A 115,343-nucleotide genomic window follows, 5' to 3' on the forward strand; every position below is an offset into this window, starting at 1 on the left:
ATATTTAAGGGGCTTCGCCACATTTTTTTATAATATTGTCAAGTTTTTTTATCTATACAAATAAAAAAAGCCCTACGCTTTTTCAAGCATAAGACTCTTTCGTTATTTCGTTAACTTAATGACATTGCCGCTAAACGGCTCTTTTTTTATGGTTTTATTGATGGTTTGCTTATTCAATCTCTTCATCTTCGAGCAGGTCTGCTTCAACCGCTTCGGGTTCAGCCGTCATTTTGCTGGCCGCATTTTTGGCCCGGATTTCGGCTTCGATGGCATCGGCAACATCGGGGTTGGCTATTAAAAACTCCTTGGAGTTATCCCGACCCTGTCCCAGTCGTTGCTCATTATAGGAGAACCAGGAGCCGGATTTGTCGACGATTCCAAAATCGACGCCAACATCAAGAAGATCCCCTTCTTTGGAAATACCCTTACCATACATAATGTCAAACTCAGCCTGTTTAAAGGGCGGCGCAATTTTGTTTTTGACAATCTTCGCCCGGGTCCGGTTACCAATAATTTCGGTGCCTTTTTTCAGGGATTCAATCCGGCGGACGTCAATTCGTACCGAGGCATAAAATTTAAGGGCCTTCCCGCCGGTGGTGGTTTCGGGATTACCAAACATCACCCCGATTTTATCGCGCAACTGATTGATAAAGATGGTGGTGGTGTTCGATTTTTTAATGACCCCAGTCAGCTTTCTAAGTGCCTGGGACATCAGTCGGGCCTGGAGACCCATGTGGGAATCCCCCATTTCACCATCGATTTCGGCTCGGGGCACCAGGGCTGCCACCGAGTCGATGACAATGACGTCAATGGCATTACTGCGCACCAGGGCTTCAACAATTTCCATGGCCTGTTCGCCGGTATCTGGTTGGGCTACCAGCAGATTATCAATATCGACGCCCAGAGCCTTGGCATAGGTCGGATCCAGGGCATGCTCGGCATCGACGAAGGCGGCATTACCGCCAGTTTTTTGCGCTTCAGCAATGATGTGAAGGGCAATCGTGGTCTTCCCGGAGGATTCCGGACCGTAGATTTCCACCACCCGACCCCGGGGTACGCCGCCCACACCCAATGCCATATCCAGGCCGATGGATGAAGTCGAAATGACTTCGACATTCAGTTTGGCAGCTTCATCACCGAGGCGCATGACTGAACCTTTACCAAAACTCTTTTCGATGTTTCGTAGAGCTGCATCCAGAGCCTTTTGTTTATCGGTTAATTCTTCACTATTTATTTTTGATTTTTCAGCCATTTGTAACCATCCTATCTTTATTGAAACATTCGTTTCGGAACGTTCGTTCTGATTTAATTATAACGATTCAATTACGCTTTGTCAACTATGGTTTTGCGGATCAGATGGAAGACCTTATTGGCGGTTTTCTGCTGCACGACTTTGCGGTCGCCATTAAAATGATAGCGATAGACTTCGGTCTGGTCATCAAAACAGATGCCAATATAGACCAGTCCCACTGGTTTTTCGTCACTGCCGCCGTCCGGACCGGCAATCCCGGTGACCGACACATTAAGCCGGGCTCCGGAAAGGGCTGACAGGTTCTTACACATTTCGCTGGCGGTTTCGGCACTAACGGCCCCATAGGTATCCAGGGTGGCTTTTGAAACATTCAAGAGCTTCATTTTAGCTTCATTAGAGTAGGTCACTAAACCAAAGCCAAAAATTTTGGAAATCCCCGGCTGTTCGGTCAACTGGGCGGCAATCAGGCCGCCGCTGCAGGACTCGGCGGTGGCCAGCGTGATGGAGTTGGTCATTAATAATTCGGCTACCGTTTCCTGGAGCGATGCTTTGGAAAAAGTGAAAATATGGTCTTCAAACCGGGACAGCATAATCCCTTCGTAGTGATCCAAAAGCGCATTGATTTCATTTTCATCATGGCCATTGGCGGTAATCCGCACCAGTACCTCACCCATCTTGGCATAGGTGGCAATTGTCGGGTTGACCTGGGTATCAATCAGATCCAGCAGCCGGTCTTCAGCCGCCGATTCGCCAATATCCGAGAGATTGTAGTACCGTGAAATCACCAGCTGTTGATGATCCTGCTGTAACACCGGCAACACTGCTTCTTCAAACATGCGGGTCATTTCCCGGGGTGGCCCTGGCAACATGATAATAATCCGCCCCTGCTCTCTCAGTAAAATCCCCGGGGCCGTGCCGCAGGGATTAAATAAAATCTCGGCACCTTCGGGAATAAAGGTCTGCTTGAGGTTGTTGGGGGTCATGGTAAACTCCCGGTTGGCAAAGTACGCCATTAAATCGTCTTTGGTTTTTTGATCCTGAACCAGCTTTTTGCCAAAAATTTCAGCAATCACTTCCTTGGTCAGATCATCCTGGGTGGGCCCCAGTCCGCCGGTGGTAATAATCAGGTCGCTGCGCTCAAAGGCGATTCGCACCGCTTCTTCCAAACGCTGCGGATTATCCCCCACGGTGGTATGAAAACACACCCGGATCCCCAACAGGGACAACTCCCGGGATAAAAACTGAACATTGGTGTTCAGGGTATCCCCTACTAATAGCTCCGTGCCCACCGAAATCAATTCACATTTCATTGGTCATTTCCTCTCAAAGTTTGATGATTAATACATATTGGCGTAACAAATTACATCGAACGAAACACTTTTTTATTAAGAATCAGATAGTCAATTCCTGAATACAGGGTCAGCAAGGTGGCCACAACCATCATAATGTCGGCCATCGGAATACTGAGAAGCGAAAATGGCCAGTTGTTAAAGAGTATTAGAATAATGGCAATCATCTGCGAAATGGTTTTGGCCTTGCCCCATTTGCTGGCAGCAATGATGATCCCATCGGCAGCCGCCAGCGACCGCAGACCGGTGATGGCAAATTCCCGGGCAATGATGATTATCACCATCCAGGCCGGAACCGAGCCCAGCTGGACAAAGCAGATCAGTGCCGAACAAACCAGTAACTTGTCAGCCAGCGGGTCCATAAACTTGCCGAAATCGGTGACCAGGTTACGGCTGCGGGCCAGATAGCCATCAAGGCTGTCGGTCAATGAAGCGATAATGAACAGGGCCGCCGCAATTGGCTCGTGGTAAGGAAAATCAATCAGCAGTGCAGCAATGAAAAAAGGGATCATGACCATTCTGACAACGGTAATCTTATTTGGTAAATTCATTTTCAATATCTCCTATCAAATCATATTCGAGGGCTTGAACTATCTTAACGGAATAAAATTCTCCGATTGTTAAGGGATCACTACTTTCGACAAATACGGTGCCATCAATTTCCGGGGCATCGCCATAAAAACGGCCATAATAGGCCCCATCCTCGACACCTTCAAGCAGTACCTTCAGGGTTTTGCCGATAAAACGTTGTTTCTGGTGATAAGAAAGCGCCTGCTGGGTGATCATGATTTCGTCATAACGCTGTTCTTTCTGGTCCTCGGTCAACTGATCCATAAATTCAGCGGCCGGAGTATTTTCTTCCTGTGAATACTTAAATACCCCTAAATGATCAAAAGGCAACACTTTTATTTTATTTATCAGATCCGTGTGGGCCGCAACCGTTTCTCCGGGAAAACCCGTGATAATCGAGGTTCGCAGCACCGTATCGGGCAGGGTTTGGCGTATCTTTTTTACCAGTTGGCTAATCTGCGCAAAGCTCATCTTCCGACCCATCCGTTTTAACACCTCATCATTGAGATGCTGTAGGGGAATATCAAAGTATTGACAAATCGCCGGGTAGCGTTTAACCACTGCCAGAAGCTTGTCGGTAATGCCCTCGGGGTAAAGATACATCATCCGAATCCAGGTAAAATCAAAATTGCTGGCAATTACTTCAAGCAGAGCTGGCAAGTCCAGACCTTCATCCAGATCCTGGCCATATGGGGCAATGTCCTGACCAATCAGGATGATCTCCTCGATCCCCTGGTCCCTCAGGTACTGAAGTTCAGAAAAAATTTCCTGGCTGGGGCGACTGCGGTATTTTCCACGGATCTTGGGGATGACACAATAGGTACAGCCGTGGTCGCAGCCTTCGCTGATGCGGATAAAGGTGGACACTGTTCCCGGTTTTAGATAACGCCTGGTTTGGCTGATGGCTTTGTCAATATCGCCAAAATACTGGGGCATCACAGGACTTGTGGGCGGGCTGGCCGGATCAGCCACCGGTCTTTCCAGCGACGTGATCAAATCAACAATATTGTCAAAATGGCCCACCCCTAAAAAGCCGTCAATTTCCGGGATTTCCTCGGCCAGTTCAGTATGATAGCGCTCGGCCATGCAACCGGCGACAATCAGCAGCTGGCAGGAGCCGGAATTTTTATAGCCAACATAGTCAAGAATATATTCAATTGATTGTTCCTTGGCCGATTGGATAAAACAGCAGGTATTGACAATAATAATCGCAGCTTCCTGGGGCTCATCGATTATTTCGTAGTTTTTCTCGGCAATCAAACCCAGCATCATTTCTGAATCGATGGTGTTTTTATCACAGCCCAGGGTGGTCATGTGGATGGTCTTCATTTTATGCTAATCTCTCCTATTATATTCATCTTCAGTAATCAGAATCTGCCGGGGTTTGCTGCCGTTGGGCCCGGAGATAATTCCCCGTTCTTCAAGGTCATCAATAATCCGGCCAGCCCGGGCGTAACCTACCTGCAGTTTTCGCTGCAGCATCGAGGTTGACAGCTGGTTGTATTCAAAGGCAATATTCAAGGCATCTTCCAGCAGTACATCACCTTCCCGGTTCTGCGGTTTTTCCTCCGGTTCCTGGGAAATGGCTTCTTCAATGGCGGCATCATACTGATGGCCCTTCTGGGGTTTGACAGCATCAATCACGGCATTAATCTCGGCATCCGAGACATAGGTACACTGAACCCGGGTCGGCTTGGACTGCCCCACCGGGTAATAGAGCATATCCCCCTTACCAAGTAGTTTTTCGGCCCCGCCGGTATCGAGAATCGTCCGTGAATCAGTATTAGAGGCCACAGCAAAGGCAATTCGCGAGGGAATATTGGCCTTGATCAAACCGGTGATTACATCCACTGACGGCCTTTGGGTGGCAATGATCAGGTGGATCCCACAAGCCCGGGCTAATTGGGCGATCCGGCAAATGGCATTTTCACATTCTTTGGGTGAGGTGATCATCAGATCGGCCAGTTCATCAATGACAATCACAATCCGGGGCAGTTTTTTCAGGCCAGTCGCCAGCATCTGTTCGTTGTAGCCCTCAATATCCCGAACCCCGGCATCTTTAAAGAGCATATAGCGGTCGGTCATTTCTTTCAAGCCCCAGTTGAGGGCATAGGCGGCTTTTTTGGGATCGGTCACCACTGGAATCAGCAGATGCGGAATGGCATTATACTGATTGAGTTCCACCATTTTGGGGTCAATCATAATAAACCGCAATTCCTCTGGTGACGACTTAAAGATCAGGCTGACAATAATACTATTGATACAGACACTTTTTCCCGAGCCGGTGGAACCGGCAATCAGAACATGGGGCATTTTGCCGATATCGCCAATCACATTTTCGCCGGACAGGGTTTTTCCCAGGGCAAAGGTCAGTGGACTTTTGCTGTTTTTAAAGGGCGGGGTATCAATAATTTCCCTAAGACCGACGATTTCTGATACATCATTGGGAACCTCAATGCCGACCGCCGCCTTGCCGGGAATCGGGGCCTCAATCCGGATATCCGAAGTGGCCAGACTCAGCGCCAGATCAGAGGAGAGATTGACAAATTTATTAACTTTAACTCCCGGATCAAGCTGCAGTTCAAAGCGGGTTATGCTGGGACCGACATTGACCTCGACGATTTTGGCTTTGACGCCAAAATTTTTCAGGGTTTCTTCGATGATTCGGGCTTTCTTAATGACATCATCTTTTTTGGACTTTTTTTTAGTGGCCGGTGGATTTAAAAGTTCCAACGTCGGAAAGGTGTATTCCTCAACCTCATCTTCAAAACTGACTGCGGACAAGTCTAATACCTTTGTTTCATCGTCCGTTTTCGTTTCTTTGTGATAATCTTTGTTGGCGGCTTTTTTAGTCGTTCCCAAGTCATCAAAATTGGGCGGCTTGAGGAAATTCTCGTGAATCTTCATCGGGGTTTCCGGTTCGTCGGCATCTTCTTCAATAAAGCCGAAGGGATCCTGCCGGGTTTTCTTTTTAGTCGCCGGAATCACCCCGGTGACCGGTTCAAACAGGGGTTTTTCTGTGGGCGGAAGGGGCGGATGGGTTTCATTAATCTGATAAGGTTCAAACAAGGGGGCGTTCTCATCAAAATCACCCACCATCGGAATCAGGGTGGTTTCGGAGGTCCGTTCCTTAGTCGCCTTGACCTCTTTTCTGATCTGCTGTTTTTCCTTTAGCATCGCCAGCAGGTCTTTCAGCCGGTCTTTGACCGGAGGGGCATTGTCACTTTTTTCCTTAATCTGGCTTAAATATTTTTTTAGTCGGTTGCGGAAAATAAAAATTAAGATAATGGCCGAGCTGACAACAATCAGCAGCAGGGTGCCTTTGACCGCAAACAGCTTAATAAACAGAACTGCCAGCAGAATCCCGATAATCCCACCGTATTGGCCATACTGGGCCAAACTGAACAGCTCCAGAAGACTGTAGTCCATCAGATTGGGGGCATAAATTGTAAAACCGATCATCATGTTAACAAATAATAAGAAGGTCAGTACAAAGGTGGTGGCCCAATCAGTTATTTTATTCAGACACAATACCACCCCCAGGGCGCAGAGATAGAGAGATATAAAAATCGTCAGGGCGCCAAAGCAATACGAAAAGGCCTGACTGACAAAGTTGCCCACCATCCCGGCATTAAAGTCGATGTAGGCATAAATCGAGAAAACCCCCAGAATGATTAAGAAGATTCCGATGGCCATGTTACTGATGGAAAACCGTTTGGCTGTTTTCGGGGCCGGTTTCTTTTTGGTTTTCCCTTTATTTGATTTGTTATTTGGTTTAGTTTGATTTGGTTTCTTAGTTGTTGCCATTATGCTCCTCTGTTTAAAAAAAGAAATGATAAAAGGTGCAGGGATACCTGCACCTTGAGATTGTGTTATGGAAGTATGATTGGAAAGCGGTGCAGCAATCAATGAAGGGTTCATGACCTCAGCTTACTTTTTAACAATACCATTATTTTCCTGAATGGCCAAAGCCACCATCGCCCCGCTTACTGGTGGCCAATTCGTCTACGCTTAAAACTTCCACAAAATCGGCTTTGACATATTCCGAGAAGACCATCTGGGCAATCCGTTCGCCGGGTTCCAGCTGGTAGGGCTTATCGAGTAAGTTTATCAGAATTATCTTAATTTCTCCCCGATAATCAGCATCAATGGTGCCGACGCCGTTGACCAGCGATAGGCCATGTTTAAGGGCCAAGCCACTGCGGGCCCGAATCTGAGCTTCCACCCCTATCGGCATTTCCAGAAAAATGCCGGTGGGAATCTGATAGACCTTGTGGGGCATGATGATCATTTTACCATCCAGATTGGCTCGCAAATCAACTCCGGCAGCGCCTGGGGTCTGATATTCCGGCAGTGGAAATGGTGACTGATTCAGTATTTTAATTGAATATCTATTATTCATCTTATTCCTTTGGCAAAACGGCCTTCCGGGACAGATTAATGCGGCCCTGTCCATCAATTTCCATGACTTTAACGGTGACCTCATCGCCAATTTTAACCACGTCTTCAACGGCATTGACCCGCTCGTGAGCCAGTTTGGAAATATGGACCAAACCGTCTTTGCCACCTGGTAGGGATACAAAGGCACCAAAATTCATAATTCGGACGACCTTACCGGTTAAGACCTCACCCACTTCCACTTCACGGACGATGTTTTCGATAATTTCTTTGGCTCGATTACCGGATTCGGTATCCACAGAAGCAATGAAGATCCGGCCATCATCTTCAATATCAATTTTAACGCCGGTATCATCGATGATCTTATTAATAACCTTACCGCCAGAACCGATAACGTCACGGATCTTGTCGGGTTTAATCTGGAAAATAATAATTCGAGGCGCATAGGGTGATAAATCTTTGCGGGACTCGGCAATTTCGTCATTCATAATGCCAAGGATATGCAGTCGGCCAATGCGGGCCTGTTCCAGGGCTTCGGTTAAAATCTGCTTGTTGATGCCATCGATTTTAATGTCCATCTGAATTGCGGTGATCCCCTCAGCAGTTCCCGCTACCTTAAAGTCCATATCGCCGAGGAAGTCTTCCATCCCCTGAATATCCGAAAGAATCGCCAGTTTATCGTCTTCTTTGATCAGACCCATGGCAATCCCGGCAACTGGCGCTTTTAAGGGCACTCCAGCAGCCATTAATGACAGCGAGCTGCCGCAGACACTGGCCTGGGAGGTGGAACCGTTGGAACTTAACACTTCCGATACCACCCGGATTGCGTAGGGGAATTCATCTTCGGATGGCAGCACCGGAATCAGTGCCCGTTCGGCCAGAGCACCATGTCCGATTTCACGGCGGCCGGGGCCCCGGGATGGTCGGGCTTCGCCAACACTGTAGGCCGGGAAATTATAGTGGTGAATATAGCGTTTGGAATCTTCGTTGGATAAACCATCCAGTTTCTGGACATCTCCTAAAACCCCCAGGGTGACTACAGACAAGACTTGGGTTTCACCCCGGGTAAATAATCCGGAACCATGGGGTCTTTCAAGAAAGTCAATTTTGGCGGTGATCGGACGGATCTCATCCATTTTTCGGTTGTCTGGACGAATCCGATCTTCAAGAATCATCCGACGAATTTCTTTTTTGACCAGCGAATTCAGAATCTCGTCGATATCATTGCCCTGGTTGGGATAGGTTTCTGCAAAATGTGCTCTGACCAGATTTTTAGTGGCCTCAATATTATCCAGTCGTTCCAGCTTATCGGCTGTTTTAACGGCAGTTGTCAACTGATCCCCTAAGAAAGCAACCACTTCGGCTTTGATTTCTTCGGCTGGGGTAAACAGCGTATATTCCTGTTTTTCTTTGCCCACAGCAGCGACGATTTCTTCCTGAAAGGCGACGATTTTTTTAATTTCTTCGTGAGCCAGCAAAATTGCTTCCAGCATCAGTTCTTCGGAAACCTCGTTGGCACCGGCTTCCACCATCATGATGGCGTCTTTTGTGCCGGAGACAATCAGGCTCAGTTCACTGATTTCACGCTCAGCTTCATTGGGATTGATAATGTACTTTCCATCGATATAACCAACAGCAACCGCACCGGTGGGGCCATTGAAAGGGATGTCCGAAATTGACAGTGCAATTGAAGAGCCAATCATTGCCGCAATTTCAGGCGCATTATCCTGATCCACTGACATAATCGTGGCAACTACCTGAACGTCGTTGCGAAAGCCTTTCGGGAATAAGGGGCGGATGGGTCGATCCATCAGTCGGGAGTTTAGAATTGCCCGTTCGGTGGGACGGCCTTCACGCTTAATAAAACCACCGGGGAATTTTCCCACGGAGTATTGTTTTTCTTCGTAATCACAGCTGAGTGGGAAGAAATCCATGCCTTCCCGGGGCTTTTTAGAAGCTGAAGCAACAGCCAGAACTTCGGTTTTACCATATCTGATCATCGCTGCACCTTTTGCCAATTGTGCCACTTCGCCAATTTCCACGCGGAAAGGGCGGCCAGCAATTTGAGTTTCAAAAATATTCATTCTTTTCTCGCTTTCTATATATAATACGCCAAAAATGGCAGATTTATCGTTTTTCAGAACCAGGATCACCAACCGTGTTAAGGAGATTAAGTGCTAACCTTCAGGTAAAAAAAAAGGGCGGAATACTCCGCCCCAAATTATTTTCTTAAACCTAATCTTTGGATTAGTTCACGATATCGTGTGATATCTTTGTCTTTCAGATAAGTTAATAATCGTCGTCGTTGACCTACCAGTTTCAGTAGACCGCGTCGTGAATGATGGTCTTTTTTATGGATTTGAAGGTGTCCATTAAGATCATTGATACGGGCTGTTAATAGTGCAATTTGTACCTCTGGTGAACCAGTATCACCCTCAGCTTTTTGGTAGTCTGCGACAATCTGTGCTTTTAATTCTTTTGTGATCATGTAAAATCTCCTTGTTTTTTAATTTAGCCATAAACCGAGTATTTTGTTGGAGTGTCAAAAAACTAAGTGAATGGTAGTAACTTAATGAGTATATCATAAACAGTTAGGCTTGTAAATGGATTATTTGATAAAATCCTTGCGGATCTGATCGATATCCATTCTGATTTGATTGATTAAATCATCAATGGAATCAAATTTAATTTCGTCCCGGATTTTTTTAATGAATTCGATGGTGATTTCGTGATCATAAATGTCCTCATCAAAATCATAAATATAGGTTTCGATGCTAAAGGGGTGTTTTTCAAACGTCGGGTTAAATCCCAAATTGGTTAAGCCATGAAAACATTGTCCCTGATAATGAACATGAGTATAATAAACGCCGGTATTCGGCAAAATTAATTTCTTATCGAGTTTGATATTGGCAGTCGGAATACCATACTGGTGTCCCAGTCCTTTGCCCTGAACAACCACGCCACTGAGGGCATAATTTCGGCCCAGAAAGGTTTTAACCTCATCCACCTGACCACAGCTGATCAGCTCCCGGATAAAGGTGGAACTGATGGAATGGGTATTGATGATAAAGGGGGGGAGAATTTCTACGGCAAAGCCGTATTTTTTGCCCAGCTCAACTAAGGTGGCGGTGGTTCCGGCACCCTTGTAACCAAAATTATAATTAAAACCAACCACAATGACTTTGACATTGTATTTTTTTAGCAGATAGTCGGTGATAAATTTCTCTGGGGTTAGCTTCATCAGCTTTTCGGTAAAGGGATTCAAGAAAACGAAATCAATGCCATAATCCTGAATCATGGCTTCTTTTTGGGTATTGGAGGTGATCAGCCAGGGGGTATAATTGGGAAAGATCAGCTCCAGAGGGTGTTCCTTAAAGGTCATAACCCCGGTTTTGCACCCGATTTGCCGACCAATTTCTTTCGTTTTTTGCAGTAAGGCCCGGTGTCCCAGATGAACGCCATCAAAAAAACCCAGGGCTAATACCATTTTTTCGCCGTGATACGTTTGTGCTGTCATGTTTTACCTCACAGTAGTTTTGTCGGTTTGATATAGTTGCCTTCGTCATTTATAACATATCTGCCCATACCAATTAGCTGATTCCCATCATACAGCCGCAGGGTTTCGCCGGGATAAAAATCATCCAGCGATTCACGGAGATTCCACTGAAACAGCTTATTGCCATTGAGCAGGAAACGGCGGCCCTGATCGGTGGCAGAAACCCGGCGATAACCGTCCATCGAGTATGCCAGAGGATATAAGAGCGATTCCGGGGCCTCCTGACTGATGCGTTTTTCAATCTGGCTCAAGGTTAAGGCATCGCTCAGTGTAAAGCGGCCAACCTGATGGCGGATCAGTTGCCCCATACAGCCCAGGGTCCCCAGGGCTGCGCCGATATCCCGGCACAAGGACCGGATGTAGGTGCCCTTTGAACAGGTGACCATCATTCGGGCTTTTTGAGCAGCTTCATCAAAATTCAATAAACGGATTTCTGTGATGTGAACGTCCCGTTCGGGAATTTCCACCGTTTCGCCGTTTCTGGCGTAGTGATAGAGTTTTTTGCCATTAACCCGAATGGCTGAGTAGATCGGTGGTTGCTGGGAGATATCACCAGTAAATTGTGACAAAATAGCTTCAAAAGCCCTGGCATCAATCCGTTTTTCGCTTTTGTCAACGATGGTTCCTGATAAATCACAGCTATCGGTTGCCAAACCCAGAATCACCTCGGCTTCATAGACCTTGTCGTGATCCGTGATGTACTCGACCATTTTGGTGGCTTGACCGACACAGAGTACCAGCACGCCCTGGGCCTCAGGATCAAGGGTTCCGGTATGTCCGATTTTTTTGGTTTTAAGGAGCTTCCGGGCTTTAAATACCACATCGTGGGAAGTCATCCCCGGCTCTTTGTTGACATTGAGATAGCCATTAAGGCTGTTAAGCTTCTCCATTTTGATTTGCACAAACCTCCATCAAGTCCCGTTTGAGTTCCCCGACATCGCCGCAAAAATTAAAACCGGCGGCCCGTTCATGACCTCCACCACCGTATTTTAAGGCAATTTCGTGGATATCGTAGGGATATTTGGCCCGTAAGGAAACCCGGTATTCACCGGGGTCAATTTCTTTTAACAGGGCCGTAATGGCGACGCCGATGGTATTTTGGCCCAAATTGGCTACATCATCGGTAATGTTGATGGTGCCGCCAAATTTAACGATAGTTTCGTGATCCAAAATCATCATCGCAATCGGCATACTGTCGAGAATTTCCAGGGAATGAATCGCTGCCCCGGTCATTTTCATCTGATTGATGTTCTTTTGGGTATGAAGCCGTTTGGAGAGGTGGGCATAATTGGTTTTGATGGCATATAATTCACTGGCAATTAAATGGGTGTCGACTGTCACATTGGAAAATTGAAAACTGCCGGTATCGGTGGTAATGCCGGTGAAAATGGCATCAGCCATCTCCTCATCAAACACCACATTAAGTCCCCGGAGTACCCGAAAGACGATTTCGGCTGTTGCACCGGTAATTTCGACAAAGTTCAGATCACCATAGTGGGCATTGCTTTTATGATGATCAATCACCAGTCTAATTTTTGCGGCTGGCATTTCCGCTGGTGAAAAAGCAAAACTGCTACTGGAGCAGTCAAGATAGATAATTACATCATAGTCGTCCTGTAAGACCTGGTTAAAATACTGAATTTCATCAAAGAACTCCAGCTTGTCTTCAAGGGGTAGGTCGATATAATAATCAACGGTTTTATTCAGCTGCTTCAAACCTTTTCCCAAAGCCACTGCCGAACCAATTGCATCACCATCCGGTTTTTGATGAAGCAAAATCAAAAACCGTTGATTGGTGCAAAGACAATTTAAAATCTCATCAGGAATCGTGTTCATTCTGATCCTGCATTTCTTTTTTATCGTCTTTCAAACTTTGTAAAATTGACTCGATATGCATGCCATATTCAATCGAATTGTCGATTTCAAAGCTGAGCGCCGGTACCGAATGAACAGTAATGACCTGGCCCAGGCTCGATCTTAAAAAGCTCTTGGCATTATTCAATAATTCGAGGACAACCTTCTTCTGACGATCATCACCGAAGATGCTGACATAGACAGTGGCAGTTTTTAAGTCGGGAGCTGCTTTAACCTTGGTGATACTGACATTACTGTCTTTAATTCGGGAGTCTTTCATTTTATGGATGATGATTAAGCTTAATTCCCGCTGAATTAAGCCATTTATTTTTTCATTGCGATGCGATGCCATTTTGTGTTACCTCCTTGCTGAGAAAGATAGGCTTGCGCTTATCTTTCAATCTTTTCCATGGTAAAGGCTTCAATGTTATCGCCAACCTTTAAATCGTTGTATTTTTCGATGCCAATACCACATTCGTAGCCGGTGTTAACTTCTTTGACATCATCTTTAAATCGACGTAACGAGGCAATTTTTCCTTCCAGAATGACGATTCCATCACGAATAATTCGGACGTCATCATTTCGATTGATTTTACCTTCGGTAATGTAACAACCGGCGATGGTACCAACACTGGGGATTTTAAAGACTTCCCGGACTTCGGCATTACCCATGACCTTTTCCCGGAATTCTGGGGCCAGCATCCCTTCCATGGCTTTTTTGATGTCTTCAACGGCATCATAAATAACCCGGTAGAGTCGCATATCCACTTCTTCGGTTTCAGCCAACTTGACGGCATTTTTATCCGGTCGAACATTAAACCCAATAACAATGGCGTTGGAGGTTGCGGCTAACATCACATCCGTTTCATTAATGGCGCCAACTGCTCCGTGAATAATATTGATGCGGACGGCTTCGTTATCCAGTTTTTCCAGGGATTGTTTGATCGCTTCGATGGAACCCTGAACATCCGCTTTAATAATAATATTGACATCCTGAATATTGCCGTCCTGAATCTGACTGAACAGATCGTCAAGAGAAATGTTGGAACGACGCTGACGTTCACCTTTTTGCATCTCTTTTCGTTTTTCAGCTAATTGACGGGCTTCTTTTTCATTTTCCAGAACAATAAAATCATCTCCGGCTACCGGAATATCGGACAGCCCAGAAATTTCCACCGGTGTCGATGGGCCTGCCTTTTTAAGACGTTTGCCTTTATCATCGATCATCGTTCGGATTTTACCATAGGTGGTTCCCGAAATAATTGAATCCCCTATATGCAAGGTACCCTGCTGAACCAATAAGGTGGCAACCGCTCCTTTACCCCGTTTGATCTGGGACTCGATCACACTGCCCCGGGCTTCCCGGCCAGGATCAGCGGTCAGTTCTTCCATTTCGGACATCATAATGATCATTTCCAGCAGGGATTCAATCCCTTCACCGGTTTTAGCTGAGACGTTAACAGCAATGGTTTCCCCGCCCCATTCTTCAACTACCAGATTATATTTGGTCAGCTCCTGTTTAACCCGTTCCGGGTCAGCGCCAGGTTTATCAATTTTATTGATCGCCACCAGAATTGGTACGCCAGCAGCCTTGGCATGATTAATCGCTTCTACGGTTTGAGGCATGACCCCATCATCCGCAGCAACCACCAAAACAGCGATATCGGTAATCTGTGCACCTCGGGAACGCATGGCTGTAAACGCTTCATGACCTGGGGTATCGATGACAGTAATGGCATGGTTATTGATATTAACGGTATAGGCCCCAATATGCTGGGTGATTCCACCCGCTTCGCCAGCAATAACATTCGCTTTACGGATTTTGTCAAGCAGTGATGTTTTACCATGATCGACATGTCCCATAACGGTGACAACCGGTGGTCGGGGGATTTCGTTTTCGCTTTCTTCTTCGTCATACTCTTCCAGAATTTTGGAAACGACGTCTTCAATTTTGATGGCTTCCACTTCAAAGCCCAGCTCTGCCGCAACAATCGCCGCTGTTTCAAAGTCGATTTCCTGGTTGATACTGACCATGGTTCCAGCCAGCATCAGGGTTTTTATAACCTCTGTGGCACTAATTTCGAGGACATCAGCCAACTCGCCAACGGTTAAAACCTCCGGAATTTCAAAGGTCTGGTTCAACTGTACCGATTTCTTCTTCTCGTCCTTGATGCGCTTGTAAACACTTCGAGCTGTTTTTTCTTTTTTGCTGTGATCCCGCATCTTGGGCTGTTGACCTTGATTATTAGATACCGGTCGTTTTTTATCATCGGCTTTTTTCGGGCCATTGCCACCTGTTTTGGGTTGGTTTTTTTGTGGTGGACGAGTCGGTTTTTTAGTCTCACTCGTCCCCTTAGGGGCAGCAGGATTGGCACTGGCTTTAGTCGGTTCCTTAACAGGGGCCTTTTTCGGCTCAGTTTCCTGCTCTGCTTGATACTTATTTTTATCGAATTTTTCTTCAAATTCGGAAATTTGTTGATCAGTCAGGGCGCTCATATGGTTTTTTACAGGAATATTGTACTTATTTAAAATGCTTACGAAATCTTTGCTGGGAATATCATATTTTTTAGCTAAATCGTATACTCTTAATTTTGACATAGTATTCCTCCCTTCAATATTTTATTTATTTCATTTGTTTTTTCTCTGACAGTTGCTGTCGAACGATTTCGACAACATCACTTTCTACTTTTCTTTTAAATGCCCGTTCCAAATAATTTTTATTCAGGAATTGATCAACACAGGCATCGGACTGGCAGACATAAGCACCACGTCCATTAGCTTTTCCGGTGGGATCAAAAAAAATTTCGCCAGATTTATCTGAGACAATCCTAAATAAGTCACGTTTATCAAATTTGGAATGGCATATAACACAGGTTCTCTGTGGAATTTTTTTCATTTTACCTCCCTGACATTGTTTTATCTAAGTATTATAGCATAAAAAGCTATATTAGTGATTAAACCTTTAATTTTCCAGATCTGAAATGTTGTCGAAGAGGACGTCTTCTTCAGATACTGACGAATTCATCAACTCCAGAGCCTCAGCGGATTCAAGCTCTTCTTTTAGCTCCAGTAAAATATCCTCGGTTAAACCGCTATTCTGGGTTTTTGATTCATTATGTTGGTTGACATAGTCAATTTTGCTTTTGATGTCAATTTTCCAGCCAGTCAGTTTTGCGGCCAGACGGACATTTTGACCTTCCTTACCAATGGCCAGGGATAATTGATAGTCATCAACAATCGCCACCGCTGATTTTTCGTCTTTATTGGCGATGATTTCAACTACTTTGGCTGGACTCAGGGCATTGGACAGATATTCTTCAACCGAGTCGCTCCATTTAATAACATCTATTTTTTCACCCTGCAACTCATTGATAATATTTTGAACCCGGACCCCTTTTTGGCCGACACAGGCACCAACCGGATCAATACTGGGGTCATTGGCTTTGACGGCCACCTTGGTGCGAGAACCAGCTTCCCGGGAAATGGAGACAATATCGACAATCCCGTCAAAGATTTCCGGTACTTCGGATTCGAACAAGCGCTTGACCAACCCCGGATGGGTTCGGGATACATTGACCTGGGGTCCTTTGGTGGTTTTTTTAACCATTAGTAAGTACACTTTTAAGCGTTGGTTCAGCGTGTATGTTTCGCCAGTCGTTTGCTCAGATGGCAACATCACTGCCTCCAATTTACCGATTTCTACATACACAATACCTTTTTCGATTCGTTTAATAATCCCGGTTAAAACTTCATCCTGTCGTTTGAGGTAATCGTCGTAGATGATATTGCGCTCTGCTTCTTTAATCCGCTGGATGATCAATTGCTTGGCATTCTGGGCCGCAATTCGGCCGAAATCCCGGGGTCGGACTTCTTTTCTGAAAAAATCGCCGACTTCGTAATTACTGTCAACTTCCCGGGCTTTTTCAAGCGAAATCTGACTGTGATCATTTTCCGGAACCTCGACAATTTCTTTTAATGCAAAGACTTGAATATCGCCATTTTCACGGTCAATGCTGATCTCAACATTGTGTGCATTGCCATAATTCTTTTTATATGCGGTGGTAATTGCAGCCTCAATTGCTTGAATTAATTCTTCTTTATCAATTGATTTTTCTTCTTGAATTACATCCAGAGCGCGTATAAACTCCTGATTCATATTGGTTTTCTCCGCCTTCCGTATTATTCAGCTGATGGAAGAGGTTTAAAATTCAACTCATCCAACCGATTTGCTTTTGCAATTTTACTGTTCTCCAGTGTCAGCAGTTCACCTGTTTCCAATTCAAGGGTTAGTTCATCGGTAGTATATGATTTTAATACCCCCTCGATATCTTTTTTCCCATCCATCGGTGCGAAAAGATGAACTGCTATTTTTTTATCAAGATTTGACAGGAAATGTTTTTCTTTTTTCAACGGACGATCCATTCCGGGTGATGATACTTCGAGAAAATAACTTTGTTCGATGGGATCCTGCTCGTCAAGCATTTCACTGACTGGTCGGCTGACTTTTTCGCAATCTTCCAAAGAAATGCCATTTTCCGAATCGATAAACAGGGTCAGATACCAGTCCTTTCCTTTTTTTTCAAAGGTCAGATCGGTTAGTTCATACCCCAGTGATTCGACCACTGGAGCAGCTAATTCTTCTAATAAGAACTCTTTCGATACTTTTTTCATACTTATTCCTTTTATTTTATTATTTATCTAAAAATCTGGGTTGTATTTTTCACAGTAGCCATCACTTTGATACCGACTTGAAAAATAGTTAAGAGTGGGTCTCCCCACTCTTAATGAAATACTATATAATTGAATGAACAATTAAATAAATCATATCCCGATAAAACCATTAAACCTCTAAAATTTCCGCTTCTTTTTCTTTTAGAATGGCATCAATGTTTTTAATCTCTTCGTCCGTTACCTTCTGAATTTCTTTTTCACCTTGCTTTAAATCATCTTCGGTGATCAGACCTTCTTTTTGTCCATCTTTAAGATCCTGAATGGCATGACGACGAATGTTTCGCATAGCAACCTTGCATTCTTCTCCGTACTTTTTAACCAGTTTGACCAGCTCTTTACGGCGTTCCTCGGTTAACTGGGGAATCAGTAAACGGATAATTTTACCGTCATTAGAGGGATTAAAACCCAGGTCAGATTTTAAAATACCCTTTTCGATGGCCGGAATAGCGGTTGCATCATAAGGGCTTACAACGATCATGCGTGGCTCAGGAGTACTGATGTTTGCCAATTGATTCAAACTTGTCGGTGATCCATAATAATCCACCATGACCTTGTCAAGAATTCGGGGATTGGCTCGACCAGCCCGGAGACTTCCCAAACTTTCATTAAGGTTTTTAAGGGCTTTATCCATTTTTTCATTTGCTGTGGCTTTGATCTCATTAACCATCTTCTATACCTCCTGAATAATTGTTCCGATTTTTTCGCCCATAATTGCACGTAAAATATTTTTCGGTTCATTTAAACCAAACACTAGAATAGGGATGTGATTATCCATACATAATGAGGTTGCGGTTGAATCCATGACCTTCAGGCCTTGATTCAGTACATCTATGTATGATAATTCAGAATAGCGGACTGCATCCGGGTTAACCAGGGGATCTGAATCGTACACCGCATCAATGCTTTTTGCCAAGAGGATAATTTCAGCATCAATTTCTGCTGCTCGCAGGGCAGCCGTTGTATCGGTCGTGAAAAAGGGATTTCCGGTACCGCAGGCAAAAATAACAACCCGTCTTTTTTCGAGATGTCGAACGGCTTTTCTGCGGATATAGGGCTCGGCAATTTGTTTCATTTCAATTGCAGTTTGAACCCGGACGGGCACGTCCATTTCTTCCAAAACATCCTGTAAACCGAGGGCATTGATGCAGGTGGCAAGCATTCCCATGTAGTCGGCGGTTGATTTATCCATCCCTTCGCCGCTTCGTCCCCGCCAGAAATTACCACCGCCGACAACAATGGCTATTTCAACACCCAATTCAAAAACCTCTTTGATCTGGCTGCAGATAGCTTGTACCGTCGGCGTATCAATACCATGGCTGGTTGTACCGGCTAATGCTTCTCCACTTAATTTTATGATGACACGTTTGTATTTCGGTTCCAATAAAACTCCCCCTTTCATTTTCTTTATTATATCGTAATGTGAAATAATTTACAATCGAATCAACGGTAAAAAAAGAACACGAATGTGTTCTTTTTCAGCGTTTATGCGTTTAATTGCTTCGCTACTTCTTCGGCAAAGTTTTCTTCTTTTTTCTCTAAACCTTCACCCATCTGGAAGCGGGCAAAGCGTCGGATTTTGACATTTTCGCCGATGGTCATAATTTGCTCTTTAACCAGATCTTCAATAGTCAGATCGGGATTCTTAACAAAAGGTTGTTCCAACAGACAAATTTCTTTATAATATTTGCTGACACGGCCTTCAACCATTTTATCAACGATTTTTTCTGGTTTGCCTTCATTGAGCGCCTGAGCTCGAAGAATTTCTTTTTCTTTTTCAATTTCTTCCATTGGCACTTCTTCTTTGGTTACATATAAAGGATTGGCAGCAGCAATGTGCATTGCCACGTCTTTAACAAAATTTTTAAATCCTTCATTTTTAGCAACGAAATCAGTTTCGCAGTTAATTTCGACGAGTACGCCAATTTTTCCACCCATATGGATATACGCTTCAACGATTCCTTCAGCGGCAACACGGCCAGCTTTTTTATTGGTAGCAGCCAGTCCTTTTTCCCGCAGATAAACCATTGCGTCTTCGATATTTCCGTCTGTTTCAACAAGCGCTTTTTTGCAGTCCATCATTCCGGCACCACTTTTAGCGCGTAATTCTTTTACTAATTTTGCGTCCACTTTTCTCCTCCTGATCGTAATTATAAACTATTCTGCTTCAGTAACTTCTGCAGCTTCTTCGACTTCGTCAACGTCGCTGACAACTTCTTCGACGACAGCTACTGGTGCTACTTCAATTTCTTCTTCGACTTGTTCGCCCTGACGTCCTTCAATAATCGCATCAGAAATAACTGAAAGAATCAAAGCAACCGCACGAATCGCATCGTCATTACCAGGAATGATATAGTCAATTTCATCAGGATCGCAGTTTGTATCTACGATACCGATAATTGGAATACCCAGTTTTTTAGCTTCAGCAATGGCAATTCTTTCTTTCTTTGTATCGATAACAAAAATTGCACCCGGAACACCCTTCATATCTTTGATGCCGCCCAGGAATTTTTGTAATTTTTCACGCTGACGTTTCAGCTGAATAACTTCTTTTTTAGGCAGAAGATCAAAGGTACCATCTTCTTCCATTTGTTCCAATTCATTTAATCGTTCAATTCGTTTGCTGATGGTACCGAAGTTTGTTAAGGTTCCACCTAACCAACGATGATTCACGCAATAGCTGCCGCTACGTTTTGCTTCTCGTTCGATGCTTGTCTGAGCTTGTTTTTTGGTTCCGACAAACAGAATTTCTTCGCCGTTTTCAGCCAGTTCTTTGACAAACGCATACGCTTTTTCAATTCGTTTCACAGTTTGTTGTAAATCAATGATGTAAATACCATTTCTTTCTGTGAAAATATATGGAGCCATTTTTGGATTCCATCGTCGTGTCTGGTGCCCGAAATGCACCCCTGCTTCTAATAATTGTTTCATTGAAACACATGCCATAATTCATTCCTCCTTGGTTTTTCCTCCATTCTCATCAATCAAGAACATCGACCAGCAAACCGGCACCTGATGTCTTTCAGAGAATGTGTGTAATACATACCGATATATATTAACATAGCGTTGCTGTTAATACAAGTTATTTTTTTATTTAGAGTAAATATTTTTGATAATTATCCCGCTTTTCTGAGATATTAAAGACCCGTTCCACGTAATTCATATCAATGACAAAATCGTCCTGTTCGTAATCGGACGCATAAAAGGATATTTCTTCCAGTAATTTTTCCATTACGGTGTGCAGCCGCCGGGCCCCGATGTTTTCGTCTTCTTCATTTTGAAGATAAGCAATTTTAGCAAGATACCGGACTGCTTCGTCCTCAAAAATCAGATTGACATCCTCGGTTCGGATCAGCTGCTGATATTGCTTAATGACCGAGTTTTCAGTATGGGTCAGAATCTGAATAAAGTCTTCTTCAGTCAAACTGTCCAGCTGGACACTGATCGGGAAACGACCCTGGAGCTCGGGAATCATGTCAGAAATTTTTGACACATGAAAGGCCCCGGCTCCAATAAAGAGAATAAAATCGGTTTTGATCGGACCATATTTGGTGTTAACCGTGCTGCCTTCAACAATTGGCAGGATATCCCGTTGAACCCCTTCCCGGGACACATCGGGTCCGTGGTTGTTGCCGTTACCGATAATTTTGTCAATTTCGTCGATAAAGATAATGCCATTCTGTTCGGCATCCTTGACACCCTGTTCGTTGACCTGATCCATGTCAATTAACTTTTGGGCTTCCTGATTGATCAGGATTTTCCGAGCCTCAGAGATTTTGACATTTTTCTTTTTTTTCTTTTGAGGCAAAAAGTCACCAAGAATATCATTCATATTGAATGACATACTATCGCTGTTCATTCCCTGCATAATACCAATAGTTTTAGAACCGTCGTCATCCACTTCAATTTCAATCATCTGGTCTTCCAGCCGACCAGCGGCCAAATCCTTTGATAGCGCTTCCCGTTTTTCTTTTTTGGTCTGCTCTTTTTCGGCATCTCCTTCGAGTTCCGATAGTGTTGGGGTTGTCGGCGGGGATGGTTTCATAAAAATGTCAAAGGGGGTTTTTAGGGTTTCTTTGACTTTTTTTGAAGGTACCAGAATATCCAGAATAATTTTATTGGCATTTATTTCGGCTTCGGCATAAACTTCTTTCATTTTTTCCTGTTGAACGTTTCGGATGGCTGTATTGACCAGATCCCGAACCATCGACTCAACATCCCTGCCAACATAACCGACTTCGGTAAATTTAGTTGCCTCAACCTTGATAAATGGTGCTTTCACCAGCTTCGCCATTCGTCGGGCTATCTCGGTCTTCCCGACCCCGGTTGGTCCAATCAAGATGATGTTTTTAGGCGTGAACTCATCGATCAGATCGGCTGGTAACAACGACCGTCGATAGCGATTGCGAATCGCCACAGCCACAGCTTTTTTTGCCGCTTCCTGACCAATGATATAACGGTTTAGTTCGGTAACGATTTTTTTTGGTGTTAGTTCTTTCATTAGCATTCTTCCGTTTCTATAATACTTCAACAGAAATATTATTGTTGGTAAAGACACATATTTCTGAAGCAATCTTTAATGATTCGTAGACCATTTCTTCGGCACTGAGGTTTGAATGACTTTTTAAAGCCCGGGCTGCGGCAAGTGCATAGGATCCACCGGAACCAATGGCCGCCACATCATCATCCGGTTCAATGACTTCGCCGTTCCCTGATAAGACCAGGGTCTCGGCTTCGTCCATGACAATCAGCAGGGCTTCAAGTTTCCTGAGAATCTTATCTGAGCGCCACTCCTTGGCCAATTCCACTGCGGAACGTTTTAAATTACCGTTATACTGTTCAACCTTGTGCTCGAATTTTTCGCACAGGGTAAAGGCATCGGCAACCGATCCGGCAAACCCCACCAGGATTTTATCATGATAGATTCGTCTGATTTTAGTGGCTTTGTTTTTCATGATTGTTTTTTCGCCCATGGTTACCTGACCATCTCCAGCTATGGCGACTTGACCGTTATGACGGATTCCTACGATGGTTGTTGCATGAAACATAGTTATTCTCGCTTTCTTAACACTTGTACTTTAATTTACTCGGCCGTTGGTGCTTTATAGCCGCAATCTTTTTTATCGCAATAGATCGATTTGCGTTTTCCCAGGCCTTTTTGAAACAGGGTTGATCCGCAGACCGGACATTTTTCAGGAATCGGCAAGTCCCAGTTCATATAGTCACAATCCGGGTAATTGTTACAGGAATAAAAGGTTCGTCCGGTTTTTGAGGTTCGCTTAACAATATCGCCACCACAAACTGAACAGATCCCTCCGGTTTTTTCAAAATAGGGTTTGGTATTTTTACAGTCCGGAAAGCCGGGGCAGGCCAGAAAGCGGCCATATTTTCCTTTTTTAATGACCATGCGGCGGCCGCACAATTCGCAATCCACATCTGATTCGGGATCAGCGATGGTTACTGATTCAGCCTTTTCCTGGGCATTGGTCAGTTCTTTTTCAAAACCCTGATAAAAGTTTTTAAGCAATTCAACCCAGTCAGTTTGGCCATCAGAAACGGCATCAAGACGATCTTCCATTTCGGCGGTAAAGGAAATATTTACCACATCACTGAAATATTCTTTCATCAGATGGGTTACCGTGACACCAAGTTCGGTCGGCTTGAAATGTTTGTCTTCCACTTCCACATAGTCACGATTTTTAATGGTTGCAATAGTCGGTGCATAGGTACTGGGTCGACCGATGCCCTTTTCTTCAAGGATTTTAACCAATGAGGCCTCGGTGTAGCGGGCCGGAGGCTTGGTGAATTTCTGCTCTTTCGTTGTTTTAAGCCGTTCCAGGTCATCGCCGATGGCCAGTTCCGGCAAGATGCTGTCATCATTTTTACCAGCCCCTTTGCCAACCCGGGTAAAGCCATCAAACTTTTGGGTTTCGCCTTTGGTTTTAAAAATCAGATTGCTGCAGGCTACATCCACATCGGTAACGAAATACTGGGCATCAGCCATCTGACTGCAGAGCAGTCGTTCCCAGATCAGCTTGTACAGACGATACTGGTCCGGCTCCAGTGAATTGCGGGCCTCTTCAGGCGTCAGCATGACTGATGACGGACGAATGGCTTCGTGGGCATCCTGGACATTTTTCTTCTTTCCGGCTTTTTTCTCAGTGCCCAGATAATCATCGCCAAAATGTTCTGTTATATATTCCTTGCTCTCAGCAACCGCTTCGTCAGCAATCCGGGTTGAGTCGGTTCTTAAGTAGGTGATCAAACCGGTCAGCCCACTGCCCTTAATATCAACCCCTTCGTAGAGCTGCTGGGCCAGACGCATGGTGCGTTGAGTGGTGAAGCCCAGAACCTTATACGCTTCCTGCTGGAGGGTACTGGTGGTAAAGGGGAGCGGTGGTTTTTGATAACGAATCCGCTTTTTAACATTTTCAACGACAATGGGATGGGCGTTTACTACCTTTTCCAGCCGAATGGCCTCTTCGGCGTTGGTAATGGTTTTCTTTTTGCCATCTTCCGAATAAAATTTGGAGATGAAGGTTTTTTCGTCATCGGCTTTTTTTAAAAGCAGCTCCAGGTTCCAATACTCTTCGGGAATAAAGGCGGCAATCTCCTCTTCCCGATCGACAATAATTCTGGTGACAACGGATTGAACCCGACCACCACTAAGCCCCTTCTTTACTTTTTTCCACAAAAAAGGACTCAGTGAATACCCAACCAGTCGATCCAGAATCCGCCGGGCCTGTTGTGAATTGACTAAATCGATATCGATTATGCGTTTATTTTCAATGGCCGCATTGACAGCTTTTTTGGTAATTTCATGGAACTCAATCCGGCATTTGGTTGCTAAATCGATTTCCAGAAAATTTGCCATATGCCAGGAAATCGCTTCTCCTTCCCGGTCAGGGTCAGTGGCCAGATAGACCTGATCGGCTTTTTTTGCAGCATTTTTCAGTTTTTTCAGTAATTCCGCTTTGCCCCGGATTTTTATATAGTCCGGTTTAAAATCTTCTTCTATATTAATACCAATTCGGCTTTTGGGCAGATCAATTACGTGTCCCATCGTCGCTTCAACTTCGTAGCCTTTTGGTAAATACTTCTTAATCGTTTTTGCTTTTGCCGGCGATTCAACGATAACCAAGGTTTTACTCATTGAATACCTCCTTCTCTCTTAATAGTAACGACGCTTTTCTCTTAAAATAGCAACATTATAGCAAATCTTTCCACAAAATACAAACTTATGCAGTCGAATATAACGCATTGTCCTTAAATTAACAGGATATTTCCGTATTTAATTTGAATGATCTCTGCTATTTCCATCATCGTCAGCAGACTATTTACCTGATTGATGGGTAATCCGGAGCCTGCCACCAACTCATCAATGGTGCGATAACCCTTTTTAATCAGATCAAAGAGTAGCCGTTCATTCGGATTGGTCAGTTTTAACTCAGTCTGTTTGTTATAAACGTCAGTCTTTGCTTCCGTGTGATCCGTCCATTGATCGAATAAAACATAATCCTCTAAAATATCACGGGGATCGGTAACAAGTTTTGCACCTTCTTTTAGTAATTGGTTTCCACCAGCCCAGTTGCAAGTGCCAATATCCCCGGGGATTACATAAACATTCTTGCCCTGTTCCAAGGCATGGTTGACCGTGATCAGTGATCCGCTTTTTTTACGGGCTTCTATCACAAGAACACCCTGGGAAAGCCCACTGATTAATCGATTTCGTTGTGGAAAGTGATATGGCAGGGGTTTATCACCCAAATTAAATTCACTGAGCAGCAGACCTTTTTGGGCCATCAAATCAAAAATCTTTTGATTGACCCGGGGATAGCAGATGTCAATACCGGTTCCTAAAACGCCAATCGTGCTCCCCAGTTCATTGATACTGCCCCAGTGACTCTTGCCGTCAATGCCATCAGCTAAGCCGCTGACAATAGTAATCCCCACTGAAGATAGAGATTGTGAAAATAACTTGGCGTGTTTTTCGCCAGCTACCGTGGGGTTGCGGGAACCGATTATGGCAATCGCTAGTGGTGCCTGAAGCAGTGATAAATCACCTTTGGCATAAAGAGCCAATGGCGGCGTGTAAAGATTTAAGAGCGACTCCGGAAACTGGGGGTCATGACGCAGAAGCAGTGTAATTTTATTTTTTTCCAAATATGATAAATCCTGAGTTGCCTGCACCAGCGATCGAGACTGGAAAAAATAATTAACTGTCTTTTCATCAATGATCTTCGTCATCAAAAGGGTTTCGGGACTTAATGAATAAATCACACAGGGAGATAAAAATTGTTCGATCAGCATATTTTTTTGTTTGAGGGAAATTTTTTTTAGCCGCATAAACCATAGCCAATAAATTAAATCTTTCACCGTTTTCTTGTCCCCTTTGCATTTCGGATCACGTAGTGTATCATCATTATAATGGCAAAGAAAAGCCTTGGCAATCAAAAAGACCCGGCGCTGGTATCAAATCTCAGCGCCGGGCATTTTTTTATTATAATTATTCAATGACTTTTAATTCGGTATTAATATTCTGCGTAACATCCTGTCCAAACCATTTCATGGACAGCTCGGTTAATTTTCCATTTTCCCGTAGAGTATCCAGAGCCGTATTTAACTGTTCATTGAAGGCTGTGTCAGCTTTTCTGACGGTGATGCCGATGGGTTCATTTGACAAGACATCAGATGAAATTGCGTAGACATCCGGTTTTAGTGTGGTATAGAATTGAGCAACACTGATATCCGTCATAATGTTATCAATTTGCTTTCCTTCCAGTGCGGCGAAGGCGTCAAGCATGGCATCATATTTATTCACAGTATATTCAACGTTTTCCTGGGTTTTTAAAGCCTCCGCAGCATAATCAGCGGTGGTTTCGATTTGAACGCCGACTGTTTTTCCAGCCAGATCCTTTGGTGTTTTTGCCGGAGTCGCATCTTTACGAGAGACAATAACAATCCCATTGGCAAGGTATGGATCTGTCATATTAAAACCGCTTAGCCGTTCTTCCGTAATGCTGGTTCCCGATAAAACAATATCATACTGGTTGGCATTCAGACCATTAAAAATGCCGTCCCAAGCTGTTGGCACCCATTTAATCTCAACTCCGAGCTCATCTGCCAGGGCCTGACCCAGGTCGATATCAAATCCGACCAGTTCATTGTTTTCATCCCGGAATTCCAGTGGCAGATACATGTCATTGGTTCCGGCGGTTAACACGCCATCGGCCAGCGGATCTACGTTACTGGTCGATTTACTGCCACAGCCAGTCAACAACAAGGCAGCTCCTAATACAATTGCTACTAATGCATAACTTTTTCTTTTCATTTTTTCCTCCTACGGTATAAGTTTCATCTTTCATTATATTTGGCCATGCATAAAAATTCAAGTTATATTTCCCGAAATTAAATAAACAGCTGAAATTTGCTATTGCATTTCAGCTGTTTGTTGGTTTTACTAAAATTTTCTAATCTGCCCGATTGCCAGGAATCAAAAGAACCGATGCAGAAGCATGACGGACAATATTATGGCTGACACTGCCCAAGAAAATTTCTTTAATAAAGCCTCGCCCCTGGGTGCCCATCACAATCATGGGAATTCGTTCCTCATCAACCAACTTAATAATCTCTGAAGTGGGTGCTCCGTAACGGATCTTTATTTCTACTTCAACTGTGTTGAGAAGTTGCAATTCATCTTTAAGCTTCTGGAGGCGACTATTGTCTATTTCATTGAACTCAACCAGTCGATGGAGCAGATATGGATTTATTTTGGATTCATCCTGAATATGAAAAATCGTCACCTTATTGACACCTTGTTTGACCATTTCTTTAACATATTCAAAGGCAATATCGGCATTTTCCGAAAAATCGGTGGGAAACAAGATATGATCAATTTGATCATTTGAATTTCTGACCGTTTGATCCTGATGATTGTCCTTAACGAGCATGATGGGTTTTGTCGAACCATAGATTATATCGTAAGCAACCCCACCTAAAAAAAGGGCACCTACCATGGAGTGCTTTTCAGCTCCGACAACAATTACTGAGTAATCACCGTCTTGGGCAATCTGATTAATTTCACTTTTTAAATTGCCGGAAATGATTTGAGTTTTTACGGTAAATCCCTGCTCAGTTAGGATCTCAGACTGATTTTTCAGGTTCTCATTAAATATGGATGTTAAATAGGAGGAAACACCAGAGTCAACGTCATGGGGATTAAAACATTGAAGCAGTAAACATTCCGTCGCACCCAGAGCACGAAGACTTCTGATACATTTCACCATCTCATTCGATGCGTTGGAAACCTCGGAAACAACGATTATCTTTTCAAACATATCAATCCTCCATAATTATAAAATAAAGTTACTATTTTATTTATAACCTTTTGCGAATTGATTAAACGCATAATCAAAAATTGTGTCTTTTTTTTACCGGCTTTGAATCGTATCGATCAGTAACATGTTTTTTAGTGTTATGAAGTCGTTACCCTCTGTCTCGATCAGATGCAACGAATTGATCATGTTTTCTGAGAGCTTAGCCAGGGTTATCTGATGATTCTTTATGAACGCATCCGTTTTTGACTGATACGTAGAAATTGCTTGCTGAATCTTCTGATTGGCAGTTTCCTCCAGTGTTGCTATTTGCGCTTTGAGGAGCATCACTTCATCGGATAGTTGTTCATTCGTTTTGATTAACTGATTATTTTCAGTGAGTAACGCACTGCGTTCTTTAAGAATGTCCTCATACTGATATTTTAGGACATCCTTTTCCGGCAGCTGTTGATCAGCCGAACCGCTTGCTGGTGTTATCTCGCTCAGATTGGTGCTGGCATAGGCTTCAAGTTCAGTACTTAACTCCCGAACCATCGCCTTAAGCTGATCCAGTTGCGCTTTCATTTCTTGGCTTTCCTGCTCATAACTCAAGTATTCTTCGAGTTTAGTTTGTGAGTTGATGGCGGCGTCGCCAGGATGCGTATCAATAACTTCAACCGGTTGCGGCACCGGGTTAATACTCAGTTCATTAACCAGGCGATTCAATTCTTCGTTTTCTCTTTTTAATGCATCAATTTGATTTGCCATTTCACCTTTTGAACTTTTACAGAGATTATACATTTCGCCGTATTGATCCCGTTCCTGTTTTAACATCGTTATCATGGCAGCGTATTCTTCAAGTCGATTATTAAAGGATTCCTCGGCACTGCTTAAGCTATCGGTTAGATTGTCAATATACTCGGTGACCTGTTTTTTGTTGTATCCGCCCATTTCTTTTCCAAAAGATAATTTTGTTTTTGATTTTACTGACTTATCTCTGAGCTCATCTAAGGTTAGTTGTTCGGATTTTTTTGCCATGGTTTATTATACCTTTCTAAATTACTGACTGACGACAAGACGCTGATTGATTTCCAGGTGATATTTTTGACAGGAGCCCGATTGAAGCTCCAGTACCCAGTAGGCATTTTTAACATGGGGACTGACTTTTCCCGGCCTCATGTGGTGTTCCAGATGCAGGATCTTGCCATCTTTTGAGAAAAAGATCACATCAATCGGAAATTTCATCCCAAAGGTATGAACCTGATTGCATTTTTTGAGTAAGAGTCCCTGGTTATCAGCTAATTCGGTGGTTCTTAATAAACCGACCAATCGGGTGACGAAGTTATCTGCGACTTGTATTTCACTAAACAGGAGTGTGTCATTTTTAAAAATACGACATGTTTTCATTTATTATACCCCTTAACCAAACTGTTTAACAAGCTGTAAAATTGTTGGCCCCAAAAGAACGATAAACAGTACCGGAAGAACGAAAAAAACCAGAGGAATCATCATTTTGACTGGTGCTTTCATGGCTTTTTCTTCGGCTCTTTGTCTTCTTTTTATCCGCAATTCTTCGGATTGCGCTTTCAAGACATGATTAATGGGAATTCCCAATTGTTCCGCCTGAATAATTGAACCCACAAAGGTTTTTAATTCTTCAACCGAATTACGATCAGCCAAGCTTTTGAGGGCATCTTTGCGGGGCTTTCCATAGTTAATTTCAGAATGAACAATATTCAGTTCGGCAACCAGAACGCCACTTAAACGCTCGCCAATTTTAATAAGCGCCGAATCAAAACCCAGTCCCGCTTCCATGGTGACACAAAGGATATCCATAATATCCGGCAATTCATTGGAAATTGCGCCTTGACGTTTGTTTATTTTGAGTTTTAAAAAAACAACCGGTGCGATAATTCCCAATAACATACAGACGAAAACAAATAATAATTCATTTAAAATATTCCAGCGGGTGAACAAAGTTATAAAAAATGCACCAATAAAAAAGCCACCAAAAACAATAATCCGGATCGCATTGTATTCATTGACGGCAAGCTGAAGTCCGGCGAGTCTGAGATTTGTCTCGGTTTTTTTATTTGTGGCACTCCCTTTTTGGGGAAACAGTGATGATATTTTTTTAATTAACGATTGGTAAATGGGCAGAATGACCCGTTGAAAAAAAGGTTTCTCAAACTCATCATCAAGATCATTTTTGTTTCTTTTTTTAATCGAACCGAGTCTTTTCCTTTTGGTATCGGCAATGCTCGCCTGATTGTAAAACATGATTAGAATCAGGATAAAAATCAGTGATGAAACACTGATCACCAAAAAAAACATCTGCGTCACCTCATTTCTTTACGATTTAATCGTCAAAATTTTATATTGACGATTCTTCGGATAATCAGATAGCCAATTACTTCCATTACAATAGCAATGACTACCATGGCAATACCGAGATTGGATTCAAAGAATATGGTTACATAATCGGGATTAAATAACAAAAACACAAGTATAATTACCAAGGGCATTAAACCCACCACAAGACCTGAGGTTCTGGCAGTTGCTGTCAAAACTTTGATCTCATTTTTTATTTTAAACCGTTCTTTGATGGTTCCCGAAATATTGGTTAAAATTTCTGAGAGATTCCCGCCGGTCTGGCGCTGTATCAGAATTGCTGAAACAATCATCATGAAATTCTGACTGCCAATTTTGTCAGATAACCGGGTTAAAGACGTTTCAATGGAGCTGCCTAATTTTAACTCCTTAACAACCCGGCCAAATTCTTCCGAAATGGGGTTTGGCATTTCAGTTGATATGCTGACTAACGCCTGCTGAAAGGTGAGACCAGCTTTCAAACAACTGCTCATGATACTGATGGCATCAATTAGTTGCTGTTCAAACAGTTCGACTCGAGTTGCCCGTTTTTTATTCACATAAAGCGGCGGTACCAATAACCCAAATAGCAGTAAAATAATTGAAAAAATAATATTGCCGCCCAGCATAAACACCAGGGTTGAGGGAATCATCGACAAGCCAATCCAGAGAAGCAGAAATTCAGAAGGTCGGATCAGAATACCAGACATTGACAAATCATTTTCCAGTTTTTTAAGCACCTTGTGTTTGGATTTTTCCCGACTTTTTCGGGCTTTTTTTAAATTTGTCAAGTCGGTTGCACTCAGGCTTGTCAGGCCGTTAAACCGCTTTTGCATCTGGCGTTGATCCGCTGAAATGGCGTAAAGCAACAGCAATACCAGAAAAAATACTGTAAGCATCATTAATAAGGTGACGATGATCGCATTCATTGCATTACTCCGTATAAACTCATTTACTCGATGAACCAATCATCATTAATCATTACACCATTATGAGCAATTTTCTCTAAACATCGGGGCTTGATCCCCATGCTTTTAAAGCGTCCTTTGAATTTTCCATCGGTGTCCAATTGTCCGGTCATTTCATAGCTGAAAATGTCCTGCATAACAATGACATCTCCTTCAAGACCCGTAACCTCTGTAATATTTACCACCTTTCGGGTTCCATCCCGGAGTCGTGATTGCTGGATGATGATGTCAATGGCTGAGGTCGTCTGATCTCGGATTGCCCGCAACGGCAAATCCATCCCTGACATCAAAACCATCGTCTCGATACGAGACAGAGAGTCTCTTGGTGAATTGGCATGAATGGTGGTCAATGAACCGTCATGGCCAGTGTTCATAGCCTGAAGCATATCGATGGTTTCTGCCGAACGAACCTCTCCGACAATGATCCGATCCGGCCGCATTCGCAGGGCATTGACGACCAGTTCCCGAATTGAGACCTTTCCTCGTCCTTCCAGATTGGATGGTCGACTTTCCAGGGTAATCACATGATCCTGTAACAGCCGCAGTTCGGCCGAATCCTCAATGGTGATAATCCGTTCGTTATCCGGAATAAAGCTGGAAAGCACATTGAGCATGGTTGTTTTCCCGCTGCCGGTTCCACCGGATACAATAATATTCAGTTTGCCCTTAACACAGGCTTCCAAAAACGACAGCATTTTTTTTGATATTGATCCAAAACCCAATAATTGATCAGTGGTAATTGGTTTTTTGGAGAATTTTCGAATGGTAATAACCGGCCCGACCAGAGAAAGCGGTGGAATCACCACGTTGACCCGGGAACCATCTTTTAACCGGGCATCGACCATCGGACTGGACTCATCGATGTGACGGCCTACCGAAGATACAATCCGGTCAATCACGTTCATCACATGCTGATTGTCCTTGAAAACCACCGGCGATAATTGAATCTTCCCTTTTTTTTCAATATAGACCCGGTTATAACCGTTAACCATGATCTCGGAAATATCCGGATCATTTAAAAGCACTTCCAGCGGTCCATAGCCGATAATCTCATTGAGTAATTCTTCGGTAATACGGCTGCGATCCAGGCGGTTGACATTTTCCGCTTCAACCGCCATGACATTTTCCAGGATTCGCAGGATTTCGATGGGATTTTCTTTGCCGACCGTGTCAACCTTACTGCTATTGATTTCATTAATTACTTCCTGGTGAACCCGATTTTTCAGATCCTGATGAATATCAACATGGATAATGTCTTTTTTCCCTTCTTCCTGGGCCTTGTCTTTTTGTCCCAGCCGTTGTTGTTCCATTCTTTCCAGCAGTCCCATTTTTTTACCTCTTTTATCGATTCTTTCTTTTTAACTGACTCGATGGTCAATGGTATTGACGATATATTGGGCCAGCTTTTTTAGGTTTTTGCTAATTTCCGACTTCGGTGCGTCCAAGACAATGGGGATTCCCTTATTATGAGCAGTCGTTGCTGTCTTGAAATCAAAAACGATGGTGTTCTTGACTGGTTCATTTAAAACCCGCTGCATATCTTTTAAGCTGATCAATCCCTTTGTTAACCGATTGATTACCAGTTCCGTTTTTTCTTTCTGTTGCAGGGACTCAAGAATATTAAGAGTAATTTTGGTATTGCGCAAGGTTGAGATATCCTGAACAGTTACCAGAAGTACCAGGTTTGAATTCTCTATGGCAGCCATGGTAATGTCACTAAACACCGGTGCGGTATCAATCAGAATATAGTCATAAAAGGGCCGCATCGTATTAATCATGGTTTCGATGTTTTTAGGGGTTACATATTCGGCATACTCGGGGCTTTTGGGGGCACAGACAATGCTGACCCCGGAAAAATGCAAGGCCATCATCCGTTTGATGGCGTCAATATCACCGGCATCGTTGCCCTGGGATAATTCGGAAATAGTATCCTTCGGGTCAATATCAAAGTACACATTGACATCCCCAAATTGGAGATCAGCATCGATTACCGCGACCTTCTTGCCCATTTTTGCCAGCGATACCGCTAAATTTATGGCAATGGTTGTCTTGCCAATCCCGCCTTTGGCACCAAATACCGTGATAATCCGGGATTGCATATTATTGGATGCCGTGATATCCGCATTTTCCAGACGGGATTTTTCCATGTAATGAGCCAATTCGATGTTTTCCTGTAACGTTTCAGCATCAATGGGGAACTGCAGTACTTTGCGGATCCCGGCCAACATGACTTTCTCGATCGTGCTTACATCAAAACGGTCACAGATAAGAATTACGCTACATCCGGGAATTCGGATATATATTTTTTCAGCCAAATCAATGGCTGCTTTGTAGTCGTCTTCACATTGAATAATCAACACATGGGGTTTCAAACTGATGGCTTTCTCCAAAACATTTTCATCCTGTTTTGAGAAACCAATAAATGCCACGCGGTCGCTGCGAAGCAGGCTTTTAATTTCATAGATCCGATTGTCATTATTTCCGACAATCATTACCTTTATCTTTTCCATGGCGTTTACCCCATTTTATTCTATAGTATATAAATTATTAGTCGTTAATGCCGTTTAGTTTAAAGGCATGAAGGGCTTTGGTCCTAATATGGCCTTATCAACCGGCGATCGGAGTACCAGGCGATACTTAGTCGTTTGATCGATCGACAACGCATAGGTAATTTTTTCAACCTCAGCTACCGGAATCGATACCGTCACCGAAGTGTATTCCCCGCCTTTGTCACCGGTGCTTTTGGGGCCAATTTCCAGAATTTCAATATTTTCGACAACATACTGTGAAACGACATCTTTTTCTTTTGTGATCCAAATTGTGACAAGATCAACATGATCCCCCTTGGTTAAATACCCGCCTACCCCTTTTTCTTCATCGACCAGAATGGTCAGGGCCCGGTAATTTGGTTCGATGGCATAGGATAAATTATTATTTTCCTGATTGGTATCACTTAAACGACTGGTCAGGATCTGTTCATTAGCCTCAATGTTTTCCTTGGTGATTCGCCCCAGAACATCCTCCGGATTGGCAATTGACAGTTGGTGAACCATCTCAATGGGTATTTCTTCGGTCGTTAGCATCTCTTTTTCAATGACGGTTCCTTTGGGAATGGCTTGAGTTGCCAAAACAACGGGCTGTGTCGCCTGGTCTTTGCCTTTTTGCAGAGAGATTGCAAATTGAAAAACTGCAAATCCGGTGATCACCGATACGATCAATGCAATTATTACGAGTTTTTTCATCGATTTCTCCATTCAACTGATTAATGGGTTTATAAATGGTATTTACCCAAAATACCGGTAATTATTAATTATTCGGAAAGGATCAAATTATATAATCCAAAATCCCCATCGGTTCCTTCCCCGACGTTACTTCCTGAAGAAGCGCCATTTGACACCATATTTAAGAATGAACCAGTGATTTCACCTTTATCAGTTTGATTTTCCAGAAGAAACGCGGCAAATCCCTCTACTACAACGGTTTGTTTATCAACCGTATACGAGTAAATGGGCACCTTGACAATTCTCGGGCATGTCGGTTCGAAATTATCAGTAGTGCAGCCAACACCGCCGCTGAGCGCACCAAAATGGGTACAACCGTTGTAACGTTCATCAAAGCCCTGAAAAGTAGGTCCTTCCATGTTTCCCATTTCTTTTAAGAGAACATCGCCAACACTGATTTCACCGGCATAACCCTGGGTAATCCAAATCCGATAATCGCTGGCCCCCCCTCCTTGGCCATCGAGATCAAGTGCTCCAAAAAAGGATGGGGAATCGCTCCAAACATTTTTTTCCCCGTATTTCAAAGTTACGTGCGTCAGGTTATTGCTGGCCAACCTTAATTCCATTTCCTCTTTCGTCAAGCCAATTGGTGCCACCCCAGTGGTTCTGATAACTGGCGACAGTTTTGCCACAGCCGTTCGGGTAAGGTCCAAATAATCGACTCCAAATATTTTGGCAAAATACATCGGTACCGTATTATCAACAGTAACACGAATTTCAGTATATTGACCATTACTGATTTTCCCCAGAATGACATCCTCAGGCGTTAAATCCGGAAAACCATTAAGATCGGCATAATTAATGGCACTCTCTTTAATCTGATTGACCTTGGTGGTGTTTCCCGTTTCGATGGGTAGTAACCGCCCGGATGAATATACGGCTGCATCCGCAGCTTTTTGCTGTTCTCCAGTACTTAAAAACGCCAACCCCAGATCGATTACCAATGCCAGCATTCCCATAATAAATACCATCGAAACGGCCACAATAATCAACGCATCACCTTGTTCGGATTTTTTTATCTGTCTATAGGGAAATTTTTTTAATAAGTTCATTATCTGTCTCATTTACTCCACCTTCATGGTACAGGATGAAGAAAGATTCATGGTTTCACCCTGAACAAAAACACCAACAATTGGAGTCAATATATTCACATCATCGCTGATAACGATGATTACATCACCAAGACGGGGGTTTGATGTATTTGTAAACGTGATGCTGATGTCTACAGTGTCGGCAATGTTCTCAGGAGCAATTGTCCGAATATGCTCTTCAATTGCTGTCTTACTGGTTGAATGAACGATTGCATAGCGTGCGCCTTCTCTTGCGGCATAATCAATACTGTTCTGATTCATAAACAGCCAACCAAAATCGATAATTGCGCACAAAATCATAATCAAAATTGGCAGGGTGATAGCAAGCTCAACAATTGCTTGCCCGTCTTCTTTTTTAAACCGTTTGATTATGTTTGCAAACATTTTTCCTCCCTGATCATTCATCCTGAAGATCTGATTTATTTAACTGTAACTGGAGCAGATCGTTTAACCGACTAAAAAAGGCATATTGATTACGTCCGGCAGAAATCTCCACTTTGACGTTGCCAATATGCCACTGGTTTCTTCACAGTAAACACAATAACTACCTGTAGGCTTTATGCTGCTAATTGGGTTCCAATATCCGTAAAAAATTGACCGATTTGAGGGCCCAGTAACCAGATGGCAGCAATGGCAGCCAATGCAATCCCGGCAATAATCAGACCATATTCAACCATACCCTGTCCATCTTCTTCTCTGATCATGCGTGATAATCCGTTTTTCATTTTATTTTCTCCTTTTAATTTAGTATCTTCAATAAATTATTATCGTTTATGCAGCTAATTGAGTACCAATATCGGTAAAGAATTGACCGATTTGTGGACCCAGTAACCAGATGGCAGCAATGGCAGCCAATGCAATCCCGGCAATAATCAAACCATACTCAACCATACCCTGTCCATCTTCTTCTCTGATCATGCGTGACAATCCGTTTTTCATCTCTTTCTTCTCCTTTATATTTTATGATTCGTGCTTAATTTTTTAAATAGTCTACTTCATTATGCCGCCATCTGCGTTCCGATATCCGTAAAGAACTGACTGATTTGTGGTCCCAGTAGCCAAATGGCGGCAATGGCAGCCAATGCAATCCCGGCAATAATCAAGCCATACTCAACCATACCCTGTCCGTCTTCTTCTATGATCATGTGCATTAATTGATTTTTCATTTCAGTTTCTCCTCCAATATTTTATATTTGTTAGTCAAACTAATTAGCGTAATTATGCTGCTAACTGAGTGCCGATATCTGTAAACATTTGCCCGATTTGCGGCCCCAATAACCAAATGGCAGCAATGGCAGCCAATGCAATCCCGGCGATAATCAAGCCATATTCAACCATGCCCTGTCCATCTTCTTCTCTGATCATGCGTGATAATCCGTTTTTCATTTTTTCTTCTCCTTTTTAATATTTTTTACGTATTGTTACCAAGTTTACCTCGGTTTAAAACAACATTCCAAACTCCATCAGATAATTTGTGTTGATAAGGTTCAAAATTAATACGGATACAAAACTGGAAGCCATAAACGGTCCCAGGGCAACCTTTGATTTTAAATTACCTTTTCTTCTAATGATCAGGTAAGCTGTGTAGATCATCAGAAAGAAAGTCATTATCATAATCGCAGAAATTATTCCATAAACGCCCAAACAAAAACCAACCGCAGCGGCATATTTTACGTCTCCCCAACCAGCGCCCTTTCCAATTATTGCTGGTAAAAAGAATATAATAAAACCAATTACTAAACCAAAGATATTCATCCCAATACTGGTAATCGGCTGCCCGGTAATGATGAAGGCACCGCCCACGAATATCGTCATTAATACCAGCTCATTGGGAATTTTTTTAATGCTGATGTCGACAGCAGAAAGAATGACACAGATTGAAAAGAGCAACATACATTCCAGTGTTTTTGGTTCAAGTCCGTTGAGCTTTACAAAGACCAACCAGATGATTGCATTAAGCATCGCCCAAAAGATTGTATCTGTAACACTGCCGGATAACTGATGGTTGGTTAAGGTCTTGACTCGCTGACTGATTAAATAATCAGTCGTTTTTTTCATAAATACTCCCATCACTGCTCCAATTATAAAAACTTCTGCAGTTATCAGTAATTGATCCATCAGTATCCTCCATTCGTTTTTTGCAATAAAAAAGCAACGATTTACTCGTTGCAATTAAGGCGAATTAAATACACCTATAATCTGCAACTGGCTGTCATATAAATACTTATTTAGACCCTATAGCTTTGCGTCCTTACCTTTCGATAAGTTTGCCAAATATTAAATTGACCAACAACTGAATCGTATAGAATAAAAAAACAACGCATTGACACGTTGCATTATAATCATCATTAAAAAATGTGGTTGTGCAACTGGCTGTCATATAAATAATTACTTAGACCCTAAAGCTTTGCGTCCTTACCTTTCGATAAGTTTGCTAAATATTCTATTGGCATCATGATAAGGCATATATTATCAATTGTCAAGTGAATATTTTGCGAATTATTTTTTTTATTATATTTGCAGCAGTAATATTTTGCTCAAAATACTTTAGATTACTGCTGACATTAAATATAAGATATTCATTATATGCGCCGATGTTTCTTGTGCATCACTCGACTTTTGATTAATATTGTTGTGCAATTTTGTGATATTATTATCAATCATCAATTGTATTATAATAATCTAATGTTGCAGCCGTTTTTTTGATGATCAATGTTATTTCGCGAAAACTGTTAATCAATATAAAGTCAATGCTTAAAATATTGTATGTTGATTTATGCGGTATAATATTTAAATATGAGCTTTGTAGTCAGCCATAAAAACCAATAATAATTCCTTAATAAATGTTTAAAAATAATTGACAGCTGCTCCGAATTGTGATAAGTTATAATCAGTTAGATATAACTAACACAAGGGGATGGAGGGCACCAAATGAGCATTGTTATTATTGGCGGAAATGATCGCATGATTTATCAATATAAAGATTTATGCAAAGAATATGATTGTCGGGCTAAGGTTTTCACCCAAATGCAGGGTGCAATGAAAAAAAAAATCGGCGTCCCAGATTTGATTGTATTATTTACTGGGACGGTTTCGCATAAAATGGTAAACTGTGCGACCGATGAGGCAAAAAGACTAAATTTGCCCCTGGCACGGTCACATAGCAGCAGTTTGGCTGCATTACGAAACATTCTGGAGGAGCATTGTGCTCAATGTAAGAATTGCGATGGCTGTGTTTTAAAATCGCATACCCGGAAGATGTCGTCATGAACAAGTTCGAGAGAGAATTGATACGCCACTGTTCGCCTACATTAGCCGGAATGAAAACTGGTAATTTATTCAGTTATCCATTTACCAGCTATTGCCAACTCGCAGAGCAGCTGGAGCAGTGTAATAATACGTTGAATGCTCGTGGGGTTTATCTGGAGGTACTGAGGATAAATGCCAGTCGGGTTTTAATCTATGTTTATCGTCAAAGTCGACTGCTCAAAGACTTTTCATGTCCGCGGGTGGACAGCTTTCTTCAGGACATTGGTTATCGTACCGAGGATTTGAAATCTTGTCTGGAATTTTTATCCAAGCGGATTCAAGATTCCAGCGAATTTCCCCACGAGATTGGCTTGTTTTTAAGTTATCAGTTTGAAGATGTTCAGGGATTTATCGAGCATGAAGGAAAAAATTGTAAATATTGTGGTTGTTGGAAAGTATATTGCAATGAAAACGAAGCAATCAAACTTTTCAACAAATATAAAAAATGTACGCAAGCTTACTATCGACGATTGCTCAGTGGGTCATCACTTAGGAGATTGACTGTTGCTGCCTAACTAAAAATTTGACTGTTGTAATTGCTCTGTCAAAGGCCATCCATTTGCTATTGGCAAAAATGGATGGCCTTCTTAAATAATTTTGTTTTTATCAATGATTTATGGGTTTAATTTTCATCAGTTATTTCAAAGATATGATTAAAAATATTTTCTATCGCTGCTGAATCCAGCGGTTTACTGAAAAGATAGCCCTGAATATAGTCACAACCGCCACGCTTTAATTGCCAATATTGATCCCAATCTTCAATCCCCTCTGCGGTGATTTCTAGCTTTAGACTATGTGCCAATGAAATTAGACTATCCATGACCTGATTGTTTTTGAGGTTTAGAAACTTATCATTGATGGATTTATCCAATTTAACCTTATCCACTGGTATATATGTCAGGTAATTCAGAGACGAATAGCCGGTACCAAAGTCATCCAGGGCGATTTTGAAACCAGCATCTTTTAATCCCTGCAAAAAAGACATCGTTTCAGTATCATTCTCCAGCAGAATGCTTTCTGTAATTTCGATTTCAATCATTTCTGGTTTAACTGCATGAGTCCTTATGAGTTGTCCCAGATACGCGATAAAATTTTTATCCTTCAATTGTTTACTGGAATAATTAATCGCAATTATTTTTTCTCCGAGCCCCATATCTCGCCACTTCGCAAATTGTTCAATCGCAGATTTAGCTACCCAACGCCCAATATTAATAATCAGCCCCGTATCTTCTGCAACTGGGATAAATTGATCTGGTTGGATATTATGATCTTTAAATCGCAATAATGCTTCGAACCCATGGATTTGAGCTGAGCACAAGTCGACTTGCGGCTGATAGAGAAGTTTGAAGCCATCTGTTTCTAAGGCTTCTCGAATAATCGCTTCTATTTCGATTCGGGTATTTATAATGTCTTTCATTTCAGAGTAATAAAAGATGTAGTTGTTTTTACCGCTATGTTTAACATGATACATCGCTGTATCGGCATTCATTATAATTTGATTGATGTCACAACTGTCTTCCGGAAAACAGGTTAAGCCCATACTGATATTGATATTATTGGCTTTGCCGTTGAGTACAAATGCTTTATCAAAGGCTGCTTTTATAATTTGAGCGAAATTTTCAACTTCTTGCGTTCCATTAACATTTTTTATTAAAATCAGGAACTCATCTCCGCCAAAACGGGAAACAAACGTCTTTTCATTGGAAAGGTCACTGAGTCGATGAGCAATCATTTTTAAGATCTCATCACCATAGACATGTCCCTGGGTATCATTGATCGCTTTAAAGTTATCGATATCAAACAATAAAACGGCGCCAGGTTTGCCAGATTCCAGTGCATCCGCAAGTTTTACTAAAAAGCTCATTCGATTTGGCAAATCGGTTAAAAAATCATGGGTAGCAAGGTATTCAATATAGTCCTCCTGTTCCTTCATTCGTGTCGTGTCCATGAGAATTCCATGAATTTGTTTAATAAGACCATTGCCCTGTGATATTCCTCTGCCCCGGAATAGTAGCCATTTTACTTTATTATTCTCATCGTTAATGGGAATCTGAATATCAATTTCATTTTTACGCCCAGCACAGTAGGACTGTATTTCGGATAATAATCTGTTTTTGTGTTCCGGATCGGTTAATCGACTCAATAAATCTTCAAATTTTTCGTTTTCATTGGGGATTCGACTGACATAAGAAAAGTTATCAGATATCAGAATTTCATTAGTATCTAAATCCAATTCCCAAACTGCACTATTTGTAATTTCTGTCGCAATGGCATATTTCTGATTCAGGATTCCGACTTCTTTGAGACTTTTTTCAATGACCTCATACTGAGATCTCAATTTGTCTTCAGTTTTTTCAAGATGATCATTGGTTATTTTTAGACTCTCATAACTTTCCTGTAATTGTTTTTGAATGGCACGTCGTTTTAAATTATCGACGATAAGAATTAATGAAACAGTCAAAAGAAAAAGTATCAGAACCCCGATGCTAACAAAAATTTCCCGATATTTTTCCAGAGGCGAGGGTTCTTTATTAATTAATACAGCATTTTTGGGAATCAGCGACTCGGGAATATTGAATTTTTTAATGAGATCATAATCAAATATATAGTAATAGGGTGTATCCTCAATAAGACCCATTGATTCCACGGACTTGCCATTTAATATATCCATGATTAAATTGCCAGAGATCCGTCCAAAGGCCTCGTAGTCAATCAGTTTTCCGCCCAATATGCCTTCACCAATTCCGCCAATACTGGTTCGATAGACCGGTATGGTGGTATTATCTTTCAAAAACTGATACTGATCGTTTAAGTCTTTGACAACACCGTTTTTGTCCTGGTTCATACTCAGGTATAAAAGAATTGCATCGTCATTAAGATTTTTAAGCACTTCCCCAAACTCAGCAAAGGTATAATCCGATACGTTTAAGACCCGAAAATCAAGATCACTAAATTCACTTTGAGTGGCCAGAAATTGCCCCTGATCACCTTGTCCGGTCAGGGATGAGTCCACAATACCAATAACTTGAGAAGCTTTAGGATTGAATTTTTTGGCGATTTTAATCGTTTCGACCATTGAAAATTTCTCGAACATTCCAGTAAAGTAAGGGCTTTCGGCCGCAACTTTCCCCCGCTCGAAATCATTAATTCCGAAAAACACCACCGGTATTTGGGGAAACAGCGTATCGTGATGATCGATTATAAACTGTAAGGCATTATCATCCCCAACGAGCACGGCGTCATAAGGCGGCAGATTTTTTAATTTATAAGCTAGATTTTCATAAAACAGTTGTTTATTCTCTGCAGTATCAAGCCGCTTTGTATCCATATATTCAATATCCAGACTGACTTTCTCATCAAGCGCAGACTGAATCCCCTTAATTTGCAGCGGAACCGTTGGAAAATTTTCACTGTATGAACTGATAAACAACACCCGCTTATTCTCATTAAGGGCATGGCCAATCATTGGAAAATAGAACAATAAAACCAGGCTCGTAAAAACAACTCCCCATATTGCTGTAATGGTGATTTTTTTTAAATGATTTCTCATGGTGAGCTCTCCTTTACTTCGATCAATTCGTACGAATCCGGTACAGATAAGGATTTGATAATTTCTAAACTTCGATACGATGCATAATTCTATTGCGGCTTATTTAAAACAAATCGACGACTCATTGCAAATACTACTGCCAATAGCAGCAAGCAAAGTGATGCGATCATAAACTTGATACTTATATCACTGTCAGGGATCTGGAGCGATATCCAATCAAAGATTAAGGGTGAGACAAACATTCCTAAATTGACCGCTGCCGTTACCAATGCAATGGCAGTGGATTGATTCTCTTTTCTTACTACGTTGGCGGCCAGATAAATTCCTGTTGGCATAACAACACCAATTCCAAATCCGATAAAAAGAGCGGCAACACAGATACTGACTAACGATCCCAGAAAAAATATTAGGCTCATCCCCAGTCCCACAACTGCGATTCCGACGGTTATTGTCATTGTTTTTAGGCGGTGGATGATATGGCTGTAACGAAAACCGGTGATCATTCCGGCTGCTGATATCAGGGTGTTGATGATACCGCTAAGCGTCGCATCCCCATAGCCCTTGCTCACCACCAGCAGCGCTATGTTAGTCTGAAAAACAAAAAAGCAGCTGCCAAATAAAAAGATGATCAGGGCAATAAAATAGACGGTACCATTTAGTTTTTCAGTACGATTTCTTGCTTTTAGTTGGGTCGCTGGAAGCGGCTGATCATGGGGCAAATATTTTATGACAATCACAAGAACCGGTAGAAAAGCCAGATAAACCAGATAAGCTCCATTCCATTTTATATTAGCCAGCAAACCGGAAGTAAACAACAGCACCATACTACCGCCATTAAGAAAAGCCGATTGGAGTCCCATCATCGCCCCGCTTTCTTCGCCAGAAAAATAAACGGTGATTAAGGCCAGAGTTATTGTTGCATTAATTCCTTGACCGACACCAATCAAAACACTGGAAAGCCATAAATATTCAATCGCCAGCGGCCCCAGTATCAATCCCATCAATCCACCAGAGAGCCCGCAAGTTAGACTAAAAATCACAAGACTCTTTTTTGAGATCCGCATTGAGAGTGGACCTGCAGCAAATGCAAAAATCACCCCCAATAACGCCGGTAGGGTCAAAACCATTTGAATCATGGTTTCTGACACATTGGGGTAATGCTGTTCGATATCGGCAAGAATGGCAGAAGCGGTCATTGATATCATTAAAAGTGATGCAACTGATAAAATAGCCAGTTTGATTCGTTTTTTCTCCAATTGCGACTCCATATCTCAGTACAAATTAGAATAGTATTTTAATATAATTCTTACCCCCGATAGGATCAAATATTCGAAGGTTCTAGCCTGATAATGCTTTTCATTTCGGATGATGACAATCGTTTTTCATAGCCCCCTTTCACTTAACCAGAAATTAGTTAAAAAAAAGAGAGGTGCTCCCTCTCTTATCATGGCAAACTTTTTACTTCCGGATGATTTCAATTTTATAACCGTCCGGGTCAGTAATAAAATAATACCGGGGTTTACCATCGCCGCTTAAACCTTTTGGCTCAGTGGGTTGATAGCCTTTTGCGTCGTGCGCAGCCCATGATGCCTCAAGGTCATCAACCATGACGGCTAAATGACCGTAGGCTGTACCCAAATCATAGGGAACAACCTGACCATAGTTATAGGTCAGTTCCAACTGATGACCGTTGGGATCGCCGTCGCCTAAAAACACCAGCGTAAACTCATAGGTCGGTTCGTCCCGTCGTCGTACTTCCTCAAATCCCAGCGCTTCTTTGTAAAACGCCAGAGAGCGGTTTAAATCCAATACCCGAATCATTGTATGCGCCATTTTGTAGTTTCCCATCATAATCTCCTTTTTAATTTATATTTTTCGTATTTTCCAACTGATTTAGGGGTTGAGCATGGTTTTATAAAAAGCATAGGCTTTGGAAGATTTCCCGATGCAACAGCTGATATAATGATCCAGCAGATCACTAAGTTTTAGGGCTTCAGCTGGGTCGATCTCCCGGTCTTTGAGCTGTTTAATCGGTTGTTTTAAAAAGTCCCGGAGCAGTTCCAGCATGGCTGGGCTTAGCTTATAGAGATAGCCCGGGCTTTGTTCCCGGCAGTTACGGCAGACAACACCGCTTTGTTCAATACTGAAGTGGCTTAACGCCTGATCATGCTGACAACCCATGCACGTCTCCAGAACAGGACGATAGCCTAAGTAGCTAACCAGCTTCATTTGAAAGGCTCCGACCAGAACCAGGTCGTTTCTGGCTTTGCCACCAGAAATGTAGTACAACACATGGAGCAGTAATTTTAATATCTCTGGACTTTTCTGATAAAATTCGTAGGCGTTATACATCAAGTCCAGTAAATATGAAGCCAGGGCCATTTTGGTCAGATCATTCCGCAAGGGATAAAAGGCTTCAATTAAGTTCGACTGATTGATAATGCCAAAATTCTTGCCGGGATAATAGACAAATTCACTATAAGCAAAAATTTGAGTGCTGGCTAAATGGCCGCTTTTCTGGCGGCGAACGCCTCGGGCGATGCATTGGATCTTGCCCTCATCTTCGGTAAAAATGGTCAGAATCTTATCCTGTTCTTTGTAGGGCTGTTCCCTGATGACCAGGCCTTTTGTTTTAATCAGTGCCATATTGCTCCAAACGGAAAGATTTATTCAAAATAGCCTAAATCTTTCAGATCAAAATTCTTATCCCGCCAATCCGTGCGAACCTTCACCCAAAGCTGCAGATTGATTTGGGTTTTGAGGAAAAATTCAATATCTTTACGGGCTTGTGAGCCAATCTTAGTCAGCATCGAGCCACCCTTGCCGATCAGGATGCCCTTGTGCGTTTTGCGCTCACAGAAAATGGTTGCTTCAATGTCAATGATATCCTTCCCTTTTCGGGGTTTCATGGCTGTCACTTCGACAGCAATACCGTGGGGAACCTCATCATTTAATAGGTTAAGGATCTTTTCTCGGATCAGCTCCTGGACAATCCAGCGTTCGGATTGATCAATAATCATATCAGCGGGGAAAAACATCGGACCCGGACTGAGCAGGTCGGTTATCAGATCCAGCAGTTCTTTAACACCATCTCCGGTAACCGCCGAAATCGGAATAATGGCTTTAAGGAAATCGTATTTTTGATATGCCGCAATGGTGATTAGCAGTTCTTCTTTGGGCAACAAATCAATTTTGTTGATGACTAAAACAACCGGGGTCTTGCTGGCTCCCAGCTTCTCCAGAATATATTGATCGCCGGGCCCAATTTTTGTTTCGGGCTCAACCAGGTATAAAACCACATCCACATCAGCAACGGTATTTTCCGCCGCTTTTTGCATGTAGTCACCTAACCGGTTTTTGGGACGGTGCATTCCCGGAGTGTCAATAAAAACCATCTGGGCCTGCTCATCGGTATAAATACAACGAATTGCATTGCGGGTGGTTTGGGGTTTGGCCGAAGTAATCACCAGTTTCTCCCCCATAATATTATTAAGCAAGGTCGATTTTCCGACATTCGGACGACCGACGATACTGATAAAGCCGGATTTAAAGTTTTTGTTCATGATTCACATTCTTTCTCTGGTTAAAAAAACCAATTGATAATTTTTGGTAAAAAGATAATCAGCCCCACGCATATTGACATGATGGCTGCTACCATTACGGCTCCGGCGGCGGTGTCTTTGGCAACCTTGGCCAGATGATGGTATTCTTCGGTATAAAGGTCCACCAGGGTTTCAATGGCGGTATTGATAATTTCGAGGATAAAAACAAAGCCAATTACAATCACCAACGCCAGCCATTCATAGTTTTCGATTTTAAAAACAAAACCGCAAGCCACTGCCAATAAACCGATGCCAAAGTGAATGCGCATATTCGGCTGGGTTTTGAGGGTGTATAAAATACCTTCAATGGCAAAAGAAAAACTCTTTTGTAGCTTTCGTCTGATCGTCCCCACCTCCTGATTCATTTGATTGATGGAAGGATTCTAATTGAGCAAGGCTTTAGTCGTCACCCATAATTTCTTTTTCAATGCGACGCATCACCGATTTTTCATCATCTTTCAGATGGTCATAACCCAACAGGTGCAATACACTGTGCACCGACAGATAGGAAAGCTCCCGGGTCAGGGTATTTCCGTATTCTTTGGCCTGGGCTTTTGCCTGCTGGATGCAGATAACAATATCACCGAGTAACAAGGGCAAAAACGGATTGTCTTTGATAATTGACTCCCGATTATTCATGAAATCTTCATACATCGGAAAGGACAGGACATCGGTGACAGAATCTTTATCCCGGTACTCCCGATTCAGATCTCTTATTTCGGAGGTGCTGACAAATGAAAAACTCACTTCACACTCCACCTCAATTTGCTGGTGAAGGAGCGTTCGTACCATTGCATCTTCGACCTCTTCCAATACCGTTTCATCAATTTCAAAATCACTACGGTTATCATAAGCGACTACAAGCATTTTAGTTCCTCTCTGACTTATATTATTTCTTTTTTTTATGGGCTGCTTTGGCTTTCGCTTCGGCTCGTGCAGCCGCCCGCATGGCAGATTTTTTGGCATCCGTCAAGGGGGTTGGGTGTGGGATCAGTTCATCATAGGGTGGTGTGGTCATATGGGATAGCATTCCAAAGCCGTGGTTATAATCAATCATCGTGATGCTGCCCAATTTAATGTCAAAATGCCATTTACAGTCCAGCGGCAGATTCAGCATATTGGTCAACATGCCGTGGATCGTACCACCGTGAGCCACCATCAGAACCGTTTCGCCTTCGGTCAGTTCGGTTAAAAATTCGGCGCAAAGATCATGATATTCCCGTTGGCTCTGACCCTGAGGGACTCTGTAATTTATATAATTTGCCATCCATTGATCCCACTCAGACTGGAAAATTTCGATGCATTCGTCCCGGGTTTTTCCTTCAAAGATCCCGAAGTTGAATTCACGGAGGCGGTGATCGACTTGAATCTCTTTCCCGGTTACTGCGCCCACTGCCTGGGCAATTTTGTAAGCCCGGGTCGTTGGACTGGCAAAGATTTTATCAAATGACAGTTTCTTATCCAAGGCAATCAGTTCTTCCACCAGAATTTCTTTCATGGCCTCGCCCCGGGGCGTATAATCGGATTCGGTGTGACCATTGAGGCGATGTTCCACATTTCCAAAAGTTTCTACATGTCTAACCAATACAAGTTTCATTTATTCGTCCTTATGTGATTTATATATTTCTTCTCTATTATAACTCATTTTAATCGGGGAAACCAAAATATTTTTGCCATCTCTGATTAATTTAGTTATAATTAAACCAGAACCTGAGAAAGGATATCATCATGGAAAAAATAAAAAAACAAGCACTCTTTGCTGATCTGGGGCTGGTAGCAGTGGCTTTTGTCTGGGGCAGCGGTTTTGTTGCGTCAAAAAATGCTCTGGACTCCATGTCACCGATGATGTTGATGACGGTCCGATTCGCCGTTGCTTCCCTGTTATCCGGATTTATTTTTCGGAAAAATTTAAAGAACCTCTCAAAGGATACAATTAAGGCCGGTTGTGTGATTGGCTTTTTTCTATTCACTGCTTTTGCCGCCCAGATGATTGGTCTGCAATATATGCTGGCCGGAAAACAGGCCTTTTTAACGGCGACCAATGTAATTATGGTGCCCTTTATTTACTGGGCCGTTAAAAAACATCGGCCGGATCAGTATAATTTTGTAGCTGCCTTTATTATGCTGTTGGGGCTGGCCCTGTTGACCATCGATTTTTCGGTTGGCTTTTCTTTTAATCCCGGGGATGCCCTTACCCTGCTCTGTGCCTTATTATACGCCTGTCATATTGTCGTGGTGGGGATTTACTCAAAAGAACATGATCCTTTTGCTCTGACAGTGATTCAACTGGGTTTTGCGGCAATCGTATCCTTAGCCTATGTTTTACTAACTGGCGAATTTACCCTGGCAATCCCGATACCCGGACTTATCAATGGCTTGTATCTGGGGATATTCTGTACCTTCCTGGCATTTTTGGGACAGACGATGGCCCAAAAATATACCAATTCCACCCATGCCGCCATTATCCTTAGTCTTGAAGCGGTCTTTGGCAGTCTCTTATCGATCATGATCCTTGGCGAGGATTTTACGTTGATGATGTTTTTGGGCTGTCTGGTTATTTTTATGGGCATCCTCACCGCTGAAACCAAGTGGTCCTTTTTAAAAATAGCATTTCTTAAAACAAAACGGGATAACCCGGAAAAAATCACCGAGATTTAGCTTTTTCTTTACAGATTAATTCGCAATATGCTATGATTACCTCCAATCGCAAGAATAATTGCAAAGGAGGTTTTTTTTTGAAAACTCAATTTAATATTGGAAATCTGGAATTTTCCAAACCGATTGTCCAGGGAGGCATGGGGATCGGTGTTTCGCTTTCTAATCTGGCCGGTCATGTCTCAAAACTTGGCGGACTCGGTGTTTTATCGGCAGTGGAAATGGGTAGTGATTACCCTGACTATAAAAAAAATCCCAAGCTGGCCAATCGACAAGCAATGACGGATCACTTTAAACGAGCCAAAGCGATATCCGGCAATCGGCCCATTGGAATTAATATTATGGTGGCCTTGACCCAATACGAACAACTGGTTAAAGATGCTGTGCAAACCGGATATGATATCATTTTTGCCGGAGCAGGCCTGCCCTTAACCCTGCCGGAACTGACCCGCAATTCCTTAACCAGGATTGCTCCAATTATTTCATCCAAGCGGGTAGCCAAGCTGATCTTAAAACACTGGTGGCGCCACTACGAAGTTGCTCCCGATGCCATCGTTCTGGAAGGTCCCCTGGCGGGCGGTCATTTAGGTTTTAAAAATGAAGATCTGACTCCCCAGCGGTTGGCTGAACAGGCGCTACCAGCATTAATTCCCGGCGTATTGGAAGAAATCAAACCCTATGAGGATCTGGTTGGACGACACATCCCCCTAATCGCCGGTGGTGGAATTACTACAGCAGCCGATGTTCGGGAAACGCTGGCAGCTGGTGCCGATGCCGTTCAGATTGGTTCCCGCTTCGTCACCACCGACGAATGTGATGCCTCACAGGCCTTTAAAGAAGCCATGGTTAAAGCAACCAAAGCCGACATTGAGATTATTGTCAGTCCTGCTGGTTTGCCAGGCCGGGCCATTCACAACCGCTTTCTGGAAGAAGTCAAAGCTGGATTGCGGCACCCCAAAAACTGTCCCATTAACTGCATCAAGAGTTGTGACTATAAAACGGCACCCTACTGTATTGGTTTGGCACTGATTGCCGGTAGAAAAGGTGATCTCGATAACGGCTATGTTTTTTCCGGGGCCAACGCCTATAAGATCTCAGAAATCACTACCGTGGAAGCCTTAATGTACGAATTAACCAGTGAGCTTGGTTAAAAAGTCGTTTTTAGAGAGCTGTAAAGTCTTAAGAGCTTCTAAGAAACTGTCCAGAGCCAGAGCTTTTCTTGACAAATATTTTTTTAGCGCTATAATTAGTTAGACAATCTAATAAATATGGAGGTGACCCTTTGGACTCTTTTTCTTCCCAACTCAACGCCGTTCTGGTTGATACATTCAATAATATTTTAAAGTTTGAAGAGGATTTACTCAAGCAATCGACAAATATTGATTTATCAATCAATGAAATGCATCTGATTGAGCATGTGGGAAAAAATACAAATGATGGAAGAACCATAAGTGATCTTGCCCAAAGTCTAAACATTACCCTCCCCTCAGTAACAGTAGCCATTAATAAACTGGCCAAGAAGGGGTATGTAAAAAAAGAAAAAAGCAATACCGATGGACGAGTTGTTTACGTCCGTCTTACCGACAAGGGCTTGCGAATCGATAAAATTCACCAGTATTTTCATGTAAAGATGGTGAAAGATATTTCTAAAGAAATGACTGATGAAGAAAAAGAAGTTTTAATTCATGGCATGGAAAAATTAAATGGTTTTTTCAGAAAAAAATTATCAAGACTCGCTGACGAAGATGAGTCGTCTGCGCCTTGATGTTTGGAGGAACAAATGTCCTTTACAATTATCGGAACCGGTTCTGCGTTGCCCAAAACAATTCAGACCAACGAAGACCTCGCCCAGTTTCTAGATACGTCCCATGAGTGGATCGTTTCTCGAACTGGCATTGAAGCCAGGCATATTTGTGTCGATGAGTCCATTTTGGATATCGCTCTGGAAGCCAGTGTGAACGCTCTGGCAAACGCCCAAATCAAACCAGCTGAGCTCGATCTGATTATCTGCCCCACCCTTGGCGGTGATACTGTCACTCCTTCTCTGGCCTGCCTGATTCAGGAACAACTTGGTGCGACCTGCCCCAGTTTTGACCTTAATGCGGCCTGTTCTGGCTTTGTCTATGGGCTGGACGTGGCTGATGCCTATTTTTCCCGCAATGGTGACATGAAAATTTTAGTCATTGCGGTGGATGCGATGTCCAAACTGGTGGACTGGCAGGATCGGGCTACCGCCGTTCTTTTTGGCGATGGTGCCGGTGCGACGGTGCTGACCAGCGGCGACAGCCTCAAAGCGATCCAACTGACTGCCGTCGGAAATCAGCATGCCTTAAGTATTCCTTGGCCCAAGGGTAACCATCCCCTGACCACAGGACAACCCCATCCAGCCCCCTATCTGCTGATGGATGGGCCAGAGGTTTATCGCTTTGCGGTAGCTGCCATCTGCAGTGATTTACGCTCGGTGACACAAAAAGCCGGTATTGCTCTTGCTGATCTTGATTATATTATTCCCCATCAGGCCAACCAGCGGATTATCGAAGGGGCGGCCAAACGCCTGAAGTTATCAATCGACAAATTTGTTCTGCGGGTCGACGGCTGCGGCAATACTTCTGCAGCCAGTATTCCTCTGGTATTGGATGAACTAAACCGCAATGGTTTATTCAAATCCGGTACCCGAATTGCCTTAACCGCTTTTGGTGGCGGACTGACAACTGGCGCCTGTGTAATTGAATGGGCCTGATAGGGTCTGCTAACAATTATAATTACTAAAGCAACTAAACCAATCTCAAGTAAAAATTTATTTTATAATCTTAGGAGGATTAATCAAATGGTATTAGAAAAAGTAGTGGAAATTTTACGGAATTACAAAGATGAACAGGATCTGGAAGTAACAATGGATTCAACCTTCGAAGAACTGGAACTGGACTCACTGGATACGGTAGAACTGGTTATGGAAATCGAAGAAGCCTTTGATACCAGCATTGAAATGGATGGCGAACTGACAACGATTGGTGATGTGGTAGAGCTGATCGAAAAAGCAATCGCTTAGGTGAAATAGGATGATTAAAACACCACTCTGCGATCTATTAAACATTGAATTTCCCATTCTTCAAGGAGGAATGGCGTGGATATCCGATGCTCAGCTTGCGGCTGCCGTGTCAAATGCAGGTGGTTTAGGGATTATTTCGTCAATGAACGCCGATGAAAATTGGCTCCGCACCGAAATTATCAAAGTAAAAAGCTTGACGGATAAACCTTTTGGGGTCAATGTCATGCTGATGAACCCCCATGTCGATAAAATTGCCCAGGTACTGATTGATGAAAAGGTTCCGGTGGTTACTACCGGAGCCGGCAATCCCGGAAAATTTATGAAAATGTGGATTGAAGCCGGTATTAAAGTGATTCCTGTCGTGCCTTCCACCGGGTTGGCACGGTTTTCCGAGCGGGCAGGCGCCACCGCCGTAATTGCCGAAGGTGGTGAATCCGGCGGACATGTCGGCGAAATGGCCACCATGCCATTGATTCCCCAGGTCTGTGACGCAGTTTCAATTCCGGTCATCGCTGCCGGTGGTATCGGTGATGGCCGGGGGATCGCTGCAGCGCTGATGCTGGGGGCCGTGGGCGTTCAACTGGGCACCCGATTCTTAGTCGCCCAAGAAACCAACATCCATGAAAATTATAAAGATAAAATTATTAAAGCCAAAGATATTGACACCATCCTCAGTGGACGAACATTGGGTCATCCGGTCCGATCTCTGAAAACAACCTTCTCAAAAGATTTCATAAAATTGGAAAATGACCCAACTGCGCCACCAGAAGCTCTGGAAGAATACGGTCGGGGTGCCCTTCGCATTGCCGCTCAGGAAGGTGATTCTCAAAAAGGTTGCTTCATGGCTGGCCAGATTGCCGGCATGATAAAAGAAAAACAAAGCGTGAAGGAAATCATCTTAACACTGGCCAAAGAAACCGAAACAGTATTAAAAGGAGGCTTACAATGGGTAAAATAGCACTGCTTTTCCCGGGTCAGGGATCTCAGTATGTTGGTATGGGCAAACCCCTCTACGAACACTGCGTGTCTTCGCGAACGATTTTTGACCAAGTTAATGCCGTTCATCAGGGCACCACTGCCCTCTGTTTTGAAGGGCCTTCCGAAGCCCTCAATCAAACCGAAAACACCCAACCCTGTATTTTTGCTGTCGAATTGGCAGCCCTGGCTGCTTTGCAATGTGTTGGCGTTGAAGCCCAGGGAATCGCTGGATTCTCGCTGGGGGAAGTAACCGGATTGGTAGCCGCCGGAGTTCTGTCAATGGACGATGGTTTAAAGTTTGTTAAAAAGCGTGGCCGGGCGATGGAAGAGGCCGCACAGATGACGCCTGCAACCATGGTAGCGGTTTTAAAACTTGAAAATCCCAAAGTGGAAGCACTCTGCAAGGAATTCAACCAGTGTTACCCGGTTAACTATAATTGTCCCGGGCAGCTGGTTGTCGCACTTTTAAAAGCCGATCAGGAATTGTTTTTAACCCGGGTTAAAGAGCTGGGCGGCCGGGGTATTCCCCTGACCCTGTCTGGCGGTTTTCACTCGCCTTTTATGACCTATGCCACTAAACTGCTTGAAAAGCGGATCTATGAATTGACCTTCACTGAAGCGTCAATTCCCCTCTATTCCAACGCCTATGCCAAGCCCTACCCTGATGCGCCGGTGGATATCCGGTCCTACATTCTGCACCAGATCAATCATCCCGTATTATGGGAACAAACCATGCGCAATATGATCGCCGATGGATTTACTACCTTTATTGAATGTGGCCCCGGCAAAACCCTGGGCGGATTCCTAAAAAAAATTGACAAATCAGTAACCTGTCATCACGTTGAAACCCTGTTGACCGATTATCTGGAAGCTAAAAACGCTGGAAAGGAATGGACTTTTACATGCTAACAGGAAAAACTGCACTCATCACTGGTGGTGCCAAAGGAATTGGCCGGGCGATCGCCCTGAAAATTGCTGAAGCCCATGGAAATGTCGCCATTATCTACCGCGGTAGTCAAATAAATGCTGAAGCTACCATTGCGGAATTGCTGGCTTTTGGTGTTCAGGCCAGAAGCTATCAATGTGATGTCGCTGACTTCAGTGCCACTAAAGAACTGGTTGCTCAAATTATTAACGATTTTGGCGGCTTGGACATCCTGGTGAACAATGCCGGTATTACGAATGATAAGTTATTAATCGCCATGAAAGAAGAAGATTTTGACAGCGTCATCAACACCAACTTAAAAGGCGCTTTTAACATGACCAAACACGTCGGGGCCTACCTGCTTAAGCAGCGTAAAGGGCGAATTATCAATATTTCTTCAGTTTCCGGTCTGATGGGTAACGTCGGCCAATGTAATTACGCCGCTGCCAAAGCTGGACTGATCGGCCTGACCAAGTCAGCTGCCAAAGAAATGGCGCTGCGGGGAGTTACCTGTAATGCCATTGCCCCCGGTTTTATTGATACCGATATGACTAAGGCATTAAAACCCGAAATAAAGACAGATATACTCAAACAAATTCCCTTAAAACGTTTGGGACAGGCTGATGACATTGCCAATCTCTGCGTTTATTTAAGTAGCGATTTATCCGGCTATATTACAGGAGAAGTCATTAAAGTTGATGGCGGTCTCTATATTTAGGAGTAATTTATGAATCGACGAGTTGTTATAACAGGATGCGGTGCCGTTTCTCCAGTGGGTAGCACTGTAGAACGTTTTTGGGAAAACCTGACAAACGGAAAATGCGGCATCGACTTTATTAAAAAGTTTGATACCACCGACTTAAAAGTGAAAATTGCAGGTGAGGTTCATGATTTTGAACCCCTTGATTATATTAAAAAAAGTGAAATCCGCAAAACCGATCTATTTACCCAATACGGCATTGGTGCGGCTGTTCAGGCGATGGAAGACAGCGGTGTCCAGGCTCATGTCGATCCCAGCCGACTGGGTGTTTTTATCGGTTCCGGCATCGGTGGTATTCATACCTTTATTGATGAATGCCACAAAATGGATGAAAAAGGTCCCAGTCGGATTTCACCCTTCTTTATCCCGATGATGATTTCAAACATCGCTGCTGGCACCATTGCCATTCGCTATAATGCGCAGGGACCCTGCTTGCCAATTGTTACGGCCTGCGCCACTGGCACCCATTCAATCGGTGAAGCCTTTCGCAGTATCAAACACGGTTATGCTGATGCGATTATTGCTGGCGGTACCGAAGCCAGTATTTCGCCACTATCAGTGGCCGGTTTCACAAATTTAACGGCGTTAACAACCGTTAACGACCCGGCCCGGGCCTCGATTCCCTTTGATAAGAATCGCAGCGGTTTTGTCATGAGCGAAGGCGCTGGTGCCCTGGTGCTGGAAGAAAGGGAATCGGCCCTGAACCGGGGCGCTAAAATTTATGGCGAAATTGTCGGCTACGGCAATACCTGTGACGCCTACCATATTACAGCCCCCCACCCTGACGCCATCGGCGGAACCCGGGCCATCCATCTGGCGATGGACGAAGCAACCCGGAGCGGTGTCAGTTTCGAAGAAGTTCAGATCTATGTCAATGCCCACGGTACCAGTACCCCCCTTAACGATAAATCAGAAACCATTGCCATTAAAAATGCCCTGGGTGAGCATATCAGCCGCACCCTGGTCAGCTCGACCAAATCAATGACTGGACATATGTTAGGCGCTGCCGGTGCCATCGAAGCGATTGCCTCAGTGTTGGCTTTAAAAGACGGCATTATTCCCCCCACCATTGGCTATCAGGAAGCTGACCCGGACTGTGACCTGGATTATGTTCCCAATCAGAAACGGGCAGTAGAAAGTGATATCGCCCTGTCGATTTCCCTTGGATTTGGTGGTCACAATGCGTGTCTGGCATTTGTTAAGTAGAGGAGAATAAGTAATGGAATTAACGACTGAAACCATTCAAGCCCTGGCGAAAATCATGTCGGCCGAAAAACTGACCAGTCTGGCTCTTGATCAGGGCAACCTGAAAATCGAAATGAAACGGGAAAGCGGTTTGACTTTCACAGGAGAAGCAACTTCTTGTGAACCACAAATAACGATCACTGCGCCACAGCCCCCACAAGATCTGCCTGTGATAGCCGAAACTCCTGAAGTCTCTAACAATGCCGAGTGGAAAGAAATTAAATCCCCGATGGTGGGTGTTTTTTACCAAAGCAGTCAACCCGGGAAGCCGCCCTATGTGACCAAGGGACAACACTTTGCCGATGGTGATACCCTATGTATCATTGAAGCGATGAAGCTGATGAACGAAATTACCGCCGAAACCGCCGGCACCATTATGGAAGTTTGCGTCAGCAACGGCCAGGTCGTGGAATTCGGACAGGTACTCTATCGCATTGTAGAGGACTAATATTTTAACGTAAAATCGATACCGTACTGATCTCACTCGGTACGGTTAAATCTTGTTGTGATCAAACAATTTATAAAAGCGAATTTTTGATAAAATTCAGAAGGAAATCAGAATGAAACGTGATGAATTAAAGAAGATCCTGCCTCACCGTGAGCCGATGCTGCTGATTGACGAGGCTAAAAAAATAGATGACACCACCGCCACCGGTCGCTACACGGTTACCGGCGATGAGTTTTTTTTACAGGGCCATTTTCCCGGTAACCCGGTCGTACCAGGGGTCATCCTCTGCGAAATTATGGCTCAGACCAGCTGTGTCTTATTGGCTGAGTTAGAAGGTGCCAACAAAACCCCCTACTTTACTGGTCTGAATAAAGTAAAATTCAAAGAAAAAGTTCGCGTTGGCGATACCATTGAAATTACCTGCAGTTTGACAAAATCCAAACCGCCGTTTTATTTTGCCAGCGGTTCGGGATCAGTAAACGGCAAGGTGGCGGTAGTCGGAGAATTTTCGTTTGCCCTGATTGAGTAAGGAGGCTTCCGATGTTTTCAAAGATACTGATTGCCAATCGGGGCGAAATTGCGTTGCGGATTATCCGTGCCTGTAAGGAAATGGGCGTTGCCACTGTGGCCGTCTTTTCCACTGCAGATGAAAACAGCCTTCACGTCAGCCTAGCCGATGAAAGTATTTGTATTGGCCCGGCAGCTGTGACAGACTCCTATCTGAATATTTCGGCAATTTTATCGGCGGCCGTATTAACCGGGGCGGAAGCCATCCACCCCGGTTACGGACTGTTATCGGAAAATCCCAAGTTCGCCCGGCTCTGCGCCCAATGCGGGATTGCCTTTATCGGACCGAGCTGGGAAATCATTTCAAAAATGGGCGATAAGGATCAGGCCCGGGCCACCATGGCGGCCGCTGGCGTTCCCATTGTCCCTGGTACCGATATTATAAGTGATCCCGATGAAGCCCATCGCAAAGCCGATGAAATTGGCTATCCATTATTAGTCAAGGCCCGGTCTGGCGGTGGTGGTAAAGGCATCCGACTGGTGGAACGATCCGAGGATTTCTTAAACGAATATTCGCTGGCCCGGCAGGAAGCCCAAAATGCTTTTAATGACGATGGGGTTTATCTGGAAAAGTTTTTAACCCGAGTCAAGCACATCGAAATTCAATTACTTTGCGATCAGCATCAGCATGTGGTGGCACTGGGTGAACGGGAGTGCTCGGTGCAACGCAAGAATCAGAAGTTGCTGGAAGAAAGCCCTTCCCCTTCCCTGACCCCAGAAATCCGCATGGCAATGATGGAAGTTTCCCGCCAGGCGGCGCTGGCCATTGGCTATGAAAATGCCGGTACCATCGAATTTTTAATGGATGCGCAGGGTCATTTTTACTTTATGGAAATGAACACCCGGTTGCAGGTCGAACATCCAATTACCGAAATGGTGACCGGGGTGGATATTGTCAAATGGCAGATCCGGATTGCGGCTGGATTACCTCTGACCTTTGGTCAGGAGGATGTCCATATTCAGGGCCACGCCATCGAATGCCGAATCAATGCCGAAAATCCCCTGCTCGATTTCAGGCCCAACTGCGGCACCATCAACTTTCTTCATGTACCCGGTGGCCCCTGGGTGCGTTTCGACACCCTGCTCTATCAGGGCTATGCGATTCCGCCCTATTATGATTCGATGGTTGGTAAACTGATTGTCCACTCTAAAACCAGGGAGCTGACGATCCGCAAAATGAAAGCCGCCCTGTGTGAGCTGGTGATTGAAGGAATTGACCACACCAGCCAGGTGCAGTTGGATATTCTTAGTCACCCCTTATTTATTGCGGGCGATTACTTTACTGATTTTATGGAAAATGAATTTGGCAAGACTTTGCCGGAATAAAAATGGAGGGTTTAAATGCTTAGTAAAGGTCTATTTAAAAAACCGAAAAATGAACTGGAAGCCCAGCACCGAATCAAGCGTAAAACCGATCCGGCGATTCCCTCGGAATTATGCCGAAGCTGTCCATCCTGCAAGCAGTTGAGCTTCACCTCCGATTTAGAAAGCAACTTCCACGTCTGCCCCAAGTGCGGACATCATTTTCGGATCAATGCCCGCCAACGCCTGAATATGATTATTGATCAGGATACCTTTGTGGAGCAGTATCATGAGCTGTCCTCAACCAATCGTCTGGGTTTTCCCGGATACGATGAAAAACTGGAGCAGGCCGCCCTTTTCAGCCACGAAAACGAAGGAGTCATTATTGGCACCGGAAAAATTGACAATCGGAAGGTAGCTCTATTCGTTATGGAAGCCACCTTTATGATGGGCAGTATGGGACAGGTTGTCGGAGAGAAGATCACGTTAATCTTTGAATACGCCCTAAAACACCAGCTCCCGGTGATTGGCTACACCGTTTCCGGTGGCGCCCGGATGCAGGAAGGGATGCTGGCACTGATGCAAATGGCTAAAACCAGCGGTGCCGTCAAACGACACAGTGATGCCGGTCTGCTTTACCTGACCATCCTCACCGACCCAACCACTGGCGGTGTCACTGCCAGCTTCGCCATGGAAGGCGATATTATTCTGGCTGAACCAGAAGCCTTAATTGCCTTTGCTGGCCCCCGGGTGATTGAGCAGACCATTCGTCAGCGTTTACCCAAAGGTTTTCAACGGGCCGAGTTTTTACTGGAAAAAGGCTTTGTCGATGCGATTGTTCCCCGCAGCACCCAAAAAGAAACCCTGACACAATTATTAACCCTTCACGGGATTCCCAAAGGTGGTGATCAAAATGGAAGCATATAAACGGGTTGCCCTGGCCCGGAAAAAGACCCGTCCGACTGGACAGGATTTTATTGACAATCTCTTTACCGATTTTATTGAACTGCATGGCGACCGCTGTTTTGGTGACGACCCGGCAGTAATTTGCGGTCTGGGTCACCTGATGGACATGCCCGTAACCGTCATTGCCCAGGAACGGGGTCAGAACACCAAATCCCGGGTCAAGCGTAACTTTGGCTCCGCTCATCCGGAAGGTTACCGCAAGGCCCTACGGCAGATGAAACTGGCCGAAAAATTCAATCGCCCGATTGTTTGTCTGATTGACACCTCCGGTGCCTTTTGTGGAATCGGCGCCGAAGAACGGGGCCAGGGACTAGCCATTGCCAATAATCTGATGGAGATGATGAGCCTAAAGGTTCCGATTCTGTCGGTTGTGATTGGCGAAGGTGGTAGTGGTGGCGCTTTGGCCCTGGGAGTGGCCGACGAGGTCTGGATGCTGGAAAATGCCATCTATTCGGTGATCTCACCGGAAGGCTGTGCCAGTATTCTCTGGAAAGACGCTTCCAAAACCAAAGATGCGGCTAATTGCCTAAAGTTGACTGCTCATGATTTACTGGAGCTCCAGGTTATCGATAAGATTATCTCGGAGAACCATCGTGATTTCAAAAACGTCTATCGGGAATTAAAAATCGGATTATATAAATGTTTTCAAAAAAACCAGGCTCTCGATCGCGATCAATTGATCAACAACCGCTATCAAAGGTTCCGCAAATACGGCGCCATTGAAAGTATGACCAAATGATCAATGCCTGATCATCCAAGCAGCCTCAAAAAGCAGATAACTACCCGTAGTTCTGCTTTTTTTTTATTGTTCCAGAACAAAATAAATGCTATTATAGTTAATAAGTAAATTTTCACAGAATTCACAAAAGGAGATGATGCCATGACTGGAGATCGAATTAAATGCGAACTTGTTTATAGTAAATTGCTTACCGCTGTTGAAGACATCATGTTGGAGGAATTTGAATTGCCGGAGGGTTGTATTGACATCGGGATTTTTACCACCCAATATGATGGTGTTGGCTACTGCGCAGCTGACGAAGCCACTAAAAACTCCAATGTTGAGGTTGCCTACGTAAAAACCCTTTACGGAGCTGGCGCCGGTCTCAATGACGGTCAGGTATTTGGCGTCATTACTGGCCCGACCATCTCTGACGTTGAAAATGGACTGCGCTATATTCGTGACTACGCCGAGAATAAAGCCAGTGTTTACAGCGTTAATGAAGATGACAGTAACCTGATTTATGCCCAGTTGGTTCCCAAGATCGGTAAGTATTTTTCGAAAACCTACGGTTTGCCGATGGGCTCTTCGATTGCTTTTCTGTTTGCTCCGGCCCTGGAAGGGGTTGTTGGTATCGATGAAGCCTTGACCGTTGCCGATGTGGAAGTGGTAAAATTTTTCGGACCACCGACCAATTCAAACCTCAGTGGCGCCATCCTGACGGGTACCCAGGCTAATTGCCGGACTGCCTGTGAAGCCTTTAAAAACGCCATTATCAGTTGTGTCGAAGACCCGGTTGATTATTAAAAGTATCATGAACGTAAAAAGAACCGTCAGCTGACGGTTCTTTTCTTTTTCGGTGTGAATTTTAGTAATAATACATCGACTGCATCATCGATGCGACAATGGCCATTACGATGCTGGAGAAGATAATCGAGAGGACAATCCCGATGCCCATAAAGATCAAGGTTGCCCAGGCAAAGTGTTTTTTCGTGGCTGCAGTTTTTGAATCAACGCTCCAGATAATCAGCATCACGATATTGACAATCGGAATATACAAGAGCAGCAGGGTCAGCATCCAGTCACCAAGTGTCATCGGGGCTTCGGCATTATCCGGAACTGCCTGAGATCTTGGTGGAGCCTGATAGGATGATCCACTTTGCGTCGATTCTGGGGGTGTCGTTGTGATGGTTTCTGAGATAATAACCGTTTCCTCGACAATACCATCAGCAATGATTTCATCGGCAACAATTTCTTGCGATAAGCTCTCTTCATCCGGGGTATCCCCAGGAATCTCTTTTCCGGAAACATCATGAGAAAGATTTTCATTGTCGAAAACGCCTGCCGTGAAATCTTCAACTTCACCAGGATTTTCCTTCAAAACATTACCACAGTTACCACAAACTACATCTTCGGAACTGATCCCGGCGTAACATTTGGGACAATACTTTGCCATTGCGCTCACATCCTTTTTATTTTATTTTATCATAAAAGCAGGATGATTTCAAAATATAATTCAGGACACAACTTCAATTTTTTTGATGACCTGATCGTTATAGGGTTTATCGGATCGATCACGGTCCACCGCCACAATGGCATCCGCTGTTTCAATGCCGGAAATCACCTTGCCAAAAGCGGCATACTGACCATCTAAGAATGGTGCATCATCAACCATGATAAAAAATTGTGAACCGGCCGAATTTGGCATCCCGGAACGGGCCATCGAGATGACACCCTTAACGTGTTTTAAGTCATTGACGACGCCATTGCCGGAAAACTCACCTAAAATAGTGTGTCCGGGACCGCCCATGCCGGTACCCTGGGGGCATCCGCCCTGAATCATAAAACCGGGAATGACCCGATGAAAAATTAAGCCATTATAGAACCCATCATTGACCAGGGTTAAAAAGTTTTCAACGGTGATCGGGGCAACTTCGGGATACAGTTCCACTTCCATGGTCTGGCCATTTTCCATTTCAATTTTAACAATTGGATTTACTGTTTCTGACATTATTTCCTCCAAATATTTCTGATAATTTTCATTTCAATGTAGTATACACCAAATGAAATAAAATGAAAAGAGGCGATCTGCGGTCTTAAGTATTTTGCTTGCGATGCTTTTTAGACCGCATATTTGTATTCACCGGTTTGTTGATCGAGATCGTAAAAATCAGCGAAGCTTAAACCAAAGACATCTTTGTTTTTGTCGGAAACATCAATTTTATTTTTGATCAGATATTGCCAGAAACCCGTTCCACCAATATCGCCCTGCATGATTACGCCCTGGACGATGCCATTTTTTAGCACCACTTTCTGATAATTGTGGCGGTCTTCCCGGATGAAGATCTCACAGTTTTCTTCCGGTTCCGGATTAATGTTCCCCAACGATAAGGTTGTCAGCCCATAGAAATTAACGGTGTTTTTAAGGGCGTAGCGGTCTTCGTATAAGAGTTTTTCACCCAGCATGTTGATTGCAGCGATGCGTCCCTGTTTCATGGCATTTGGCCAGATCCCGGCAATCCCGGTAACATCTCCAGCGGCATAAATATCGTCGATATTAGTCTTAAGATCATCGCCGACCAGAATCGCCTGGTTGGTTTTTATCCCGGATCCCTGCGTAAAATTAAAGGCAGGGCGCACTCCAGCTGCAATCACAATGACATCGGCAGGAACCGCTTTGCCACTGGCCAAATGGATTGTTGTGCCACGACCGACATCATTGACATCCACCGAAACAACCTTGTCTTCCAAGATAAACTCGGCGCCAGCTTCTTTAAACAGCTTCTGATAGGCCGCAGCAGCCTGATGATCAAGCTGTAAACTCATTACGTCCTTAGTCATTTCAATGACGGTGACATTTAATCCCCGTTCCAATAAAGCCACAGCAGCGTCCATCCCCACCAGACCGGCACCGATAACCACCGCATTTTTAGCTGTTTGACATTCCCGGTCTAAAAGTTTTGCATCGATTAAGTCCCGGAAGCCATAGACATTTTTTGATTCCCGCAGTCCCGGGATCGGCGGAATAAAGTAGCCCGCTCCGGTGGCAATCAGTAATTTGTCATAACTGATTGTCTGATTGTCATGGGTTGTTACGGTTTTTTTGTCAGGATCCAGGCTGATCACCGTGGTGTTATTAAGCCATGTTATTCCTGCTGTCTCAAAGAAATCATCGGCAATAAAGCTGATTCCTTTGGCATCCCGTTGATGTCCCAGAAATTTATGCAGCATACAACGGGAATGAACACTATCTTCCCTGGAAATAATGACGACTTCTGTTTCCGGCTCTGAGACATTAATGGTTTTGGCTGCACTGATGCCAGCTGCACTGGCTCCGATGATTACAATTTTCATAGGTTTACCTCTTTCACAACGATGGCTTGTTTGGGACAGGCTTTGACACAACTGGGTCCATCCGGCTTATCATCGCAGAAATCACATTTTATGACCTTGGTCCGGGTTTTTTTATCTGGCTTTAACACCCCAAAAGGGCAGTTCATCACACACATATAACAGGCAGCACATTTGTTTTCATCATACTGCACATGGCCGCTAACCGGATCCTTTTCCAGCGCTCCACTCATACAGGAGAGCACACATTCCGGCTCGTCACAGTGACGACAGAAAATTGGCAGATAACCCTTCCCGGCATCGAACTTGATAAAATTCCGGGTTTCGGCATCAGGACTTTGCAGGTTGACGGTGTAAAAATTACTGCCTTCTTCATGGGCGCTGATACAGGCAATATTGCAGTTCAGGCAGCCATCGCATTTTTCACGATCAATGATGATTCGTTTCATGATTACACCTCCTTAGATGTTTAATTCCTGACGTTTCTTTTCAATGATGGCATCCAAAGTTTGGGCGGCTGACTGGGCATTGTCATCAATGATCAATTGTCCACCAGTGAGGCTTAACATGTCCTGAGTAAATACCTGTACCGCCACCGGGCTGCCGGTTACAAACGGTGGTAAACCCAAATGCAGTGGCAGACCAAGGGCTAAACCAAAGGCGCCATCAGCCAGTGCTTGTTCTTCCAGCCATTGCGGCGCTGATAAAACCAACGGCAATTGTGGCAGATCAACGCCGATGGCTTCGGCCAGTTCAGTGGCAACCAGTTCCAGTCGACCAATCGCCAGACAGGGACCAAAGTTTAAAACCGGCGGAATTCCCAGGCTTTCACAGACGGCCCGCAGCTTTGGTCCAGCCAGAGACGCCGCTGAAGGGGACATTAAACCGACATTTTCCAACCCGCCGGATGAACATCCAGCCGATAAAACCAGAATATCTTTGGCGATCAATTCTTTAACCAGATTGACCGTCAGCACGTCATGACCGCCAGCCGTTAAACTGGAACATCCGACTACCCCGGCAATCCCTTTAATTTCACCTTTGACAATTAAGTCAATCAGCGGTTTCCAGGTTCCCCCCAGCAATGATTTCAAGGAGCCTTCGCTGACGCCGGTTAACGTATCATCATTGCCGTGTTCGGCATCCAGATTCAAGGCAACCACTCCCCGTCTGGCCTGATACGCTTCGATTACGGAATCGATAATTTCATTACTCTGGCTTTCTTTTTCTTCAAAAACAAAGGGTTTCATTTCAGCGTTAGCTTTTTTGGAAACATCGTCTAAGCAGATTTGTTTGATTTTTAATTCGTCACAGATCGGTTCAATCCCCGGTAAGGTACAGTTGAATTCGGATAACACCGCATCAATAGCGCCAGTAGCAAGAATCGCTTCACTGGTAAAATTGTTACCGGCATGACCGTTGAAGACTTCTTTATAATGTTCGCCGCGCAATTGTAGATCTTGACCGACACAGGTACAACCAACCAGTTTGAACCCTTTGGCCCCAACAGCTTTGGCCTTTTCAATGACATCCCCCTGAATCAACCGCTCCTGTAAATAGGCAAACATTGAGTGCTGATGACCCGTGATCATGATATTGATATAGTCGGTATCAATAACCCGTAAGCCCACTGGCGCCAAACGGATGGAAGGTTCTCCGAGCATCACATCATTTAGCAGATTCGTCAGTGTTAAACCATAGAGACCGGTGGAAATACCCAGCTTCAAGCAGTTAAGATACATATCGACGGGATCTGAATTGAGATTGGTAGACGTTTTGACAACCCCGGCAAACACTTCCGATTTTGCCCCGCCTGGCAGAATACCCAACTCTTTCCACCGATCAAACCGGGGTTTATAAGCCATTTTTTCAACCAGTTCCATTTTGATGTAGTCAGGTTTATATAAATCAGCTAAGACCAGATCCGCAATCTTTTCAGCACAGACGTGCTCATCGGCTTCATCCACTTCAAAAATTTCTGCCAATTTGGCCAGGGCAACCTTGCCTTTTAATACCCCTTTGCTGGCAGCGGTCTTTTTGAGCAACAAAGCTGTGTTTTCAACGATGTGTATATAACATCCCGACCCGGCTGAAACCGCTCGCAGGAAATTACGGGCTACAATGGTATCAGCCGTTGCACCACAAACCCCTTTGGGTCCGTCTGGTGTGATTCGACATGGCCCATTTGAACAAAGCCGGCAACAGATCCCCTGTAGCCCGAAACCACATTTGACACTTTGCCCCTCCATCCGATGATGCGATGTATCCACGCTGAGATTGGAAATAAAGTTTTCCAGTTTTTGATCCGCACTTGCACAGGTTTTACAACTAAAATTTGAATTCATATGATACCCTCCAGTAATTTATATTTGTAGCTGTTTTCGATATTAATCTTACCTGTTTTCTTTAAAGAACTGTTCCGATTAAAATCATGTTTAAATTATATTTCTGGAACAAGTATTTGTCAAGAATGATTCAAGATAAATATTTATCATAACATTTAAGTCCAAAAAATTCAAAAGCCTGATACTACGGCATCAGGCTTTTGATGTTAAAATTTATTTTTGTAAAAGTAGTAAGTTCCTTAATAATGATCAGGCAAAAAGAGAGACTTCCATACGGTTTAGCGACACATCATCCGGTAGTTTATTCTTAAAATAATCGGAAAGTAAGATTTCCAGTTCCGGATCAAAGTAGTCACAAATACCGTTGTTTTCTTTATTATAGATATGTACATGAAACTGAGTATTGGCATCAAAACGCATTACTTCCTGATTGTCCTTTAACTTTAAAATCAGACCTTTTTCAGAGAAGGTTTCAAGAATATTATAAATCGTCCCTACTGACATCACATACCCCTGATTTTCGATGGCTTCCATTAACATATCAGCGCTGGGATGCGAGGTCATTTCTGACAACACTTTTAAAACGCTGATCCGCTGGGGCGTGGCTTTTAATCCGACACTACGGATCATATCTGTATACATTTGGATCTTTTTACTTTTCATGATTAAGAATAACTCCTAACTAATAATTTCTGTTTTAATTATAGTATGATTTACTGATCTTGTCAAACTTCTTTTGATTTTTCTATTAAAAAAGTGTCCGATTCCACACGATCATACAATTACAGACCTTGTCTATGACAAGCTTGTAATTTAATCAGTGTGTCATCGGACACTCCCTCATCTTCACAAATTGCTTTTGATCAATCATCATTTAGTCATCTCTCACCTTCACAACTGCATTGATTTTGGGAGATTTGGTCGATTTTTATTTGCCAAAAATCCATCAGCTGTGATTTCATCTCCAATCATTTCTTCTGCAAAAAGCTCATCATTGGTAGTCAGGATTCGAGTTTCAACGGCAGGCATCATTTCCCGCCCCTGATCCAATAATCCTCTTGAAAGACTCATAACTTCAAAAGCTTTTTCTGTTTCATCGCTGAACCATTTATCGCCAATGATTTCGTCAGCAATTAACTCGTCTGTCAAGATAACGTCATCCGTTTGCAGCGATTTTGTTTCTTTAGCAGGTGTCATTTCCCTGCCGCCATCGAGAAATTCCCGCGAAAAACTTCCGCTTGCCATCATTTCCTCTTCAAGGAATTCATCAGCGATCTTCTTATCAACAACGATTCCCGTTGTTATTACCATGCCGCAAAAACTGCATTTTGTATCGTCAATACTCAAAATGTAAGTACATCTGGGACAATACTTCGGCATTTTACTCACTTCCTTCCATCTGTATTTTATCATAGGTTCAGCATTTTTACAAATGAAAGAAATCGTAATCGCATCGAAAATACTTTAATAAAGCTTTGGTTAAGCAATGTAAACAGGCTGTTACAGAAATTTCTATCCTGCAACAGCCTGTTTGGTATTATCTATAAAATGGTTGTACAAATAAAATTTTGTTTATACAAATAAGGTGGTTCCGGCATTCTCATTACTGGCGATATAGGTTCCAACGCCTGCAAATTCAATCCCATCAATCAGTTCTTCTTCCTTAATCCCCATCAGATCCATACTCATGGTGCAGGCGATAAAACGAACCCCGGCATTCTGAGCTTTTTTAATCATCGTATCAAGGTCATCGACGTGTTTCTTTTTCATGATGCCCTTAATCATCGCCGGACCGGCCCCCAACATATTCATCATTGACAGTGGTAGTCGGGCAGCTCCCTTTGGCATCATCGCTCCAAACATTTTTTCAATAAAGGTTTTATTGTGACCTTTGCCGTCTCTTCTTCGCAGCGCATTGAGTCCCCAGAATGTGAAAAAGAGGGTGACGTTTTTCCCTTGGGCAGCGGCGCCTTGAGCAATGATCATCGAAGCCAGAACCTTGTCCAGTTCGCCACTAAAAACTACCAGGGTGGCATTTTTCTGAGTTGATACAGCGGGTATCAGGCTGCAGGTTTCGCCAGCATCCCCTTTTCGAATCACGCTGATAAAGTTTTTGCCCTGAGTTTCCTGCGATACCAGCGTATGGCCGTTGGTTTCGCACCAGCTTTTGATATCACTGACAAAGCCAAAATCAGTAGCAATAATCTGCACCAGATCACCGGCATTAACGCCTTGGATCGCTTCGTAAGTAGCCATCAACGGTCCGGGACATTGCAGTCCGGTGACATCCACCTTCTTCTTGATCACCTGGCTTCCATCACCGCCCTGATCGACGTCACCATCTCCGTTTCCGTCTTTCTTGGGGAGGCATTCGCCAATGGTGAAATCCGGCTGAGCCAGCTGATAGTGGGCCGATTTGTAGGTGCTGTAGCCACCCGATAAGTTATAGACATTGGTGAAACCATGACCTTTTAGGATACGTATAGCCAGATACGCCCGCTGGCCGACCTGGCAACTGACATAAATGGGGGTGTCCTTGGCAATAGGTATTTCATCGATGCGATCTCTTAAGGTATCGAGTTCAATATTGACAGCGCCCTTGATGGCACCGGCGCTAAATTCAATTGGCGTCCGGACATCCAGCAGAAAGCCGCCGTTTTTAATAATCTCGTCAATCTCAAACCATTCTACCGTTTTATAAACGCCGGTTTCAATGTTGCTGGCGATATAACCCAGGATATTGACCGGATCTTTGGCTGATGAAAAAGGTGGTGCATAACATAATTCAAAATCCTGAAGATCCAACACCGTCGCGCCGGTTTTCATGGCGGTGGCAATAACATCAATCCGTTTTTCAGTACCGTCTTGTCCAACCGCCTGGGCCCCTAAAATTTGGAGGCTCTTTGGATCATAAAGCAGTTTCAAGGCAATATTGGTGGAATTGGGATAGTAACCGGCATGATTGGCCCGATGTGCAATGACCACCTGATAATTTATTTTTTTTATATCCAGCTGGGCGGCATTATTGCCGGTGGAAGCAATTGTTTTGCCAAAGACTTTGGCGACAGCCGTGCCCTGAATTCCCAGGTTTTTTGTTTTAATTCCATTAATATAATCAGCAACAACCCGACCCTGACGGTTTGCCGGCCAGGCCAAGGGAATGGCGGTTTGCTTTTTAGTTACAAAATCCTTTACTTCAATGGCATCACCAATGGCAAAAATATCGGGATTAACGGCTTCGGTATCGGCATTGATGACTTCATAGTTTTCAGTTGTGACGATATGACCCCGGGGACCGCATTTGAGATTGGCATTTTTTGCAAGTGCGTTTTCCGGAACAACACCGATGGCTAAAATAACCAGATCGGCCTGTAATACCATACCGCTCTCCAGAACTACCTCGGCTCCCTGCTTTTGGAAATGATTCACCCCATCTTCCAGAATCAGATTAACACAATTGGCATTGATTTCCTGATGAACCAGTTGAGCCATTTCAAAATCCAGGGGTTTTAAGACCTGATTCATTTTTTCAACCAGAGTCACGTTGATTCCAAGCTCCTGGAGGTTTTCAGCCATTTCAACGCCGATAAATCCGCCTCCGATGACGACCGCCCGTCCGACCTTGCCGCCATCGACAATGGCTTTGATTTTGTCGGTATCTGGAATATTTCGGAGGGTTAAGACATTTTGGGCTTCTGACAAACCGGGAATCGGAGGAGCAATTGGTTTGGCACCGGGAGATAAGATCAGCTTATCGAAGCTTTCAGTATACACTTCATCGGTCTGGTGGTTTTTAACTGCCACGGTTTTGGCGATTGGATCAATGCTGATAACCTCACTGAAATTTCGGATATCCAGATTAAAACGTTTTGACATGCCATCAACAGTTTGTACCAGTAATTTTTGACGATCTTTAATCACATTGCCAATATAATAGGGCAACCCACAATTAGCAAAAGAGATGTACTCATCCCGCTCAAACAAAATAATCTCGTCATCTTCACTTAAACGACGTAGACGGGCAGCAGCAGTCGCACCACCGGCGACGCCGCCAATAATTAATATTTTTTTCATGATAAATCCTCTCCGTACAATGCCTTAATAATATTTTGAGCTGGTTTACTGATGACTTCGTAATAAATCTCATTTCCTGTCCGGTAGCCCTTGACAATGCCGGCATTTTTCAGCTTTGATAAGTGTTGGGAAACCCCTGATTGGGAAACTTCAAGGCACTCTTCCATATAGGAAACATTGCATCTGCCATTGGCGATCAACCCCTTTGTAATACATAAGCGGACTGGGTGTCCCAGTGCTTTAAGAATTTCTGCCGTAACCTCGTGATCTTTCAAATCCATTTCCATGAAAAACTCTCCTTGCATCAACATAATAAATCAGCCTATCATTATTATATTAGACTTTTCTAATATGTCAACTCTTTTTTATTTTGTTTTGCTTCCAACGCCTTAAATCGAATTTCTATCGTCAAAAATTCGATTAACGCTTAATTATTCTGAATGACGAAAAATGAACAGTTGTACCTGCTCTGCGAACAGTCAGGAATGTTACTCCTTTAACTGGTTTTTAATTGCTAATTACCTACACATTACCACATTCTAATACTTTAATCAAGGGGATTGTTTTGTCGTCTATTTTAAATAAAGTTATGAATTTTGTGATTCATTGTACAAAAAATGCTCAGTTTAATTTACTGAGCATTTGTTAGTATTTTTTTAAACCAAATAAACGGGGCTAAAGCCTTAGCATAATGAATAAATATGGTATTCCTTATTTAGTTCCTAATAACTTATATAATATATGGTATAGGGTAATTATTTCCTCTTGGGTGATGGGTAAGCATTCTTTAACTTTATCTGGAATCTGACTGGCAGGTTTCTTGAGGGCTTCGCCTTTTGGGGTGAGTTTAATAATCACGTTTCGCTCGTCATTGGGATCACGGTTTCGTTCAATTAATTCGATTGATTCCAGACGCTTCAATAACGGAGTCAGGGTTCCCGAATCCAGATAGAGATATTCGCCCATTTTTTTCACATTGATGGTTTTATGTTCCCACAGCACCATCATGGCCAGATATTGGGTATAGGTCAGTCCGATTTCATCCAGATAGGGTTTATAACGTTTAACCACCTCTTTGGCACTGGCATAAAGCGGAAAACACAATTGGTTTTCCAGTTTCAGTTGATCATTGTTCAAGTCAATCACTCCTTTGAAATAGTATACCAATCATTATACATCACAATTCTGTTGCAGGCAATTTTTCACAGGGGATTATTCGGCTAATAATTTTTTGATATCATTCTCAATTTTTTCGGGCACATCGGTTGGCGCAAATCGTTTAACGACCTGGCCATGTTTATTTACCAGAAATTTTGTGAAATTCCATTTTATATTGGAACCCAACATTCCTCCCTGCTCCTTTTTTAGGAAATTGAACAGCGGATCGGCGTTATCGCCATTAACATCAATTTTATGAAAAATTTTAAACGTGACACCAAATCGGGTTTCGCAAAAACTCTTTATTTCGTCATCAGAACCGGGGGCCTGATTGGCAAACTGATTACAGGGAAAATCAAGAATCTCAAAGCCCTGATCCTTATAAGTATCGTATAGCTCCTGAAGTCCGGCGTATTGTGGGGTTAGACCACAACCAGTGGCGGTATTGACAATCAATAACACCTTACCCTGATATTCTTTCATGGAAACATCCTGGCCAGTGGCGTCTTTTACGGTAAAATCATATATGTTCATGATCGTTCTCCTTTGCGTTATTACATTGTATGCAATTATTATACATCACAATTTAATGTCGTCAAGTGTTTTTTGCGAAGCTTTAGTACGATTTAAACATTGAATGCATAACTCAAATAAATTGAACCGTTACAGAATAAAACCTGCTCAAACTGGCTTTATTCCGTTAACCACACTGCGGATATTTCGGAGACTGTTTTTTACTTCTTCAGGAGAACAGACATGGACACTCTGGGGCAGATAATTTAAAAAATCCCTAAATACAATTACTATTCCAATTTCTCTGACAATCAGTTTTTGGATGCTCTGGTTCATCCGATTGAGTATGATAAATTCAACGACTTCTTCATTGACATGATAGCGGATGCACAGGTTTTTTGCACTACCAACTACGCCGTCTCGCAGTACCGAAATACTAGATCGAAGAATGCCACCTGTTTCCTGAGGTGAGATCGTAGTAGCAACACCCTTCTTTTGCGGATTGGCGCTTTGATCCAGGATCGTTTCAAGCTGATCAAATGCAATGAACTTTTCTGAGATGGTGCTTTTTTTTATTTTTTCAAATGCCGGCAGGGTGTGATCGACCCATTGTGCTGATTCTTTTTCAACAAAAGGTATGCATTTTCCCAGAATCATCTGGGATTTTTTCTGGTAATAGTCTAAAATTTCAGGATCTTCATAAATAATCGCACTTTCAAAATCCCGGTCAATGGTGATTACCTGCTTTGATGTGATAAAATAATTGGGAACAATAATACTGATATCATCATATATTTTGGTTCCTGAGTAGAAATAGTACGGCTCATAATCAATATTTGTGAGACTTTTTAGTAATAGAACGGTTTTGAGGATGTCGAGGTTATTTCCCAGTTTTTTCTTATTGACTAAGGGAATAATGTTCTGAATTTTTCCGCAGCGATGATTATGACAACTGATCCGCATAATTAACTCATACAAAAAATAGTGTTTGAAATTGATTGACATGATGACATGGGCATCTTCATTCCGCCCCATTTCTTCCATAAAACAACTTCGGATAATTCCCTCAATTTTTACCTGTCCGTTGATAATCCGAGCTTTTTCTGAAGCTAACTGGGTTTTTACGAGATACTCTTCCGTTTCAATCCACATTTTCTTCTGATTGGTTTGAGCACTGATTTCGTTATAAAGAGCAAAAATATCATGACTGTTTTTGAGAACTTCGCAATCGTCATACTCATTCTCATAAAGGGCGTATAATAACTTCTTTTTATCTTTGCTCAGGTTTAAAGCCACCATAATTTTCTGAAGATCCTCTAGATTAAGACGGCGCTTGCCTGACAAGAAATGCTGAAGGGTGGAGCGATCGACTCCCACTTCTTTAGCAAGTGAAAAAATTGTCATATTTTTTTCTTTTATCATTTCTTTTAACACATTACCGATTTCCTTGCTCATTCTTTCCTTCGTCTCCTCCTTCAGTTGTGCATTTTGGTGATTTTGGGGTAAGTTTAATTTAATTATTATTTTGCGATCATAACGTTTGCAGATTGATGCTTTTATTTTAACATTAAGATGCAAAATAATCAATAACAAAGAGCTAATATTCATATAATGATTGACATGCGCTCGCTTCTATCAGATGTTTTTTGAGCGCAAAAAAGCGCACGTCAGCCAGATGCTGCGTACGCATGATAAAAATTGGTTCAAAATGGTTTAAAGGTAACGCTTTCTGTAAGTGTGTCTGAAGTTTACTAGATATAATCGAGTTCTTTCTGTCGTTCCAATTGTCTTTGTGCGGCTTTAATGACCGACTCCGTATTATCTGACTCATCGTACTTGGTATAAAAACCAAAAGAAACCGAGAGTTTAATGGATTGAACCTTAACTTCGTCAAGACTCTTTTTAAAGCGCTCCAAAGCCCGCTCAACCTTGGCACCTTCGGTTCTGGGCATCAGAACAACAAATTCGTCACCTTCGTAGCGGGCCACCACATCATCGCCCCGAACGCCATACTTAAGAACCTGAACTGCTTTTCGCATGAGAATATCGCCAACAGCGTGACCATACTCACTATTGATCTTGGACATGCCATTGATGTTCATAAAAATGATCGATAGTGGGTAGTATTGCTCTTCATCCATTCGTTGCAGCTCTTTTTCATAGAACTTGCGGTTGTATACACCGGTTAATTGATCATAAAAGGACAAGGATTCCATGTTCTGGTCAAGACTGTTTTTTTCTTTAAGCATCTCCTTGATGAAACTCCGGTGCTCGGTGACATCCTGCATAAAGCAGAGGATCCCGATAATCTCACCATTGCTATTTTTGATTGGTGCCCAATGATTTTTACCAACAATGACATTCCCACTATCACCCTCATACTCTTCAAGGGACGAAAACTGTTCACCAGCCAGCACTCGATCAAAAAATCCCCGTAGATTATCCCGTTCCTCATTACTGTTAATGATATCCAAAATACGGGTTCCAATTGCAATGTCGGCCCCCCATTGATCTTTTGCCATTTCTTTATGGCGATTATTAAAGCTTAAATACCGATAGTCCCGATCCAGACCAAAAACAAGAAACTCATGGGTGGTTTCAAGCATGGTTTTTAGCAGGCTATTTGCCAACTCCAACTTCTCAGTCAAAGCTAGCACGGCTTCTTCAAATGACTGTTCTTCAAGTTTTTTTCGGTTATCTTCATTGATGGTCTCAATATTTACGACACTCATATTTTTACTCACTAAGCCTCAACCTCCAAAATTATTTAAATCTTAGATTTAATTAAAATATTCCTGTATTATTCAGGAATATTTATATATTGTAACATTTCCAACGTTAAGATTCTACTTTTTTTGCCTATAATTTTTGCATCATCATTATTTATAAGGCAACCTGGCTGAGGGTATCCTGTAATTTTTTATCCTTGCCAATGCGATCGTCTAAAGTTTAACCCCGTCTGGAAATCCGACTGAAAAGCCGGGTTGTTTAAGAATTTTCTGATTAGAGACGTCAATTTTCTCCAGTGCGTTACAGCCATAAAAGGCATATTCCCCGAGGGTTTCCAATTCATCAGGCAGATGAATTATGGTCAGATTGTCGCAGCCATAAAAACAACTGATGCCAATATGCTTTAACTGATTTGGTAGGATCATTTCACTGATTAAGACGCAATCTTTAAAGACATGACTGCCCAATGTTTCCAGTTGACTATTTTCAAGAAATGCAACGGATTGAAGGCGCTGGCAGCCAAGAAATACCGCTTCTTCAATTTCAATTACGGCATCAGGAATGACCAGTTGTATTAATGAGCGGCAGCCTTCAAACGCAGAGGTGCCAATCTTTTCCAGAACTCTGGCACTGTCTAAATTAATGCTATTTAACGATTCGCAGCCGTAGAAGGCAAAATCTTCAATAACTTTCAGGGTGCTGGGGATGGTCACCCGTTCCAACTGAGTACATTGATAAAACATACTGCGTTTGATGACCTCAACACCCTCGGGAATAACCACTGACTTTAGCTCAGAATCATGGCGATAGCCATGGCTTGCGGCTGTTTGAAATTCAGCAAAATCTTTAAAAACAAGTTCTTTTGTGCCATCCGCCTGATTAACGAGATCAGCTTCATTGTCAAAGCTGAGACCTGGATTTTTTTGAAAAAATGGCTTCGGTTCAGTTTTTGAGAAAAACCCCATTCCCTTTTCAATTGGTGCCTGCGAGGAGGCTTGGTCGTTAAAGGGATCTGGCTTGGAGTGATAATCGGTGGCTATTGATAAGTACTCATCAATTGTTATATCTGGCACAATCTCCGGCTCAAACGGTTTGACACTGGGTTCTGGCTCGACTGTTTCCTGTTTGACGCTGGCAGGCGTATCTGCTATGGGCTGATCGGAGCCATTAAATTGTTTTAGCACATTTTCTTTTTCTTTGAGGGCCAGGTCTGCCATGAGCATCTCGTTTTTGAGGTTATCCAATTCTGCCCGTAGCGGTAGTCGTTTTTCAGCGATGGGTTGTTTTACTGCTTGGTTTGCTTCCAGTTCATTTTGGGAGGCAAACAATTCGTTCTGGAGAATTTCCAGTTCTTTCTGGGATTGGCGGATTTTCTCTGTCAGTGTTTGAAATTCGTTTTCGGCATCAAAAAGATGCGCCTTCACGGTATGGAGTTTGCTGCGGGATAAATCGAGATCCTGACGGCTAGTCTCCAACTCCGCTGTGATCTGCGTCAGGGCGGCTTTTTTTAACGAAATTTCACTGTTAATCGCCATCAGTTCCTGATCAACTGCTGCGTTATTGCCCAATTCAATACTGTTAACAGTTTCTACTGCCGGATTCTGTTCAAAGATGACCAGATAAAAATCTTCTTTCTGGGCCGGGGAGCTTTCTTTTAAGAGCGGCAACACCCGAATGATAAGCCCCTCGGTAGCCTTTTTCCGTCTGACTGCAATGATCGGAGAATCAACCGCTAAGCGACGGGTGATAGCCTGGTAGAGCGTTTTATTCAAATCACGACGGAATTTTTTACGGGCCATTTTTAAAATGTTATTGACCCCGGCATAACCCTGCGTCGGCTCTAAAAATAACCCGGTATGACCGTGAACATAGCGAATCGTTCCCAACTGATCCACCAGCACCGCCACCGGGGCATAGGTTTTTAAAAGTGCTTCTCTGGTCAGTTCCATAACGGTTTGCTCGGCTGACCGAACTCTGCGGGTAATGGTGAAAAAGCACGGCCATTCCAGGGCTCCTATTTCAGATAAAACACGATCTTTAATCCGGTATTTTTTTTTCGCCTGCATTCCTGCAGTTACTTTATTTAGTTGTTCCATAACCGATCCTCCTCTACTTTTTGCGTTTGTTCCAGGTGGTGATGGCAAAATTAACAGGGCTTGCGATACACCGCTGGCATAATGAATTTAAAATTGGTCTGTTTCAGATTAAGTGACTCGGCATGACCAATAAAGAGATAGCCTCCGGGCTCCATATAATTGTACATCTTTTCGACTAAACGGTCTTTGGTTGCCTGATCAAAGTATATCATCACATTACGACAGAAGATAACATCAAACTTTTTCTTAAAAACAAAAGTAGGCGTCATCAGATTGAAACGACGGTAAATCACTTCATTCTTGATCGCATCCACAATCATCATGTGGTTGCTGTCATAACTCTGAAAATACTTTAATTTCCAGTTAGGCGGGAGTACCTGTACCCGATCTTTTTCATAAATGCCTTTTTTAGCGGTATCCAGAACCTTGTTGGAGATATCGGTTGCCAACAGTTTTTTGTCCCAAAGATGGGCCTCAGTTCCGAAAAATTCGGCCATGATCATCGCCAGCGTATACGGCTCCTCACCAGTGGAACTGGCGGCGCACCACAGCCGGATATCACGGTTATTTTCGGCTTCTTTTTTTTTCTTGAGATAAGGTAACACGGTATTCTTAAAGAACTCAAAGTGCTCCGGCTCCCGCATAAAAAATGTATGGTTGGTGGAAACCTTATCAATGAGCACCGAACTGGCTTCTCCGGTTTTATCAGAGATTAAATAATGATAATAGTCGGTAAAGCTATCAAAGCCCAACTCCACCAGTAGCTTGTGAAGCCGCCCCATCAGTAGAAGTTGTTTTTCTTTTTTTAACTCAATACCATACTCACTGTGAATATATTCCGTTAACATGGCAAATTCTTTTTCGGTGATTTGAATCATTTTTCCACATCCTCAATCCTGTTATCCGCATTCACCCGTCGTCTGACGATGCCCAACAACGGCAAATACTTAGACTAGTTTAACTCAGACCGGAGCTCTTGTAAATACTGAATTTTGCCGGTGTTGCTGATGTTTTTTCGGAATTTATCATCTTCTTCAGTAAATAATTTTCTTGTCAATCTGATTAAAAAAGGCTATACTGGAATAAATCTAATTTAGAATGGAGAATGAATATGGCAATCGTATGGACACCAGCTCTGTCAGTGGGCGTAGACAACATTGATTCACAGCATAAAATCTGGTTTGAAAAAGCAGATCAACTTTTTGAAGCCGGCAAGACCGGAAAATCCAAGGAAGTTATTGCGCAAATGTTTGATTTTCTTGACGATTATACCAAGCAGCATTTTAAAGATGAAGAAGCTTACATGGCCAAAATAAACTATCCCGAAATTGAAGAACAAAAAAAATTACACAAGGCGTTTATTGAAGAGCTGGCCAAACTAAAAAAAGATTATCAGGAATCCGGCGGAAATATCACCCTGATTATTAACGCCAATCAGATGATTGTAAATTGGCTGACCAAGCATATATCAAACGTTGATAAAAAAATTGGCACCTACGCCAAAACTCTATAAATCATCAAACCGCAGTCGCTGGCGATTGCGGTTTTTTTTCTGATTAAGTAGTGCAAACAGTTCTCCAACGGGATAAGACCATTTAAATAAATCCGATTTTCCCCAATACTGCTGTCAGTTTTTTCATGTCAAGGGGTTTTGATGCATAGGCATTGCAGTTATAATCAAAGGCTGACTGAACCACCGGGGTTTCTCCCAGAACGGTGGTCATGATTATTTTGCAGGCTTCGTTTTCCGGGATGCCTTGCTGACGTTCCAGATCCCTGATGGTTTTTAAAACCTGGATGCCATCAATTTTTGGCATCATCACATCCAGACAGATCAGATCATAGGGGTGGCCATCCTGACTGGCCAGGAGATAGGCATCGATGGCTTCCAGTCCATCCACCACCATATCGCAGTCGCCATAGCGGCTTAAAAATTTGGCCAAGAATTTGCGACTGACCATGTCGTCTTCCACAATTAAAATTCGTTTCATTTCAATTCTCCCGGGCAGCTCCGGCCTTTTGCGCATACCAGATTGCTGCGATTTGTTCCAGGTATTCACTGACTGCTCCGATCCGGCTTTTGCGGATTGCAAGTTCCATTTTAAAAACCAGATTTTTTAATTCTTCCGCATTCATTCCTTCAAATATTCCTTTCAGCTGATGGGCAATCACTTCCATTAGTTCCAGATTTTCCTGATCCAACAGTTGCTGCAACTGATCAATTTTTTGTGTAACCGCATTCGGATCCTGACCATTTGGCTTGGGTGGTTTTATTAAAGCAGCTTCCGACATCAGCTGCACGTGCACATCAAAGCGATTGGTTGCGAGTGGCACAAATTGATTTTTTGCTTGCTGCTTATTATCCAGATATTTTTTTAGCAGGCTCTGCATCTCAAAGCGATCCACCGGTTTAGACAGATAACCATCCATCCCGCTGGCTTTAAATGACGCTTCATCTCCTTTCAAGGCAAAGGCAGTCAGGGCAATAATGGGTGTCTTCTGATTAAGATGGTTTTCCTGTTTATATAGATACCCATCTGAAGGATTATAATGTTGGCCCCCTCGGATGATCCGGCTTGCTTCAAGGCCGTCCATCTTTGGCATCTGGATATCCATTAGAATGAGATCATACTTTTTTTGGGTCGCTGCATCAATACCCGCTACGCCATTTTCCGCCACATCGACAACGGCACCCATGCTTTTAAGCAATTTTGCTACAACAATCTGATTGACCGGATCGTCTTCCACCAATAGGATCTGACATTCTGAAAAACTGCTGTCGTCCCGGGTATCCATAGCAGTTTGCCCAGGTTTTTTAGTAACAAGCATTGGCAGAAAAACGGAAAAAGTGCTTCCGACCCCCAGTTGACTGCTGAAGGTCACACCACCACCCATCATTTCCAAGAGCTGCTTGGTGATCACCAGCCCCAAACCGGTCCCCCCGTATTCCCGGGTATAGGAACCGTCGATCTGGGTAAAGCTCTTGAAAAGCATGGAATAGTCTTTTACATCAATGCCGATCCCAGTGTCGGTGATGGCAATTTTTTGAATAATTTCGTAATTCTTTTCAGGAACGGGTTCCTGACTGACTATAATTTTAACCGAACCGGTATTGGTAAACTTGATGGCATTACTGAGCAAATTATTGATAATCTGCTTAAGGCGCATGCTGTCACCGATGACAAAGTTTGAAATGATGCTACGATAGTCGACCGATAAGTCAAGACCCTTTTCCAGTGCATGTTTTTTATGGGCTTTAACCGTCGATTCGATCAGATCCATGAGATTAAAACTCATCGGATTAATCATCAATTTTCCGGCTTCCATTTTGGCAAAATCGAGAATGTCGTTGATGATCCCAATCAGCGAGCTGACACAGACCTTGGCAGTCCGCAGATTATCCTGCTGCTCCTCGGTCAACGGTTCCAGGGCGGTCAGATCAATCATCCCGACAATGCCATTAAGTGGCGTTCTTATTTCGTGGCTCATATTGGCCAGAAACTCGCTTTTGGCCCGATTGGCCTCCTCCGATCGGGCAATGGCCTGTTTTAATTTAATTTCGGTTTTTTTCTTGCTGTCGATGTCAGATGACAGCACCGCAATATATCCAGCTTCAGGGCTATATATTGAAGCCTCCACCCACTTTTTCAGGCGAATCATATAATATTCTTCAAGTTGGATGTTTTCTCCGCAACTAAAGACCTCCTGAAAGCGATTGAACAAACCCTGACTTTCTTCGGTTTCCAAAAACCCCATTTCCGATAATTTGTGCCCAATAACCTCATCCCGCTTGATACCAAAGAGTCTTTCCGTAGCCAGATTCATTTCCACCAGTTCGGCATCAACCAGATTTCGGCCTTCATCATAAAGGGCTTTGAAATAGGAAATACTGCTGTCCATGTATTTAAACAGCGAGTAGTATTTCTTCTGACTTTTTATAAACAACTCTTCAGCAAAGCGTTCGTCATGGATATCCAGAAACATCCCAATCATGCCAGCATATTCCCGGTTTTTATCATAGAAGGGTCGACCCATTCCCCGGAAGGTGCGATAGGTATTGTTGGGGGCCAATAGCTCCAGCTCCATATTAAAGTTGGATTGTTCTTCCAGCGAATCTTTGAGAATATCGATAAAGCGGGTCTGATCCGCTTTTTTCATATGACTCCGGATATCTTCCAGAAAAGACTCCCGGGCAATGTTCATAAAGGCTTTAAAGGTCTGATTAATGAAATCGCAGCGATGATCGTGGTCAATCCGAAAAATCATCACCGGTAAGCTGTCCAGTATCGAAAGACTGGACTCCCGGGCTTCCTTTAAGCCTTTTTCATAGTATACCTGCTCGGTGATATCGTCCAGGGTAATAATAAACTCAGCGTGGTTTGCGGTGACAATTGGCAGTACATTAAGGTTAATATAGCGGATTTCCTCGCTGGCCTGGTGGATGAAATTAACCCTTATGGACTTATCCCGTACCACGGCTTTGTCTGAGATGGCCCGGGTTACAATCCGGCGAAACTGACAGCTGCTGCAATTAAGTGAATAGCCACAGCCGCCATTGGCACTAAACACGCAAACCAGAGCGTCACCAAAGGCCTTCCCGGTGACCTGGGTTTCCTCCAGCTTAAAGGTTTTGAGAAAGGCCTGATTGACCCGGGTGATAGATTGCTCTTCGTCAATCACCAGCATACTGGTCGGCAGCAGATCAAACATCATTTTAAGATTGTTGCGCTCTTTTTTTATGGTTTTCTCGGCTTCGATAATCCGGGAAATATCCCGAAAGACCACAACCTTTCCTAGATAGTCTCCCACGTCTGACAGCAGTGGCGACAAATGCGCTGACAAATAGCTTTTATGGCCGTCCGGTCGGAGATAATAGCTGCGTCGGGGCAGTCCCACGGCTGTTGTGACTTGATTGTTTTCGCCATATTCCCAAAATTGAATCGGTTCCTGTTGACCATCCCGATACAGACGCAATACGTCATTAAGGGGTTTACCCAAAACATCTGACAGTCGCCGCCCCAGTATTCTTAGGGCTTCAGCATTGGCAAAGTCCAGCTGATTATCCAAATCACAGGTAATGATCGCATCGCCAGCGCTATTTAAAGTTGACACCAGCCAGGCTTTATCTTTGTTTTTGAGATGCAGTCTCATTTCATCCATCTGATTACTCCCGTCACGTTTTTTCTGAAGTCATAGCCCTATCCCGATGACTGGCTGTCAGTATTTACCATACTCATCGTCACTGAGGATGATGGTTTTTGGGACTGGCGCATGGGTGCTCTGACCGGATCGCTTTTTAACCGACTGGCGGTTTTGTTCTTTCATGGTTTCAAACATCCGCATCATATCGGGGCTGACGTTTTCATAACCGGTCGCACCCATGAAACCGCTCCGTTTTAGTTTAAAGCGGGACACCTGTTCTTTAAGGAGTTCTGCCTGACTGGCCAATTCTTCGCTGGCGGCGGCCGTTTCTTGAGAGGTCGCCGAGGTTCCTTGAACAACATTGGCAATCTGGGTAATACCCTGATTGATCTGTTCCACACCAATCGCCTGTTCATTGGAGGCCACCGAAATATTATTAATCAGCCCGTAGACTTGTTCAATCGAGTCTACAATCGAAACCAGTGCAGCCGCCGTTTCATTGGCGATTTTAGTGCCACCTTCGACTTTTTTGATTGAACCTTCAATCAGGGCCGTAGTTTCCTTGGCGGCGCTGGCCGACCGGGCCGCCAGATTTCTAACTTCTACGGCGACAACGGCAAAGCCTTTGCCATTTTGTCCGGCTTTGGCCGCTTCAACTGCGGCATTCAGCGCCAGAATATTGGTCTGGAAGGCGATTTCATCAATTACCTTGATAATCTTGGAAATATTATTGGAGGATTCGCTGATGTCTTCCATGGAGCCCAGCATTTGTTGCATCCGGCTGTTGCCCTGGTTGGCATTTTCTTTGGTATCTTCAGCCAGCTGATTGGCCTGCTCGGCGTTTTCGGCGTTGAGCCGGGTTTGAGCGGCGATCTCTTCAATCGAGGCCGTCAGTTCTTCAATCGAAGAGGCCTGCTCGGTGGCACCCTGAGACAGTGAAATACTGGAATCGGAAACCTGCCGGGAACCTGAAGCGACCTGTTCAGTGGCTTCGTTAATATTGACCATCACCTCATTGATATTGGTGGCCATCCGATTAAAGGCGCTGGCCAGATCACCCATTTCATCTTTAGTATTGATGGCAATTGATACATCCAGATCCCCATCGGCCATCCGTTTGGAAGCATCCACCATTTGATGGACCGGTTTTTTGATGGTGGAGGCAATAAAGATCCCCAGCAGAATCGAAAGAACCATCCCGATAACGATCAAGATAATGGTCATAAAGGTTGAGGAACTGGCAATGGCACTATTGCCATCGGCCGTTTCGCCCGCCACCTGCAGTTTGATTTCAATCATCCGGGCAATATCACTTTCCATCTGGGCGGCGGCACTGGCATAGTCACCATTCTTCATCAGGGCAATGGCTTCGGCCTGTTTTCCCTGTCGTACCAGGGCAATGATGGCGGCACTGGCCTGATTCATCTTTTCTTTTTGAGCAATGGCGCTTTCCACCAGCTTTTTACCTTCTTCGGAAATCAGTGTCGTCTGAAAACTCTGTATTTTAGCATCAAACACCGTATTCTGTTCCTGAATACTGGCTTCCAGCCGGGCGATTTCATCGGCGTTACCGGATAAGATGATCCCGTTGACATCGTTGGTAATGCCTTTGTAAGCATCGGTGATATAAATCAGTTCGCCCAGAGGTACTGTCATTTTCTGATAGAGATAGGTATCCTGGCGATCCACCGTCTGGATGTTGATAACGCCCATTACCCCAATACCACCGGCAATCAATGCAACCACAACAAAACCGAGAATCAACTTTGTGCCAATTTTCAGATTATAAAACCATTTCATCCTTGTACCTCTCATCTTTCTGATTGATTAGAATTTCTACTTCCTGGTTGGATAATAACTTGTCACAGTCCAGCAGTTGTTTGACCTCATTTCCCACCTTGCCGATGCTCTTAATAAACTGGTTGGAAATGCCCGAGCTGAGCATTGGTTGTTCAATAATGTCTGCCGCTTCAAACGAGATCACCTCTGAAACACTGTCCACGATCAGACCAACGGTATTTTTTCCGACATCGATCACAATCACACAGGACCGCTCATCATAGGGGACAAATTCTTTCTGAAAACGCAGACGCATATCCATTAAGGGAATGATCCGACCCCGGAGGTTAAATATCCCCCGGACATAGGCCGGTAGCTCCGGGACTTCGGTAAAAGGCAGGATGCCAATAATCTCGGTCACATAACCAATCCATATTCCGTAGTACTCATTGGCCAGCTCAAAGGTTAAATACATCCCCTGTTGATCATCATCCTGATCAAATTCTTCGGTCGCTTCTTTTATCATCGTACCACTCCTATCTATATAAATATTAGTAATTGCGAAACTGACGTGAGCGCTTCAATTTTTAAGTTGATTTGATTCATAGCGGCTTTACCAAGCAGCTATTGGACGCGCAAACCGGTCAGGCCGCTGATATCCATAATCAGACTGATACTGCCGTCAGGCAGCAGGGTACAACCAGCCAGTCCCAGGACTTTTTTCATGGTATTGACATAATTGGGGAGTGCTTTAACCACCACTTGTTGCTGCCCCAGGAGTTCATCGGCAAATACGCAGATCACCTTTTCGTCCTGTTCCACCATAATCAGAATCCCCTTGGTCAGGTCGGTTTCGGCATTTTTTATCTGGTAATGCTTGTGGAGCCGGAGGATCGGGAAGCATTGCCCCCGCACCATCACCATTTCGTTGTTGTCCGGATCCATCATACAGTCCTTTTGATTGGGCCGGAAGGATTCAGAAATCGTCGTTATCGGGATTGTATAGCGCGATTTGCCAACCCGGATATTCATCCCTTCGACAATCGCCAGAGTCAGGGGGATTTTCAGGGTGATGGTGGTGCCCCGGTCTATTTCACTGTCCACCAGCACTGTGCCACCAACCTCTTCGAGATTTTTGGTGACCACATCCATACCCACGCCCCGGCCGGAAAATTCGGTAATGCTTTCCTTGGTGGAAAACCCTGGCAGCAGAATCAGTTTAAAAATCTCCCGGTCGCTCATTTCCGCTTCGGGTTTGGTCAGAAGATCGTTTTCCCGGGCTTTTTGAAGAATTCGTTCCTTGTCCAGACCCCGGCCATCATCCTTAATAACAATCAGCACATCACTGCCGACGTTTTTGGCTTCGAGAATGATCCGCCCGGCTTTTTCCTTGCCCTTGGCCAACCGTTCCTGCTCGCTTTCAATGCCATGATCAATGGCATTGCGGATGATATGCATCAGCGGATCGGATATATGCTCGATGATATTTTTATCGACTTCAGTTTCTTCGCCAAAGAGATCAAGCACCACTTCCCGGCTCAGTTTTTTACACATGTCCCGGACAATCCGGTTCATTTTGACAAAGGTGGTCGATAGCGGCACCATCCGAATCGACATGACCATGTCCTGAAGTTCCACCGTGATTTTATGAAGCTCAATGGCTGCTTTATGAAAGTTCTCGGACTGAATAATTTCCACTTCCGGGCATTGGGTGACCATCGATTCGGTGATCATCAGTTCCCCCACCAGATTCATCATATTATCCAGTTTATCCACATTGACGCTGATCATTTTCTGGGTGGCCCCACCGCTGCTTTTGGGGAGTTCCTCAGAAGCAGCCGAAAGGTTAGTGGGCGATATCGGTTTCGCCAGCTCCGGTTCCGGCAAAACAAAGCTTTCAGGGGGGGCTGTCGGCTCCTGCGGTTGCCTGAATAGATCCAGCCGTTCATCCTCAATTTCCCGGAACAGCAGCTGCTCCACATAGATAATATTTTCAAAATGAGATTTGATTTCTTCATAGCCCAGCTCGGTTCTAAAATAGATTTCAAAACCATTTTCCCGAATATAGGCCGCTGTGTCGGGATTCTCAGCAATGTCGGCTGGTAAATAATAAACCTCTTCGGCCAGCTCGGCCAACCCGAAGACCAGCGTATAAGCGCGGATATTTTCCATTGTGCAGTCGTCTTCATATTGAATAATCACCTGATAGCAGGAACCCGCAGCTTTCCCGTCGCTGTCCTGATTTGGTGACGCAGCAGTGGGCTCTGTTTTTTTTTCTTGAGGGATGTAATACTGCTGCTTTTTTTGCTGGCTCCGGTTTTGGCTGTCTTCCTCGCCAAAGATCTGCCGCAATTCGTCCAGAAATACTTTTAAAGATTCAATTAGAAAAGCAGGGTCACCGTCGGCGTCATAGCGATTGGTAATTTTTTCGATCTCCGCTTTAATAAAATCTACACATGACAACACCAGATCAGAAACTGCCGAAAAATCCAGTCCGGAGGGTTTTTGCTCACGGATATAGTAAAAAACATCCTCCATTGCATGGGCCACCTTTTCGATGTTATCAAATAGCATCATTGCCGATGAGCCCTTGATGGTATGCATAAACCGAAAGATCTCACTGACATCATCCGGGGTGAAACCACCGTTTTTTTCACTGCAGATGATCACCTGCTCCAGCTGCTCCAGATTTTGGATCGTTTCAAAAATGTAGACTTCCACCATTGGTTCGTTTTCGAAATTTCTTGTCACATTTGTCACCTCACGTACTTCGATTTTTCTTGAACTATCTTTTGTCTACCACAAACTGAATTATTTCGCCCTGATCGGCTAAAGCATCCACTTATTTAATAATCTGTTGCAATATCATTACAGATTACCCAATTAATGCTTATTCCCTGTCATTTATACACCGATTTAGGGAATTTAAACAAAAAAATGATTTAGACGTTAATATTTCGAACAGTTCAGTTTTTTTTATCTATTTTTGCATAAATCCTGAGGCTTATTCATCGTTGACTGAACCTTAGACGGCTAGCTGGGGAAAAAAAGACGTTGTCCAACCAGATTCAAACAATCCGGTCGTGCAACGTCTTTAACACGAAATTTTTTCTATTTTAAAGCAAATAGGTGATCATGCCATAGCAACCCACCCCTCGCATCAAAACGCACCTTTTTTTATTCTATCGGCACCTGCAGAAACGGGTTAATCTGTGACCAGTTCAGCCAGCATGTTCTCCATTTGTTGCAGAAAATCAATGACACTGCAGATAATGGTGGATTTTTTGCTCATTTTTTGATTAAGCGTATCAATTTTTTCACCAAACGAATCGACAACCTCTGAAATGGCCCCAAACCCTTCTGCTGCACCATTGATCCGCTCGCTGGTGGCATCAATGCCTTTGATGATCTGTTTGCTGAAATTCTTAACCTCATCGGTACACTCGCTAACTTGGGTAATATTACTTTTTACCGCATTAACTTTATGCAGATTTGCCATACTTGCAGACTTTGACACCTGAATTTCAATATTGACATCTTTGATGCTCTTATAAAGCGCTTTGACGCTGTCATCAATACCATCAACCAGTTCCTTGGTCGATGTCGATAAGACCCGCATTTGCTGGGCGACCACGGCAAAAGCCCGGCCCGCCTCACCAGCCCGTTCGGCTTCAATGGAGGCATTAAAAGCCAGCAGGTTGGATTGCATCGCTATACCATTAATACCGTTGGACATATTCTTAATGTTGGCAAAGTCTTTTTCCAACTGTAAAAAAACCTCGGCAATGTTATCAAGTTGATCATTGGTATGTAAAATATTGTTTGCCAGTTCGGTTACATTTGTGCCGGTTTGATTAATCATCGTATCCGAGTTATCGATAACCGTATTAATCTGATTGGCATAGGAACTGAAACTCTTAAAATCGTCATTAATATTGGTTGTCATTTCACTGATGTTGGTGATTTGCGAATAGGTTTTTGCCACATCATCCAAATAGTTTGAAACTTCCACCTCTTCCTGCATCAGCAGTTCGATTTTTTCTTCAATATGCTTAACGCCAAACTGGATGCTCTTTTCCATTGTTTTATCACGCTTTTTTATCATAAAACCGGTTTCATTTATCATGCTGCTGTTCACACAATTATTTTCTAACAAGTTCATCTCTCCCACTTTATTCAAATACTGCCAGCACCATAGTCTGGTTGAAGTGCTGTTCATTCAGCTGCTCGCCATAGCCTGCAAAACCGACATAATTGCCCAGGGCGTTTCCGACTGTGGTGGCAAACTGATTTAACTCACCATTGGATTCAAAAAGAATCGAACGAGCCAGACAATTGACCATTAGTGTCAAACTGGGGCGGCTGCATTCCTGCCGGGCCTTGTCAAGTGTTTTTTGAAGAACCGTTTGATAATCATCAGGCTCCAGTAGCACCATCTGGGAATTGTTGTAGATGCGGGCATGATATTCCATGCCGCTGCCATTGACAACCTGATTGTTCGCGACAATAAACATTTCATTGCCAATAATCCGGCCCAATGGATAACTATCCAGATATTTGGGCAATTCACTGACCTTGACACCTAAGGCGGCAGCCATTACGGAAGCAGCCGGTTTGTGATCATATTCGTAGACAATCCGTTTGCGCACATCTACCTTGGTGGATTTAAAATAATGACGGGTCGGTTTATAGATATTCTCCCGGTATAAACGGATTTTTCCACCGAGGTTTTCAATCATCACAAAGACGCAGGCATCTTGGTAGACCTGACCGTTTAAAGCGATGATGGTTTTTTCGGCCCGTCCCCGGTCACCAGAAGAGCCGCCAAAAACCGGGATCTTCTTTTTTGACAGCACCGCATTGAGGGTTGACAAAACCAATTCCTCACAGCTGATCAGGGCGCTGGAAAACTCCAGGCAGATGGTATTCTGCGGTTTATTGAACCGGGCTGCCGCTTTTTCAACCTGCTCCACATATTTTAGCGGATATTTATCTGCATCTTTTAAAAGACCCGCTTCACAGACGATCCCATCTTCAAAACCGATGACTAACAGGCTGTCTTTATACGCCCCATCTTTACAAAAGGCCGCAAAGGTGGTAGCGCCCATCGAAATAGCATCCGGAAATCGGGTCTTTATTTCTCTGGCATAGGCGGTAAAATCGTCCACCCCTGAAAAAAATAGAAGCAGCTGAGGCTTTTTCAGCTGACTGGTCGCCTCGGTGACGGCGGCATCGGGATTGGCTTTAGAGCTTTTTCCTATCTTATAATTCATTGTTACTCCCTTTCACATAACTAAACTGTCGATTTCCAAGTCATAGGGACAATACTATACCACTAAAAATATTAATTCAAGCTAACTTTTGTAAAGTTCTTCAAAAAAACAAAACTCAACTAATCGAGATTAGTATCGTCTCGACTAGTTGAGTTTATCTTTAACCAGCACCTATTAGTATCGTACAACAACTGTCAGACCGTCATCACAGCCCAGCAACGTGGCCAGTGGATATAAAACCTGGTTGTTATCGATTATGATTTCCTGCTCGGCGGCCAACATAAGCAAGTCGATATAAGTATTCTTATCATAATTTGATTGAACAAACAGATTAACATTCAAATATTAGTTGCTGCTTTTTTTTACGGGAATCCAGATTTCACTTCTGTATTTAGGATTATGCAAATCTGTACTTTCGTTCCAGAGTATTTCCGGGCCGTTTACGGATTCATAACCTGATGACGGAAACCATTCAGAATATATTCTGCCCCAAATTTTTTGTAATGTTTCAGGAAATGGTCCAATTGATTCAAATACGGCCCAGGTATTCGACTCAACTTCCAGTTCATCAAAATCTCCGACATCACTGCTTGTGGTAGCAACACCAATATAGTGATCCAGTTCTCCCTTTTCGTCCATTCTTCCTTCGGAAAATTTGTCGATGCACTAATCATTCCAGTTGGTTCAATATTGGATAAGCTTTTTAATTGAACAATTACTTCCGAAGTTAGCAGTTCATACATTTTAGTAATCTCTGGATTAACCCCACTAAAAACCATCGGTACTCTCTTTTTGTACCCCACCAGTCTAAATGGTTCTTTTTCAACAATCCGATAATTCATTTCACATCCTCCTTGAATTGATAATTGGAAGGTCATTCTGGGAAATGCTTTAATTTGGGCACTTTCGTTTCTTGCTTCAGACGGCAAAATACCATGGACAGAATAAAAGGCTCTAGAAAATGAATCGGCTGATCCATACTCATATTTCATAGCAATATCGATGATTCTTAAATTTGAATCTTTTAATTCCAACGCCGCCAAAGTCAGCCGTCTTCTTCGAATATACTCAGATAAGCTGATGCCAGATAAAAAAGAAAACATACGTTTAAAATGATACTCCGAACAGAGTGCAATTTTTGACAATACTTTAAAATCAATCACCTCTGTCAAGTGACTTTCAATATAGGTCAAGGCATTATTCATACTGCTTAACGAATCCATTTGATCCCCCCTTCCAACAACATATTATCAAAAGATGACTTCATTCATCCGACAATTTGTGCACCGTTTAGTCGTTTCTTGTGATATATTCTTTGATTGTATTAAACAGGGAACTATCAAAAAGAGCATATGCCTTTGATTTGCTCTTCCCATCAATCGTTTCATCGCTATAGCTAAACCATTCAATAAAACGATTTGCCTGTTTGCTCGGAAAATTTTTCGCAAGTTCGATGATACCGTCATAATCAAATGTATCCGTTCGATATTTTTTCCCGTCAGCCGCTGTCAGTTTTAGTTGGTTAGCAGCACTAACCAACTCGTTGTTTTCTTTTTTAAGTTTCGTCTTTAAATATTTCCAATAATTTCTGTTTTTTGTGTAGTCGTCCTCGCCACACAAAACACCGATGATATCCAGAACAGAAAACCACCACTTGGCTTTTTGATCGTCCCAAACAGCCTGCACTTCCTTATCATCAAAAAAACGAATGGAGATTTTGCTCATTTCAATCACCCCCTATCAGTTTATTGGCTACCTTTAATCATTTTCGACAAATCTTGCTACGCTCTCACCGCACTACTTACAGCGACCTTGCAGAACCAAACCGAATTGATCATTTTGAATACCATAGTCGACAATTGTCGTCACCCCACATTTTGAGCAAAACACATTTTGTAAGAGCCTTTGCTGCATCTCCACGGGAAAATTTTGCCCATTTTCTCAGCTCATCCATATCTGATGATTTACATTGATCTACTAAATTCATGTAGCACTTGCCTTTCTGATCTCGAAATTCTTTAAAAGGCCTTGTTAACAAAACATCTAAATCAACCACTCAACAAGTCCTAAAAACAAATTGTGAAAAAAATAGGCGCAGGCCACCACGGGAGAAATCTTATGGTGGCTTTTCTTATGCAGAAAAATATGAACGAGCTCAAGCTTAAAATAAACCTTAATGTTCAGCATAAGTTCGTATATGATGCGTACATTGAATTGACAATGTGATCATTTCGAACTATAATGATGGTAGATAAGGAGGTGCTTATAATGGCTACTAGTACAAATTTGAATATTCGTACCGATAAAGATATCAAAGAAGCTGCAGAGAAAATTTTTGGAGAGCTTGGTCTTAACATGACAACAGCAATCAATATTTTTCTCAGACAAGCAATCCGGGAAAATGGGATACCTTTTGAAATGAAATTGTCTGTTCCGAATCAGGAAACAGTTGCTGCCATTACCGAAGGTCGAAAACTGGCCAAAGATAGTAGTGTCAAAGGTTATTCCAATATGGATGATTTGCGAGCTGCACTGGAAGAATGAAATACGAAGTTAAATTCACAAATCAGTTTAAAAAAGATCTTAAGCTTGCCAAAAAACAAGGCAGAGATATTGACCGACTTTATGCTGTTATTGAAAAACTTGCCGATGATGAACCTCTGGAACAAAAATATCGTGATCATGATTTAAGTGGTAATTATAAAGGATGCCGTGAATGTCATGTCGAACCCGATTGGCTTTTGGTCTATGAGGTGATGGACGATGTTCTGGTATTAATGCTTTATCGTATCGGAAGTCACTCAACGTTGTTCTGAGTTTATTACTCATAAAAATCTCTTTAAAAATAAAAAGCCCACCGAGTGTGCGTGTCAATGACAGAGGCCCGTGGGATTTGTTAGCGTTATATTACCGCTTTCTTGTGAGGTTGTCAATGCTTTTCAACGACCTTTAAAAAATCACATTTGAAGCAAGTGGAGAGTAAATGAGAGTTGATGTTAATACCCAATGTGTTACAATAGTATTGTGAAAAAAGTAGGCGCAGGCCACCACTGGAGAAATCTGATGGTGGCTTTTCTTATGCCCTGAAGGAGGCGAACACCATGCCTAGAAAGCCTAAACGCCCTTGCAGCTATCCTAGTTGTAAAGAATTAACCGCTGGCCGGTTCTGCGAGGAGCATCAGAAATTATCGGAGCAACACTACAATAAGTATCAGCGCGATCCTGAGACCCGGAAACGCTATGGCTGGGCATGGAAGCGTATCCGCGATTGTTACATCAAAGCCCACCCACTTTGTATGTTATGCCAAAAGAATGGCAAACTAACCCCAGCCCATGAAATTCATCACATCACTCCCCTATCCAAAGGCGGCAACCATGATGAAGAAAACCTGATGGCGTTGTGCAGCAGCTGTCACTCCACTATCACGGCTCAGGAAGGTGGCCGGTGGAAGTGAAAGACTACAAAATACGAAGCCAATCACGACGAGCATAAAGGATTCGTTCAACGTTGATAACTTTGGATTGTTCATCGATGGTAAAGAAAGCGACATAGTTCTTAACCAAAAGTTTCCGGTACCCCATTGAAGCCAGCCGGTCATCACGAACAGCCGGACATTTCTGTGGCATTTCGGTTAAACCAAGTAGTGCTTCTTCAATCGTATCCATCATATTTATGGCCGTCATTGGTGATGACAATTGTGACGAGATGTACAGGACAATGTCTCGTAGGTCGTTTTCGGCTGGCTCTGAGATCTCAATGCTATACGTTGCCATCGGTTATCTCTTGTCGCAGGTCCTTTATGACATCAGTCAGTGGACGTTTTTTTCCGGCTTTAATGGCAGCTCGACCCTCATCAAGGGCACGATAAAGTTCAACCTTGCCGTTTAACATTTCGTATGCCTCGATGCTCATGACAGCCAAGTCTCCCTGACCATTCTTAGTGATGAAGATGGGTTCCTCGTGTTCGTGACAGAATTTAGAGATTTCGTTGTAATTATTTCTTAGATCCGTACTGGATTTGATATTAGGCATTTGATTGTCCCCCTTTGTTAATCTAAAGATATTATACCAGAATATCTTTAGATTAACAATGCAAGAACCTCAAGCCTGGCGATGCGGAATATGAGAAGCTCAAGCGGTCCATTAAGGAATTCGGCTACGTCGAACCTGTTATCTGGAACCAGCGCACCGGCAACGTCGTCGGTGGTCATCAGCGCTTTAAGGTACTGACCCAGCTGAGCGAAAAAGAAGTGGATTGCGTTATAGTGGATATTAATGAAGAAAAAGAGAAACATTGAATATTGCTCTAAATAAGGTCTCCGGAGATTGGGGTGTGCCGCTGTTAACGGATCTGCTAAAGGATCTTGATGATAGCGGCTTTGATCTGGCTGAAATCAATGAACTTTTTGGCGAACCCGATGCCCAAGAGGATGACTTTGATCCAGAGCAGGCTTTGGATGAGATCACTACCCCGATGACCCAAACCGGTGATGTTTGGTTATTGGGAAAGCACCGGTTAATCTGTGGCGATTCCACAGTCAAAGCAGATATGGACACCCTGATGGATGGCCGACTGGCTGATCTTGTTCTAACGGACCCCCCTTATAATGTCGACTACCAGGGCGGCACCAAAGAAAAACTCAAGATTCAAAATGATAAGCTTGATGATGTAGCCTTCCTGGAGTTTTTAACGGCCGCCTGTATATTCCGACCGTGAAATCCCATCTGCACGGTCAAACCGTCCCAGCGTCACGATTGAACTGACCCACCTTAACGAAAGGTGAGCCATTCATATAAATTGATCCTATAATGAAGTTGGCACACAAATGTGTGACTATCATTACAGGAGGTCGATAATCATGATGAATTATCGAGAAATTTTGAGACTGAACAGTCTCAATTACACCCAGCGACAGATTGCTGCAAGCGTGCATAGCTCGTGAAATACGATCCGGGAAGTGCTTGAAACCGCAACCAAATCGGGCATCGAATGGCCCCTGGACGAAACGACAACCAATGAAGTACTGATGGCCATCTTCTATCCCGATCGGCTGACAGCAAATAATCACCGAAAGGAGGCTGATTACAGCGCCATCCACAAAGAACTGGCCAAGCCGGGAGTGAATCTTTCTTTGCTCTGGAGCGAATACTGTGAAACCTGTTACACCAATGGCGATACCCCCTATATGTACTCCCAGTTCTGTGACAAGTACCGCCATTGGGCCAGAGTGACAAAGGCAACCATGCGGATCCGGCATAAGCCGGGTGATGTGATGCAGGTTGACTGGGCCGGTAATACCATTCCGATTCAGGATCCCTTTACCGGGGATACCACCGAAGCCTATCTGTTTGTTGCGGTGCTTCCCTGCAGTTGCTATGAATGTAAGCAAAAGCGTCACCGTACTTCCAGCTAGAAAGCAAACCAGAGCCAAAAATGAAGATGAGGAAAATGCGAGGTTACGGGTAGCAGCCTATTGCCGGGTTTCCACTGACAGTGATGAGCAAGCCACCAGCTATGAAGCGCAAATCGAACACTACACGTCCTACATTAATAACCATCCGGACTGGGCACTGGCGGGTATTTATGCGGACGACGGTATATCTGGTACCAATACCAAAAAGCGTGAAGAATTCAACCGTATGATTGATGCGTGTATGGCTGGTGATGTTGATATGGTCATCACCAAGTCCATCAGTCGGTTTGCCCGAAACACGCTGGATTGCCTGAAATATATCCGTCAACTAAAGGAAAAGAACATCGCGGTATTCTTCGAAAAAGAGAATATCAACTCCACGGATTCCAAAGGTGAAGTCATGCTCACGATCATGGCTTCACTCGCCCAGCAGGAAAGCCAATCCTTAAGCCAAAACGTGAAGATGGGCCTACAATACCGCTACCAGCAAGGGGAAATCCAGGTCAACTGCAAATGGTTCCTAGGTTATACCAAAGACGAGAATAAAAAGCTGGTTATTGTTCCTGAGGAAGCGGAGGTTGTCAAACGCATCTACCGGGAATATCTTGAAGGTGCCAGTTTGTTAAAAATTGCCCGCGGTTTAGAGGCAGACGGCATCAAAAATGGCGCCGGGAGAGAAAAATGGTACACCAGCAACATCAACCAGATTTTGCGAAATGAAAAATACATCGGCGACGCCCTCCTACAAAAAACTTATACCACGGACTTTCTCACAAAGACGCGAGTTAAGAATCATGGCATCGTTCCGCAGTATTATGTCGAAAATAACCATGAGGCCATCATCCCCAGGGGAATTTACATGCAGGTGCAGGAGGAACTGATCCAACGCCGCACCGTCCACACCAGTCCGAATGGGAAAAACCGAACCTTTAGCTGTACGCACTGTTTTTCAAACATGATCATTTGTGGCAATTGCGGTGAAGTTTTTCGCAGGGTCCATTGGAACAACCGCGGCAAAAAGTCCGTCGTTTGGCGCTACGTCAGTCGCTTGGAAAACACCGGGCTATTCTGCGATGCCCGTACGGTTCCGGAAAGCCAAATCGAGTTGATTCTAGTCAACGCTATCAATCAGACGCTTGGCAAAAAAAACACCTTTCTTGCCACCCTACAGGGAAACATCAAAACCGTCCTCAGCCGTGAAAATAATCAACCCCTGATTGATATTGAATTGCGACTTCAGGAACTACAACAGGAGCTTTTGAGACTCGCCAGCTCTAAGGCCGACTATGAAGAAGTTGGTGCTGAAATTCACCGTTTGCATGATGAAAAACAAAAGCATCAACTAGAAGGTGCCGGACGGGATGACATTAAGAAACGAATTTCCGATATGAGTACATTTTTGATGGAGCAGTCAACCGCCCTGACCGAATATGACGAGGCGCTTGTCCGGCGACTGATTGAAAAAGTCACAGTCTACGAGGATAAATTCACTGTGGAATTCAAATCCGGTGTGACGGTAGATATTGAAGTAAATTAAAATAATTAAGGCACTCTACGAAAAAATGGTCGTAGGGTGCCTTGTTTTCGTGGTTATGTCTATAGGTAAAGTAGAATTAAGATTCATTTCAGTTTCTTACTGTCATTATTCCAGACGCTCAAAAATACGATAGCATAAGTAGGTCAAATAAGGAGACGGTATTTTTTTTTGCCCAAAATCCCAATCTTTCAATTTCATATACACCGATTCAGGCGTAAAATATTTATCTTTATCCTGTTTGTTTCTTATCAGGGTTATCATTTCCTTGAATCGCGGATCTTGATGCACGAATTTGTATTTACTAAGAACTCCTGCCATGCTGACAATGTCATACCAGCACGATGGCGCTTTCAACTTACGGAAGTCCGTCCCCATATAGAACACATACGGATGCAGATCAAGGCTGTTTTCCCAGAGACTTAGTAGCGCATTAACGCAGCAATGAGCGACCTGGGAATCCTGATACTCTGGTATGTATGATAATAAATCGGCCATTATCATCGTTGCATATGGGCAGCAATCGGCCTTTTTCCCGGGACCACGGAATTTACCGAGTTCTAAAGAAGCGGCGCAAGGGAAGCCATTATCACGGCACAACGAAACCAAATAGTCAACGCCAGGCTTAATATGTTCATGATAATCCATGCCTGCTTTTATCAGCGCAAGCAAAAGCAGCGGGGCATCGCACAGGCACCAGCTAAAAACATCCACACCCGCTCCGCCAAAATGCTTCGGTACGTTGGTCAGAGACTGATAAATGCCGTGCTCATCCTGATGCTTAAGAATTTCATCAACTGCCGTTTTTATTTCAGGTACTTCCATATCGAATCCGAGATCTAGAAGAAACATGAGCTTGTGTATCGGCAAATCAGGATTTTTATGATTTGTCACCAGACTCGCGTGAAAATTCGCAACACTAGAAAGGTGTTTTTGAATACGATCATCCACTAATGCTACATTTCTGATTTCTACAAGACTGTCCTTTGGTTCATGGAACAAGTGAAGTAGAATCGCGTATTTCAGCCAATTGTTGCTGTGATCCAATAGCTTTTTATAATCCATTCGCTCATCACCCCTTTTTAATAAAATTGAATTAATAAACCTCTATTAAATAGTACGAATCGTGCTTGCCATCGTCCAAGCATCCGACGTTTCCAATGTACTTTTATTCACCTTCACCTTCAGTGATTTCATTTTCCTGCTCATAATAGTAGGAATAATCGACACCCTTCATAAACATTTCACGGTCGTTTATCTTATCTGTCAAGGAAAACTGCAAAAGTGCTTTTATTTGCGTTGGATTTGACACACTCTTTTCCATAGAAGTAAGATAGTCTTTTTTATTAATTTTGCTCCAGTCCACGCACAATTTCAGGTTCTTTTTCAGAATCAGGTCAAGCCATATGCGCATACTTCTGCCATTTCCCTCCATAAAGGGGTGAGCAACATTTATTTCTACGTACTTATCGACAATTTCTTCAAAAGAATTTTCTGGCATTTTTTCAATTTTATTCAGCGTTTCAGGCAAAAAACGCACCATCGCAAATTGAAAACCACCCTTGGCAATATTAAGCGTCCTGATTTGCCCGGCAAAGTCATATAGCCCTCCGAACAAATAACCATGAATCTGCTGCAAACCTTTGACCGTACCGACTTCGATTGTATCAAACAAGGAACTGTCGAAAAGAGCATATGCCTTTGATTTGCTCTTCCCATCAATCGTTTCATCGCTATAACTAAACCATTCAATAAAACGATTTGCTTGTTTGCTTGGAAAATTTTTCGCAAGTTCGATGATACCGTCATGATCAAATGTATCGGTTCGATATTTTTTCCCGTCAGCAGCAATCAATTTCAGTTGGTTAGCGGCACTAACCAACTCGTTGTTTTCTTTTTTAAGTTTCGTCTTTAAATATTTCCAATAATTTCTGTTTTTTGTGTAGTCGTCCTCACCACGCAAAACACTGATGATATCCAGCACAGAAAACCACCACTTGGCTTTTTCATCGTCCCAGACAGCCCGCACTTCTTTATCATCAAAAAAACGAATGGAGATTTTGCTCATCTCAATCACCCCCTATCACTTCATTGGCTACCTTTAGTCATTTTCGACAAATCTTGCTACGCTCTCACCGCACTTCTTACAATGTCCTTGCAAAACCAAACCGAATTGATCATTTTGAATACCATAATCGATAATTGTCGTCACCCCACATTTTGAGCAAAAGACATTATTTAAGAGCCGTTGCTGCATATCCACGGGTATTTTTGCCCATTTCTTCAGCCCTTCGATATCTGATGTTCTACATTGATCTTCTAAATTCATGTAAATACCTCGCCTTTCTTATCTCTAAATTTAAAATAAGGCCTTGTTAACAAAACATCTAAATCAACCACTCAACAAGCCCCAAAAGCCAAAAACATCTATATCGACTTCTCGCCAAGCACCGTTATCTAAATCGGACTGTACGGGCCAAAATCAGCCCTTTTGATCGATTCCCTCAAAGCAATAATTTACCTGTTTTAGATAATAAAATTATACCACAAAAAAAGAAAAAGCCCAGTAATACCGGGCTTTCCACAGATCGTTTATTTTTCCCGTGACATCAATACTACCGTCTCAACGTGACCAGTTCCCGGGAACAGATCCACCGGCTGAACGGTTTTAATAGCATAGCCAGCTTCGGTTATAAACTTTAAATCCCGGGCCAGGGTTGAGGGGTTACAGGATACATAGATAAGCTTGGGGGTGCCCAACTCGCTGATGGCTTGCAGCAAGGATTCGTCACAGCCTTTTCGAGGCGGATCGAGAACGATCAGATCGGGTTTGACTCCTTCATCTTTGATGATCTTGAGCATTTCATCTTCAGCCCGACCCAAAAAGAAGCGGGCATTGTCGATCTGATTGAGGCCAGCGTTTTCCCGGGCATCAAGAACTGCATCGCCGACGCTTTCAATCCCGATGACCTGTTTGGCCTGAGCCGCCAGATAAAGCCCGATGGTGCCGGTACCGCAATAGAGATCAAAGATGGTTTCTGTGCCGGTCAAGGCAGCAGCCGACTTGATGGCATCATAGAGTTTTTCTGTCTGCAGCGAATTGACCTGAAAGAAGGAGTTTGGTGAAATCGAAAAACTGAGATCCCCGATCTGCTCCACCAGTCGGGCCGCCCCGTAGACGCAGAGACTTTTTTTGCCCAGAATTACATTGCCTTTTTCCCGGTTGATGTTGGCGTAAATACTTTTGACATTGGGAATTCCGGCGACGATGCCCTCAATAATGGCCTGACGTTGACTTAACTCCTTACCGTTAATGATCAGGGTGATCATGTTTTCGCCCTGGAGGTTGGTACGCTGCAACACCCCCCGGAGATAACCCTTGTGGGTGCGCTCATCATAGATGCTTAAATTCAATTCCTGAACCAGCGCATTGATGGTTTTGATGGCCGCCGCTGCTGATTCCGGCTGGTTGAGGCAATCGTCAATATGAACCAGCTGATGAGATCTTTTGGCATAAAAACCCATTCCCTTGCGATCCAGTTTAAATTGTGCCTTATTGCGGTAGCGTAACGGATCTTCCATGCCGATAATCGGCGCCACTTCGAGCTCTTTAAAGCCCCCAATCCGTTGGAGTGCATCCCCCACCATCTTGGCCTTGGCCTTAAGTTGGCCCGGATAACTCATATGGCGGATCTGACAGCCGCCGCATTGGTCAAAATAGGAACAATCCGGGGTGACCCGAACGGGTGATGCCTGGCTGATTGACAGTAGTTTTCCTTGGGCGTAGGTTTTTTTGACATTCTTGATCTCCACCTCCACCACATCACCGGGCAGGCCACCGTCGACAAAGACAATCATGTTATCAAGCCGACCCACCCCTTCCCCACTATGGGTAATATCAATCAATTCCATGGAATACTGCTGTCCAACTTCTAACGGGTTGCTTGTTTCGTTCATTCTTACTTCCTTAATTTTCTTATTTTTTATTGCTCGAGATAAGCCTTCATTTTTTCGAAGGTTTCATCCGAGATAATATGCTCAATACCGCAGGCATCCTGTTCCGCATTGGCCAGGGACACATCCAGGGCTTTGACCAGAAACTCGGTAATCAGCCGATGCTTTTCATAAACCTTTACCGCCCGGCTTTTTCCAGTTTCGGTGAGATAGATCTGGCCATAGCGTTCATGTTCCACATAGCCTAATTCCTTAAGCTTGCGAACCGCATCATTGGCACTGGCCTTACTGACCTTGAGTTCCAGGGCAACATCGGTAATCCGTACCCCTTTGCCGTGTTTTTGACTCTCCAGATAAATGGTTTCGATATAATCCTCAATGGATTCTGTTAATTTTTTTTCCATTTTTACCTCTGCTTTTATCTTTTTGATTTATTTCTGATTGCTTTGCCTGAGCTGGCTTGGCAGGTCTGGTTTTATTGTTTTTTTTAGCCTGGGGTGACTGCGATTCGGATTTTTTTACCTTAGCCGGAATCAGTGCTTTTTTCCCGGTGCCGATTAAATCGTCCCGATAGGCTTTGGTCAGGGCCTCATGCACCAGCAGATAATTCTCCCGTTTGTTATACTGCACCAGCGCCCGCTGCATGTTTTTTTCCCGGCCCTTGGGTACATAAACCGCTTCCATCGTCAGCGGGTTGACACCAGTATGGTACATGGCCGTTGCCACCGAACCCGGTGTCGGGTAAAAATCCTGAACCTGTTCCGGGAAAAAGCCCATCTCCCGGATGTACTCCGCCAGCTTGACAGCATCCTGGAGGGTGCAGCCGGGATGGCCAGTAATGAAATAGGGCAATACAAACTGGTTTTTCCCCAGCTGCCCATCAATCTGTCTAAACTGCCGGACAAAGTTTTCATAGACGTTAAAGGCCGGTTTGCCCATGTGAGCAAGCACCGTATCGGATACATGTTCCGGAGCCACCCGCAGCTGGCCGCTGATATGGTGCTCCACCAATTCCCGAAAAAAAGCCTTGTCCGGGTCCAGCGCCAGATAATCATATCGGATTCCCGAACGGATAAACACTTTCTTGATTCCCGGCAGTTTCCGGACTGCCCGGAGTGTCTCCAGATACGGCTTGTGGCTGGGATCAATGTTTTTGCAGGGGGTTGGAGCCAGACACTCCCGATCTTTGCAGTAACCCCGGACTGCCTGCTTTTTACAGGCCAGATGGGAAAAATTGGCCGTCGGTCCGCCGATGTCGTGGATGTAGCCCTTAAAATCAGGCTCTTTTGTCATTCGTTTGGCTTCCCGGACAATTGAATCGCGGCTGCGCATCTGGACATATTTGCCCTGATGTATGGCCAGGGCACAAAAGGTGCAGTTGCCATAGCAGCCCCGGTTGGCAGTGATACTGAACTTGACTTCGTTAAGCCCCGGCACACCCCCGACCGGATCATAGGCGGGATGCCAGCGATAGGTAAAGGGCAGATCATACAGATCATCAAACTCCGCCTGGGAAAGCGGCGGTTGGGGCGGGTTCTGCCACAGATAACGGTTGCCGGTGGGCTGAATATAGACCTGTGGGTCATGGGCATTATTGCTCTGATAAATCTGGGCAGTCGCCTCGGTATAGGCCTTTGTATCGGCGCTGACACTCTCGGTGGACGGCAGCATAACGCCTTCCCCGGCTTCCCGGCTGATTACCGCTGTGCCCCGGATATGGGTCAGCTGATGTACCGGAATGCCAGCTTCCAGATTTTCGGCAATCTCAAGTATCGCCCGTTCGCCCATGCCATAGACCAGCAGATCGGCCCGGGAATCAAAAAGAATCGGCCGTCTTACTTTCTCCTGCCAGTAATCGTAATGAGCGAAGCGCCGCAGGCTGGCTTCGATTCCACCAATAATCAACGGGATTTCACCAAAATTTTCACGAATCTTGCCGCAATAGACAATTGTGGCCCGATCCGGCCGCAGTCCGGCTTTACCTCCGGGGGCATAAACATCTTCCTGGCGGCGTTTTTTGTTGACGGTGAAATGATTGACCATCGAATCAAGGTTGCCAGCAGTGACCAGAAACCCCAGCCGGGGGGCGCCCAGCTGCATAAAATCGGCGTTTTCCTGCCACTTGGGCTGAGCAATAATCCCCACTGAAAAACCCCGGGACTGGAGCACCCGGCCGATAATCGCCGCCCCAAAGGAGGGATGATCGACATAGGCATCGCCAGTCACGAGTATAAAATCGCATTGGGTAATACCCTGGGCCTGCATTTCTTTTTTGGACATTGGCAGGAACCCCTTATTTTCTTTGGGGGTTTTATCGGCTCGGACTTTTTGCCCGGAATCCTTGCTTGACTTATTCATTCATACCCTTTCTTAATAATTTTTCACATTTTTTATATTAAACCGCTAAAAAGATTGAAATATGCCGGGAAGTTAATCAGGATGATTGCAAAGACCACCATAAAAAAGGTCTGGTTAAGTTCAATGGTCATCCCGATGGTGTCACCTGTCATCCCGCCGATTTTGTGCTGGAGATTTTTCATCAATAGCAGCGCTGGCAAGAGACAAATCACCGCTGTCAGCAGTCCTGGCAGACCCAGAATCAGGGTGGCATAACCCAGTAGTAGCACCAGATAGATGATAAAATGGTGGAGCTGGGTCATTTCCACAAAGCGCTTGCCCAAACCACCGCCACCGGGAGCGTAGGTCGAAAAGCAGGTCGACATGATCGCCATCGTTCGACCAAACACCGGCATCACCAGCAGGGCACTGCTGTATTCCGGCAGAATCATCGTATAAGCCATCCAATTGGTTAAAATAATCAGGATCAGTCCAATGGCGCCAAAGGCTCCAAGGCGGCTGTCTTTCATGATTTCCATCATCTTTTCCCGATCCCGGGCCGAGAACAGGGCATCGGTGGTATCGGCAAAACCATCCAGATGAAGACCGCCGGTGAGCCAGATATAGGCAATGACCATCAGCAGCGCCTGCAGCTGAATAAAGTGGATCAGTGAAAACAGCTGGGCCGCCCCATACAGCACCACCCCGATAAAAACCCCCACAAGAGGGATCAGAATCATCGATTCATAAAACTCCTCGGCACTGACGTCTTCCAGCTTGATCGGGATACGGGTAAAAAAAGATATCGCTATCAGTAATTTTCGCATGTTGTTCTCCAAATATACTATCTTATATTCATGGTCTTTTGGCAACTCAAACCATCAAACACTGAGCTTACGCCAGTTTTGCCCGAAAAAAGAAAAGCATGAATTTGCATTCATACTTTATCCGGCTATGGTTTCTGAATTTTCGTTTTTAAAAGATTTTCATTATCTTAAACTTCATCCACAAAATCAAAACGATTTTCAATCATTTGTTTCAATTGTTCAATGGCCCGCTTTTCGTCATCGCCATTCGCTTCGATTTGTATCTCGTCACCTTTTTGAACAGCTAAAATCATCACACCCATAATGCTTTTGGCATTAACCCGGGTTGTTTCTTTTTTGATATAGATTTCGCTTTTAAACTCATTGGCTTTTTGGACAAAAAGAGAGGCTGGTTTTGCATGGAGTCCGGCCTTGTTATTAACGATTACTTTATCAACTATCACAATAATCCACCCCTTTACTATAAAATTCCCCTATGTTAGTATTATAACCTTAGACTGCAATTTTAGCAAGTAAACGACTTTTATTTCTTTTTAACTTGTAAAATCTTTTTTTAAGTTTTATAATGTATGATATGTCAAATGAGATTAACACTTTGCGGAGGTGAAAAAAATGAAAGTTACTAAAGATATGGGCATCCTTGATGCCGTTAACGCATATCCGGATTCTGTCAACGTATTCCAGGCTTATGGCATGCATTGCTTCGGTTGTATGGCAGCACGTTTTGAAAGCATCGAAGAAGGGGCCCTGGCCCACGGCATTGATGTCGATGCCTTGATTAAATCAATTAATGACGCCATTGACGCTGTTGATTTAACAAAATAGTTTAAGGTTGTCGCTAAACTCCCATACCGACCAATTGTTAATCTGTTGTCCGCTCCGATGCGTAGGGTCTGACCCCTAGGTCACAACATGATGTAACAATGTCGGTACTGGGTTATCTTTTTTGATAGTCTGAGCAACGCATTTAATCAATGCGTTGCTTTTTTTGTTTTTTTGTCAATACCCCTTGAAATCACCAGGAATAATTGTTACAATAGTCAGAATCGAATATTACGATAGAGGTGCGGACTTTAAGATTAACGACGGTGACCATGGCTAATGGGATGACACGTTGTGAAAGGAAAGCTCGCCGAAGGATTATTGTTTGCCACCAGTTTTCCTGGGCTTACTGTTAAGAGCAGTAAGACTGTCATCATTTTTATGATGGAGTGCTATCTAAAACCCAATGAAAGCTTTTTTTGAGCATTTCTTTGTATTTTAGCCGGTACCCGTTACTGGCTTTTTTTAATTTCAAATGGAAAATTGCGAAATGAGATACTGCGGTGAGCTTTGCTGTTGTAAATTGCGCAATTAACTATAATTTCAATTTTTGGAGGTACTATGAAATCTTATAATGTTGCAGTTGTTGGCGCCACTGGGATGGTGGGACAGAAAATGCTTCAGGTCCTGGCGGAACTTAAGTTCCCGGTCAAGAACCTGTATCCGATGGCATCGAAACGGTCGGCTGGCAAAGAAATTATTTTTAACGGAAAACCCTACGTGGTTCAGGAGCTTTGTGACGAAGCTTTTGACCAGGAGATTGATATTGCCCTGTTCTCTGCCGGTGGTGACACCAGCGAGCGCTTTTCGCCGGTGGCGGCAGCTAAAGGCGTCATCGTCATTGACAACAGCAGCGCTTTCCGGATGGACCCCACCGTACCACTGGTGGTGCCGGAAGTCAACCCGGAAGATCTGGACTGGCACAAAAACATCATTGCCAATCCCAACTGCTCCACCATTCAGGCGGTGGTGGCTTTAAAACCGCTCTATGATGCTTTTGGCATCGACCGGATTGTTTATTCCACCTACCAGGCGGTTTCCGGCTCCGGAGTCAAGGGCTATGCCGATCTGGAAAACGGGATCAAGGGCGAAGATAATGCCTTTTACCCCCACCCAATTGCTTATAACGTCCTGCCTCACATCGATTCTTTCCTGGACAACGGCTACACCAAGGAAGAAATGAAGATGATCAACGAAACCCGGAAAATCCTCCACGACGACAGCCTGCGGATCACCGCCACCACCGTCCGAGTACCGGTTTTCTACAGCCACAGCGAAAGCGTCAACGTGGAGCTGAAAAAACCATTTGAGCTGGATGCCATCCGCAAGCTTTACAGCGACGCCCCGGGGATTGTTCTCCAGGATGACCCGGCCAACAACGTCTACCCACTGGCCCGCACCGCCGAAAACACCGATGAAGTTTACGTCGGCCGACTGCGCCGGGACGAAAGCATCGACAACGGCTTAAACCTCTGGGTCGTCGCCGACAACATCCGCAAAGGGGCCGCCTCAAACGCCGTCCAGATCGCCTTCGAACTGGCTAAACGAAATTTAATCTAAATATTAAAATAAAACCACAAATCAAAGGAGATTGAAATGAGTATTTTTACAGGAAGCTGTGTCGCCCTGGTGACCCCGTTTAAAGATGGGAAAGTTGATTTTGAACGCTTTCATAAGCTGATTGACTGGCAGATAGAAAAGAAAACCGATGCCATTCTGATTGCCGGCACCACCGGTGAAACCTCAACCCTGACTGATGATGAGCATCTGGCGCTGCTCCGGGATGCCGGTAAATACATCAACGGCCGGGTGCCCTTTGTGGCCGGAACAGGCAGTAATGACACCGCCTATTCGATCATGCTATCCCAGGAAGCCGAAAAAGCTGGTGCTGATGCCTGCCTGATCATCAACCCCTATTACAATAAATCGACCCAACGGGGCATCATCGCCCACATCACGGCCATTGCCAATGCCATCACGATTCCGGTGATCATCTATAATGTCCCCAGCCGTACCGGCATGAACATCTCGGTAGCCACCATTAAAGAGCTGAGCAAGATCCCCAATGTGGCGGCGGTTAAAGAAGCCAGCGGCGACATCAGCCAGGTTACTGAAATTGCCCGGGTCTGCGGCAATGACATTGACATTTACAGCGGTAATGACGACCATGTTCTGCCGATCCTGGCGGTTGGCGGCAAGGGCGTGATCTCGGTCTCGGCCAACATTATTCCTGAAGACATGCATGAGCTGGTGGCCAGCTTTATGGCCGGGGATATCGAACGGGCCCGGGAACTGCAGTTTAAAACTAACCTGGTTAACCTGGCAATGTTCTATGAAACCAACCCGATTCCGGTTAAAACCGCCATGGGCCTGATGGGTCTGGATTCCGGTGAAATGCGACTGCCCCTGATTGAGATGGAAGAAACCAATAAAGCCAAACTAACTGCCGATTTAAAAACCTACGGCTTATTATAGGAGGCTCTGATGATTAACATTTTACTCAGCGGTGTCTCCGGCGCCATGGGTGGCACCCTGCAGCAGATCATTGCCGCCAACCCCGATACCCAGGTGGTGGCGGGATTTGATCAACAGGCGCTGACCACCCTGCCCTTTCCGGTTTACAATGATCTGACCAAATGTAACGAGGCGATCGATGTAATTATCGATTTTTCTCACTTTGCGGCCTTCCCGGCGATTTTCGGCTTTGCCCGGAGCCACAAAATCCCGATTGTGATCGCCACCACGGGCTTGTCTGAGGCCGATCTGGCCGCCATCGATGAAGGGGCCAAGGAATTTCCGGTCTTTAAAACTGCCAACCTGTCATTAGGCATCAACCTGATTGCCAAGATGCTGACCGAAATGGTTGCCAAACTGGAGCAAGGCTTTGACATTGAAATTATTGAGAAGCACCACAATAAAAAGCTGGATGCCCCCAGCGGCACCGCCCTGCTTTTGGCCGACGCCATCAACGACGGTCTGGCCACCAAAAAAGACTACACCTACGGCCGTTACGGCCGGGATGCCAAACGCAGCGACAACGAGCTGGGCATCCACGCCATCCGCGGCGGCACCATCCCGGGTGAACACTCGGTGATCTTTGCCGGTAATGACGAAATCATCGAAGTCAACCACATTGCCCTGTCCAAAAAAGTATTTGCCGAAGGCGCTGTCAAAGCCGCCCAATTCCTGGTCGGCCAGGCCCCTGGCCGCTATGACATGGCCATGGTCGTCAACGACTAGTTGACGACCATGGCCCTCAAGGCGCTTATATTAAGTACTGTTAGCCTAGCTACTGGTTTTCATAAAGCAATTTCTACACTGTACGGCGTACAGGCTATCGCCAGTTCGCCTACACGTTACGAAATTGATTATGAAACCCGTATCCAGGCAATTGAGTCTAGCTGTAAGCGCCTAAAAACAAAGCACGCACCAGTACCGTTAACAAGAAAACACTGTTTTTAATTCTTACCTTGAATCGTGAAACGTTTTGTATTATACCCAAGTAGTACCGACAATTGTTACATCATGTTGTTCGCATCGGAGCGAACAGGTTGATAAACCTGTCCGATTCCGCAGCGAACAACAGATTAATAATTGGTCGGTACGGTATTAAGATGCAACCCCCGATCTTAAGACCTCCGTGTAAGAATTACAGAGAATCGTATCGGTACGGTATTTCACATCGCCCCCCACACCATTAACAGAAAGGATCACATAACAGTCGACTTATCATAGCTGCTACTGATTTAGAGGTTCATCACATGAATATTGTTGTGCAGAAATACGGCGGAACCTCAGTAGGTTCCACCGAACGGATTATAAATGTTGCCAAGCGCATCATTGCCAAAAAACAAAGTGGCCACCAGGTTGTTGTGGTGGTTTCCGCCATGGGCAAAACCACCGATGATCTGGTCAAGCTGGCTTATGACATCAACCCCACCCCCCCCAAGCGGGAGCTGGATCGGCTTTTGTCCACCGGCGAGCAGATTTCCATTTCGCTGCTGTCGATGGCCCTGCAAGCCCTGGGTCACGACGCCATTTCCTTTACCGGCCCTCAAGTCGGCATCCGCACCAGCGGCCGCCATACCAAGTCCAGGATTGAAGGAATTGACACCACCAAGATTTTAGAATCATTAAACGACGATAAAATTGTCATTATTGCCGGGTTTCAGGGCGTCAATGAAAATGATGATGTCACCACCCTTGGCCGGGGTGGCTCGGACACAAGTGCCGTGGCACTGGCCTGTGTGCTTGAGGCCCCCTGCGAAATCTACACCGATGTCGAAGGCATCTACGGGGTTGATCCCCGGCTTTACCCCCAGGCCAAGAAGCTCGACACTGTATCTTACGAAGAAATGCTGGAAATGGCCAGCCTCGGCGCCGGGGTCATGCATCCCCGAGCCATTGAGTTGGGCAGCAAGTACGATACCCCCATCTGGGTCGCCTCCAGCGAACTGGAAATTCCCGGCACCATCATTACAAAAGGAGAAAACAACATGGAAGGACAATCCATCACCGGCGTGGCCATTGACAATGACGAAATTATGATCACCATCCGTGACGTTCCCTTTGACCGGAACATCACCTCCCAGTTTTTTAGTCAATTTGCCACCAAAAGCATTAACATCGATATGATCAGCCAAAGCGCCCCCATCGATGATCTGATCAATATTTCATTTACCGCCCCGGCTTCCGATCTGGCTGATGCCAAGAAAGTTCTGGCCGCTTTTCAGGACAAACACCCTGGCATCGGGGTGATTATCAACGAACAGGTTTCCAAGCTATCAGTGGTTGGGATCGGGATGCGCAGCCAGTCCGGCGTCGCCGCCAAGTTTTTTTCCCTGCTGGCCGATAACAACATCCAGATGCTGATGATTACCACCTCCGAAATCCGGATCAGTTGTATCATTCCCGAAAAAGACAAGGATCTGGCAGTGACAGCTACCGCCCAGGCCTTCGATTTATAAAACGTATCGGATCACAAACAAAATAAGCCAGCATTTCAGACCCTGAGGTTTGAGATGCTGGCTTTTTATTGTTGGGCAGCGGTTTATGATTGTTTGGGATGACGGGGATTTTTTGAGACGATATCAATGGCCCGGGTCAGCTCGCTGGTCAGATCGGCCTTATGTTGGGTCGTCATTTCATCGATTTTAGAAAACAAGAGCCCTTCATGAGTCACAAAATAAGCGGGTTTTAGCTTGTTCAGGGCAATCGCTTTAATATCTTCAACACACAGCTCGCAGCGGCAAATATCCGGATACTGTTTGAGCATGTGTGGTAAAAATGAATCAACCGCATCCTCCATGTAATTTTTTAACATCTTTTCCCTCCAAAGTTTGTCGATTTAGTAATTGATTTTATCGATTCAGATAAACACTTTCCTGACATTAGTATACTATTAAAACAACGCCATTTCAACCGTTTTCAGCTCACGATTCGATATTTGTTGTAAACATGACTAAATTTGCCTTTGCCCGCATCCCGTTTGCTCCGTCAGCACCCTGCTTACAAAAACCCCGGCAATAGTCGGGTCAAATTGGGTACCAGCGCCATGAACGATGGCATGAACCGCCTGACTGGGAGACAGGGCCGGATGATAGGGCCTGTCACTGACCATCGCATCATATGCTTCGGCAATGGCGATAATCCGGGCCAGCCGAGGAATTTTTTGGCCAGACAGACCCTTGGGGTAGCCACTGCCATCCCACCATTCGTGATGGCTAAGAATGGCTAGGGCAATTTCTACCATATCGGCGGCAATGTTGGTAATATGGTAACCTATTTCCGGGTGGCGTTTAATCGCCAGCCATTCTTCCGGGGTCAAGGTCCCGGTTTTATCGAGCAGGCCCGGGGCCAGGGTGACCTTGCCGATATCATGGAGCCGGGCCGCCCATTCCAGAGCTGCCAGCTCTTTTTCGCCCAGCCCCATGGCCTCTCCAATTTGCCGGGCATACTGGCTGACCATCTTGCCATGGTTTTTCTCAGCCCCGCATTTCTGATAAAGCGATGCCATAATCAGGTGGATGGTCGTGTCCCGAACCTGGGGTTTCATCTGTAGTTTATGTTTATACATGTAGTTTTCGGCGTTCTTAAAAACAGCCAGGACATCTTCGGACAGATTTTTTTTGGTGTCCCAGCCAAAGGCCATTGAAAGCATTCCCTGATCAACCGGGGCCAGGGCCACAGCCTGGTTCATCCGCTCGACGATTTTGGCGGTGGTTTCTGTATCGGTATTTGGTAGCAGCAATACAAATTCATCGCCGCCCCAGCGGGCCGCCACGTCGTTGGGGCGACAGAATTTTTTGAGCATTTTACCGGCAGCATAGATCACCTGGTCGCCGGTCAGGTGGCCAAAGGCATCATTGATCATTTTTAAGTTGTTGATATCGCCCATGATAATCGATAGCGGAAAATGACGGCGGCCATCGATCCGCTTGAGTTCCTCTTCGAAATAGCGGCGGTTATAAAGGCCGGTCAGGTGATCATGGTAGCTAAGGTATTCAATCCGTTTATTTTGCGCCACCCGCTCGGAAACATCCCGAAAGATCAGCACCACCCCGGTGGTTGCCCCGTCTCCGTCTTTTACCGGGGTGGCACTGTCCTCGATATGAAAGCAATGGCCCTGGCGGTCGGTGATCACGGCATGGTGGGATGAGACGGTGCTGTGATCAGTTTTTAGGACCTCATCCACCGGATTGGAAACCTGATATTCGGGATTCTCATGGGACAGCTGAAAAACCAGCTCGAACCGTTTTCCCTGGGCCTCGTCACTTGACCAGCCGGTCAGTTCTTCGGCGACCCGGTTGAGCAGCGTCACCCGCTTCTCCAGATCAACCACGATAATGCCATCACCGACGCTTTTCATCACCCGGTCGAGATTTTTGTGGCTGCTTTCTAACTGGTTGATCAGAAAATAAATCCCCGAGGCGACAAACAGCAGGATGCTGGCCCGCAGAATCGGCGCCATCAAGAATGCTCCCTGACTGAGATAATCCATGATGATGTGGAAGCCCCCCAGAAAAATCGCCACCTGAATCACGTAGCGTTTGTACCAGAGACCGACTAGCACAATCACCACATAAAAGAGGTGGGTGTAAACCACATCAATGCCTTTAAAGTAATTAAAATACACCGCCACAAATATCGTTCCCAGAAGACAGAGGCCGACGATGGTCATCCGGATTTGATGATTGGCGGTAATTGATTGCGATCTTTCCATAAATGTACCCTCTTTTCATTGCTTTGCTTGCCGGGACAATCACCGGTCGGTTGCTGCTGGCCTTTTTTAATTGGGACTGCTTCTTTAACAAACTGCGGCTGTCGATGCATTTTTGTTGTTTTGTCCCATGTATTTCGCTTTTTTTACTACTTTAACTAAACTTTTTTCTATTTTACCATAATAGCCCACCCCTGAACAGACTTTTAATCAACAAGGCTGTCTCTTTCCGCCGGGGTTTTTAATAATGATTCGGGTGCTCAATTTAAAAAATAGTCTCACCAAATAAATGTTATGGTATAATAACAATAAAAAATTTACGATCTCAGCAAAGCACCAACATTTTGCTGAAACTCATAAAATTATGCATCCAGGAAGGAATAATTGCCCCATGAATGATCTTAATGACAAACAAACCCCGCACAACGCAAAGGTTTCTGCCACCAGCGCAGCTGCCAACAATGAGAGTCTTGGCTATTTCACTGGTATTTTTAGCGGACTGGAAATTGATTCCAATCTGATTTATGATTATCCCAATAACAGCAACCATACTGCCATCCCTGATGCCTGGATTGGCAGCGATTTTTCCCGGAGTTTTGCCCCGGAGACCATTAATGCACTGCTGACTACCGCCGGGATCACCGCCCCGGTGCTTTTTTTAGCCGCCTTTGCCTACAGCATGGCCAAGTTTACCGGTCAGGACGAAAGTGTCTGCTGTCTGCAGCCCTGTGACAACGCCGATGGCATTTTGCCGCTGTATCTTAAAATCAATGAAGACGAGTCGATTGTCGACTACCTTAAGGCTGTTTCTTGCAGCGATACAACCACCCGCCGCCACTGCGGCTGCGCCTTTTCGCAGTTATCCCGGGAGCTTAATCTCACCGCTGACCTGCGTTTTGTTTTTAATGAAAACCCGGAACAGCCGGTGGACCTCGGCCACGCCCATCTGGCGGCGGTAGTCAGCCCCAAAGGCAACAACTTTGCGCTACGCCTGCATTACCGCAGCGATTTATATAAAAAAGAAACCATTCTCAGCTTTGCCGATCTGTTGGAACGGACCATCGGCGGCTTACTGACAGCTCCAAAACTCTCAGCCATTACCCTGATTTCGGAGGCTGACCGGCTCCGCTGTGAAACCTTTAACCACACCACCGTTCCCTACGACACCAGCCTGACGATGGTCTCGATGTTAAAAAACCAGGCCTTAAAAACCCCGGACAATATTGCCCTGGTCTATCAGGAGGTCAAACTTACCTATCGTGAGCTCGACGCTGTCACCGACCGACTGGCCAAACACATCAAAAGCTTTGGCATCGGCCGGGAAGATATTATCCCGATTCTGCTGCCCAAAAGCGAGCTGATGACAATTGCCTCCATTGGCGTGCTTAAGGCCGGGGCAGCCTATCAGCCGCTTGATCCCTCCTACCCCAGCGAGCGGCTGAGCTTTATGATTGGCGACACCAGCGCCCGACTACTGATTGCCGATGAAGCGCTGCTGGGACTGATCCCTGACTACAGCGGTCAGCTGATCCTGACCAAAGACATTAAGGATCTGCCAGACAGCACTGTGGTGCTGAGTGACCCTGCGCCTGAGGATCTGATGGTGATGCTCTACACCTCCGGCTCCACCGGGGTGCCCAAGGGCGTGATGCTGGAGCACCGCAACCTGGTCTGTTTCTGCCACTGGTACAACCGCTACCTTGATCTCGATGAACACGCCCGGGTGGCCGCCTATGCCAGCTTTGGTTTTGACGCCAATATGATGGACACCTATCCGGTCTTAACCGTGGGCGGAACCCTGCACATCATCGCCGATGAGATTCGCCTTGATCTGCTGCGGCTCAATGACTATTTTGAAGCCAATGGCATCAGCCACATCTTTATGACCACCCAGGTGGGCCGCCAGTTTGCTGACACCATCACTAATTATTCACTTAAGCATCTGGCCACCGGCGGCGAAAAGCTGGCCACCATCCACCCACCCCGCTACCATTTCCACAACCTCTACGGCCCCACCGAAACCGCTGTCATTTCCACGTGTTTTGAGGTGGATAACCTCTATGACAATATTCCCATCGGTAAGGCCGTGGACAATCTCAAAACCTACGTGGTTGACCGCTATAAACGGCAGCTGCCCATTGGCGTCCCCGGGGAGCTCTGTATTGCCGGGATGCATGTCGGCCGGGGCTACTTAAACCGCCCCGAGGCCACTGCCGCTGCCTTTGGCGCCAACCCCTTTTGTGATGTCGCCCCTGATGACCGGATCTATTATACCGGCGACATTGTCCGCTATCTGAGTGATGGCAATATCGAGTTTGTCGGCCGCCGGGATGCTCAGATCAAGATCCGCGGTTTCCGGGTCGAACTGACCGAAATTGAGGCGGTGATCCGCCAGTTCCCGGGCATTCAGGACGCCACCGTCGTCGCCTATGATGATCCCAGCGGGGTCAAGTACATTGCCGCCTATGTGGTGTCCGATACCCCAGTTGACGTTGCCGCCCTCAACGCCTTTATCGAAGCCGAAAAGCCGCCCTATATGGTCCCGGCGGTAACGATGCAGTTAGAGGCCATTCCGCTTAACCAGAACCTGAAGGTCAATAAAAAGGCGCTGCCGCTGCCGGTTAAACAGCAGACTGATTTGACCCCACCGCAAAACCCCACCCAGAAACAGATCTTTGACTGCGTTGCCAAAATTCTCGGCCACGATCAGTTTGGCATTGCCACTGACTTGCAGGAAGCCGGGCTGACTTCAATTGGCACCGTGACCTTAAATGTCCGGCTGTCCCAAATCTTTGGGGTAGCGGTGCGGAACCGGGATCTGAAAGAACATAACACGGTTGCCAAACTGGAAACCTTCCTGACTGCCACCGCAGCCACGACCCCGGATAACGATGCCCCCAAACTGACGGCCTATCCGCTGACCCAGACCCAGCTGGGCTTGTTTGTCGAATCGATGGCCAAACCCGATGAGCTGCTGTATCATATCCCCTTTTTGTTTAAGCTCCATCCCGATGTCAACCTGCCGCGGTTTAAAGCTGCCGTTGAAACGGCCATTTCGGCCCACGCCTACCTCAAAACCCGCTTCTTTATGGATGATGATGGCGAAATCATGCAGCGCCGCCGGGATGAGGCCCCCTTTACCCTGCGGATTCGGGATTATCTGGATAAGGACAAGCTGGTCACCCCCTTTAAACTGATTGATGGCCGACTCTTTAACGCCTCATTGTTTGCGACCAAAGACGGCAACTATTTCTTTATCGATATCCACCACAGCATCTGCGACGGCACTTCGCTGGTAATTTTGATTGAAGACATTAACCGGGCCTACGCCGGGGAAGCACTGGAGCCGGAAAGCTACAGCTCTTTTGACGCCGCCCGGGACGAACAAATACGCCTGGCCAGCGCCGAGTACGCCCAGGCCGAGGCTTATTTTGCCGACCTGTTTTCCGGCTGCGACACCCATTTTTTGCCCGGCCCGGACAAAAGCGAGAGCGAAAAAACCCTGGGGATTGTCAGCCTGATCCCCGATCAGCTTACAGTCTCTGCCGTGGAGCACTACTGCGAAGCCCAGAAGATCACCCCCAACGCCTTTTTTGTCGGCCTGTTTGGTTACCTGCTGGGCCGCTACACGAATAAAAACCACAGCGTCTTTACGACCATCTACAATGGCCGCAGCGATTCCCGGACGGCCCGATCGATGGGGATGTTCGTTAAAACCCTGCCGGTTACCTGCAGGCTTGATGCCCCGGCCAGTGCCCTGTTTACCGCCACCAAAAATCAGCTGATCGACAGCATGGATCACGATCTCTATTCCTTTGCCAAAATCAGCCGGGCCTTTGGCATCTCAGCCGAAGCGATGTTTGTCTATCAGGGCGATAACTTTGAGTTTGAAACCCTGGCCGGTCTCCCCACCGAAGCCCTGGAGGTGATGAGCGAAGGGGTCATTGCCGCCATTTCGGTGGAAGTCTCAATCCGCCAGGGCCGCTACTATTTCCGGGCCACCTTTGAGAGTAACCGCTACGAGGACAGCTCGATAAACGCCCTGCTATCCAATCTGGCACTGGCCGCAAAACAGGTGCTGACCACAGACGACCTCAATCAGATACAGCTGCTCTTTGATGAGCCCCGGGAGATGGTCAATGACCCCCGTTTTTACGGCCATACCTTTGTCGATCTGTTTACGGATGCGGCCGCCCACTATCCCGGGCAGACGGCGGTGGCCGACCGCAAGGGCCACCTCAGCTATGCCCAGCTGGACGCCGCTTCGGATGCGCTGGCCGTGCAGCTGCTTGGCGCCGGGGTAAAAAAAGGCGACTTTGTCGGCGTCCTGTCGGGCCGCACCCGGGAATTTTTAATTGGCGTCATTGCTGCCATGAAGGCTGGCGCCGCCTATGTGCCGCTTGACCCCGAGTACCCGGAAGACCGGCTGCGCTATATGCTTTCCGACTCGGCGGCTGATATTTTGCTTTATGTCGACGACTACCAGCACCTGACCCGCTTTTTCCCCAATCAGACCATCAATCTGGATGCCGTCACCGCCCACGGCTACCCCCAGCCCGATAAAAGCTGGCTGGCCAGCAAACCCCAGGGCGAAGATCTGGCCTATATGATCTACACCTCCGGCTCCACCGGCAAGCCCAAGGGGGTCATGATTGATCACGCCAACCTCAGCAATCTGATCATGAACGAAACCATCAATCAGCAGGTCACCAAGCAGACCCGCTGCGCCCAGTATTCAAGCTTCTGCTTTGACGCCTCGGTCTTGGGGATCTTCCCCTATCTGGCAAACGGTGCCCTGGTCTATCTGTTTGCCGAAGATGACCGCAAGGATGCGATCAAGGTCTGTCAGATTCTAAAAGACGAAGCCATCAACGTGGCCATCTTCCCGACTCAGATGGGCGAAATCATCATTGACAGCCTGACTGGTGACTGCAGCCTGACCCATATCATCGTCGGTGGCGAAAAGCTTA

General features: G+C 44.4%; 114 protein-coding genes, 1 pseudogene and 3 riboswitches (1 of these 118 running past the window's edge). Of the genes and pseudogenes, 31 read left to right on the forward strand and 84 right to left on the reverse strand.

Going from position 1 to position 115,343, the window contains the following annotated elements:
- Positions 1 to 169 precede the first annotated feature (169 nt).
- The 40 genes from recA to ACWI_RS14820 all read right to left on the reverse strand — a co-directional run bounded on the left by recA (position 170) and on the right by ACWI_RS14820 (position 37,848).
- Positions 170 to 1,252 carry a recombinase RecA gene (recA, locus tag ACWI_RS14645; protein WP_070372192.1) on the reverse strand — a complete coding sequence of 361 codons (1,083 nt, stop codon included), beginning with the start codon at positions 1,250 to 1,252 and terminating at the stop codon, positions 170 to 172.
- 71 nt (positions 1,253 to 1,323) lie between these two features.
- Positions 1,324 to 2,562: a competence/damage-inducible protein A gene (locus tag ACWI_RS14650; RefSeq protein WP_070372193.1), complete on the reverse strand. Its 1,239-nt coding sequence runs from the start codon at positions 2,560 to 2,562 to the stop codon at positions 1,324 to 1,326.
- 50 nt (positions 2,563 to 2,612) lie between these two features.
- On the reverse strand, positions 2,613 to 3,152 hold the full coding sequence (gene pgsA, locus ACWI_RS14655; RefSeq protein WP_070372194.1) for a CDP-diacylglycerol--glycerol-3-phosphate 3-phosphatidyltransferase: 540 nt from the start codon (positions 3,150 to 3,152) through the stop codon (positions 2,613 to 2,615).
- Positions 3,136 to 4,500 carry a 30S ribosomal protein S12 methylthiotransferase RimO gene (rimO, locus tag ACWI_RS14660; protein ID WP_070372195.1) on the reverse strand — a complete coding sequence of 455 codons (1,365 nt, stop codon included), beginning with the start codon at positions 4,498 to 4,500 and terminating at the stop codon, positions 3,136 to 3,138. Before rimO ends, pgsA begins: the two co-directional genes overlap by 17 nt.
- Positions 4,501 to 4,506: 6 nt before the next feature.
- The gene (locus tag ACWI_RS14665; protein ID WP_070372196.1) at positions 4,507 to 6,978 is read right to left on the reverse strand and encodes an FtsK/SpoIIIE family DNA translocase; all 2,472 of its coding nucleotides are present in this window, start codon (positions 6,976 to 6,978) and stop codon (positions 4,507 to 4,509) included.
- A 142-nt stretch (positions 6,979 to 7,120) separates the two neighbouring features.
- Positions 7,121 to 7,573, reverse strand: coding sequence for a dUTP diphosphatase (gene dut / locus ACWI_RS14670; protein ID WP_070372197.1), 453 nt, complete (start codon positions 7,571 to 7,573; stop codon positions 7,121 to 7,123).
- A gap of 1 nt (position 7,574) precedes the next feature.
- Complete coding sequence (locus ACWI_RS14675; protein WP_070372314.1) at positions 7,575 to 9,653, reverse strand: polyribonucleotide nucleotidyltransferase; 2,079 nt, start codon at positions 9,651 to 9,653, stop codon at positions 7,575 to 7,577.
- A 137-nt stretch (positions 9,654 to 9,790) separates the two neighbouring features.
- Positions 9,791 to 10,054 carry a 30S ribosomal protein S15 gene (rpsO, locus tag ACWI_RS14680; protein WP_425341595.1) on the reverse strand — a complete coding sequence of 88 codons (264 nt, stop codon included), beginning with the start codon at positions 10,052 to 10,054 and terminating at the stop codon, positions 9,791 to 9,793.
- A gap of 123 nt (positions 10,055 to 10,177) precedes the next feature.
- Positions 10,178 to 11,086, reverse strand: coding sequence for a bifunctional riboflavin kinase/FAD synthetase (locus tag ACWI_RS14685; protein ID WP_070372199.1), 909 nt, complete (start codon positions 11,084 to 11,086; stop codon positions 10,178 to 10,180).
- 8 nt (positions 11,087 to 11,094) lie between these two features.
- Positions 11,095 to 12,027, reverse strand: a complete 933-nt coding sequence (truB, locus tag ACWI_RS14690; RefSeq protein ID WP_242871627.1) for a tRNA pseudouridine(55) synthase TruB — start codon at positions 12,025 to 12,027, stop codon at positions 11,095 to 11,097.
- Entirely contained in the window at positions 12,002 to 12,961 is a 960-nt protein-coding gene (locus tag ACWI_RS14695; protein WP_070372200.1) for a DHH family phosphoesterase, read from the reverse strand. Before ACWI_RS14695 ends, truB begins: the two co-directional genes overlap by 26 nt.
- The gene (gene rbfA / locus ACWI_RS14700) at positions 12,945 to 13,331 is read right to left on the reverse strand and encodes a 30S ribosome-binding factor RbfA (protein ID WP_070372201.1); all 387 of its coding nucleotides are present in this window, start codon (positions 13,329 to 13,331) and stop codon (positions 12,945 to 12,947) included. The genes ACWI_RS14695 and rbfA overlap by 17 nt, the downstream gene beginning before the upstream one ends.
- 38 nt (positions 13,332 to 13,369) lie before the next feature.
- Complete coding sequence (gene infB / locus ACWI_RS14705; RefSeq protein ID WP_070372202.1) at positions 13,370 to 15,577, reverse strand: translation initiation factor IF-2; 2,208 nt, start codon at positions 15,575 to 15,577, stop codon at positions 13,370 to 13,372.
- A gap of 25 nt (positions 15,578 to 15,602) precedes the next feature.
- Positions 15,603 to 15,875: an RNase P modulator RnpM gene (gene rnpM, locus ACWI_RS14710; RefSeq protein WP_070372203.1), complete on the reverse strand. Its 273-nt coding sequence runs from the start codon at positions 15,873 to 15,875 to the stop codon at positions 15,603 to 15,605.
- Positions 15,876 to 15,941: 66 nt separating this feature from the next.
- The gene (gene nusA / locus ACWI_RS14715; protein ID WP_070372204.1) at positions 15,942 to 17,135 is read right to left on the reverse strand and encodes a transcription termination factor NusA; all 1,194 of its coding nucleotides are present in this window, start codon (positions 17,133 to 17,135) and stop codon (positions 15,942 to 15,944) included.
- Between the two features lie 23 nt (positions 17,136 to 17,158).
- Positions 17,159 to 17,650 carry a ribosome maturation factor RimP gene (locus ACWI_RS14720; protein ID WP_070372205.1) on the reverse strand — a complete coding sequence of 164 codons (492 nt, stop codon included), beginning with the start codon at positions 17,648 to 17,650 and terminating at the stop codon, positions 17,159 to 17,161.
- A 169-nt stretch (positions 17,651 to 17,819) separates the two neighbouring features.
- Positions 17,820 to 18,377, reverse strand: a complete 558-nt coding sequence (gene frr / locus ACWI_RS14725) for a ribosome recycling factor (RefSeq protein WP_070372206.1) — start codon at positions 18,375 to 18,377, stop codon at positions 17,820 to 17,822.
- A 3-nt stretch (positions 18,378 to 18,380) separates the two neighbouring features.
- Positions 18,381 to 19,109 (reverse strand): UMP kinase, encoded by a 729-nt coding sequence (gene pyrH, locus ACWI_RS14730; RefSeq protein WP_070372207.1) that lies wholly within the window; start codon positions 19,107 to 19,109, stop codon positions 18,381 to 18,383.
- A gap of 83 nt (positions 19,110 to 19,192) precedes the next feature.
- Entirely contained in the window at positions 19,193 to 19,837 is a 645-nt protein-coding gene (gene tsf / locus ACWI_RS14735; RefSeq protein WP_084633727.1) for a translation elongation factor Ts, read from the reverse strand.
- A gap of 27 nt (positions 19,838 to 19,864) precedes the next feature.
- Positions 19,865 to 20,653 carry a 30S ribosomal protein S2 gene (gene rpsB / locus ACWI_RS14740; RefSeq protein ID WP_070372208.1) on the reverse strand — a complete coding sequence of 263 codons (789 nt, stop codon included), beginning with the start codon at positions 20,651 to 20,653 and terminating at the stop codon, positions 19,865 to 19,867.
- Between the two features lie 148 nt (positions 20,654 to 20,801).
- Positions 20,802 to 22,208 carry an ATP-dependent protease ATPase subunit HslU gene (gene hslU, locus ACWI_RS14745; protein WP_070372209.1) on the reverse strand — a complete coding sequence of 469 codons (1,407 nt, stop codon included), beginning with the start codon at positions 22,206 to 22,208 and terminating at the stop codon, positions 20,802 to 20,804.
- 16 nt (positions 22,209 to 22,224) lie between these two features.
- Positions 22,225 to 22,755 (reverse strand): ATP-dependent protease subunit HslV, encoded by a 531-nt coding sequence (gene hslV, locus ACWI_RS14750; protein ID WP_070372210.1) that lies wholly within the window; start codon positions 22,753 to 22,755, stop codon positions 22,225 to 22,227.
- 35 nt (positions 22,756 to 22,790) lie between these two features.
- On the reverse strand, positions 22,791 to 24,860 hold the full coding sequence (gene topA, locus ACWI_RS14755) for a type I DNA topoisomerase (RefSeq protein WP_070372211.1): 2,070 nt from the start codon (positions 24,858 to 24,860) through the stop codon (positions 22,791 to 22,793).
- Positions 24,861 to 24,973: 113 nt separating this feature from the next.
- On the reverse strand, positions 24,974 to 26,083 hold the full coding sequence (gene dprA, locus ACWI_RS14760) for a DNA-processing protein DprA (RefSeq protein WP_070372212.1): 1,110 nt from the start codon (positions 26,081 to 26,083) through the stop codon (positions 24,974 to 24,976).
- A 130-nt stretch (positions 26,084 to 26,213) separates the two neighbouring features.
- The gene (locus ACWI_RS14765) at positions 26,214 to 27,038 is read right to left on the reverse strand and encodes an ABC transporter substrate-binding protein (protein WP_070372213.1); all 825 of its coding nucleotides are present in this window, start codon (positions 27,036 to 27,038) and stop codon (positions 26,214 to 26,216) included.
- A gap of 139 nt (positions 27,039 to 27,177) precedes the next feature.
- Entirely contained in the window at positions 27,178 to 28,044 is an 867-nt protein-coding gene (locus ACWI_RS14770) for a universal stress protein (RefSeq protein ID WP_070372214.1), read from the reverse strand.
- A gap of 93 nt (positions 28,045 to 28,137) precedes the next feature.
- The gene (locus ACWI_RS14775; protein WP_070372215.1) at positions 28,138 to 29,058 is read right to left on the reverse strand and encodes a hypothetical protein; all 921 of its coding nucleotides are present in this window, start codon (positions 29,056 to 29,058) and stop codon (positions 28,138 to 28,140) included.
- Positions 29,059 to 29,079: 21 nt separating this feature from the next.
- Complete coding sequence (locus tag ACWI_RS14780; RefSeq protein WP_070372216.1) at positions 29,080 to 29,427, reverse strand: DUF192 domain-containing protein; 348 nt, start codon at positions 29,425 to 29,427, stop codon at positions 29,080 to 29,082.
- A 12-nt stretch (positions 29,428 to 29,439) separates the two neighbouring features.
- Positions 29,440 to 30,354 carry a type II secretion system F family protein gene (locus tag ACWI_RS14785; protein ID WP_070372217.1) on the reverse strand — a complete coding sequence of 305 codons (915 nt, stop codon included), beginning with the start codon at positions 30,352 to 30,354 and terminating at the stop codon, positions 29,440 to 29,442.
- A gap of 32 nt (positions 30,355 to 30,386) precedes the next feature.
- Positions 30,387 to 31,319 carry a type II secretion system F family protein gene (locus ACWI_RS14790; RefSeq protein WP_070372218.1) on the reverse strand — a complete coding sequence of 311 codons (933 nt, stop codon included), beginning with the start codon at positions 31,317 to 31,319 and terminating at the stop codon, positions 30,387 to 30,389.
- Positions 31,320 to 31,342: 23 nt separating this feature from the next.
- Complete coding sequence (locus tag ACWI_RS14795) at positions 31,343 to 32,686, reverse strand: TadA family conjugal transfer-associated ATPase (protein ID WP_070372219.1); 1,344 nt, start codon at positions 32,684 to 32,686, stop codon at positions 31,343 to 31,345.
- A gap of 30 nt (positions 32,687 to 32,716) precedes the next feature.
- Positions 32,717 to 33,868, reverse strand: coding sequence for a CpaE/TadZ family protein (locus tag ACWI_RS19495; RefSeq protein ID WP_070372220.1), 1,152 nt, complete (start codon positions 33,866 to 33,868; stop codon positions 32,717 to 32,719).
- Between the two features lie 54 nt (positions 33,869 to 33,922).
- Positions 33,923 to 34,600: a Flp pilus assembly protein CpaB gene (gene cpaB, locus ACWI_RS14805; protein ID WP_070372221.1), complete on the reverse strand. Its 678-nt coding sequence runs from the start codon at positions 34,598 to 34,600 to the stop codon at positions 33,923 to 33,925.
- Between the two features lie 68 nt (positions 34,601 to 34,668).
- Complete coding sequence (locus tag ACWI_RS14810) at positions 34,669 to 35,703, reverse strand: pilus assembly protein TadG-related protein (RefSeq protein ID WP_070372222.1); 1,035 nt, start codon at positions 35,701 to 35,703, stop codon at positions 34,669 to 34,671.
- Positions 35,704 to 36,114, reverse strand: a complete 411-nt coding sequence (locus ACWI_RS14815) for a TadE/TadG family type IV pilus assembly protein (RefSeq protein WP_070372223.1) — start codon at positions 36,112 to 36,114, stop codon at positions 35,704 to 35,706.
- A 173-nt stretch (positions 36,115 to 36,287) separates the two neighbouring features.
- On the reverse strand, positions 36,288 to 36,455 hold the full coding sequence (locus tag ACWI_RS18580) for a Flp family type IVb pilin (protein WP_084633730.1): 168 nt from the start codon (positions 36,453 to 36,455) through the stop codon (positions 36,288 to 36,290).
- A gap of 46 nt (positions 36,456 to 36,501) precedes the next feature.
- Positions 36,502 to 36,669, reverse strand: coding sequence for a Flp family type IVb pilin (locus tag ACWI_RS18585; protein ID WP_084633730.1), 168 nt, complete (start codon positions 36,667 to 36,669; stop codon positions 36,502 to 36,504).
- A 59-nt stretch (positions 36,670 to 36,728) separates the two neighbouring features.
- The gene (locus ACWI_RS18590; RefSeq protein ID WP_084633731.1) at positions 36,729 to 36,896 is read right to left on the reverse strand and encodes a Flp family type IVb pilin; all 168 of its coding nucleotides are present in this window, start codon (positions 36,894 to 36,896) and stop codon (positions 36,729 to 36,731) included.
- Positions 36,897 to 36,948: 52 nt separating this feature from the next.
- On the reverse strand, positions 36,949 to 37,116 hold the full coding sequence (locus ACWI_RS18595; protein ID WP_084633732.1) for a Flp family type IVb pilin: 168 nt from the start codon (positions 37,114 to 37,116) through the stop codon (positions 36,949 to 36,951).
- A 54-nt stretch (positions 37,117 to 37,170) separates the two neighbouring features.
- Positions 37,171 to 37,848, reverse strand: a complete 678-nt coding sequence (locus ACWI_RS14820; protein WP_070372224.1) for a prepilin peptidase — start codon at positions 37,846 to 37,848, stop codon at positions 37,171 to 37,173.
- Between the two features lie 79 nt (positions 37,849 to 37,927).
- Positions 37,928 to 38,012, reverse strand: a riboswitch (cyclic di-GMP riboswitch).
- A 79-nt stretch (positions 38,013 to 38,091) separates the two neighbouring features.
- Positions 38,092 to 38,176, reverse strand: a riboswitch (cyclic di-GMP riboswitch).
- A 485-nt stretch (positions 38,177 to 38,661) separates the two neighbouring features.
- On the opposite strand from ACWI_RS14820, the gene ACWI_RS14825 reads away from it, so the two are divergent.
- The gene (locus tag ACWI_RS14825; RefSeq protein WP_070372225.1) at positions 38,662 to 39,000 is read left to right on the forward strand and encodes a DUF2325 domain-containing protein; all 339 of its coding nucleotides are present in this window, start codon (positions 38,662 to 38,664) and stop codon (positions 38,998 to 39,000) included.
- A complete protein-coding gene (locus tag ACWI_RS14830) occupies positions 38,997 to 39,554 on the forward strand; it encodes a DUF3793 family protein (RefSeq protein ID WP_070372226.1) in 558 nt (185 codons plus the stop codon). Before ACWI_RS14825 ends, ACWI_RS14830 begins: the two co-directional genes overlap by 4 nt.
- Positions 39,555 to 39,661: 107 nt before the next feature.
- On the opposite strand, the gene ACWI_RS14835 is transcribed toward ACWI_RS14830, so the two are convergent.
- The 8 genes from ACWI_RS14835 to ACWI_RS14870 form a co-directional block, all read right to left on the reverse strand.
- The gene (locus ACWI_RS14835) at positions 39,662 to 42,589 is read right to left on the reverse strand and encodes an EAL domain-containing protein (RefSeq protein ID WP_070372227.1); all 2,928 of its coding nucleotides are present in this window, start codon (positions 42,587 to 42,589) and stop codon (positions 39,662 to 39,664) included.
- 89 nt (positions 42,590 to 42,678) lie between these two features.
- Complete coding sequence (locus tag ACWI_RS14840) at positions 42,679 to 43,845, reverse strand: MFS transporter (protein WP_070372228.1); 1,167 nt, start codon at positions 43,843 to 43,845, stop codon at positions 42,679 to 42,681.
- A 202-nt stretch (positions 43,846 to 44,047) separates the two neighbouring features.
- A complete protein-coding gene (locus ACWI_RS14845) occupies positions 44,048 to 44,437 on the reverse strand; it encodes a VOC family protein (RefSeq protein ID WP_070372229.1) in 390 nt (129 codons plus the stop codon).
- Between the two features lie 45 nt (positions 44,438 to 44,482).
- Entirely contained in the window at positions 44,483 to 45,235 is a 753-nt protein-coding gene (gene recO / locus ACWI_RS14850; RefSeq protein WP_070372230.1) for a DNA repair protein RecO, read from the reverse strand.
- 20 nt (positions 45,236 to 45,255) lie between these two features.
- Complete coding sequence (gene era / locus ACWI_RS14855; RefSeq protein ID WP_070372231.1) at positions 45,256 to 46,152, reverse strand: GTPase Era; 897 nt, start codon at positions 46,150 to 46,152, stop codon at positions 45,256 to 45,258.
- Between the two features lie 20 nt (positions 46,153 to 46,172).
- Positions 46,173 to 46,544 carry a diacylglycerol kinase family protein gene (locus ACWI_RS14860; RefSeq protein WP_139142388.1) on the reverse strand — a complete coding sequence of 124 codons (372 nt, stop codon included), beginning with the start codon at positions 46,542 to 46,544 and terminating at the stop codon, positions 46,173 to 46,175.
- Between the two features lie 46 nt (positions 46,545 to 46,590).
- Complete coding sequence (gene ybeY, locus ACWI_RS14865) at positions 46,591 to 47,058, reverse strand: rRNA maturation RNase YbeY (protein WP_070372233.1); 468 nt, start codon at positions 47,056 to 47,058, stop codon at positions 46,591 to 46,593.
- A 22-nt stretch (positions 47,059 to 47,080) separates the two neighbouring features.
- On the reverse strand, positions 47,081 to 47,788 hold the full coding sequence (locus tag ACWI_RS14870) for a histidine phosphatase family protein (protein WP_070372234.1): 708 nt from the start codon (positions 47,786 to 47,788) through the stop codon (positions 47,081 to 47,083).
- Between the two features lie 131 nt (positions 47,789 to 47,919).
- Between ACWI_RS14870 and ACWI_RS14875 the strand changes: the two genes are divergently transcribed.
- The 15 genes from ACWI_RS14875 to eutL all read left to right on the forward strand — a co-directional run bounded on the left by ACWI_RS14875 (position 47,920) and on the right by eutL (position 60,611).
- Positions 47,920 to 48,849: a DMT family transporter gene (locus ACWI_RS14875; protein WP_070372235.1), complete on the forward strand. Its 930-nt coding sequence runs from the start codon at positions 47,920 to 47,922 to the stop codon at positions 48,847 to 48,849.
- Positions 48,850 to 48,926: 77 nt separating this feature from the next.
- A complete protein-coding gene (locus ACWI_RS14880) occupies positions 48,927 to 49,997 on the forward strand; it encodes an NAD(P)H-dependent flavin oxidoreductase (RefSeq protein WP_070372236.1) in 1,071 nt (356 codons plus the stop codon).
- A 131-nt stretch (positions 49,998 to 50,128) separates the two neighbouring features.
- The gene (locus tag ACWI_RS14885) at positions 50,129 to 50,611 is read left to right on the forward strand and encodes a MarR family winged helix-turn-helix transcriptional regulator (protein ID WP_070372237.1); all 483 of its coding nucleotides are present in this window, start codon (positions 50,129 to 50,131) and stop codon (positions 50,609 to 50,611) included.
- Between the two features lie 15 nt (positions 50,612 to 50,626).
- Entirely contained in the window at positions 50,627 to 51,586 is a 960-nt protein-coding gene (locus tag ACWI_RS14890) for a beta-ketoacyl-ACP synthase III (RefSeq protein ID WP_070372238.1), read from the forward strand.
- 87 nt (positions 51,587 to 51,673) lie between these two features.
- Positions 51,674 to 51,895, forward strand: a complete 222-nt coding sequence (locus ACWI_RS14895; protein ID WP_070372239.1) for an acyl carrier protein — start codon at positions 51,674 to 51,676, stop codon at positions 51,893 to 51,895.
- A gap of 10 nt (positions 51,896 to 51,905) precedes the next feature.
- Positions 51,906 to 52,853 carry an enoyl-[acyl-carrier-protein] reductase FabK gene (gene fabK / locus ACWI_RS14900; RefSeq protein ID WP_070372240.1) on the forward strand — a complete coding sequence of 316 codons (948 nt, stop codon included), beginning with the start codon at positions 51,906 to 51,908 and terminating at the stop codon, positions 52,851 to 52,853.
- A complete protein-coding gene (locus ACWI_RS14905) occupies positions 52,841 to 53,782 on the forward strand; it encodes an ACP S-malonyltransferase (protein ID WP_070372241.1) in 942 nt (313 codons plus the stop codon). The genes fabK and ACWI_RS14905 overlap by 13 nt, the downstream gene beginning before the upstream one ends.
- Complete coding sequence (gene fabG, locus ACWI_RS14910) at positions 53,776 to 54,516, forward strand: 3-oxoacyl-[acyl-carrier-protein] reductase (protein ID WP_070372242.1); 741 nt, start codon at positions 53,776 to 53,778, stop codon at positions 54,514 to 54,516. The genes ACWI_RS14905 and fabG overlap by 7 nt, the downstream gene beginning before the upstream one ends.
- Positions 54,517 to 54,525: 9 nt before the next feature.
- On the forward strand, positions 54,526 to 55,764 hold the full coding sequence (gene fabF, locus ACWI_RS14915; protein ID WP_070372243.1) for a beta-ketoacyl-ACP synthase II: 1,239 nt from the start codon (positions 54,526 to 54,528) through the stop codon (positions 55,762 to 55,764).
- 13 nt (positions 55,765 to 55,777) lie between these two features.
- The gene (accB, locus tag ACWI_RS14920; protein ID WP_070372244.1) at positions 55,778 to 56,251 is read left to right on the forward strand and encodes an acetyl-CoA carboxylase biotin carboxyl carrier protein; all 474 of its coding nucleotides are present in this window, start codon (positions 55,778 to 55,780) and stop codon (positions 56,249 to 56,251) included.
- Between the two features lie 112 nt (positions 56,252 to 56,363).
- Complete coding sequence (fabZ, locus tag ACWI_RS14925; protein ID WP_070372245.1) at positions 56,364 to 56,780, forward strand: 3-hydroxyacyl-ACP dehydratase FabZ; 417 nt, start codon at positions 56,364 to 56,366, stop codon at positions 56,778 to 56,780.
- Positions 56,781 to 56,791: 11 nt separating this feature from the next.
- A complete protein-coding gene (gene accC / locus ACWI_RS14930) occupies positions 56,792 to 58,144 on the forward strand; it encodes an acetyl-CoA carboxylase biotin carboxylase subunit (protein WP_070372246.1) in 1,353 nt (450 codons plus the stop codon).
- Between the two features lie 15 nt (positions 58,145 to 58,159).
- Complete coding sequence (accD, locus tag ACWI_RS14935; protein WP_070372247.1) at positions 58,160 to 59,047, forward strand: acetyl-CoA carboxylase, carboxyltransferase subunit beta; 888 nt, start codon at positions 58,160 to 58,162, stop codon at positions 59,045 to 59,047.
- Positions 59,034 to 59,825, forward strand: a complete 792-nt coding sequence (locus tag ACWI_RS14940; RefSeq protein WP_070372248.1) for an acetyl-CoA carboxylase carboxyltransferase subunit alpha — start codon at positions 59,034 to 59,036, stop codon at positions 59,823 to 59,825. Before accD ends, ACWI_RS14940 begins: the two co-directional genes overlap by 14 nt.
- A 141-nt stretch (positions 59,826 to 59,966) precedes the next feature.
- Positions 59,967 to 60,611 (forward strand): ethanolamine utilization microcompartment protein EutL, encoded by a 645-nt coding sequence (eutL, locus tag ACWI_RS14945; RefSeq protein WP_070372249.1) that lies wholly within the window; start codon positions 59,967 to 59,969, stop codon positions 60,609 to 60,611.
- A 61-nt stretch (positions 60,612 to 60,672) separates the two neighbouring features.
- Here eutL and ACWI_RS18600 read toward each other — a convergent pair whose 3' ends face one another.
- The 15 genes from ACWI_RS18600 to ACWI_RS15020 form a co-directional block, all read right to left on the reverse strand.
- A complete protein-coding gene (locus ACWI_RS18600; protein WP_084633734.1) occupies positions 60,673 to 61,260 on the reverse strand; it encodes a zinc ribbon domain-containing protein in 588 nt (195 codons plus the stop codon).
- Between the two features lie 60 nt (positions 61,261 to 61,320).
- On the reverse strand, positions 61,321 to 61,815 hold the full coding sequence (locus tag ACWI_RS14955; protein ID WP_070372250.1) for a peptidylprolyl isomerase: 495 nt from the start codon (positions 61,813 to 61,815) through the stop codon (positions 61,321 to 61,323).
- 110 nt (positions 61,816 to 61,925) lie between these two features.
- Positions 61,926 to 63,158, reverse strand: a complete 1,233-nt coding sequence (locus tag ACWI_RS14960; RefSeq protein WP_070372251.1) for an NAD(P)/FAD-dependent oxidoreductase — start codon at positions 63,156 to 63,158, stop codon at positions 61,926 to 61,928.
- The gene (locus ACWI_RS14965) at positions 63,155 to 63,604 is read right to left on the reverse strand and encodes a 4Fe-4S dicluster domain-containing protein (RefSeq protein ID WP_070372252.1); all 450 of its coding nucleotides are present in this window, start codon (positions 63,602 to 63,604) and stop codon (positions 63,155 to 63,157) included. The genes ACWI_RS14960 and ACWI_RS14965 overlap by 4 nt, the downstream gene beginning before the upstream one ends.
- A 12-nt stretch (positions 63,605 to 63,616) precedes the next feature.
- Entirely contained in the window at positions 63,617 to 65,500 is a 1,884-nt protein-coding gene (cooS, locus tag ACWI_RS14970) for an anaerobic carbon-monoxide dehydrogenase catalytic subunit (protein ID WP_070372253.1), read from the reverse strand.
- A gap of 249 nt (positions 65,501 to 65,749) precedes the next feature.
- On the reverse strand, positions 65,750 to 66,163 hold the full coding sequence (locus ACWI_RS14975; RefSeq protein ID WP_070372254.1) for a Fur family transcriptional regulator: 414 nt from the start codon (positions 66,161 to 66,163) through the stop codon (positions 65,750 to 65,752).
- A 228-nt stretch (positions 66,164 to 66,391) separates the two neighbouring features.
- Positions 66,392 to 66,847, reverse strand: coding sequence for a hypothetical protein (locus ACWI_RS14980; protein ID WP_139142389.1), 456 nt, complete (start codon positions 66,845 to 66,847; stop codon positions 66,392 to 66,394).
- A gap of 225 nt (positions 66,848 to 67,072) precedes the next feature.
- Positions 67,073 to 69,574: an FAD-dependent oxidoreductase gene (locus tag ACWI_RS14985; RefSeq protein ID WP_070372256.1), complete on the reverse strand. Its 2,502-nt coding sequence runs from the start codon at positions 69,572 to 69,574 to the stop codon at positions 67,073 to 67,075.
- Positions 69,571 to 69,861, reverse strand: coding sequence for an ArsR/SmtB family transcription factor (locus ACWI_RS14990; RefSeq protein WP_070372257.1), 291 nt, complete (start codon positions 69,859 to 69,861; stop codon positions 69,571 to 69,573). Before ACWI_RS14990 ends, ACWI_RS14985 begins: the two co-directional genes overlap by 4 nt.
- Positions 69,862 to 70,285: 424 nt before the next feature.
- Positions 70,286 to 70,711, reverse strand: a complete 426-nt coding sequence (locus tag ACWI_RS14995) for a MarR family winged helix-turn-helix transcriptional regulator (RefSeq protein WP_139142390.1) — start codon at positions 70,709 to 70,711, stop codon at positions 70,286 to 70,288.
- A 75-nt stretch (positions 70,712 to 70,786) separates the two neighbouring features.
- Positions 70,787 to 71,266 (reverse strand): glutathione peroxidase, encoded by a 480-nt coding sequence (locus ACWI_RS15000; protein WP_070372258.1) that lies wholly within the window; start codon positions 71,264 to 71,266, stop codon positions 70,787 to 70,789.
- Between the two features lie 147 nt (positions 71,267 to 71,413).
- A complete protein-coding gene (locus ACWI_RS15005) occupies positions 71,414 to 72,700 on the reverse strand; it encodes a helix-turn-helix transcriptional regulator (protein ID WP_070372259.1) in 1,287 nt (428 codons plus the stop codon).
- Between the two features lie 296 nt (positions 72,701 to 72,996).
- Positions 72,997 to 73,989 carry a sensor domain-containing diguanylate cyclase gene (locus ACWI_RS15010; RefSeq protein ID WP_070372260.1) on the reverse strand — a complete coding sequence of 331 codons (993 nt, stop codon included), beginning with the start codon at positions 73,987 to 73,989 and terminating at the stop codon, positions 72,997 to 72,999.
- A 198-nt stretch (positions 73,990 to 74,187) separates the two neighbouring features.
- Positions 74,188 to 76,071 (reverse strand): leucine-rich repeat domain-containing protein, encoded by a 1,884-nt coding sequence (locus ACWI_RS15015; protein ID WP_070372261.1) that lies wholly within the window; start codon positions 76,069 to 76,071, stop codon positions 74,188 to 74,190.
- Between the two features lie 50 nt (positions 76,072 to 76,121).
- Positions 76,122 to 76,949, reverse strand: a complete 828-nt coding sequence (locus ACWI_RS15020) for a CheR family methyltransferase (RefSeq protein ID WP_070372262.1) — start codon at positions 76,947 to 76,949, stop codon at positions 76,122 to 76,124.
- 233 nt (positions 76,950 to 77,182) lie between these two features.
- Here ACWI_RS15020 and ACWI_RS15025 point away from each other — a divergent pair, with 233 nt between their 5' ends.
- Positions 77,183 to 77,584, forward strand: coding sequence for a bacteriohemerythrin (locus ACWI_RS15025; protein ID WP_070372263.1), 402 nt, complete (start codon positions 77,183 to 77,185; stop codon positions 77,582 to 77,584).
- 82 nt (positions 77,585 to 77,666) lie between these two features.
- Here ACWI_RS15025 and ACWI_RS15030 read toward each other — a convergent pair whose 3' ends face one another.
- From ACWI_RS15030 to ACWI_RS15070, 9 genes and pseudogenes are all read right to left on the reverse strand, one after another.
- Positions 77,667 to 78,062: a response regulator gene (locus ACWI_RS15030; protein WP_070372264.1), complete on the reverse strand. Its 396-nt coding sequence runs from the start codon at positions 78,060 to 78,062 to the stop codon at positions 77,667 to 77,669.
- A gap of 1 nt (position 78,063) precedes the next feature.
- The gene (locus ACWI_RS18605) at positions 78,064 to 81,231 is read right to left on the reverse strand and encodes a PAS domain-containing hybrid sensor histidine kinase/response regulator (RefSeq protein ID WP_084633736.1); all 3,168 of its coding nucleotides are present in this window, start codon (positions 81,229 to 81,231) and stop codon (positions 78,064 to 78,066) included.
- A 57-nt stretch (positions 81,232 to 81,288) separates the two neighbouring features.
- The gene (locus tag ACWI_RS15040; protein ID WP_070372265.1) at positions 81,289 to 83,013 is read right to left on the reverse strand and encodes a methyl-accepting chemotaxis protein; all 1,725 of its coding nucleotides are present in this window, start codon (positions 83,011 to 83,013) and stop codon (positions 81,289 to 81,291) included.
- A complete protein-coding gene (locus ACWI_RS15045) occupies positions 82,997 to 83,518 on the reverse strand; it encodes a chemotaxis protein CheW (RefSeq protein WP_070372266.1) in 522 nt (173 codons plus the stop codon). Before ACWI_RS15045 ends, ACWI_RS15040 begins: the two co-directional genes overlap by 17 nt.
- Positions 83,519 to 83,616: 98 nt before the next feature.
- Positions 83,617 to 85,743 carry a chemotaxis protein CheA gene (locus ACWI_RS15050; RefSeq protein ID WP_139142391.1) on the reverse strand — a complete coding sequence of 709 codons (2,127 nt, stop codon included), beginning with the start codon at positions 85,741 to 85,743 and terminating at the stop codon, positions 83,617 to 83,619.
- A 454-nt stretch (positions 85,744 to 86,197) separates the two neighbouring features.
- Positions 86,198 to 87,154, reverse strand: coding sequence for a methyl-accepting chemotaxis protein (locus tag ACWI_RS15055; RefSeq protein ID WP_070372267.1), 957 nt, complete (start codon positions 87,152 to 87,154; stop codon positions 86,198 to 86,200).
- Positions 87,155 to 87,164: 10 nt separating this feature from the next.
- A complete protein-coding gene (locus ACWI_RS15060) occupies positions 87,165 to 88,265 on the reverse strand; it encodes an FIST signal transduction protein (protein WP_070372268.1) in 1,101 nt (366 codons plus the stop codon).
- A gap of 345 nt (positions 88,266 to 88,610) precedes the next feature.
- Positions 88,611 to 89,488: pseudogene (locus tag ACWI_RS15065) on the reverse strand (AraC family transcriptional regulator).
- 67 nt (positions 89,489 to 89,555) lie between these two features.
- Positions 89,556 to 89,990, reverse strand: a complete 435-nt coding sequence (locus tag ACWI_RS15070) for a BRO family protein (RefSeq protein WP_242871628.1) — start codon at positions 89,988 to 89,990, stop codon at positions 89,556 to 89,558.
- 543 nt (positions 89,991 to 90,533) lie between these two features.
- Between ACWI_RS15070 and ACWI_RS15075 the strand changes: the two genes are divergently transcribed.
- The 3 genes from ACWI_RS15075 to ACWI_RS15085 all read left to right on the forward strand — a co-directional run bounded on the left by ACWI_RS15075 (position 90,534) and on the right by ACWI_RS15085 (position 91,720).
- Positions 90,534 to 90,809, forward strand: a complete 276-nt coding sequence (locus ACWI_RS15075; protein ID WP_070372269.1) for a type II toxin-antitoxin system RelB/DinJ family antitoxin — start codon at positions 90,534 to 90,536, stop codon at positions 90,807 to 90,809.
- Entirely contained in the window at positions 90,806 to 91,081 is a 276-nt protein-coding gene (locus tag ACWI_RS15080; protein WP_070372270.1) for a type II toxin-antitoxin system YafQ family toxin, read from the forward strand. The genes ACWI_RS15075 and ACWI_RS15080 overlap by 4 nt, the downstream gene beginning before the upstream one ends.
- Before the next feature lie 285 nt (positions 91,082 to 91,366).
- Complete coding sequence (locus ACWI_RS15085; protein ID WP_070372271.1) at positions 91,367 to 91,720, forward strand: HNH endonuclease; 354 nt, start codon at positions 91,367 to 91,369, stop codon at positions 91,718 to 91,720.
- A 4-nt stretch (positions 91,721 to 91,724) separates the two neighbouring features.
- Here ACWI_RS15085 and ACWI_RS15090 read toward each other — a convergent pair whose 3' ends face one another.
- Together ACWI_RS15090 and ACWI_RS15095 are read right to left on the reverse strand one after the other, a co-directional pair.
- The gene (locus ACWI_RS15090; RefSeq protein WP_070372272.1) at positions 91,725 to 92,039 is read right to left on the reverse strand and encodes a type II toxin-antitoxin system RelE/ParE family toxin; all 315 of its coding nucleotides are present in this window, start codon (positions 92,037 to 92,039) and stop codon (positions 91,725 to 91,727) included.
- Positions 92,026 to 92,298, reverse strand: a complete 273-nt coding sequence (locus ACWI_RS15095) for a type II toxin-antitoxin system prevent-host-death family antitoxin (RefSeq protein ID WP_070372273.1) — start codon at positions 92,296 to 92,298, stop codon at positions 92,026 to 92,028. The genes ACWI_RS15090 and ACWI_RS15095 overlap by 14 nt, the downstream gene beginning before the upstream one ends.
- 140 nt (positions 92,299 to 92,438) lie before the next feature.
- Between ACWI_RS15095 and ACWI_RS19620 the strand changes: the two genes are divergently transcribed.
- From ACWI_RS19620 to ACWI_RS15115, 4 genes are all read left to right on the forward strand, one after another.
- A complete protein-coding gene (locus ACWI_RS19620) occupies positions 92,439 to 92,564 on the forward strand; it encodes a ParB N-terminal domain-containing protein (RefSeq protein ID WP_476723735.1) in 126 nt (41 codons plus the stop codon).
- On the forward strand, positions 92,561 to 92,983 hold the full coding sequence (locus ACWI_RS15105; protein WP_070372275.1) for a site-specific DNA-methyltransferase: 423 nt from the start codon (positions 92,561 to 92,563) through the stop codon (positions 92,981 to 92,983). The genes ACWI_RS19620 and ACWI_RS15105 overlap by 4 nt, the downstream gene beginning before the upstream one ends.
- Positions 92,984 to 93,224: 241 nt before the next feature.
- Positions 93,225 to 93,680, forward strand: coding sequence for a transposase (locus ACWI_RS15110; protein WP_070372276.1), 456 nt, complete (start codon positions 93,225 to 93,227; stop codon positions 93,678 to 93,680).
- On the forward strand, positions 93,643 to 95,217 hold the full coding sequence (locus ACWI_RS15115) for a recombinase family protein (RefSeq protein ID WP_070372277.1): 1,575 nt from the start codon (positions 93,643 to 93,645) through the stop codon (positions 95,215 to 95,217). Before ACWI_RS15110 ends, ACWI_RS15115 begins: the two co-directional genes overlap by 38 nt.
- A gap of 105 nt (positions 95,218 to 95,322) precedes the next feature.
- On the opposite strand, the gene ACWI_RS15120 is transcribed toward ACWI_RS15115, so the two are convergent.
- The 8 genes from ACWI_RS15120 to ACWI_RS15155 all read right to left on the reverse strand — a co-directional run bounded on the left by ACWI_RS15120 (position 95,323) and on the right by ACWI_RS15155 (position 102,775).
- Positions 95,323 to 96,279 (reverse strand): hypothetical protein, encoded by a 957-nt coding sequence (locus tag ACWI_RS15120; protein WP_070372278.1) that lies wholly within the window; start codon positions 96,277 to 96,279, stop codon positions 95,323 to 95,325.
- 103 nt (positions 96,280 to 96,382) lie between these two features.
- Entirely contained in the window at positions 96,383 to 97,282 is a 900-nt protein-coding gene (fic, locus tag ACWI_RS15125; RefSeq protein ID WP_070372279.1) for a protein adenylyltransferase Fic, read from the reverse strand.
- A gap of 33 nt (positions 97,283 to 97,315) precedes the next feature.
- Positions 97,316 to 97,543, reverse strand: coding sequence for a hypothetical protein (locus tag ACWI_RS15130; protein ID WP_070372280.1), 228 nt, complete (start codon positions 97,541 to 97,543; stop codon positions 97,316 to 97,318).
- Between the two features lie 263 nt (positions 97,544 to 97,806).
- A complete protein-coding gene (gene rlmD / locus ACWI_RS15135; RefSeq protein WP_070372281.1) occupies positions 97,807 to 99,171 on the reverse strand; it encodes a 23S rRNA (uracil(1939)-C(5))-methyltransferase RlmD in 1,365 nt (454 codons plus the stop codon).
- A gap of 26 nt (positions 99,172 to 99,197) precedes the next feature.
- On the reverse strand, positions 99,198 to 99,572 hold the full coding sequence (locus tag ACWI_RS15140) for a metal-dependent transcriptional regulator (protein WP_070372282.1): 375 nt from the start codon (positions 99,570 to 99,572) through the stop codon (positions 99,198 to 99,200).
- Complete coding sequence (locus ACWI_RS15145; protein ID WP_070372283.1) at positions 99,544 to 101,526, reverse strand: YgiQ family radical SAM protein; 1,983 nt, start codon at positions 101,524 to 101,526, stop codon at positions 99,544 to 99,546. Before ACWI_RS15145 ends, ACWI_RS15140 begins: the two co-directional genes overlap by 29 nt.
- A 32-nt stretch (positions 101,527 to 101,558) precedes the next feature.
- Positions 101,559 to 102,332: an adenosylcobinamide-GDP ribazoletransferase gene (gene cobS, locus ACWI_RS15150; protein WP_070372284.1), complete on the reverse strand. Its 774-nt coding sequence runs from the start codon at positions 102,330 to 102,332 to the stop codon at positions 101,559 to 101,561.
- Between the two features lie 167 nt (positions 102,333 to 102,499).
- Positions 102,500 to 102,775, reverse strand: coding sequence for an HPr family phosphocarrier protein (locus ACWI_RS15155; protein ID WP_070372285.1), 276 nt, complete (start codon positions 102,773 to 102,775; stop codon positions 102,500 to 102,502).
- Between the two features lie 169 nt (positions 102,776 to 102,944).
- On the opposite strand from ACWI_RS15155, the gene ACWI_RS15160 reads away from it, so the two are divergent.
- The 5 genes from ACWI_RS15160 (at position 102,945) to ACWI_RS15180 (ending at position 108,121) form a co-directional block, all read left to right on the forward strand.
- Positions 102,945 to 103,157 (forward strand): DUF1858 domain-containing protein, encoded by a 213-nt coding sequence (locus ACWI_RS15160; RefSeq protein WP_070372286.1) that lies wholly within the window; start codon positions 102,945 to 102,947, stop codon positions 103,155 to 103,157.
- Between the two features lie 226 nt (positions 103,158 to 103,383).
- Positions 103,384 to 103,557, forward strand: a riboswitch (Lysine riboswitch).
- A gap of 158 nt (positions 103,558 to 103,715) precedes the next feature.
- Positions 103,716 to 104,714 (forward strand): aspartate-semialdehyde dehydrogenase, encoded by a 999-nt coding sequence (locus ACWI_RS15165; protein WP_070372287.1) that lies wholly within the window; start codon positions 103,716 to 103,718, stop codon positions 104,712 to 104,714.
- A 36-nt stretch (positions 104,715 to 104,750) separates the two neighbouring features.
- Positions 104,751 to 105,629 carry a 4-hydroxy-tetrahydrodipicolinate synthase gene (gene dapA, locus ACWI_RS15170; protein WP_070372288.1) on the forward strand — a complete coding sequence of 293 codons (879 nt, stop codon included), beginning with the start codon at positions 104,751 to 104,753 and terminating at the stop codon, positions 105,627 to 105,629.
- A gap of 9 nt (positions 105,630 to 105,638) precedes the next feature.
- Positions 105,639 to 106,394 carry a 4-hydroxy-tetrahydrodipicolinate reductase gene (dapB, locus tag ACWI_RS15175; protein ID WP_070372289.1) on the forward strand — a complete coding sequence of 252 codons (756 nt, stop codon included), beginning with the start codon at positions 105,639 to 105,641 and terminating at the stop codon, positions 106,392 to 106,394.
- A gap of 521 nt (positions 106,395 to 106,915) precedes the next feature.
- Positions 106,916 to 108,121, forward strand: a complete 1,206-nt coding sequence (locus ACWI_RS15180) for an aspartate kinase (protein WP_070372290.1) — start codon at positions 106,916 to 106,918, stop codon at positions 108,119 to 108,121.
- Positions 108,122 to 108,204: 83 nt separating this feature from the next.
- On the opposite strand, the gene ACWI_RS15185 is transcribed toward ACWI_RS15180, so the two are convergent.
- Both ACWI_RS15185 and ACWI_RS15190 read right to left on the reverse strand, forming a co-directional pair.
- Positions 108,205 to 108,477, reverse strand: coding sequence for a late competence development ComFB family protein (locus tag ACWI_RS15185; protein WP_070372291.1), 273 nt, complete (start codon positions 108,475 to 108,477; stop codon positions 108,205 to 108,207).
- Between the two features lie 138 nt (positions 108,478 to 108,615).
- Positions 108,616 to 110,376, reverse strand: coding sequence for a diguanylate cyclase (locus tag ACWI_RS15190; RefSeq protein ID WP_070372292.1), 1,761 nt, complete (start codon positions 110,374 to 110,376; stop codon positions 108,616 to 108,618).
- A 388-nt stretch (positions 110,377 to 110,764) separates the two neighbouring features.
- Between ACWI_RS15190 and ACWI_RS15195 the strand changes: the two genes are divergently transcribed.
- A protein-coding gene (locus ACWI_RS15195; RefSeq protein WP_070372293.1) for a non-ribosomal peptide synthetase crosses the window boundary here: on the forward strand, positions 110,765 to 115,343 show its 5' portion. The gene runs 2,135 nt beyond the window's last position; 4,579 of the gene's 6,714 nt are visible here — the first part of the coding sequence; it begins with the start codon at positions 110,765 to 110,767; its stop codon lies beyond the right edge, outside the window.

The sequence above is a fragment of the Acetobacterium wieringae genome, from assembly GCF_001766835.1.
GTDB lineage: Bacteria > Bacillota > Clostridia > Eubacteriales > Eubacteriaceae > Acetobacterium > Acetobacterium wieringae.

Coding starts and splice junctions, on each gene's coding strand:
- ACWI_RS14685 (WP_070372199.1), bottom strand. CDS start 11,086: ATGACAGCACAAACGTATCACGGCGAAAAAATGGTATTAGCCCTGGGT.
- ACWI_RS15185 (WP_070372291.1), bottom strand. CDS start 108,477: ATGTTAAAAAATTACATGGAGGATGCGGTTGATTCATTTTTACCACAC.
- pgsA (WP_070372194.1), bottom strand. CDS start 3,152: ATGAATTTACCAAATAAGATTACCGTTGTCAGAATGGTCATGATCCCT.
- ACWI_RS14895 (WP_070372239.1), top strand. CDS start 51,674: ATGGTATTAGAAAAAGTAGTGGAAATTTTACGGAATTACAAAGATGAA.
- dut (WP_070372197.1), bottom strand. CDS start 7,573: ATGAATAATAGATATTCAATTAAAATACTGAATCAGTCACCATTTCCA.
- fabG (WP_070372242.1), top strand. CDS start 53,776: ATGCTAACAGGAAAAACTGCACTCATCACTGGTGGTGCCAAAGGAATT.
- frr (WP_070372206.1), bottom strand. CDS start 18,377: ATGGTTAATGAGATCAAAGCCACAGCAAATGAAAAAATGGATAAAGCC.
- fic (WP_070372279.1), bottom strand. CDS start 97,282: ATGAGCAAAATCTCCATTCGTTTTTTTGATGATAAAGAAGTGCGGGCT.
- ACWI_RS14665 (WP_070372196.1), bottom strand. CDS start 6,978: ATGGCAACAACTAAGAAACCAAATCAAACTAAACCAAATAACAAATCA.
- ACWI_RS15120 (WP_070372278.1), bottom strand. CDS start 96,279: ATGGATTATAAAAAGCTATTGGATCACAGCAACAATTGGCTGAAATAC.
- ACWI_RS15145 (WP_070372283.1), bottom strand. CDS start 101,526: ATGAATAAGTCAAGCAAGGATTCCGGGCAAAAAGTCCGAGCCGATAAA.
- ACWI_RS14770 (WP_070372214.1), bottom strand. CDS start 28,044: ATGTTTGAAAAGATAATCGTTGTTTCCGAGGTTTCCAACGCATCGAAT.
- ACWI_RS14810 (WP_070372222.1), bottom strand. CDS start 35,703: ATGAGACAGATAATGAACTTATTAAAAAAATTTCCCTATAGACAGATA.
- cobS (WP_070372284.1), bottom strand. CDS start 102,332: ATGCGAAAATTACTGATAGCGATATCTTTTTTTACCCGTATCCCGATC.
- cpaB (WP_070372221.1), bottom strand. CDS start 34,600: ATGAAAAAACTCGTAATAATTGCATTGATCGTATCGGTGATCACCGGA.
- fabF (WP_070372243.1), top strand. CDS start 54,526: ATGAATCGACGAGTTGTTATAACAGGATGCGGTGCCGTTTCTCCAGTG.
- dapB (WP_070372289.1), top strand. CDS start 105,639: ATGATTAACATTTTACTCAGCGGTGTCTCCGGCGCCATGGGTGGCACC.
- hslV (WP_070372210.1), bottom strand. CDS start 22,755: ATGTTTCATGCAACAACCATCGTAGGAATCCGTCATAACGGTCAAGTC.
- ACWI_RS15020 (WP_070372262.1), bottom strand. CDS start 76,949: ATGATTCAAATCACCGAAAAAGAATTTGCCATGTTAACGGAATATATT.
- infB (WP_070372202.1), bottom strand. CDS start 15,577: ATGTCAAAATTAAGAGTATACGATTTAGCTAAAAAATATGATATTCCC.
- ACWI_RS15140 (WP_070372282.1), bottom strand. CDS start 99,572: ATGGAAAAAAAATTAACAGAATCCATTGAGGATTATATCGAAACCATT.
- nusA (WP_070372204.1), bottom strand. CDS start 17,135: ATGAATCAGGAGTTTATACGCGCTCTGGATGTAATTCAAGAAGAAAAA.
- rimO (WP_070372195.1), bottom strand. CDS start 4,500: ATGAAGACCATCCACATGACCACCCTGGGCTGTGATAAAAACACCATC.
- ACWI_RS14985 (WP_070372256.1), bottom strand. CDS start 69,574: ATGAAAAAAATATTAATTATTGGCGGCGTCGCCGGTGGTGCGACTGCT.
- ACWI_RS14765 (WP_070372213.1), bottom strand. CDS start 27,038: ATGAAAAGAAAAAGTTATGCATTAGTAGCAATTGTATTAGGAGCTGCC.
- ACWI_RS14720 (WP_070372205.1), bottom strand. CDS start 17,650: ATGAAAAAAGTATCGAAAGAGTTCTTATTAGAAGAATTAGCTGCTCCA.
- hslU (WP_070372209.1), bottom strand. CDS start 22,208: ATGAAAGAACTAACACCAAAAAAAATCGTTACCGAACTAAACCGTTAT.
- ACWI_RS15115 (WP_070372277.1), top strand. CDS start 93,643: ATGAATGTAAGCAAAAGCGTCACCGTACTTCCAGCTAGAAAGCAAACC.
- ACWI_RS15190 (WP_070372292.1), bottom strand. CDS start 110,376: ATGGAAAGATCGCAATCAATTACCGCCAATCATCAAATCCGGATGACC.
- ACWI_RS18595 (WP_084633732.1), bottom strand. CDS start 37,116: ATGAAAAACGGATTATCACGCATGATCAGAGAAGAAGATGGACAGGGC.
- ACWI_RS14785 (WP_070372217.1), bottom strand. CDS start 30,354: ATGTTTTTTTTGGTGATCAGTGTTTCATCACTGATTTTTATCCTGATT.
- ACWI_RS14830 (WP_070372226.1), top strand. CDS start 38,997: ATGAACAAGTTCGAGAGAGAATTGATACGCCACTGTTCGCCTACATTA.
- ACWI_RS14955 (WP_070372250.1), bottom strand. CDS start 61,815: ATGTCAGAAACAGTAAATCCAATTGTTAAAATTGAAATGGAAAATGGC.
- ACWI_RS14790 (WP_070372218.1), bottom strand. CDS start 31,319: ATGAATGCGATCATCGTCACCTTATTAATGATGCTTACAGTATTTTTT.
- ybeY (WP_070372233.1), bottom strand. CDS start 47,058: ATGCTTGTAGTCGCTTATGATAACCGTAGTGATTTTGAAATTGATGAA.
- ACWI_RS15055 (WP_070372267.1), bottom strand. CDS start 87,154: ATGAACTTGTTAGAAAATAATTGTGTGAACAGCAGCATGATAAATGAA.
- ACWI_RS14965 (WP_070372252.1), bottom strand. CDS start 63,604: ATGAAACGAATCATCATTGATCGTGAAAAATGCGATGGCTGCCTGAAC.
- ACWI_RS15040 (WP_070372265.1), bottom strand. CDS start 83,013: ATGAAATGGTTTTATAATCTGAAAATTGGCACAAAGTTGATTCTCGGT.
- ACWI_RS18590 (WP_084633731.1), bottom strand. CDS start 36,896: ATGAAAAATCAATTAATGCACATGATCATAGAAGAAGACGGACAGGGT.
- ACWI_RS14795 (WP_070372219.1), bottom strand. CDS start 32,686: ATGGGACTGCTGGAAAGAATGGAACAACAACGGCTGGGACAAAAAGAC.
- ACWI_RS14875 (WP_070372235.1), top strand. CDS start 47,920: ATGGAAAAAATAAAAAAACAAGCACTCTTTGCTGATCTGGGGCTGGTA.
- ACWI_RS14835 (WP_070372227.1), bottom strand. CDS start 42,589: ATGAGAAATCATTTAAAAAAAATCACCATTACAGCAATATGGGGAGTT.
- ACWI_RS15180 (WP_070372290.1), top strand. CDS start 106,916: ATGAATATTGTTGTGCAGAAATACGGCGGAACCTCAGTAGGTTCCACC.
- ACWI_RS14870 (WP_070372234.1), bottom strand. CDS start 47,788: ATGAAACTTGTATTGGTTAGACATGTAGAAACTTTTGGAAATGTGGAA.
- dapA (WP_070372288.1), top strand. CDS start 104,751: ATGAGTATTTTTACAGGAAGCTGTGTCGCCCTGGTGACCCCGTTTAAA.
- ACWI_RS15085 (WP_070372271.1), top strand. CDS start 91,367: ATGCCTAGAAAGCCTAAACGCCCTTGCAGCTATCCTAGTTGTAAAGAA.
- recO (WP_070372230.1), bottom strand. CDS start 45,235: ATGGCACTGATTAAAACAAAAGGCCTGGTCATCAGGGAACAGCCCTAC.
- ACWI_RS14815 (WP_070372223.1), bottom strand. CDS start 36,114: ATGTTTGCAAACATAATCAAACGGTTTAAAAAAGAAGACGGGCAAGCA.
- ACWI_RS15000 (WP_070372258.1), bottom strand. CDS start 71,266: ATGAACATATATGATTTTACCGTAAAAGACGCCACTGGCCAGGATGTT.
- ACWI_RS18600 (WP_084633734.1), bottom strand. CDS start 61,260: ATGGCAAAGTATTGTCCCAAATGTTACGCCGGGATCAGTTCCGAAGAT.
- ACWI_RS15095 (WP_070372273.1), bottom strand. CDS start 92,298: ATGCCTAATATCAAATCCAGTACGGATCTAAGAAATAATTACAACGAA.
- fabZ (WP_070372245.1), top strand. CDS start 56,364: ATGAAACGTGATGAATTAAAGAAGATCCTGCCTCACCGTGAGCCGATG.
- ACWI_RS18605 (WP_084633736.1), bottom strand. CDS start 81,231: ATGGATGAAATGAGACTGCATCTCAAAAACAAAGATAAAGCCTGGCTG.
- ACWI_RS15090 (WP_070372272.1), bottom strand. CDS start 92,039: ATGGCAACGTATAGCATTGAGATCTCAGAGCCAGCCGAAAACGACCTA.
- ACWI_RS14845 (WP_070372229.1), bottom strand. CDS start 44,437: ATGGGAAACTACAAAATGGCGCATACAATGATTCGGGTATTGGATTTA.
- rbfA (WP_070372201.1), bottom strand. CDS start 13,331: ATGGCATCGCATCGCAATGAAAAAATAAATGGCTTAATTCAGCGGGAA.
- ACWI_RS14675 (WP_070372314.1), bottom strand. CDS start 9,653: ATGAATATTTTTGAAACTCAAATTGCTGGCCGCCCTTTCCGCGTGGAA.
- cooS (WP_070372253.1), bottom strand. CDS start 65,500: ATGAATTCAAATTTTAGTTGTAAAACCTGTGCAAGTGCGGATCAAAAA.
- ACWI_RS14650 (WP_070372193.1), bottom strand. CDS start 2,562: ATGAAATGTGAATTGATTTCGGTGGGCACGGAGCTATTAGTAGGGGAT.
- ACWI_RS14960 (WP_070372251.1), bottom strand. CDS start 63,158: ATGAAAATTGTAATCATCGGAGCCAGTGCAGCTGGCATCAGTGCAGCC.
- rlmD (WP_070372281.1), bottom strand. CDS start 99,171: ATGAACGAAACAAGCAACCCGTTAGAAGTTGGACAGCAGTATTCCATG.
- ACWI_RS15030 (WP_070372264.1), bottom strand. CDS start 78,062: ATGAAACGAATTTTAATTGTGGAAGACGACATGGTCAGTCGCAAATTC.
- accB (WP_070372244.1), top strand. CDS start 55,778: ATGGAATTAACGACTGAAACCATTCAAGCCCTGGCGAAAATCATGTCG.
- ACWI_RS15060 (WP_070372268.1), bottom strand. CDS start 88,265: ATGAATTATAAGATAGGAAAAAGCTCTAAAGCCAATCCCGATGCCGCC.
- ACWI_RS14905 (WP_070372241.1), top strand. CDS start 52,841: ATGGGTAAAATAGCACTGCTTTTCCCGGGTCAGGGATCTCAGTATGTT.
- ACWI_RS14940 (WP_070372248.1), top strand. CDS start 59,034: ATGGAAGCATATAAACGGGTTGCCCTGGCCCGGAAAAAGACCCGTCCG.
- ACWI_RS14780 (WP_070372216.1), bottom strand. CDS start 29,427: ATGAAAACATGTCGTATTTTTAAAAATGACACACTCCTGTTTAGTGAA.
- ACWI_RS15005 (WP_070372259.1), bottom strand. CDS start 72,700: ATGAGCAAGGAAATCGGTAATGTGTTAAAAGAAATGATAAAAGAAAAA.
- ACWI_RS14695 (WP_070372200.1), bottom strand. CDS start 12,961: ATGAACACGATTCCTGATGAGATTTTAAATTGTCTTTGCACCAATCAA.
- ACWI_RS15025 (WP_070372263.1), top strand. CDS start 77,183: ATGGCAATCGTATGGACACCAGCTCTGTCAGTGGGCGTAGACAACATT.
- ACWI_RS14975 (WP_070372254.1), bottom strand. CDS start 66,163: ATGAAAAGTAAAAAGATCCAAATGTATACAGATATGATCCGTAGTGTC.
- fabK (WP_070372240.1), top strand. CDS start 51,906: ATGATTAAAACACCACTCTGCGATCTATTAAACATTGAATTTCCCATT.
- ACWI_RS15080 (WP_070372270.1), top strand. CDS start 90,806: ATGAAATACGAAGTTAAATTCACAAATCAGTTTAAAAAAGATCTTAAG.
- ACWI_RS15075 (WP_070372269.1), top strand. CDS start 90,534: ATGGCTACTAGTACAAATTTGAATATTCGTACCGATAAAGATATCAAA.
- rpsB (WP_070372208.1), bottom strand. CDS start 20,653: ATGGCATGTGTTTCAATGAAACAATTATTAGAAGCAGGGGTGCATTTC.
- accC (WP_070372246.1), top strand. CDS start 56,792: ATGTTTTCAAAGATACTGATTGCCAATCGGGGCGAAATTGCGTTGCGG.
- ACWI_RS14990 (WP_070372257.1), bottom strand. CDS start 69,861: ATGGAAATGGATTTGAAAGATCACGAGGTTACGGCAGAAATTCTTAAA.
- rnpM (WP_070372203.1), bottom strand. CDS start 15,875: ATGAAAAAAATTCCACAGAGAACCTGTGTTATATGCCATTCCAAATTT.
- topA (WP_070372211.1), bottom strand. CDS start 24,860: ATGAGTAAAACCTTGGTTATCGTTGAATCGCCGGCAAAAGCAAAAACG.
- ACWI_RS18585 (WP_084633730.1), bottom strand. CDS start 36,669: ATGAAAAACGGATTGTCACGCATGATCAGAGAAGAAGATGGACAGGGT.
- accD (WP_070372247.1), top strand. CDS start 58,160: ATGCTTAGTAAAGGTCTATTTAAAAAACCGAAAAATGAACTGGAAGCC.
- ACWI_RS15130 (WP_070372280.1), bottom strand. CDS start 97,543: ATGAATTTAGAAGATCAATGTAGAACATCAGATATCGAAGGGCTGAAG.
- ACWI_RS14775 (WP_070372215.1), bottom strand. CDS start 29,058: ATGGCAAAAAAATCCGAACAACTAACCTTAGATGAGCTCAGAGATAAG.
- ACWI_RS14820 (WP_070372224.1), bottom strand. CDS start 37,848: ATGGATCAATTACTGATAACTGCAGAAGTTTTTATAATTGGAGCAGTG.
- pyrH (WP_070372207.1), bottom strand. CDS start 19,109: ATGAAAGGGGGAGTTTTATTGGAACCGAAATACAAACGTGTCATCATA.
- ACWI_RS15165 (WP_070372287.1), top strand. CDS start 103,716: ATGAAATCTTATAATGTTGCAGTTGTTGGCGCCACTGGGATGGTGGGA.
- ACWI_RS15045 (WP_070372266.1), bottom strand. CDS start 83,518: ATGATAAAAGAAGCGACCGAAGAATTTGATCAGGATGATGATCAACAG.
- ACWI_RS19495 (WP_070372220.1), bottom strand. CDS start 33,868: ATGGAAAAGATAAAGGTAATGATTGTCGGAAATAATGACAATCGGATC.
- ACWI_RS14890 (WP_070372238.1), top strand. CDS start 50,627: ATGTCCTTTACAATTATCGGAACCGGTTCTGCGTTGCCCAAAACAATT.
- ACWI_RS15070 (WP_242871628.1), bottom strand. CDS start 89,990: ATGAGCAAAATCTCCATTCGTTTTTTTGATGATAAGGAAGTGCAGGCT.
- ACWI_RS18580 (WP_084633730.1), bottom strand. CDS start 36,455: ATGAAAAACGGATTATCACGCATGATCAGAGAAGAAGATGGACAGGGT.
- recA (WP_070372192.1), bottom strand. CDS start 1,252: ATGGCTGAAAAATCAAAAATAAATAGTGAAGAATTAACCGATAAACAA.
- era (WP_070372231.1), bottom strand. CDS start 46,152: ATGAACAAAAACTTTAAATCCGGCTTTATCAGTATCGTCGGTCGTCCG.
- eutL (WP_070372249.1), top strand. CDS start 59,967: ATGACTGGAGATCGAATTAAATGCGAACTTGTTTATAGTAAATTGCTT.
- ACWI_RS15015 (WP_070372261.1), bottom strand. CDS start 76,071: ATGGAACAACTAAATAAAGTAACTGCAGGAATGCAGGCGAAAAAAAAA.
- ACWI_RS14825 (WP_070372225.1), top strand. CDS start 38,662: ATGAGCATTGTTATTATTGGCGGAAATGATCGCATGATTTATCAATAT.
- ACWI_RS15160 (WP_070372286.1), top strand. CDS start 102,945: ATGAAAGTTACTAAAGATATGGGCATCCTTGATGCCGTTAACGCATAT.